Source organism: Sphingopyxis fribergensis, from assembly GCF_000803645.1.
Classification (GTDB): domain Bacteria; phylum Pseudomonadota; class Alphaproteobacteria; order Sphingomonadales; family Sphingomonadaceae; genus Sphingopyxis; species Sphingopyxis fribergensis.
Map to the genome: position 1 here is coordinate 948311 of NZ_CP009122.1, position 112958 is coordinate 1061268.

105 protein-coding genes (2 of these 105 running past the window's edge) are annotated in these 112958 nt (G+C 64.4%); 46 read left to right on the forward strand and 59 right to left on the reverse strand.

The window, feature by feature from the left end; translation table 11 throughout:
* Positions 1-952 carry the 3' portion of a DUF445 domain-containing protein gene (locus SKP52_RS04420; protein ID WP_039572188.1) on the forward strand. 314 nt of this gene lie to the left of the window's left edge, so the window shows 952 of its 1266 coding nt (coding positions 315-1266); the start codon falls outside the window, past its left edge; its stop codon occupies positions 950-952.
* A gap of 2 nt (positions 953-954) precedes the next feature.
* Here the strand turns inward: SKP52_RS04420 and SKP52_RS04425 are convergent, their stop codons facing one another.
* Complete coding sequence (locus SKP52_RS04425) at positions 955-1749, reverse strand: Rossmann-fold NAD(P)-binding domain-containing protein (protein ID WP_039572191.1); 795 nt, start codon at positions 1747-1749, stop codon at positions 955-957.
* Between the two features lie 46 nt (positions 1750-1795).
* On the opposite strand from SKP52_RS04425, the gene pepN reads away from it, so the two are divergent.
* Positions 1796-4387, forward strand: a complete 2592-nt coding sequence (gene pepN / locus SKP52_RS04430; protein ID WP_039572193.1) for an aminopeptidase N — start codon at positions 1796-1798, stop codon at positions 4385-4387.
* A gap of 167 nt (positions 4388-4554) precedes the next feature.
* On the opposite strand, the gene SKP52_RS04435 is transcribed toward pepN, so the two are convergent.
* The 5 genes from SKP52_RS04435 to SKP52_RS04455 all read right to left on the reverse strand — a co-directional run bounded on the left by SKP52_RS04435 (position 4555) and on the right by SKP52_RS04455 (position 8533).
* On the reverse strand, positions 4555-4875 hold the full coding sequence (locus SKP52_RS04435; RefSeq protein WP_039572195.1) for a DMT family transporter: 321 nt from the start codon (positions 4873-4875) through the stop codon (positions 4555-4557).
* A 135-nt stretch (positions 4876-5010) separates the two neighbouring features.
* On the reverse strand, positions 5011-5610 hold the full coding sequence (locus SKP52_RS04440; RefSeq protein WP_039572197.1) for an ABC-type transport auxiliary lipoprotein family protein: 600 nt from the start codon (positions 5608-5610) through the stop codon (positions 5011-5013).
* Between the two features lie 11 nt (positions 5611-5621).
* Positions 5622-6563, reverse strand: coding sequence for an MlaD family protein (locus SKP52_RS04445; RefSeq protein WP_039572199.1), 942 nt, complete (start codon positions 6561-6563; stop codon positions 5622-5624).
* Between the two features lie 9 nt (positions 6564-6572).
* The gene (locus SKP52_RS04450) at positions 6573-7427 is read right to left on the reverse strand and encodes an ABC transporter ATP-binding protein (protein WP_039572201.1); all 855 of its coding nucleotides are present in this window, start codon (positions 7425-7427) and stop codon (positions 6573-6575) included.
* On the reverse strand, positions 7427-8533 hold the full coding sequence (locus SKP52_RS04455; RefSeq protein WP_039572202.1) for an ABC transporter permease: 1107 nt from the start codon (positions 8531-8533) through the stop codon (positions 7427-7429). Before SKP52_RS04455 ends, SKP52_RS04450 begins: the two co-directional genes overlap by 1 nt.
* A gap of 102 nt (positions 8534-8635) precedes the next feature.
* On the opposite strand from SKP52_RS04455, the gene SKP52_RS04460 reads away from it, so the two are divergent.
* Positions 8636-9361, forward strand: a complete 726-nt coding sequence (locus SKP52_RS04460; RefSeq protein ID WP_187337282.1) for an HAD family hydrolase — start codon at positions 8636-8638, stop codon at positions 9359-9361.
* Here SKP52_RS04460 and SKP52_RS04465 read toward each other — a convergent pair.
* The 6 genes from SKP52_RS04465 to lgt all read right to left on the reverse strand — a co-directional run bounded on the left by SKP52_RS04465 (position 9358) and on the right by lgt (position 15470).
* Complete coding sequence (locus SKP52_RS04465) at positions 9358-10650, reverse strand: cystathionine gamma-synthase family protein (RefSeq protein ID WP_052207806.1); 1293 nt, start codon at positions 10648-10650, stop codon at positions 9358-9360. The two genes, SKP52_RS04460 and SKP52_RS04465, sit on opposite strands and share 4 nt — an antisense overlap.
* Positions 10651-10734: 84 nt before the next feature.
* Positions 10735-12141 (reverse strand): SLC13 family permease, encoded by a 1407-nt coding sequence (locus SKP52_RS04470; protein WP_039572205.1) that lies wholly within the window; start codon positions 12139-12141, stop codon positions 10735-10737.
* A 120-nt stretch (positions 12142-12261) separates the two neighbouring features.
* On the reverse strand, positions 12262-13023 hold the full coding sequence (gene pgeF, locus SKP52_RS04475) for a peptidoglycan editing factor PgeF (protein ID WP_039572208.1): 762 nt from the start codon (positions 13021-13023) through the stop codon (positions 12262-12264).
* Positions 13020-13538, reverse strand: a complete 519-nt coding sequence (locus tag SKP52_RS04480; RefSeq protein ID WP_039572211.1) for a GNAT family N-acetyltransferase — start codon at positions 13536-13538, stop codon at positions 13020-13022. The genes pgeF and SKP52_RS04480 overlap by 4 nt, the downstream gene beginning before the upstream one ends.
* A complete protein-coding gene (locus SKP52_RS04485; RefSeq protein ID WP_039572215.1) occupies positions 13535-14602 on the reverse strand; it encodes a class I SAM-dependent methyltransferase in 1068 nt (355 codons plus the stop codon). The genes SKP52_RS04480 and SKP52_RS04485 overlap by 4 nt, the downstream gene beginning before the upstream one ends.
* Positions 14595-15470: a prolipoprotein diacylglyceryl transferase gene (gene lgt, locus SKP52_RS04490; RefSeq protein WP_039572218.1), complete on the reverse strand. Its 876-nt coding sequence runs from the start codon at positions 15468-15470 to the stop codon at positions 14595-14597. The genes SKP52_RS04485 and lgt overlap by 8 nt, the downstream gene beginning before the upstream one ends.
* Positions 15471-15547: 77 nt before the next feature.
* On the opposite strand from lgt, the gene SKP52_RS04495 reads away from it, so the two are divergent.
* From SKP52_RS04495 to SKP52_RS04510, 4 genes are read left to right on the forward strand one after another with little or no spacing between them, the layout of a single operon-like run.
* On the forward strand, positions 15548-17254 hold the full coding sequence (locus SKP52_RS04495) for a class I adenylate-forming enzyme family protein (RefSeq protein ID WP_039572219.1): 1707 nt from the start codon (positions 15548-15550) through the stop codon (positions 17252-17254).
* 30 nt (positions 17255-17284) lie between these two features.
* On the forward strand, positions 17285-18139 hold the full coding sequence (locus SKP52_RS04500; RefSeq protein WP_039572221.1) for a cytochrome b/b6 domain-containing protein: 855 nt from the start codon (positions 17285-17287) through the stop codon (positions 18137-18139).
* On the forward strand, positions 18136-18915 hold the full coding sequence (locus SKP52_RS04505; RefSeq protein ID WP_039572223.1) for a molybdopterin-dependent oxidoreductase: 780 nt from the start codon (positions 18136-18138) through the stop codon (positions 18913-18915). The genes SKP52_RS04500 and SKP52_RS04505 overlap by 4 nt, the downstream gene beginning before the upstream one ends.
* Before the next feature lie 40 nt (positions 18916-18955).
* On the forward strand, positions 18956-20194 hold the full coding sequence (locus SKP52_RS04510; RefSeq protein ID WP_039572225.1) for an SAM-dependent methyltransferase: 1239 nt from the start codon (positions 18956-18958) through the stop codon (positions 20192-20194).
* Here SKP52_RS04510 and SKP52_RS04515 read toward each other — a convergent pair.
* Positions 20182-20619: a DUF1801 domain-containing protein gene (locus SKP52_RS04515; RefSeq protein ID WP_039572226.1), complete on the reverse strand. Its 438-nt coding sequence runs from the start codon at positions 20617-20619 to the stop codon at positions 20182-20184. The two genes, SKP52_RS04510 and SKP52_RS04515, sit on opposite strands and share 13 nt — an antisense overlap.
* Positions 20620-20778: 159 nt before the next feature.
* Between SKP52_RS04515 and SKP52_RS04520 the strand changes: the two genes are divergently transcribed.
* The 4 genes from SKP52_RS04520 to SKP52_RS04535 all read left to right on the forward strand — a co-directional run bounded on the left by SKP52_RS04520 (position 20779) and on the right by SKP52_RS04535 (position 24839).
* Entirely contained in the window at positions 20779-21996 is a 1218-nt protein-coding gene (locus tag SKP52_RS04520) for an argininosuccinate synthase (protein ID WP_039572234.1), read from the forward strand.
* 86 nt (positions 21997-22082) lie between these two features.
* On the forward strand, positions 22083-22832 hold the full coding sequence (locus tag SKP52_RS04525; protein WP_039572236.1) for a hypothetical protein: 750 nt from the start codon (positions 22083-22085) through the stop codon (positions 22830-22832).
* A 40-nt stretch (positions 22833-22872) separates the two neighbouring features.
* The gene (locus SKP52_RS04530; protein ID WP_039572239.1) at positions 22873-23883 is read left to right on the forward strand and encodes a threonine aldolase family protein; all 1011 of its coding nucleotides are present in this window, start codon (positions 22873-22875) and stop codon (positions 23881-23883) included.
* A 50-nt stretch (positions 23884-23933) separates the two neighbouring features.
* On the forward strand, positions 23934-24839 hold the full coding sequence (locus SKP52_RS04535; protein WP_081997521.1) for a DMT family transporter: 906 nt from the start codon (positions 23934-23936) through the stop codon (positions 24837-24839).
* Here SKP52_RS04535 and murA read toward each other — a convergent pair.
* Positions 24836-26119, reverse strand: coding sequence for a UDP-N-acetylglucosamine 1-carboxyvinyltransferase (murA, locus tag SKP52_RS04540; protein WP_039572242.1), 1284 nt, complete (start codon positions 26117-26119; stop codon positions 24836-24838). The genes SKP52_RS04535 and murA overlap by 4 nt on opposite strands.
* Positions 26120-26471: 352 nt before the next feature.
* Between murA and SKP52_RS24495 the strand changes: the two genes are divergently transcribed.
* Positions 26472-27479, forward strand: a complete 1008-nt coding sequence (locus SKP52_RS24495; protein WP_052207809.1) for a DUF3011 domain-containing protein — start codon at positions 26472-26474, stop codon at positions 27477-27479.
* Between the two features lie 60 nt (positions 27480-27539).
* Positions 27540-28460: a DMT family transporter gene (locus SKP52_RS04550; protein ID WP_039572245.1), complete on the forward strand. Its 921-nt coding sequence runs from the start codon at positions 27540-27542 to the stop codon at positions 28458-28460.
* Here the strand turns inward: SKP52_RS04550 and SKP52_RS04555 are convergent.
* Both SKP52_RS04555 and SKP52_RS04560 read right to left on the reverse strand, forming a co-directional pair.
* A complete protein-coding gene (locus tag SKP52_RS04555; RefSeq protein WP_039572248.1) occupies positions 28457-29059 on the reverse strand; it encodes a 2-hydroxychromene-2-carboxylate isomerase in 603 nt (200 codons plus the stop codon). The two genes, SKP52_RS04550 and SKP52_RS04555, sit on opposite strands and share 4 nt — an antisense overlap.
* Positions 29053-29778, reverse strand: a complete 726-nt coding sequence (locus SKP52_RS04560; RefSeq protein WP_039572250.1) for an SDR family oxidoreductase — start codon at positions 29776-29778, stop codon at positions 29053-29055. Before SKP52_RS04560 ends, SKP52_RS04555 begins: the two co-directional genes overlap by 7 nt.
* A 158-nt stretch (positions 29779-29936) precedes the next feature.
* Between SKP52_RS04560 and SKP52_RS04565 the strand changes: the two genes are divergently transcribed.
* Positions 29937-30428 (forward strand): winged helix-turn-helix transcriptional regulator, encoded by a 492-nt coding sequence (locus SKP52_RS04565; RefSeq protein WP_039572253.1) that lies wholly within the window; start codon positions 29937-29939, stop codon positions 30426-30428.
* 1 nt (position 30429) lies between these two features.
* On the opposite strand, the gene clpS is transcribed toward SKP52_RS04565, so the two are convergent.
* The 3 genes from clpS to SKP52_RS04580 form a co-directional block, all read right to left on the reverse strand.
* On the reverse strand, positions 30430-30783 hold the full coding sequence (gene clpS, locus SKP52_RS04570) for an ATP-dependent Clp protease adapter ClpS (RefSeq protein WP_052208856.1): 354 nt from the start codon (positions 30781-30783) through the stop codon (positions 30430-30432).
* 302 nt (positions 30784-31085) lie between these two features.
* Positions 31086-31838 carry a phasin family protein gene (locus SKP52_RS04575; protein ID WP_039572255.1) on the reverse strand — a complete coding sequence of 251 codons (753 nt, stop codon included), beginning with the start codon at positions 31836-31838 and terminating at the stop codon, positions 31086-31088.
* A 122-nt stretch (positions 31839-31960) separates the two neighbouring features.
* Entirely contained in the window at positions 31961-33736 is a 1776-nt protein-coding gene (locus SKP52_RS04580; protein WP_052207811.1) for a PHA/PHB synthase family protein, read from the reverse strand.
* Between the two features lie 115 nt (positions 33737-33851).
* Here SKP52_RS04580 and SKP52_RS04585 point away from each other — a divergent pair, with 115 nt between their 5' ends.
* Positions 33852-35066 (forward strand): LL-diaminopimelate aminotransferase, encoded by a 1215-nt coding sequence (locus SKP52_RS04585; RefSeq protein ID WP_039572257.1) that lies wholly within the window; start codon positions 33852-33854, stop codon positions 35064-35066.
* Positions 35063-35548 carry a DUF2721 domain-containing protein gene (locus SKP52_RS04590; RefSeq protein ID WP_039572260.1) on the forward strand — a complete coding sequence of 162 codons (486 nt, stop codon included), beginning with the start codon at positions 35063-35065 and terminating at the stop codon, positions 35546-35548. The genes SKP52_RS04585 and SKP52_RS04590 overlap by 4 nt, the downstream gene beginning before the upstream one ends.
* A 15-nt stretch (positions 35549-35563) precedes the next feature.
* Here SKP52_RS04590 and SKP52_RS04595 read toward each other — a convergent pair whose 3' ends face one another.
* Entirely contained in the window at positions 35564-37141 is a 1578-nt protein-coding gene (locus tag SKP52_RS04595) for an amidase (RefSeq protein ID WP_039572263.1), read from the reverse strand.
* Positions 37142-37252: 111 nt separating this feature from the next.
* Here SKP52_RS04595 and SKP52_RS04600 point away from each other — a divergent pair, with 111 nt between their 5' ends.
* A complete protein-coding gene (locus tag SKP52_RS04600) occupies positions 37253-38566 on the forward strand; it encodes a spinster family MFS transporter (RefSeq protein ID WP_052207816.1) in 1314 nt (437 codons plus the stop codon).
* Here SKP52_RS04600 and SKP52_RS04605 read toward each other — a convergent pair.
* Entirely contained in the window at positions 38563-39153 is a 591-nt protein-coding gene (locus SKP52_RS04605; RefSeq protein WP_039572265.1) for an NADPH-dependent FMN reductase, read from the reverse strand. The genes SKP52_RS04600 and SKP52_RS04605 overlap by 4 nt on opposite strands.
* Positions 39154-39227: 74 nt before the next feature.
* On the opposite strand from SKP52_RS04605, the gene SKP52_RS04610 reads away from it, so the two are divergent.
* On the forward strand, positions 39228-40124 hold the full coding sequence (locus SKP52_RS04610; RefSeq protein ID WP_321164069.1) for a haloalkane dehalogenase: 897 nt from the start codon (positions 39228-39230) through the stop codon (positions 40122-40124).
* On the opposite strand, the gene SKP52_RS04615 is transcribed toward SKP52_RS04610, so the two are convergent.
* Positions 40114-41403, reverse strand: coding sequence for an adenylosuccinate synthase (locus tag SKP52_RS04615; protein WP_039572272.1), 1290 nt, complete (start codon positions 41401-41403; stop codon positions 40114-40116). The genes SKP52_RS04610 and SKP52_RS04615 overlap by 11 nt on opposite strands.
* 147 nt (positions 41404-41550) lie before the next feature.
* On the opposite strand from SKP52_RS04615, the gene SKP52_RS04620 reads away from it, so the two are divergent.
* Complete coding sequence (locus SKP52_RS04620; protein ID WP_039572275.1) at positions 41551-42495, forward strand: alpha/beta hydrolase; 945 nt, start codon at positions 41551-41553, stop codon at positions 42493-42495.
* 266 nt (positions 42496-42761) lie between these two features.
* Positions 42762-43160, forward strand: a complete 399-nt coding sequence (locus SKP52_RS04625) for a DOPA 4,5-dioxygenase family protein (protein ID WP_228383821.1) — start codon at positions 42762-42764, stop codon at positions 43158-43160.
* Here the strand turns inward: SKP52_RS04625 and SKP52_RS04630 are convergent.
* The 3 genes from SKP52_RS04630 to SKP52_RS04640 all read right to left on the reverse strand — a co-directional run bounded on the left by SKP52_RS04630 (position 43157) and on the right by SKP52_RS04640 (position 47296).
* The gene (locus tag SKP52_RS04630; RefSeq protein ID WP_039572278.1) at positions 43157-44269 is read right to left on the reverse strand and encodes an ATP phosphoribosyltransferase regulatory subunit; all 1113 of its coding nucleotides are present in this window, start codon (positions 44267-44269) and stop codon (positions 43157-43159) included. The genes SKP52_RS04625 and SKP52_RS04630 overlap by 4 nt on opposite strands.
* Before the next feature lie 172 nt (positions 44270-44441).
* Positions 44442-46028, reverse strand: a complete 1587-nt coding sequence (serA, locus tag SKP52_RS04635) for a phosphoglycerate dehydrogenase (protein WP_039572281.1) — start codon at positions 46026-46028, stop codon at positions 44442-44444.
* A gap of 140 nt (positions 46029-46168) precedes the next feature.
* On the reverse strand, positions 46169-47296 hold the full coding sequence (locus SKP52_RS04640; RefSeq protein ID WP_039572283.1) for a phosphoserine transaminase: 1128 nt from the start codon (positions 47294-47296) through the stop codon (positions 46169-46171).
* Between the two features lie 171 nt (positions 47297-47467).
* Here SKP52_RS04640 and SKP52_RS04645 point away from each other — a divergent pair, with 171 nt between their 5' ends.
* Positions 47468-48169, forward strand: a complete 702-nt coding sequence (locus SKP52_RS04645) for an extensin family protein (RefSeq protein ID WP_052207818.1) — start codon at positions 47468-47470, stop codon at positions 48167-48169.
* Between the two features lie 142 nt (positions 48170-48311).
* On the forward strand, positions 48312-49184 hold the full coding sequence (locus SKP52_RS04650) for an LOG family protein (protein ID WP_039572286.1): 873 nt from the start codon (positions 48312-48314) through the stop codon (positions 49182-49184).
* Positions 49185-49286: 102 nt separating this feature from the next.
* On the opposite strand, the gene SKP52_RS04655 is transcribed toward SKP52_RS04650, so the two are convergent.
* Positions 49287-49718: a c-type cytochrome gene (locus SKP52_RS04655; RefSeq protein ID WP_039572288.1), complete on the reverse strand. Its 432-nt coding sequence runs from the start codon at positions 49716-49718 to the stop codon at positions 49287-49289.
* Entirely contained in the window at positions 49718-50392 is a 675-nt protein-coding gene (locus SKP52_RS04660) for a c-type cytochrome (protein WP_039572292.1), read from the reverse strand. The genes SKP52_RS04655 and SKP52_RS04660 overlap by 1 nt, the downstream gene beginning before the upstream one ends.
* Positions 50393-50574: 182 nt before the next feature.
* On the opposite strand from SKP52_RS04660, the gene SKP52_RS04665 reads away from it, so the two are divergent.
* On the forward strand, positions 50575-51468 hold the full coding sequence (locus tag SKP52_RS04665) for a prephenate dehydratase (RefSeq protein WP_039579794.1): 894 nt from the start codon (positions 50575-50577) through the stop codon (positions 51466-51468).
* A 45-nt stretch (positions 51469-51513) separates the two neighbouring features.
* On the opposite strand, the gene SKP52_RS04670 is transcribed toward SKP52_RS04665, so the two are convergent.
* From SKP52_RS04670 to purT, 5 genes are all read right to left on the reverse strand, one after another.
* Entirely contained in the window at positions 51514-52188 is a 675-nt protein-coding gene (locus tag SKP52_RS04670; protein WP_039572294.1) for a CDP-alcohol phosphatidyltransferase family protein, read from the reverse strand.
* A gap of 119 nt (positions 52189-52307) precedes the next feature.
* Complete coding sequence (locus tag SKP52_RS04675; protein WP_039572297.1) at positions 52308-52799, reverse strand: hypothetical protein; 492 nt, start codon at positions 52797-52799, stop codon at positions 52308-52310.
* A complete protein-coding gene (polA, locus tag SKP52_RS04680; RefSeq protein WP_039572299.1) occupies positions 52796-55606 on the reverse strand; it encodes a DNA polymerase I in 2811 nt (936 codons plus the stop codon). The genes SKP52_RS04675 and polA overlap by 4 nt, the downstream gene beginning before the upstream one ends.
* 122 nt (positions 55607-55728) lie before the next feature.
* A complete protein-coding gene (locus SKP52_RS25950; RefSeq protein ID WP_148309026.1) occupies positions 55729-56229 on the reverse strand; it encodes a hypothetical protein in 501 nt (166 codons plus the stop codon).
* Positions 56230-56292: 63 nt separating this feature from the next.
* Positions 56293-57471 (reverse strand): formate-dependent phosphoribosylglycinamide formyltransferase, encoded by a 1179-nt coding sequence (purT, locus tag SKP52_RS04685; RefSeq protein WP_039579797.1) that lies wholly within the window; start codon positions 57469-57471, stop codon positions 56293-56295.
* A gap of 116 nt (positions 57472-57587) precedes the next feature.
* On the opposite strand from purT, the gene SKP52_RS04690 reads away from it, so the two are divergent.
* Entirely contained in the window at positions 57588-58070 is a 483-nt protein-coding gene (locus SKP52_RS04690) for a methylated-DNA--[protein]-cysteine S-methyltransferase (protein WP_039572302.1), read from the forward strand.
* Here the strand turns inward: SKP52_RS04690 and SKP52_RS04695 are convergent.
* The 9 genes from SKP52_RS04695 to SKP52_RS04735 form a co-directional block, all read right to left on the reverse strand.
* Entirely contained in the window at positions 58067-59302 is a 1236-nt protein-coding gene (locus SKP52_RS04695; RefSeq protein WP_039572305.1) for an MFS transporter, read from the reverse strand. The two genes, SKP52_RS04690 and SKP52_RS04695, sit on opposite strands and share 4 nt — an antisense overlap.
* Positions 59303-59378: 76 nt before the next feature.
* On the reverse strand, positions 59379-59861 hold the full coding sequence (locus SKP52_RS04700) for a GFA family protein (RefSeq protein WP_039572308.1): 483 nt from the start codon (positions 59859-59861) through the stop codon (positions 59379-59381).
* A 61-nt stretch (positions 59862-59922) separates the two neighbouring features.
* On the reverse strand, positions 59923-61023 hold the full coding sequence (locus tag SKP52_RS04705) for an aminotransferase class I/II-fold pyridoxal phosphate-dependent enzyme (RefSeq protein WP_052208858.1): 1101 nt from the start codon (positions 61021-61023) through the stop codon (positions 59923-59925).
* A gap of 145 nt (positions 61024-61168) precedes the next feature.
* Complete coding sequence (locus SKP52_RS04710) at positions 61169-62794, reverse strand: N-acyl-D-amino-acid deacylase family protein (protein WP_039572313.1); 1626 nt, start codon at positions 62792-62794, stop codon at positions 61169-61171.
* A gap of 19 nt (positions 62795-62813) precedes the next feature.
* The gene (locus SKP52_RS04715; RefSeq protein WP_039572315.1) at positions 62814-64763 is read right to left on the reverse strand and encodes a serine hydrolase domain-containing protein; all 1950 of its coding nucleotides are present in this window, start codon (positions 64761-64763) and stop codon (positions 62814-62816) included.
* Positions 64764-64775: 12 nt separating this feature from the next.
* On the reverse strand, positions 64776-66260 hold the full coding sequence (locus SKP52_RS04720) for a serine hydrolase domain-containing protein (protein ID WP_052207820.1): 1485 nt from the start codon (positions 66258-66260) through the stop codon (positions 64776-64778).
* Between the two features lie 33 nt (positions 66261-66293).
* Complete coding sequence (locus SKP52_RS04725) at positions 66294-67334, reverse strand: DUF1611 domain-containing protein (protein WP_039572318.1); 1041 nt, start codon at positions 67332-67334, stop codon at positions 66294-66296.
* Positions 67334-68476 carry a dipeptidase gene (locus tag SKP52_RS04730; protein WP_039572321.1) on the reverse strand — a complete coding sequence of 381 codons (1143 nt, stop codon included), beginning with the start codon at positions 68474-68476 and terminating at the stop codon, positions 67334-67336. The genes SKP52_RS04725 and SKP52_RS04730 overlap by 1 nt, the downstream gene beginning before the upstream one ends.
* A gap of 97 nt (positions 68477-68573) precedes the next feature.
* On the reverse strand, positions 68574-70457 hold the full coding sequence (locus SKP52_RS04735; protein WP_039572322.1) for a CocE/NonD family hydrolase: 1884 nt from the start codon (positions 70455-70457) through the stop codon (positions 68574-68576).
* Between the two features lie 200 nt (positions 70458-70657).
* Between SKP52_RS04735 and SKP52_RS04740 the strand changes: the two genes are divergently transcribed.
* The gene (locus tag SKP52_RS04740; protein WP_039572325.1) at positions 70658-73423 is read left to right on the forward strand and encodes a TonB-dependent receptor plug domain-containing protein; all 2766 of its coding nucleotides are present in this window, start codon (positions 70658-70660) and stop codon (positions 73421-73423) included.
* Positions 73424-73436: 13 nt separating this feature from the next.
* A complete protein-coding gene (locus SKP52_RS04745; RefSeq protein ID WP_039572327.1) occupies positions 73437-75317 on the forward strand; it encodes a CocE/NonD family hydrolase in 1881 nt (626 codons plus the stop codon).
* A gap of 57 nt (positions 75318-75374) precedes the next feature.
* On the opposite strand, the gene guaA is transcribed toward SKP52_RS04745, so the two are convergent.
* A complete protein-coding gene (gene guaA, locus SKP52_RS04750) occupies positions 75375-76976 on the reverse strand; it encodes a glutamine-hydrolyzing GMP synthase (RefSeq protein ID WP_052207824.1) in 1602 nt (533 codons plus the stop codon).
* A gap of 197 nt (positions 76977-77173) precedes the next feature.
* Between guaA and SKP52_RS04755 the strand changes: the two genes are divergently transcribed.
* Positions 77174-79630 (forward strand): TonB-dependent receptor, encoded by a 2457-nt coding sequence (locus SKP52_RS04755; protein WP_039572329.1) that lies wholly within the window; start codon positions 77174-77176, stop codon positions 79628-79630.
* Here SKP52_RS04755 and SKP52_RS04760 read toward each other — a convergent pair.
* The 6 genes from SKP52_RS04760 to SKP52_RS24500 all read right to left on the reverse strand — a co-directional run bounded on the left by SKP52_RS04760 (position 79627) and on the right by SKP52_RS24500 (position 86207).
* Positions 79627-80676 carry a glycosyltransferase family 4 protein gene (locus tag SKP52_RS04760; protein ID WP_039572331.1) on the reverse strand — a complete coding sequence of 350 codons (1050 nt, stop codon included), beginning with the start codon at positions 80674-80676 and terminating at the stop codon, positions 79627-79629. The genes SKP52_RS04755 and SKP52_RS04760 overlap by 4 nt on opposite strands.
* 13 nt (positions 80677-80689) lie before the next feature.
* Entirely contained in the window at positions 80690-81571 is an 882-nt protein-coding gene (locus tag SKP52_RS04765; RefSeq protein ID WP_039572334.1) for a UDP-2,3-diacylglucosamine diphosphatase, read from the reverse strand.
* Positions 81572-81723: 152 nt separating this feature from the next.
* On the reverse strand, positions 81724-83157 hold the full coding sequence (locus tag SKP52_RS04770) for an aldehyde dehydrogenase family protein (protein WP_039572337.1): 1434 nt from the start codon (positions 83155-83157) through the stop codon (positions 81724-81726).
* A gap of 136 nt (positions 83158-83293) precedes the next feature.
* A complete protein-coding gene (locus SKP52_RS04775; RefSeq protein ID WP_039572341.1) occupies positions 83294-84940 on the reverse strand; it encodes an acetolactate synthase large subunit in 1647 nt (548 codons plus the stop codon).
* Positions 84941-85122: 182 nt separating this feature from the next.
* On the reverse strand, positions 85123-85644 hold the full coding sequence (locus SKP52_RS04780; RefSeq protein ID WP_052207826.1) for a hypothetical protein: 522 nt from the start codon (positions 85642-85644) through the stop codon (positions 85123-85125).
* Complete coding sequence (locus SKP52_RS24500; protein ID WP_148309027.1) at positions 85641-86207, reverse strand: hypothetical protein; 567 nt, start codon at positions 86205-86207, stop codon at positions 85641-85643. The genes SKP52_RS04780 and SKP52_RS24500 overlap by 4 nt, the downstream gene beginning before the upstream one ends.
* 123 nt (positions 86208-86330) lie before the next feature.
* On the opposite strand from SKP52_RS24500, the gene SKP52_RS04790 reads away from it, so the two are divergent.
* On the forward strand, positions 86331-86774 hold the full coding sequence (locus SKP52_RS04790; protein WP_228383822.1) for a hypothetical protein: 444 nt from the start codon (positions 86331-86333) through the stop codon (positions 86772-86774).
* Between the two features lie 74 nt (positions 86775-86848).
* Here SKP52_RS04790 and cobT read toward each other — a convergent pair whose 3' ends face one another.
* The 5 genes from cobT to SKP52_RS04815 form a co-directional block, all read right to left on the reverse strand.
* On the reverse strand, positions 86849-88672 hold the full coding sequence (gene cobT, locus SKP52_RS04795) for a cobaltochelatase subunit CobT (protein ID WP_039572344.1): 1824 nt from the start codon (positions 88670-88672) through the stop codon (positions 86849-86851).
* 233 nt (positions 88673-88905) lie between these two features.
* The gene (locus SKP52_RS04800; RefSeq protein WP_228383823.1) at positions 88906-90090 is read right to left on the reverse strand and encodes an alpha/beta hydrolase; all 1185 of its coding nucleotides are present in this window, start codon (positions 90088-90090) and stop codon (positions 88906-88908) included.
* A 5-nt stretch (positions 90091-90095) separates the two neighbouring features.
* Positions 90096-91085, reverse strand: coding sequence for a cobaltochelatase subunit CobS (cobS, locus tag SKP52_RS04805; RefSeq protein ID WP_039579814.1), 990 nt, complete (start codon positions 91083-91085; stop codon positions 90096-90098).
* A gap of 100 nt (positions 91086-91185) precedes the next feature.
* Positions 91186-91626: an ester cyclase gene (locus SKP52_RS04810; protein WP_228383824.1), complete on the reverse strand. Its 441-nt coding sequence runs from the start codon at positions 91624-91626 to the stop codon at positions 91186-91188.
* 8 nt (positions 91627-91634) lie between these two features.
* Positions 91635-92126, reverse strand: coding sequence for a J domain-containing protein (locus tag SKP52_RS04815; RefSeq protein ID WP_228383825.1), 492 nt, complete (start codon positions 92124-92126; stop codon positions 91635-91637).
* Positions 92127-92306: 180 nt separating this feature from the next.
* On the opposite strand from SKP52_RS04815, the gene SKP52_RS04820 reads away from it, so the two are divergent.
* From SKP52_RS04820 to SKP52_RS04845, 6 genes are all read left to right on the forward strand, one after another.
* A complete protein-coding gene (locus SKP52_RS04820) occupies positions 92307-92585 on the forward strand; it encodes a BolA family protein (RefSeq protein ID WP_039579819.1) in 279 nt (92 codons plus the stop codon).
* 2 nt (positions 92586-92587) lie between these two features.
* Positions 92588-92956 carry a cupin domain-containing protein gene (locus tag SKP52_RS04825; RefSeq protein ID WP_228383826.1) on the forward strand — a complete coding sequence of 123 codons (369 nt, stop codon included), beginning with the start codon at positions 92588-92590 and terminating at the stop codon, positions 92954-92956.
* Positions 92956-93840 (forward strand): pirin family protein, encoded by an 885-nt coding sequence (locus tag SKP52_RS04830; protein ID WP_039572357.1) that lies wholly within the window; start codon positions 92956-92958, stop codon positions 93838-93840. Before SKP52_RS04825 ends, SKP52_RS04830 begins: the two co-directional genes overlap by 1 nt.
* Positions 93841-94344: 504 nt before the next feature.
* Positions 94345-95268, forward strand: a complete 924-nt coding sequence (locus SKP52_RS04835) for an alpha/beta fold hydrolase (protein ID WP_039579823.1) — start codon at positions 94345-94347, stop codon at positions 95266-95268.
* 231 nt (positions 95269-95499) lie between these two features.
* On the forward strand, positions 95500-96276 hold the full coding sequence (locus SKP52_RS04840; RefSeq protein WP_160292364.1) for a helix-turn-helix domain-containing protein: 777 nt from the start codon (positions 95500-95502) through the stop codon (positions 96274-96276).
* Between the two features lie 2 nt (positions 96277-96278).
* Complete coding sequence (locus SKP52_RS04845) at positions 96279-96524, forward strand: hypothetical protein (protein ID WP_039572360.1); 246 nt, start codon at positions 96279-96281, stop codon at positions 96522-96524.
* On the opposite strand, the gene SKP52_RS04850 is transcribed toward SKP52_RS04845, so the two are convergent.
* On the reverse strand, positions 96521-96964 hold the full coding sequence (locus tag SKP52_RS04850; RefSeq protein WP_187337295.1) for a hypothetical protein: 444 nt from the start codon (positions 96962-96964) through the stop codon (positions 96521-96523). The two genes, SKP52_RS04845 and SKP52_RS04850, sit on opposite strands and share 4 nt — an antisense overlap.
* On the opposite strand from SKP52_RS04850, the gene SKP52_RS04855 reads away from it, so the two are divergent.
* A complete protein-coding gene (locus SKP52_RS04855; RefSeq protein WP_039572362.1) occupies positions 96963-98120 on the forward strand; it encodes a serine hydrolase domain-containing protein in 1158 nt (385 codons plus the stop codon). The genes SKP52_RS04850 and SKP52_RS04855 overlap by 2 nt on opposite strands.
* Here SKP52_RS04855 and SKP52_RS04860 read toward each other — a convergent pair.
* Both SKP52_RS04860 and pdxH read right to left on the reverse strand, forming a co-directional pair.
* Positions 98115-98936 carry a PhzF family phenazine biosynthesis protein gene (locus SKP52_RS04860; protein WP_039572364.1) on the reverse strand — a complete coding sequence of 274 codons (822 nt, stop codon included), beginning with the start codon at positions 98934-98936 and terminating at the stop codon, positions 98115-98117. The genes SKP52_RS04855 and SKP52_RS04860 overlap by 6 nt on opposite strands.
* Entirely contained in the window at positions 98933-99511 is a 579-nt protein-coding gene (gene pdxH / locus SKP52_RS04865) for a pyridoxamine 5'-phosphate oxidase (RefSeq protein ID WP_039579829.1), read from the reverse strand. Before pdxH ends, SKP52_RS04860 begins: the two co-directional genes overlap by 4 nt.
* A gap of 133 nt (positions 99512-99644) precedes the next feature.
* On the opposite strand from pdxH, the gene SKP52_RS04870 reads away from it, so the two are divergent.
* The 7 genes from SKP52_RS04870 (at position 99645) to SKP52_RS04900 (ending at position 106874) form a co-directional block, all read left to right on the forward strand.
* A complete protein-coding gene (locus SKP52_RS04870; RefSeq protein WP_039572367.1) occupies positions 99645-100577 on the forward strand; it encodes a DnaJ C-terminal domain-containing protein in 933 nt (310 codons plus the stop codon).
* Positions 100578-100580: 3 nt separating this feature from the next.
* Positions 100581-101648 (forward strand): YihY/virulence factor BrkB family protein, encoded by a 1068-nt coding sequence (locus tag SKP52_RS04875; protein WP_052207834.1) that lies wholly within the window; start codon positions 100581-100583, stop codon positions 101646-101648.
* Complete coding sequence (gene fabI / locus SKP52_RS04880; protein WP_039572370.1) at positions 101645-102472, forward strand: enoyl-ACP reductase FabI; 828 nt, start codon at positions 101645-101647, stop codon at positions 102470-102472. Before SKP52_RS04875 ends, fabI begins: the two co-directional genes overlap by 4 nt.
* 60 nt (positions 102473-102532) lie before the next feature.
* Positions 102533-102961: an endonuclease domain-containing protein gene (locus SKP52_RS04885; RefSeq protein WP_052207836.1), complete on the forward strand. Its 429-nt coding sequence runs from the start codon at positions 102533-102535 to the stop codon at positions 102959-102961.
* The gene (gene aroC, locus SKP52_RS04890) at positions 102958-104034 is read left to right on the forward strand and encodes a chorismate synthase (protein ID WP_039572374.1); all 1077 of its coding nucleotides are present in this window, start codon (positions 102958-102960) and stop codon (positions 104032-104034) included. Before SKP52_RS04885 ends, aroC begins: the two co-directional genes overlap by 4 nt.
* Before the next feature lie 107 nt (positions 104035-104141).
* On the forward strand, positions 104142-105488 hold the full coding sequence (locus SKP52_RS04895; RefSeq protein ID WP_039572377.1) for a dicarboxylate/amino acid:cation symporter: 1347 nt from the start codon (positions 104142-104144) through the stop codon (positions 105486-105488).
* Positions 105489-105542: 54 nt separating this feature from the next.
* Positions 105543-106874 carry a dicarboxylate/amino acid:cation symporter gene (locus SKP52_RS04900; RefSeq protein WP_039572382.1) on the forward strand — a complete coding sequence of 444 codons (1332 nt, stop codon included), beginning with the start codon at positions 105543-105545 and terminating at the stop codon, positions 106872-106874.
* 3 nt (positions 106875-106877) lie between these two features.
* On the opposite strand, the gene SKP52_RS04905 is transcribed toward SKP52_RS04900, so the two are convergent.
* Positions 106878-107777 carry a hypothetical protein gene (locus SKP52_RS04905; protein ID WP_052207838.1) on the reverse strand — a complete coding sequence of 300 codons (900 nt, stop codon included), beginning with the start codon at positions 107775-107777 and terminating at the stop codon, positions 106878-106880.
* A 175-nt stretch (positions 107778-107952) separates the two neighbouring features.
* On the opposite strand from SKP52_RS04905, the gene SKP52_RS04910 reads away from it, so the two are divergent.
* From SKP52_RS04910 to SKP52_RS04925, 4 genes are all read left to right on the forward strand, one after another.
* Positions 107953-109362, forward strand: coding sequence for a cytochrome P450 (locus SKP52_RS04910; protein WP_081997210.1), 1410 nt, complete (start codon positions 107953-107955; stop codon positions 109360-109362).
* A 69-nt stretch (positions 109363-109431) separates the two neighbouring features.
* Positions 109432-109875: a hypothetical protein gene (locus SKP52_RS04915; RefSeq protein ID WP_039572385.1), complete on the forward strand. Its 444-nt coding sequence runs from the start codon at positions 109432-109434 to the stop codon at positions 109873-109875.
* A gap of 113 nt (positions 109876-109988) precedes the next feature.
* Positions 109989-111380 (forward strand): cation:proton antiporter, encoded by a 1392-nt coding sequence (locus SKP52_RS04920; protein ID WP_039572388.1) that lies wholly within the window; start codon positions 109989-109991, stop codon positions 111378-111380.
* Positions 111381-111429: 49 nt separating this feature from the next.
* Entirely contained in the window at positions 111430-112146 is a 717-nt protein-coding gene (locus SKP52_RS04925; protein WP_052207840.1) for an extensin-like domain-containing protein, read from the forward strand.
* Here SKP52_RS04925 and mddA read toward each other — a convergent pair.
* The gene (gene mddA / locus SKP52_RS04930; RefSeq protein ID WP_039572391.1) at positions 112143-112877 is read right to left on the reverse strand and encodes a methanethiol S-methyltransferase; all 735 of its coding nucleotides are present in this window, start codon (positions 112875-112877) and stop codon (positions 112143-112145) included. The two genes, SKP52_RS04925 and mddA, sit on opposite strands and share 4 nt — an antisense overlap.
* A 53-nt stretch (positions 112878-112930) precedes the next feature.
* Positions 112931-112958: the final stretch of a HesB/IscA family protein gene (locus tag SKP52_RS04935; RefSeq protein WP_039572393.1), read on the reverse strand. The gene runs 329 nt beyond the window's last position; 28 of the gene's 357 nt are visible here — the last part of the coding sequence; its start codon lies beyond the right edge, outside the window; it ends in the stop codon at positions 112931-112933.

Consider the following 112958-nt stretch of genomic DNA (forward strand, 5'->3'; position numbering starts at 1 on the left):
CAATTTCCTGCTGCCACGCTTGATCGCGCGCAAGATGCAGACGGTCGACATCGCGGGCGCGGTCGGCAAATTCCTGTCCGAACCGGCCGAAGGCGGCGGGCGGTTGCGGCTCGGCGCGTCGCGCATCATCGCCGATGGACTTGGTGCGCTCGACCAGCAGCGGCTTGGCGGCATCGTCAAATCGGCGATCGCCGACCGGCTTCGCGAACTCGACGTCGCGCCGTTGCTCGGGCAGGCGCTGCAAGCCGCGCTCGCCGAGGGGCGGCATCAACCGTTATTGGATGCGATGGTCAAATGGGGATCGAAGACCCTCGAACTCAACGAGCATCTTATCCACCAGATGGTCCACGACAATTCGAACGCAATCGTGCGCTTCACCGGGCTCGACGAAAGCATCTCGAACCGCATCGTCGCAGGGCTTGGCAAGCTGCTCAGCGAAATGGCGGTCGACGAGACGCATCCACTGCGCATCCGCGTCGAGGAGGGGCTCGCGAAGATGGCGCTCGACCTGCAACATGATCCCGAGGTGAAGGCCAAGGTAGCCAAGGTCCGCGACGAGCTGCTCGAAAACAAGGCGGTCAAACGCTGGCTCGACGGCCTGTGGGAACAGGGCCGCACCGCGTTGCTCAAGGCGGCGCGCAACCCCGACACGCTGCTGGCAGGCCGGATCGGCGAACTGGTTACGCAGTTCGGTTCGATACTGGGCGAGGATGCGGCGATCAAGCGCACGCTCAACCGCTACGCCCGCCGCGCCGTCGTCGGTGTCGTCGACAGTTACGGCGAGACGGCGCTCAGGCTGGTGTCGGACACGATCCGCGGCTGGGATGCGAAGACGATCACCGATCGGCTGGAAAATGCCGTCGGCGACGACCTGCAATATATCCGGATCAATGGAACATTGGTTGGCGGGCTGGTCGGGGTGCTGATCCACACGGTCGATGTGCTGATTTAGTCCTAAGCCGCGCAGCTCGCCAACCCCTCCCGAAACGTCGGATAACGCGGACACCAGCCCAGCAATCGTGTCGCCTTGCCGTTCGCGACACGGCGATTCTCGGCATAAAAGGCGCGCGCGGCGGGCGAGAGGCCGGCTTCTTCCAGCGATTGCAGCGGTGGCGGCGCGACGCCCAACATCGCACAGCCCCATTCGACCAGCTTATTCTGGTGGCAAGGCTCGTCGTCGGCCAGATTATAGACGCCCGCCGCTCCCCTGAACGACGCAATCACCCCGCCCGCGATGTCATCGACATGGACGCGGCTGAAAACCTGTTCGGGCAGGTTGATGCGGTGCGCGCGGCCCTCGGCTATTCGGTCGAGGATGGAGCGACCCGGACCGTAAATGCCGGGAAGGCGAAAGATGCGGACGTCGCTGCGGAGCGCGGCCCAGGCCGCATCGGCGGCGTTGCGGTCGGCGCGGCGGCCCTTGATTGTCGCGCTTTCGTCGACCCATGCGCCGCCCGCGTCGCCATAGACGCCGGTCGAGGACAGATAGCCCACCCATCCCGACGGGGCGAGCGCGATTGCTTCGCTATAGCGGGTGAGCACCGGATCGCCGCCGCCCGATGGGGGCACGGATGACAGGATATGCGTCGCGGTTCGCAGCGCGGCCAGCACCGCGCCGTCGTCGCCGAAAGCAATGCTGCCATCGCGCCCGTCGCGCGTCGTGCCTGCCACCTCCCAGCCGCGCGCGCGCAGGCGGTCGGCGAGGTGGCTCGCGGCATAGCCCATTCCGAAAATCAGCATCTGTCCCATCGCGCGCCTTATTGCGCGTGCGCGCCGCTATGCCTAGATCGAACAGATGACCGATGCCTCCTCAACCCCCGCCATCCCCGTCACCGTTCACCGGAGCGACTATCGCGCGCCCGATTGGTCTATCCCCGACATCGCGCTTGATTTCGCGCTGGGGATCGATGCCACGAAGGTCGGCGCAGTTCTGTCGGTGGTGCGCGATATCGATGCGCCCGTGCCGCTGTTGCTGCGCGGCGATGGGCTGACCCCGGCGGCGGTGCGCGTCGATGGCGAAGTGTGGAACGACTGGCGCATGGAGGGCAGCGACCTGATCGTCGACCTGGGTGAACGCGTCGCGGCGACGGTCGAGATCGATACGGTGATCGACCCGGCTTCGAACACCCAGCTTTCGGGGCTCTACGCATCGGGCGGGCTGCTCTGCACCCAGTGCGAGGCCGAGGGATTTCGCCGCATCACCTTCCACCCCGACCGTCCCGACGTGCTCAGCCGCTACAAGGTGCGGATGCAGGGCGACAAGGCGGCGTTCCCGATCCTGCTGTCGAACGGGAATTGCATCGACCAGGGCGAAGCGGGAAGCGATCATTGGGCATTGTGGGAGGACCCGTGGCCGAAACCCTCCTATCTGTTCGCGCTCGTCGCCGGCGATCTTGTCGTCAACCGCGACAGCTTCACGACGATGTCGGGGCGCGAGGTCGAGCTGGGCATCTGGGTCCGCGATGGCGACGTCGATCGCACCGGCCATGCGATGCAGGCGCTCAAGGACAGCATGGCGTGGGACGAGCGCGTCTATGGCCGCGAATATGACCTCGACCTGTTCAACATCGTCGCGGTCAGCGACTTCAACATGGGGGCGATGGAGAATAAGGGTCTCAACATCTTCAACACCCGCTACATCCTCGCCGATCCCGACACCGCGACCGACGTCGATTATGACGGGGTCGAGGGCGTCGTCGCGCACGAATATTTCCACAATTGGTCGGGCAATCGCGTCACCTGCCGCGACTGGTTCCAGCTGAGCCTGAAGGAAGGCTTCACCGTCTTTCGCGACCAGAGCTTTTCGGCCGATATGGGATCGCCGGCGGTCAAGCGGATCGAGGATGTTCGCCTGCTCCGCGCCGCGCAATTTCCCGAGGATGCGGGTCCGCTTGCGCACCCGATTCGCCCCGACAGCTTTCAGGAAATCTCGAACTTCTACACCGCGACCATTTATAACAAGGGCGCCGAGATCATCCGCATGATGGCGACGATGGTCGGCCCCGAACGTTTCCGTAAAGGCACCGACCTCTATTTCGACCGCCACGACGGCGAGGCGGCGACTTGCGAGGATTTCGTCAAGGCGATCGAGGATGGCGCGGGCATCGACCTTGGGCAATTCCGCCGCTGGTACGAGCAGGCAGGTACGCCGCGGCTCAAACTGTCGCTCGCCGAAGAGGGCGGCCACTGGTCGCTCGATATCGTGCAGACGGTGCCGCCGACGCCCGGCCAGCCCGAGAAGCAGCCGATGATGATGCCGCTGCGCCTTGCGGCGTTTGCGACGGACGGCAGCGGCGACGCCCTCGCCGACACGCTGGTCATGGTGACCGGCGCGACCCAGCGCATCGCGCTCGGGACATTTGCGGCGCGCCCGGCGCTGTCGGTCAACCGCGGCTTTTCGGCGCCGATCATCGTCGATTTCGAACGCGGTCCGGGCGAACTCGCGTGGCTTGCGGCGCATGACGACGATCCGTTCGCGCGGTATGAGGCGTTGCAGCAGTTGATGCTTGATACGCTCGTTGCCGCCGTGTCGGGCAAGGCGGGCGACAATCGGGCGGTCATCGACGCGGTCGGACAGACGCTTGAGGGCGCGGCCAGCGATCCGGCGTTCGTCGCGGAAGCCGTGCTGCTGCCGAGCGAAGCCTTCATCGGCGACCAGATGGTCACCGTGGACCCCGATGCGATCCGCCGCGAACGGCTCGCGCTGCAGGCCACGATCGGCGCCGCGCTCGAAACGAAATGGCGCGCGGTTCTTGCGGGCAAGGCGCCGCCCGCGACCGACCTGTCGCGCAAGGCAAAGGGCGGCCGCCGCCTGCGCGGCGTTGCGCTCGCCTATCTCGCGGCAACCGGAGCGGACGATGCCTCCGCGCTCGCGTTCCGCATCTTCTCCGATGCCGACGGGATGACTGAGCGGCAGGCGGCGCTCGCGACGCTCGCGCATGGGGACAGCGACGAGCGCATCGCCGCGCTCGACATCTTCTATCAGCGTTACCGCGACAATCCGCTCGTGCTCGACAAATGGTTCCAGGTGCAGGCGTGGTCGCTGCGTGCCGACACCCTCGATGCAGTCAAGGAACTCGCGCAGCACCCAGATTTCACGTTGGCGAACCCGAATCGCGTGCGCTCGCTCTACGGCGCGTTGACCGGCAATCAGGCGGCGTTCCATCAAGCCGATGGTGAGGGGTATCGGTTGATTGCCGACCTCGTTATCGCGCTCGACCCGAAAAATCCGCAGACCGCTGCCAAGATGATCCCGCCCCTCGGCCGCTGGAAACGCTTCGACGACGCGCGCGCCGCGATGATGCGCGCCGAACTCGAACGCATCCTCGCGCGGCCCGGCCTATCGCGCGATGTGACCGAGCAGGCATCGAAAAGCTTGCTTGGCTGATGTTGGTTTTGGGGTGGAGAGCGGACATCCCCACATTCGCCATTCCCGCGAAAGCGGGAACCCAGGGGCTAGGCCAGCCGACGGACGCTCTGGGTCCCCGCTTTCGCGGGGATGACGAAGTATTAGAATGGAGCGACAGCTATTGGTCGCCAGCGGACATCGCTGCCTTAACTCGTCGAAAATAGCTTGGTCCCGGCGACCCCGATCACGATCAGCGCCATGAAGCCGATCTGTACCGCATTCACCTTCTCGCCGAACCAGAAGATGCCGCCGATGATGACACCCACCGCACCAAGGCCGGTCCAGATCGCATAGGCGGTGCCGGCCGAAATGCCGCGCATCGCGAAGGCGAGCAGCGCCATATTGAGGAAGCTCAGCGAGATCGGCACGATCGATGCCTGCCAGGTCCCGAGCGTCGCAGCCCATTTGAGGCTGAGCGCCCAGATGATTTCGGTAACAACGGCGATCGCGAGGATGACCCACGCCATATATATAGTCCTTTCAAGCCAGCGGGCTCGAAAGGAAAGGCGCAGCCGGAAACCCGGAAGAGGCTGCGCAGACGAAGGCGATATGATGCGGCGCCCTCTAGGCGCATCGGCACGAAATGGCAATTCCTAGGCGGACTAGCCCCCCAGCCACCCCGTAACATCGACGGCGACCTTGTTCGCCGCGCGGGTCAGAGCCTCGCCGACGGGTTTCGCCTCGACCTTGCCGCCGATCGCCTCGCGCGCTTCAAAGCGGCGCTGCGTCACCGACTTGCCGCCCGCCGACACCAGCATCGCCTGATAGACGACGACGACCTCGTTGGTGGCAGCGTCGACGCCGAACTCCATCAGCTGTCCCGCGAGCTGTTCGCCCGGCGCGGTCAGATATTGCCCCTCGTCGAGCACGACGCGCGTCGTGCGCGCCGACACGGTTTCGGACACCAGCCGCTGGAACAGGCGCGAGGGCGCCTCGACCCATTGCGCATCCTTCACATAGGTGACGCTCGATCCGTCCTGCTGCACCGGGATGCGCGTCGTGCGCAGTTTCTGCGGGGCGGTAGGGATAAGGATCGTCAGCGTCGCCGCATCGGCTGCGGTACGCGCGCCGCCAGCCGTCGGTGTGGCCTCGGCGTCGAGCGACAGCAGGAAGGGCGGGGTCTTGCCGCCAAGGCCAATGCAGCCCGACAGCGAGACGGCAGCAGCAGCGACGAGCAACGGAGCGCGGAGGCGGCGGATCATGGGTTTCGTCCTTATTCTCTATAGTCGGGCAGCTTGCTGCCGCCGAGGACTGCGCCGGCGCCTTGCTGGTCGAGCTTGTCGGTCAGGCTGGACAGCGAGGCAGAGGTACGGCGCAGGTCGCGGATCAGCGCATTGGCTTCGGGGATCGTCGTTTCGCTGAAGGTCTTGAGCCCCGGCCGCGCGTCGCTGATCGCGCCTTCCAGCGTAGCCATCGACGCATTGGCCGATTTCAGGGTATCGCGCAGGTTCGCCATCGCGGGGTCTACGTTGCGGTCGATCGTGCCCTGCGCCGACGCCGCCAGATTGCCGACCTGCTCGGCGGCGTTGCCCGCCTGCTGGATCGCGATGCGGGTATCGGCGAGCGCGCGTTCGAGCGCCGGTCCATTGCGCGCGAGCGTCGCAGTGGTTGTCTCGACATTGGCCAGTATCTTGGCAAAGCTTTCCTGGTTCTTGTCGTCGGCGAGTTCGGCGAGGCGTTCGCTCAGCGTCGACAGGCGCTGGAGCAATTGCGGCGCGGTGTTCAGCAGTTCGCCGAGACCGCCGACGCGTGTCGGGATGACGGGCTTGCCCGCGGGCCCCTTGTCGGCGATCGGCGGCGCGCCCTTGACCGCGCCGTCGAGCGAGATCTGCGACACGCCGGTAAAGCCGACGCCTTCGAGCGCGGCGGTCGTGCCCTGCAGCACGGGGACGCCCTCGTTCACCTCGATCCGGACGCGAACGAATTGCGGGTCTTCGGGCCACAGCGCGATTTCGCGCACCTGGCCTGCGGGCACGCCCGAGAATTGCACCTGCGCGCCCTTGTTCAATCCGTCGACCGACTGTTTGAAGAATATGTCATATTCGCGCTTGTCGCCGCCGCTGTCGTTCGCCAGCCAGACGACGAAAAACGCCAGCGCCGCCGTGAAGAAGAGGACAAAAGCGCCGACGAGGACGTTGTTTGAGCGAGTTTCCATCAGCTGTTCCTATCGCCGCTTCGCGGTTTGGTTCCCGCCCGCCGCAGCGCGGCCCCGCGGCCCGTTGAAATAATCCTGAATCCAGGGATGCTCGGTGGCAAGCAGCTCCGGGATGGTGCCGACCGCGATCACCTTCTTCTCGGCCAAGACGGCCACCCGGTCGCAGGTGGCGTAAAGCGAGTCGAGGTCGTGGGTGATGAGGAAGACGGTGAGGCCCATCGTGTCGGCGAGCTCGCGAATGAGCTCATCGAACTTCGCCGCACCGATTGGGTCGAGCCCCGCTGTCGGCTCGTCGAGAAAGAGCAGCGCAGGGTCGAGCGCGAGTGCGCGCGCGAGGCCGGCACGCTTTACCATGCCGCCCGACAGTTCGGCGGGATATTTGGGGCCGGCATCGGGGGGCAGGCCGACCATCGCCACCTTGTACGCGGCGATCTCGTCGAGCAGTCTCTGGTCGAGCCGCGGATAATATTCGCGCAGCGGAACCTGGATATTTTCGGCGACGCTCAGCGTCGAGAAAAGCGCGCCGCCCTGGAACATCACGCCCCAGCGCCGACGCAGGTCGCGCGATTCCTCTTCGTTGGCGATCGTGTCGAGGGTCTTGCCATAAACCTCGATCTCGCCCGCGGTCGGGGTTTGCAGCCCAATGATCGACCGCATCAGCACCGACTTGCCGGTGCCCGATCCACCGACCACGCCCAGGATTTCGCCCGAGCGGACGTCGAGATTGAGATCCTCGTGAACCACGGCATCGCCGAACTGGTTCTTGAGGTTCCGGATGCAGATAGCGCGCTCGAATTTTTCAGGGCGCACCGCATCGGCCGCCGCAAGCTCTTGCTCGATGTCCTGTTCAATTTCCGCGGCCATCAATTCCATCCCAGTGTCGAGAAGAAGACGGCGAACATCGCATCGAGGACGATGACGAGGAAGATTGCGGCGACGACCGCCGATGTCGTGCGCTGCCCCACCTCTTCGGCGTTCTGGCGCACCTGCATCCCTTCGTAACAGCCGGTGACCCCGATCAGGATACCGAACACCGGCGCCTTGATCAGCATGATGTAAAAATCGGTCATCGGAATGATTTCGCGTAGCCGCTGGATATAGGTGAGCGGCGGGATGTCGAGTCCGACCCAGACAAAGGCGCCGCCGCCCGCGATCGCGCACAGACTGGCATAGAAACCGAGCAGCGGCATGGTGATCGTCGACGCGGCGACGCGCGGCAGCACGATCGCCTCCATGGGCGACACGCCGATCGTGCGCATCGCGTCGATCTCTTCGGTCAGCTTCATCGTCCCGATCTGTGCAGCGAATGCCGAGCCCGAGCGGCCCGCGACCATGATTGCGGTCATCAGCAGGCCCAGCTCGCGGATTGAGGCGCGGCCGACGAGGTTGATCGTAAACACTTCCAGCCCGAATTGTTCTAGCTGCACCGCGCCCTGCTGCGCGATGACGATCCCGATGAGGAAGCTCATCAGACCGATTATCGGCAGGGCGTCGACGCCGACCGTCTGGAACCGCGTGATGACGGCGTTCCAGCGGAGGCGGCGTCGCGCACGAATCTGGATGCCTAGCGCCACGATCATCGCACCGAAAAAGCCGACGATGCCCAACAGTTCGTGCCAGATCGCAACGCTGGCGGTGCCGACCTGTTCGAGCATGCGCGCCCATACCGGGCGGCGGTCGCGATGGACGCGATATTCGCTCTTGTCGCTCGCGAGCGCTTCGAGCAGGCGCTCCGCATCCGCGCTCGCGCCGACGACCTTCGATCCATGTTCGTTGACGGTGCGCGTCACGATCCACGCGCCGACGGTGTCGATCCGTTCGAGCGCCGACAGGTCGAGTGTCGCGATCGGGCCCAGCGCATCGAGGCGCGCGGGAACGTCCCCGAGACGCGCCAGTGTCAGTCGTCCTGTGAAGCGAACTTCGGCGCCATCGGCACCGTCGCTATATTCGAAATCCGCCCTGGCCACCATCGTGTGGGGGACATTGTATTATTTGCCGGACCACGGCAAGCAAATCCATAGTCTAGCTTGTCAGGTCTTGGCCGACATGCCCGCCCCTACTAAAGATAGGGCATGGATGACCCCCTCGCCACAGCGATCCCCGACTATGCGCACCGTGTCGCGATGTACGACATGGACAGGACGATAACGCGTTCAGGGACTTACAGCGGGTTCCTGATGCATGTTGCGCAGCGGCGTCAGCAATGGCGGCTGTTGCTGTTGCCGCTCGTCGGGCTCGCCGGCGCCGCCTATTCGCTGCGCTTGATCGACCGGTCGCGCTTGAAGGCGATCAACCTGCGGCTGCTTGTCGGCAAGCGGTTTCGCCGGACTGAAATCGCACCGCTCGCGGAGAGCTATGCCGACAAGGTCGTCGCGCGCGGGCTGCATCCCGCGGCGCTCGACCAGATCGCCGCCGACCGCGAAGCAGGATACCGGCTGCTCCTCGCGACCGCGTCGTTCCACCTTTATGTCGACGCGATCGCGCGGCGGCTGGGGATCGACGATGTGCTCGCGACCCGGCTCGACGAACCCGATGGCACCGATCATATCCATGCGCGGCTGGCGGGTGACAATTGCTATGGCGACGCCAAGTTCGCGCGGATCGACGGCTGGATGGCTGCCAACGCCATCACGCGCGACGTGGCGCATATCCGAGCTTACTCGGATCATGTATCCGACCACCCGATGCTGCATTTCGCCGACGAGGCGGTGGCAACCACGCCGTCGCGAAAGCTCAAGCGGCTTGCACCGCAAATGGGCTGGCAGGTCGTCGACTGGCGCGCACGGCGCGGTCGTTAGACCGCGTCCAAAGCCTGCGCGAAGTCGGCGATCAGATCGTCGGGATCCTCGATGCCGATCGATACGCGCACCAGATTGTCGGTGATGCCGAGCGCCTGCTTGCGCTCGATGGGAACAGACAGATGCGTCATCGCCGCGGGATGGCTGGCGAGCGTCTCGGTGCCGCCCAGGCTGACCGCTAGCTTCGCGATTTTCAGCGCATCGAGGAAGCGGAAACTCTCTTCCTCGCCGCCCTTTATGAACAGCGAGAAGGTCGATCCTGCGCCCGTGCAATGGCGGTCGAAGATGTCCTTCTGGCGCGCGTCCTGAATGAAGCCGAGATAGCCAAGCCCGTCTACCTTCGGATGATCGCGAAGGAAGGTGCAGACCTTCAGCGCATTTTCGCCCGCGCGGGTCATTCTGAGTTCGAGCGTTTCGAGACTGCGGAGCAACATCCACGCGGTGTTGGGGTCGCAGATCGTGCCGATCGTGTTGCGCATCGGGCGGATGATGTTGAGCAATTTCTGGTCGCCCGACACGCCGCCCGCGACGAGGTCCGAATGACCGCCGGCATATTTGGTGAGACTGTAGACGACGAGTTCGGCGCCCTGGCGGATCGGCTTTTGCCATAGCGGGCCGAGGAAGGTGTTGTCGATCGCGATCGGCGGCTGTTGTTCGCCCGGAAAAGCGGCGTCGCGCGCGCCGCGCACGGCCTCGACATCGACGAGCGCGTTGGTCGGATTCGCCGGGCTTTCGAGATAGACGAGCGCGACCTTGCCGCCCTTTTCGTCGGCGAGCGTCTTGGCGCGCGCCAGAATATCGTCGATTTCTTCGCGCGTCGCGCCGGCATGGAAGTCGAGGAAGCTCACGCCGAAGCGCGACAGGATGCGCGCGATCAGCGATTCGGTCGCGGCATAAAGCGGGCCCGAATGGACGATCACGTCATTCTGGCTCACCAGCGCGAGGAGCAATGTCGCGATCGCCGACATGCCGCTTGAAAAGACGAGGCTGTCGTCGGCGCCGTCCCAGACTGCGAGGCGATCTTCGAGGATTTCCTGGTTCGGGCCGTTGAAACGCGAATAGACAAGGCCGTCGGCGGGCCCTTCGCGCTTGCCGGTGATATGTTCGAAGAAACGCTTGCCCGCCGCGGCGCTTTCGAAGGCGAAGGTTGAGGTCAGGAAGATCGGCGGCTTCAGCGAGCCTTCGGACAGCACCGGATCATAGCCGAGTCCCATCATCAGCGTCGCGGGGCTGAGGTCGCGATCGCCGATTTTCTTGGTGTTCGTCTTGGGTTTGCCGCGCATGGCCATGGGGGTGCTCCTGATGATGTTCGGTCCCTGTATAGCACGCCGGTTTCGTTTGAAACTATATTGCGCGGCAGTGCTGGACGCTTTCTACGCCAGCCATGCGATCGCCCAGATGACGCCAATCAGCAGCGGCACGCCGAGGATGTCGAGCGCAAGCCCCGCTTTCAATATGCGCGGCAGCGCGATGTGATCGGTCGCCCAGGCAAGCGCATTGGGCCCGGTGCCCGATGGCAGCATGAACCCCCAGCTCGCCGCCATCGCGACGGGCAGGGCGAGGAGGACGGGGTCGGCGCCCGTCGCGGCGATCAGCGCGGCGAGTACGGGCATGATGCCGCTCGCCGTCGCGACATTGCTCGCAAATTCGGTGATCAGGATAGTGAGCGCAACGATGATCGCCGCGAGCAGGATCGTCGGGATATCGCCGAGCGGGGCGAGCACCGCGCCCAGCCATGCGGCAAGCCCGCTGGCGGTGATCGCGGCGGCGAGCGCCAGCCCGCCGCCGAACATCATGATGACGCCCCACGGCGCGCGGTCGGCCTCTTTCCAGACGAGAAGCGGTCGCCCGGTGCCGTCGGGCAGGACAAAAAGCAGCAGGCTTCCGGCCACCGCGATGGTTCCGTCGGTGAGCGCCCCTTTGGGTAGGAAGGGCTCCAGCCACGGTTGCGCGATCCACGCTAGCAGGACGAGCAGGAAGACGGGGACGACGCGGCGCTCGGCGGTCGACCAGATAGCCTGTTTGCCGAGCGCCGAGGCGGCGGCCTGACCGTCGAAGGGATGCGCGGCGAGTCGCTGGACGCGGGCGACGACGATCATCGCTGCCGGGGTTGCCAGAAGAACGACCGGAATGCCGTAAATGGCCCAGTCGAGAAACGAGATGCGCAGATCCAGCGCCTTTTCGATCAGGCCCGCGGCGATGGCGTTGGTGGGGCTGCCCACGAGGGTGCCCAGCCCGCCGATCGACGCGGCAAAGGCGATGCCCATCATGACCGCGCCGGCAAAACCCTCGGTCTCGCCTTCGCGGACGCCGCCAGCGCGCACCACGGCAAGCGCGATCGGGATCATGATCAGCGTCGTCGAGGTATTCGATATGAACATGCTGAGCAGCGCGGTTGCCGCCATGAAGGCAAAGAGCAGGCCGGTCGCGGTCGGCGCTGCGCGTTTGAGCAAGGCGAGCGCGAGGCGGCGATGCAGCCCGACGCGCTCGATCGCGAGCGCAAGGAAAGCGCCGCCAAGGATCAGGAACAGGATCGGCGAATAATATTCCTTCGCGATCGCATTCGCGTCCATCACGCCAAAGGCGGGCACGGTAAGGAAGGGGAGGAGCGCGGTGACGGTGAGCGGCAGCGCCTCGGTCATCCACCAGATCGCCATCAAGACGGTTAGCGCCGCAACATGCCATGCGGTCGCTTGCATTCCCGCGGGCGCGGGCAGCAAAAGCATGACGCAGAAGACGGCAAGCCCACCGATCAGCCCGAACCAGCGCGTGCGCGTCATCCTTCCCCCTCTTCCGTCCCAGTCACCTCGTCATCCCGGCGAAGGCCGGGATCTCACCCTGGCGAAATGACACACCGGCGAGATACCGGCCTCCGCCGGGATGACAGGAGGAATGTGCCTCTACGCCAGCCCGATCACCGACAATTGGCGGCCATAGGAATTTTCCCCTTTGTGGCACGCGCGGCGATAGCTGAAATAATCCTGGCTCTCGGCATAGGTGTCCTGCCCGCCGATGGCAATTCGGGTGACGCCCGCCGCGGCTAGGCGCGCGGCGACATAGGCGGCGATGTCGAACATCGCATGACCGGGCCTGCCCGCGGCGAAGAAATGTTCGTTCGCAGGATCGTCGGTGACGAAGCGTTCCACGAAACCTTCGTCGACCTCATAGGAGGCGCGGCCGATGCACGGGCCGATCGCGACGGCGATGCGCGCGCGGCGCGCGCCCAGGCTTTCCATCGCATCGAGTGTCGCGTCGGTGACGCCCGCAATCGCGCCTTTCCACCCCGCGTGTGCCGCGCCGACGACACCGGCTTCGCGGTCGGCGAACAGCACCGGAACGCAATCGGCGGTCAATATGCCGAGCAATATGCCGGGCGTGCGCGTCGCGAATGCGTCGGCCTCGGGGCGCGCAGCAAGGTCGGTGTCGCCATCGACGATTACGCAGTGATGGCTGTGGACTTGATACAATCCGGTCAGCGCCGCGCCGGGAAGCACCCCGTCGGCCACGCGCCGCCGGTTCTCTGCAATCAGCGCCGGATCGTCGCCCGAACCGAGGCCGCAGTTGAGCGAAGCAAGCGCGCCGGCCGATACCCCGCCGCGCCGCCCAAAGAATCCGTGCGGGATAGGCGCGAGCGACGCGGCGCTTTCGAACGGAGCGGTCACAGGTCGAGCCGGAAAATGCGGTCTTCGTCGATATGGTTGCCGACGCGGAAAGCGTTGCGGCCGACATCGACGAAGCCATAGCGGCGGTAAAACGCCTGCGCGCGCGGATTTTCGGTAAAGACCGAGAGGTAGAGGATCGAAGCGCGTTCGCGCGCCCAGGCAATGCCCCAGTCAGTCAGCGCCGCGGCGACGCCGGTGCCCTTCGCGGCTTCGCCGACATAGAGCTGATGGAGTTCGGTTGCATCGTCTGCGGGCTGGCCTTCGGGCAGGACGAAATCGATCGGCCCCATCTTGATGAAGCCGGTGATCGCGCCCGCGTCGTCATGGGCAAGGGCAATCGCCCAGGCGGGGTCGGCGATTTGCGCGCGCAACCGTTCGGGCGGGTTCCAGCCGGCGAGGAAGCTCGCAAGGTCATCGGGATGATAGATATGGCCGAAAGTGTGGGTGAAAGATGTGCTGGCGAACAAGGTCAGTTCGCCGACATCTTCATCGCGCGCGAGGGTGATGATCGTCATGTCGCTGCCTTTGCCCCAAAAGCTTCGGGTCGCGGCCAGCCGGGGGCGGTGGCGGCCATGACCTTGAACAAATCGCCCATCGCCCGCGGTTCGACAAGCCGGTCGCGCTGCGATGCAAGTTCGTCGGCACGTTCGGGTGTGGCGTCCGCGAGTGATTTGAATCGCGCGTCGATGCCGAGCGCCCGAAGCCATGCGCCCTGAGCGCACGGCCCCGCGATCTTGACGCCGGCGCTTCTCGCCGCATCCGCCAGCGCGGTAAAGTCGACATGCGCGGTCAGGTCGACCTCGCCGGGATCGGCGAAGGGGTCGGCGAACCGGTGCGCCTTCACCGCCTGCAACGTGTCGCCCGCGGCGGGGCCGGCATAGCCATAGTCGATCACCAGCATCGCGCCCCCCTGCCGCGCAAGGCGAAAGGCGCATCGCTGCATGATCGCCGCCGACACGGGGGTGGTTTCGACGATGCTCCCCACGCCGCTGCTCCGCAGCATCTCGGGGATATGGTCGTCGGTCGGAATATCACCCGGCACGGCGACCGGCTTTCCGCCACTGCGTTCGACCATGCGTTCGCGCCAGCCCGCCGCGGTCCGCACATATTGGTGGATGGGCAGCGCGTCGAAAAACTCGTTCGCGACGATGATCAGCGGCGCATCGTCGGGGATCGCATCGACCTCGTCATGATGCTGCGCCGCGGGCATGCACGCAAGCTGCGCCGCGCGCAGTGTCGGGCTTGTTTCGACCAGATGGACGCCCGCGGGTTCGCAGCCAAAGCGCGCCATTGTCCGCAGCGCATCGACGGCGAGCGTGCCGCGGCCGGGGCCAAGCTCGACATAGCGGAAGGCCGGGCGCCCAGCGCGGCTCCACAGGTCGGCGATCCAGATGCCGACCATTTCGCCGAACATCTGGCTGATTTCGGGCGCAGTGGTGAAATCGCCCGCCGCGCCGAGCGGATCGCGCGTAGCATAATAATGCGCGTTCGCCGCCGCCATATAGTCGGCGATCGTGACCGGCCGGGCGGCCGCGATTGCGCTGATCAATTCGTCGGGTGTCGGCGGGCCGTCACGCAATGCTGTCGGTTCCGGCTATCGGCTCGACTCGCTGGCGGCGTCCTTTCGCGGTCGCGACGAGCCATGCGCCGGCGAGCAGCATCGGGATGGTCAGCGTCTGCCCCATCGTCAGGCCCCACGACAAGGTGCCAAGCTGGACATCGGGTTCGCGCACGAACTCGACCGCAAAGCGGCTGAGGCCATAGATGATCGCGGCGAGGCCAAACAGGAAGCCGGGCTTGTAGCGCGCATCGGTGCGCCAGAAGAAAAAGGCGAGAATCGCCATCATCACGATCCCTTCGAGGCCCGCTTCGTACAGCTGGCTCGGGTGGCGCGGGTCCATCGTGCCGCTGCCCGGAAAGATGATTGCCCAAGGAACGGTGGTTGCGCGGCCCCATAGCTCGCCGTTCACAAAATTGGCGAGTCGGCCGAAGAACAGCCCGAAGGGCACGACGCACGCAATATAGTCGCAGAAACGCAGAAAACTCAGCTTTTCCTTGCGCGTCACATACCAGATCGCGATCAGCACGCCGATCACCCCGCCATGCAGCGACATCCCGCCGTCCCACAATTTGAAGATCTCCAGCGGCTTCGCGATATAATTGCCGAGGTTATAGAACAGCACATAGCCGAGCCGCCCGCCAAGGATGATCCCGAGCATCGCATAGAAAATAATGTCGTCGGCGTGGCGCCGCGCCATCGGGGCGCCGGGCTGTGCGATCAGCCTCAGCAGATACCAATAACCGACGAAAATCCCGGCGAGATAGGCGAGCGCATACCAGCGGATCGGCAGACCGAAGACGCTGAACGCGATCTCGGAGTTCTCACCCATCAGATCGTGAAAGTTCACATATTGCGTTGCTTCGGCTAAGGTTGCAAAAAGAAACATATAGTCGCGCGGTCCTTCCCCAGGAGAGGCCTCCCCATAAGGGGTAAGGCGAGCGAGACCAAGAGGAGAGATGAAAGATGCCATCAGCGCTCGATTTGCGCCTGGAAGCCGCCTATAATCTGATCACCGGTCCGGGCGGACCGATCCAGGTCGGGTCCGTCGAACGCTTCGGCCATCAGCTTCCCTTCATCACCAACGCGCCGACCAACCTTGCCGACTATGTCGCGTTCTTTGCGATGCAGCATGGCGATGCGACCTTCCTCGTCGAAGGCGACGAGCGGCTGTCGTTCAAGCAGGTCTATATGGCGGCGCGGCAGGTCGCGGCCGGGCTGGTCGAGGGGCATGGCGTCCAGCGCGGTGATCGCGTCGGGCTCGCGATGCGCAACGCCAACGCCTGGTGCGTGTCCTATATCGGCATCCTGATGGCGGGTGGCTGCGCGACCTTGCTCAACGGCTGGTGGCAGGGCGGCGAACTCGCCGCGGGCATCCTCGACAGCGAGGCGAAGCTCGTCATTGCCGACGCCCAGCGCGCGGCGCGGCTCGAAGAGGTCGAGCATGGCGCGAAGGTCATCACGCTCGACCTGACGCAGCCGATCGATCAGGCGATCGCGCCGATCACTGGCGCGGGCGGTAGCGCGGCGACGGTGCTGCCGGTGCTGACCGGACAGGATCTCGCGACGATCCTTTTCACCTCGGGCTCGACCGGTCAGTCGAAGGGGGCCTATTCGCGCCACGAGGCGGTGGTGCAGGCGATCTTCAACTATGTCACGCAGACCGCGAGCATCGTCCACCTGCTGACCGAAGACGGGCAGATGTCGGACATCCAGCCCGCGACCCTGATCTGCACGCCGTTGTTCCATGTCACCGCCGAAATCCCGGTCTTCCTGCAAAGCTTGGCGCTCGGACGCAAACTGGTGCTGATGCCGAAATGGAACGCCGATGAGGCGATGCGGCTGATCCAGGACGAAAAGTGCAATTATTTCGTCGGTGTGCCGCTGATGAGCTATGAAATCCTCACCAGCCCGAACCGCAAGAATTACGACCTGTCGACGTGCAAAAGCTACGCCGGCGGCGGCGCGCCGCGTCCGCCCGAGCATGTTCGGCGCCTTGCGACGGAAATGGGCGAGGCGAAGCCCTTGCTTGGTTACGGCCTGACCGAAACCAATGCCGTGGGCTGCGGCATCATCAACGAAAATTATGTCGCCAAGCCGATGTCGACCGGCCCGGCGTCAAAGCCGCTGGTCGATCTGGCGATCCTCGACGACAATGGCGAACCAGTGCCGCAGGGCGGCGTCGGCGAAGTCTGCATCCGTTCGGTCGCCAATTTCGAAGGCTATTGGAACAATGAGGCGGCGACCAAAGCGGCCTTTTTCGACAATGGCTATTTCCGCTCGGGCGACCTCGGATATCTCGACGAGGATGGATATCTGTTCATCGTCGACCGCAAGAAGGACATCATCATCCGCGGTGGCGAAAATATCAGCTGCCAGGAAGTCGAGGCCGCGATCTATGAGCATGCCGAGGTCAATGAATGCGCGGTGTTCGGGCTGCCCGACGAGCGGCTGGGCGAGTGCGTCGGGGCGGTCGTGTGGGTGAAACCCGGCAGCAGCGTGACGGCCGAGGATCTATGCTCCTTCCTAAGCGCGCGCCTCGCGCCCTATAAGGTGCCTTGCCAGATCTGGATGTCGAACGATGCACTGCCCAAACTTGGCAGCGAAAAGATCGACAAGGTGAGCTTGCGCAATCAATATCGCGAGGAATATGCAGCGAAGGTTGTCGTGTAACCAAATGGCTTGAAGGAGCGAATAGGGATCATGGCCGAGGCTGAAACTCCCGTCGCTCCAGCAAAAAGCGCAGCGCCGCCTGTGCGCGTCTATCGCCACCGGCTGCCCATCCGCATCTGGCATTGGGTGAATGCCGCCACGCTGCTCGTCCTGTTGATGAGCGGGCTTATGATCTTCAACGCGCATCCGCGGCTTTATTGGGGCGACTATGGCGCCAATTTCGATCGAGCGTGGCTGGTGATCGGCTCGACGCCCGACAACGGCTATTTGCGCCTCGGCGATTATCGGATCGATACGACGGGCGTGCTCGGCCGCTGGACCGATGCGGAGGGCGAAGAAAAGACCTGGGCTTTTCCCGGCTGGGCGACGATTCCGACCAGCTACAGCCTTGCCGACGGGCGGCGCTGGCATTTGCTGTTCGCGTGGGTGCTTTCGATCGGGCTTACGCTCTATATGCTCTGGACGCTGGTCGGCGGTCATTTGCGGAAGGATTTGCACGTCCGCGGCGCCGAATGGTCGCCGCGCCATATCTGGCACGATGTGAAGGAGCATGCGCGGCTGCGCTTTCCGCGCGGCGAAGCGGCTGCGCGCTACGGCATCCTCCAGAAACTAAGCTATATCGGGGTGATTTTCGTCGCGCTGCCGCTGATGATCGCAACGGGGCTCACCATGTCGCCCGGAATGAACGCGGCATGGCCGTGGTTGCTCGATGTTTTGGGCGGGCGGCAATCGGCGCGCTCGATCCATTTCATCACCGCCTGGGCTCTCGTCGCCTTTTTCCTCGTCCATATCGCGATGGTGCTGCTCGCCGGGCCGGTCAATGAGCTGCGCTCGATGGCGACCGGCTGGTTCCGTCTGCCGCCCGAGCGGGAGGAGGGCGCATGAGCCAGATCATGCTGCCGCGGCGCCAGCTCATCGCGCGCGCCGGCGGGCTGGTCGCCGCGGCGGGCACGCTGCCGCTGCTCGCGGGCTGCGATGCGATCAACGACGCGCCGGCGGTGCGCAAGATCTTGTCGATGGGCGAGGAGATGAACCGCGCCAGCCAGCGCGCGCTGATGGACAGGAACGCGCTCGCCCGCGAGTTCGGCCGCGCCGACCTTTCGCCCTATTTCCGTCCCAACGGCACGCGCCTGCCGGCCGGGGCCGCCTATGCCGCGCACGCCGCGAGCGGCTTTGCCGACTGGCGCGTCAAAGTGACGGGGCTCGTCGCGCGGCCGCTATCCTTGTCGATGACGGACATACGCGCGATGCCGCAGCGCACCCAGATTACCCGCCACGATTGCGTCGAAGGCTGGAGCGCGATCGGTCAGTGGACCGGGCCGCCGCTCAGCCGCATCCTCGCCGCCGCGGGGGTAAAGGACAGCGCGCGCTATATCGTCTTCCGCTGCGCCGACCGGCTTGGCGATGCGCTCTATTATGAAAGCTGCGACATGATCGATGCGCTGCATCCGCAGACGATCATGGCCTGGGCGCTGAATGACGCTCTGCTCCCGATCGCCAATGGCGCGCCGCTCCGCCTGCGCATCGAACGCCAACTCGGCTACAAGCACGCCAAATATGTGAATGCGATCGAGGCGGTGGCGAGCCTCGATCAAATCGGCGCAGGCAAAGGCGGCTATTGGGAAGATCGCATCGATTATGAATGGTATGCGGGAATTTGACTTGAACCTTTTCGCGATTCAAATATTCGGTCCATAAAATATGTCTATCCTGCGTTCGTTTCTCTCCCGGGTCATTCATCAGGGGCGGCTGACCGTCGTCGCGCCCGATGGTATGCGCGAGGAATATGGGCAGCCGGCACCCGGTTTCCCCGACGTCACGATCCGCTTCACCAGCCGCCGGGGGATGCGCCGCATCATCCTCGACCCGCGGCTGGGCGCCGCCGAGGCGTTCATGGACGGCGAGATGGAGCTCGCCGAGGGCGACATCATGGACCTGATCGGCCTGATCCGCATGAACACGCCGTGGGACCGCGGCGCGACGCTCAAGGACAAGACGTGGCTCGGCAAGCGTGCGGAGTGGGTCAAGACGCGGCTCGGCTCGATCAACCGTCAGCGCCGGTCGCGTGCGAACGTCAAGCATCACTACGACATAGGCAACGACCTCTATCGCCTCTTTCTCGACGACGACATGCAATATAGCTGCGCATACTGGTCGCGGCCCGACATGACGCTGGAAGAAGCGCAGATCGCGAAAAAGGCGCATATCGCCGCCAAGCTGGCGCTGAGGCCCGGGCAGCGCGTGCTCGATATCGGCTGCGGCTGGGGCGGCATGGCGATCACGCTCGCCAAGCTCGAACAGGTCGAGGTTCTCGGCATAACCCTGTCGGAAGAACAGCTCGCGCTCGCCCGTCAGCGTGCCGAAGCCGCCGGGGTCGCCGATCGGGTGAAATTCGAGCTGATCGACTATCGCGACCTCGCGGCGCGCGAGCCGGGACGATTTGATCGCATCGTCTCGGTCGGCATGTTCGAGCATGTCGGCGCGCCCAATTTCGATACCTTCTTCCGCGCCGCCGCCAATCTGATGACCGCCGACGGCGTGATGCTGCTCCACACGATCGGGCGTTTCGGCCGGCCGGGGTCGACCGATGCCTTCACGCGCAAATATATCTTCCCGGGCGGGTATATCCCCGCGCTCAGCGAAACGGTGGCGGCGAGCGAGAAGAGTCGGCTGATTGTCACCGATGTCGAGACGCTGCGGCTGCATTACGCGCTGACACTGCGCGAATGGTATGCGCGCACATTGGCGCATGAGGCGGAGATCGTCGCCATGATGGGCGAGCGCTTCTTCCGTATGTGGTGCTTCTACCTCGCCGGCGCGACCGCGGCGTTCGAGAGCGGCGGGATGGGCAATTATCAGATTCAGTTCGCGCGCAGCCGCCACGCATTGCCGCTCACGCGCGACTATATGGGCGAGGCAGAAGATCGTTATTCGGGATAATATTCGTTCATGCTGTCCCAGCTGAGTATGATGAGCTTCTCCAGCACCTCAAGATCGATATCGGCGAGCTTGTTGACATAAAGGCATGATTTGCCGGTCTTATATTTACCGAGCTTGGCGAACAGCGCGTCGGCCTCGTCCTGCCGGTTACAATAATTGCCCATCAGATAGAGCGTCATAGCGGCCTTTCGCGGGCTGAACCCGGCGCGGCACATCGTCCCTGAATGGCCGCTGTCGTACAGATAGTCATAGCTGCCATAGCCGATGATCGACGGGCCCCACATCTTTGGATCCAAGCCGGTGACGCGGCGGTGGATCGCGTCGACGATGACGGCTTCCTCGCGCCGTTTTTCGTTCGGGACCGCAGCGATGAAATCGGCCACCGACACTTCGGTTGCCTTGGTCTTGATCTCGGTTTTGGCCATGATCGTCTCCCTCGGGCCGTCGTAGCTGCGCGCGGCGCATTTTCCAATTGGCCGTGCCGCGACGCGATGTGTGCCGCGCACGGCGCCGCCAAGCCAGTTGCACCTTTGGCGGCGGACTGCTAGCCGCGCCCGCGTCTTTCCCTCGCCAAAGGTGTCATCATGTCCGAGTCCTTCAAGCGCGTTGTCCTTGCCTATTCGGGTGGCCTCGATACCAGCGTGATCCTGAAGTGGCTGCAGGTCACCTATGGCTGCGAGGTCGTGACCTTTACCGCCGACCTAGGGCAGGGCGAAGAGATCGAGCCGGCGCGCGCCAAGGCCGAGCTGATGGGCGTGAAGCCCGAGCATATCTATATCGACGATGTGCGCGAAGAATTCGTCCGCGATTTCGTCTTCCCGATGATGCGCGCCAATGCCCGCTACGAGGGTGACTATCTGCTTGGCACCTCGATCGCGCGGCCGCTGATTTCAAAGCGCCTCATCGAGATCGCCAAGGAAGTCGGCGCCGACGCGGTCGCGCATGGCGCGACGGGCAAGGGCAATGATCAGGTGCGCTTCGAACTCAGCGCCTATGCGCTCAACCCCGACATCAAGGTGATCGCGCCCTGGCGCGAATGGGATTTGACCAGCCGCACCGCGCTGATCGACTTTGCCGAGAAGAACCAGATTCCGGTGCCCAAGGACAAGCGCGGCGAAAGCCCGTTTTCGACCGACGCCAACCTGCTGCACACCTCGTCGGAGGGTAAGGTGCTCGAAAATCCGTGGGATGAGACACCCGACTATGTCTATTCGCGTACGGTCAATCCGGAGGATGCGCCCGACACCCCCGAATATATCACCGTCGATTTCGAACGCGGCGACGGCATTGCGCTGAACGGCGAAGCGATGTCGCCCGCGACGCTGCTCGCAGCGCTCAACGACCTCGGCCGCAAGCACGGCATCGGCCGCCTCGACCTCGTCGAGAACCGCTTCGTCGGCATGAAGTCGCGCGGAATGTACGAGACGCCGGGCGGCGAAATCTATGCGCGTGCCCACCGCGGCATCGAAAGCATCACGCTCGACCGCGGCGCCGCGCACCTCAAGGACGAGCTGATGCCGAAATATGCCGAGCTCATCTACAACGGCTTCTGGTTCGCACCCGAGCGCGAGATGTTGCAGGCAGCGATCGACCACAGCCAGGAAAAGGTGTCGGGCACGGTTCGCCTGAAGCTTTACAAGGGCAACGCCAGCGTCGTCGGCCGCAAGTCGCCGAACAGCCTGTACAGCGAACGCCATGTGACCTTCGAGGACGACGCCGGCGCCTATGACCAGAAGGACGCGGCGGGCTTCATCAAGCTCAACGCGCTGCGCCTCAAATTGCTGGCCAAGCGCGACCGCTGACCCCCATTGTCGGAAAACAGGTGTCTTCGGCCGCCTGAACGCGCCAGTATTGCTCTTCCGCGATTAAGCCGGGAGAGGGTAGAGTCATGCGCCTGTTCGATTTTTCGTCGTGGCAAAGCATCGGCACCACGCTTCTGGGCCTGTGCCTCGTCACGCTGATCGGTGTCGGCATCCGGCTGATGGTGATGATGACGATCCAGCAGCGCCGCGAACGCATGAACCGTCAGATCAACGAGCGGCTGCGCACGCTGATTGCCGCCTACAAGACGCTCGGCGGCTCGTTCACGGGAAATCTGATGGTCGATCCGCGCCATTTGCGCGACATCAGGCGTCAGGCGAGCGAGACGCAAGCGGAGCCCGCGATTGATCTGTCGGACGAAGCGGCGGCGGAGGACAGCGAAAACGGCGAATCGGATCGCCCGCGCCGCATTCGCGACGCCGTCGAGGCCGCGCTCTCCGACATCATCCTGCTCGGCACCGAGCCGCAGGTGCGGCTTGCCAGCCGCGCGGCGCAGGAACTGGCAGGAGGGCGGCCGGTGCATGTCCACGATCTTGTCGTCGAGCTGCGCGATTTCATCCGCAAGGCGCTCGACCTCGATCCGGTTCCTGCCGATGTTATCATCCCTGCGCAGGGGCCGACGCGCCCGTCGGGTAGCAGTGGAAAGGGCGGTGGTCGCAGCAGCGAGGCGCGCGCTGGCGGAGGCGGCGGACGCGGCGGTGGCGGCGGTGGAATGGGCATGGCGGGCGGACTCGGCATTGCAGGCGGCGCAAGTCTCGCCCGCGGATCGGCGCCCGACGAGGCTGCAGACATATCGGTTGACCCGCAGCAAAAATGAAGGCTTAGCAGCGGCCCGCACCTGCGCTAAGGCGCGATCCATGACTGCGACCCGATTTTTCTCCGACAATGCCGCGACCGTCCATCCTGTGGTGATGGAGGCGCTGGCGGCCGCGAACCATGTCGATACGGCTTATGATGGCGACGCGCTCAGCCAGTCGCTCGACGCGGCCTTTTCCGACCTGTTCGAGACGACATGCGAGGTGGTCTGGATCCCCACCGGCACCGCGGCGAACAGCATCATCCTCGCGCATTTCGTGCGGCCTTGGCAGGGCATCCTCTGTTACGAAGAAGCGCATATCGAGGTCGACGAATGCGGCGCGCCGACTTTCTACTCGGGCGGAGCCAAGTTGATGCCGCTGCCCGGACGCGGCGCCAAGATCGATACCGAGGCGCTGAAAGCGCGCATCGCGGGCATTCGCCGCGACGTGCACCAGGTCCAGCCGGCGGCGGTCAGCATCACCAACGCGACCGAATATGGCCTCGCGTGGCGCGCCGACGAGGTCGGCGCGATCAGCGAGATCACCAAGGGTGCGGGCATGAAGCTCCACATGGACGGCGCCCGCTTTGCCAATGCAGTGGCTTTCCTCGGCTGCGCCCCCGCCGACGTCACCTGGCGCGCCGGGGTCGACGCGCTGTCGTTCGGCTTCACCAAGAACGGCGCGATGATGGCCGAGGCGATCGTGTTCTTTGGCGACAGCGGCGGAGCGGGCGTGCGCGAGCTCAAAAAGCGCGGCGGGCACCTGCTCAGCAAGGGGCGGTTCGTGGCTGCGCAGATTCGCGCGATGCTGAAGGACGATCTCTGGCTCGCCAATGCGCGCGCGGCCAACGCCGGAGCGGCGAAACTCGCGGCAGCCTGCGGCAACCGGCTGATGTATCCGGTCGAAGCCAATGAGCTGTTCGTGCGCCTGACCGCCGACGAGGCCGCCCAGCTGCGCGGTGCCGGGTTCGATTTCTACGACTGGGGCGAGGGCGCAGCGCGGCTTGTCGTCAGCTGGGATCAGGATGCGGAGGCGGTGGCTCCGCTGGCGGCCGCAATCGGCGCCCTGTGAGTAGCGAGCAGCCACTCACGCTGCTCAGCCCCCGCGTCCTTCTGCCCTTCATGCTGGTGACGTTGATCTGGGGTTCAACCTGGATCGTCATCACGGGGCAGCTTGGGGTCGTGCCGCCGAGCTGGTCGGTCACATATCGCTTTGCGGTCGCCGCGATCGCGATGTTCGCCTTTGCGATCATCCGGCGCGAGCGGTTGTGGCTCGAACCGAAGGCAATGCTGTTTGCGGCCGCGCTCGGCCTTGCGCAGTTCACCTTCAACTTCAATTTCGTCTACCGCGCCGAACAGCATATCACCTCTGGCCTGGTCGCGGTGCTGTTCGCGCTGCTGATCGTGCCGAACACGCTGCTCGGCCGCGCCTTCCTCAAGACTCCGCTAGAGGGTCGTTTCCTCGCGGGCGCAGGCATTGCGATTGTCGGCGTGGGCCTGATGATCCTCCATGAATATCGCGCCGCGGCGCTCGACGCGAGCGAGGTGTTGCTGGGCACCGCGCTGACGCTCGCGGGGGTAATGAGCGCCTCAACCGCCAACGTCATGCAGGGAACGCGCCATGCTCGGGCGCAGCCGATGGTGGTGATGATCGCGTGGGCGATGCTCTTTGGCGCGCTCGCCGACGGGAGCTATGCGTGGATCACCACCGGCCCGCCGGTGATCGAGACGACCGCGACCTATATCGGCGGTGTCCTCTATCTCGGCGTGATTGCCAGCGCCGTGACCTTCCCGCTCTATTTCACCATTATCCGGGCGGTCGGGCCGGGGCAGGCGGCATGGTCGAGCGTGCTGATCCCGATTATCGCGATGGGCTTTTCGACGGCGTTCGAGAACTACCGCTGGGCGATGCTGTCTATCGCCGGCGGGATCGTCGCGCTGATCGGGCTGGTCATCGCTGTCGCGAAGCGGCCCGAACGGCCATCGGTAAGCGGTAATATGGTATCGGTGCCGGTCGAGGCGGACTAACCCGCGCTGATTCGCTCGATATCCGCGCCGACCGCCTGCAATTTTTCTTCGAGCCGCTCGTAACCGCGGTCGAGGTGATAGACGCGGTTGACCTCGGTCGTGCCTTGCGCGGCGAGGCCGGCGATGATCAGGCTCATCGAGGCGCGCAGGTCGGTGGCCATCACCGGCGCGCCGACCAGGTGGTCGACCCCGCGCACCACGGCGCTGCGGCCGCGCACGTCGATGTCGCAGCCCATGCGCGCCAGCTCGGGAACGTGCATATAGCGGTTCTCGAAGATCGTTTCGGTGAACAGGCTCGCGCCCTTGCCGAGCGTCGCCATCGCCATGAATTGTGCCTGCATGTCGGTGGCAAAGCCCGGATAGGGCGCGGTCGACAGCGTGACGGGTTCGGCGCGGCCCGACATCGCGACGCGGATACCGCCCTTGGTTTCCTCGACCGTCGCGCCGGCCTGGCGCAGCGCCGAAAGCGTCGCGTCCATCTCGTCGGCTTTCGCCCCGACCAGTTCGACGTCGCCTTCGGTGATGACGGCGGCGCAGGCGTAGCTGCCCGCCTCGATGCGATCGGCCATCACGCGATAAGTCGCGCCGTGCAGGCGGTCGACGCCCTCGATGGTCAGCGTTTCGGTTCCGATGCCGTCGATATGCGCGCCCATCGCGACGAGGCAGTTGCACAGGTCGACGATTTCGGGCTCGCGCGCCGCATTTTCGAGAACGCAGGTGCCCTTGGAGAGCGAGGCGGCCATCAGTGCATTTTCGGTGGCGCCGACCGACACGACGGGGAATGTGAACTTGCCGCCCGCAAGGCGCCCGCCGGGCGCGACGGCTTTGACATAGCCCGAGGTCAATTCGATCTGGGCGCCGAACGCTTCGAGCGCTTTCAGGTGGAGGTCGATCGGACGGTTGCCGATTGCGCAGCCGCCGGGAAGCGACACCGTCGCCTCGCCCGCACGCGCGAGCAGCGGGCCGAGCACGAGGATCGACGCGCGCATCTTGCGCACGATGTCATAGGGCGCGACGGTCGAGGTCAGCGTTGTGGTTCGCGCGGTCATCACGCGGCCGAAATCCTCCGGCCGCGAACCCTCGATTGTCGTCGAACAGCCGAGCTGGTTGAGCAGGTGCCCAAAACCATCGACGTCGGCGAGCCGCGGCAGGTTGCGCAGCGTCAGCGGCTCGTCGGTGAGGAGGGCGCATGGCAGCAGGGTGAGCGCCGCATTCTTGGCGCCGCTGATGGGAATCCGGCCCTTGAGTCGCTGGCCGCCGCGAATGACGATTTGATCCATCGGCTGTCTTTAACGCATGCGTGGGACCGCGCAAGCGGACTAGATCGCTTGGGCAAATTCGGATGACTGAAAGCGACCGATTGCGGAAATAATATCCTCCCCATGGCTTCGCCACAGGGAGGATCAACGGCCGCTCACCACCCCATAACGGCTTGTCCGCGCGGCTTGGCAATACCGATGACGACGGCCGATACCCAACGGCTCGCCCGGGGCAGGCATGGTTAAGTTGTCGCCGAGAATAGGCGGCTTTCTTCATGGCTTTCCCTGTGAAAATATGAAACTATTCGCGTCGATATTGGGGCCGGACAAGGACAGCATAAACGGAAGCGACTTTTCACAGGGGAGTAAGGTCATGCGGAATAATGTCGTCACGATCGTCACCACGGCCGCGCTGATCGCCAGCCAACTTGCCGTCCCGGCCATGCCCCAAGCGACCACCTTGCCCTATCCGCCGCCCGGCGGCCCGCAGATCCAGCCGCCGCGTCCCGGCTATGGCAATGGCTATGCGGGAACGATCCGCTGCGAATCGCGAAACAACAAGATGAAACGCTGCGACGTCCGCACCGCCAACCGCGTTGACCTGCAACGCGTGATCGGGGGGCGCTGTTCGAAGGGGCGCGACTGGGGCTTTACTGCCACCCAGATATGGGTCTCGGGTGGCTGCCGCGCCGAGTTCGCTTACGGCTATGGCAATGGCGGCGGCTATCCGACGCCGCTGCCGCAGCCGGTCAATGATTTCGCGGGCACCATGAACTGCGAATCGTGGAGCAATAAATATCAGCAATGCAATGTCCGGACGAACGATCGCGTCGAACTGACGCGCAAGATCGCGGGGAAGTGCAACGCCGGACGCCAATGGGGTTACACCAGCGATTATATCTGGGTCGACAAGGGCTGCCGCGCCGAATTCGGCTATGGCTATCGCAACACGCGGCCGCCGGAAAAGGACAAGGACAAGGGACCGAGCACCGGCCTGATCATCGGCGGGATCGTTGTCGCGGGCGGGCTGATTGCGCTGCTGGCGAGCCAGAAAAAGAAAAAGGCGGATGTCGCCGCCACCACGGAAGAAAGCGCCACGACGCACCCCGCGCGCGGCCCGGCGACGCTCAGCGCCAACCTGTCGGCCCTGCCGAGCGCTTCGCGCCCGTCGGTGCAGAATTGCATGAACGACGCCGCGCGACAGATCGGCGTGACCGGCGGAACGCGGCTGTCCTATGACAAGCTGGTGTCGCTCGAACAGGGCAATGGCGGCTGGCGCATCCGCGCGACGATGACCGCGACCTATCCCGACGGCGCCAAGCAAATCGAAATGTACTGCCGCGCGACGCCGAGCGACATCATCCAGCTCGACTTCACCTAGACAGGAGGGGAGCGTCCGCTATCCGGGTGACGATATTCGGGGGGAGGCGGGACGCGCGTGATGATGAGGGAAGGCGGCCCGGCCGCGGCGATCTGGTCGCGGGCCTATCCGCTGCTGACGGTGACGGCGCTGTTCTGGGCGGGCAATTCGATCGTCGGGCGCGCCGCGCGCGATCTGGTGCCGCCCGCCGCCTTGTCCTTCTGGCGTTGGACCTTCGCGCTTGCGTTGCTGCTGCCGCTCGCATGGCCCCATCTAAAGCGCGACTGGCCGGTGCTGCGCGCGAACTGGGCCATCGTTGCGTTGCTCGGCGCCTTGGCGATCGGGTCGTTCAACATCCTGCTCTACACCGGGCTGCAGAGCACCACCGCGCTCAATTCCATGCTGATCCAGTCGGCGCTGCCGGCGCTGGTCCTCGTCGTCGGCGCGTTGGTGATGGGCGACCGCACCAGCCCGCGCCAGATCGCCGGCGTGCTGATCTCGCTCGTCGGCGTGCTGGCGATTATCGCGCGGGGCGATCCGGCGATGTTGTGGGGGTTGCAGCTCAATATCGGCGACGCGATCATCGGCGGTGCGGTGCTGCTCTGGGCGCTCTATTCGGTGCTGCTCCGCCGTCGGCCTGCCGTGCATCCATTGAGCTTCCTGGCGGCGTCGATGGTCGTCGGAATCGCGGTGATCGCGCCCTTCTACGGGCACGAACTCTGGTCGGGACGGCTGATCGTTCCGGCGACGGGCAGCGCGCTCGCCATTGCCTATGTGTCGATCTTCCCGTCCTTCCTCGCCTATCTCTTCTTTAATCGCGGGGTCGAACTGATCGGCTCGGCGGCGACCGGGCAATATATGAATGTGATGCCGCTGATGGGCGCGGGGCTCGCAATGCTGTTCCTCGGCGAGCAACTTCACCTGTTCCACATCGCCGGGCTGGCGCTGATCGTCATCGGGATATTGGTCGCGGGCCGCCCGGAACCCGCGGCGCAGGCCTAGGCGAGCGCCTCTTCGACCTGCGCAAGGCGATCCTTGCCGAAGAACATGTTCTTGCCGACGAAAAAGGTCGGGATGCCGAACACGCCGCGCGCGACGGCGGCTTCGGTGTTTTGGGCGAGCTTCGCCTTGATCTCGGGCTCCTGCGTGCGCGCGAGGAACGCCGGGCCGTCGAAGCCGTTCGCCGAGAGAAAGCTCGCGACGACTTCGGGATCGTCCATCTTCAGGCCATCCTCCCACATCGCGCGGTTCACGGCGTCGACATAATCGTCGAGATTGCCTTCCTCGTCCGCGACGATCGCGCCGCGCATGATCGTCAGCGTATTCACCGGGAAATGCGGGTTGAGGCGAAATTTGGTCAGGCCATGTCTGTCGATAAAGCGGCGCATCTCGAGGTTCTCATAAGCGAGCTTTGCGGGGGCGTCGGCATATTGAATCATCGGCGCCTTGTTGCCCGTCGCCTTGAAGATGCCGCCGAGCAGACACGGCGTGATGACCAGATCGGCGCCCGTGCGGTCGAGCAGTTCGGGCAGCACTTTCATGCATAGATAGGCGTTGGGGCTGCCGAAGTCGAAAATCAGCTCGAGCGTCTTGGTCACCATTTTTCTCCCCAGGGACGGAGGTCGAGTTCGTGCGTCCAGGCGCTTTTGGGTTGCTTGTGCAGCATCACATAGTTGGCGGCGATGGCGTCGGGGTTGAGGATCAAATCCTGCGCCTTGGCATTGTCGAAGTCGGGGTGGCGGCCCTTGATGAATTCGGTGTCGATCGCGCCGTCGATGATCGTGTGCGCGACATGGATACCCTGCGGGCCCAGTTCGCGCGCCATCGACTGCGCGAGCATGCGGAGCGCGCCCTTCGCGCCCGAAAAGGCGGAAAAGCCCGAACCGCCGCGCAGGCTTGCCGTCGCGCCGGTGAAGATGATCGTGCCGCGGCCACGCGGGATCATGCGCTTGGCGGCTTCGCGTCCCATCAGGAAGCCGCCGAGGCAGGCCATTTCCCAGACCTTGGTGTAAACGCGCACCGTCGTTTCGGAAATCGGGAAATTGACGTTCGCGCCGATGTTGAACACCGCGACCTCGACCGGGCCGACTTCGGATTCGACCCGATCGAACAGCGCAATCATTTCGTCTTCTTCGCGCGCGTCGCCGGGAAAGGCGCGCGCTTGGTGCCCCGCGTCGCGGATCGATTGCGCCAAGGCTTCGAGCTGATCGGCGTTCCGTTCGCGGCGATTGACGCAGGCGGTGAGGCCTTCGGCGGCGAAGGCGCGCGCTATGGCGCCGCCCGTGGCGTCGCCGGCTCCGATGATGACGGCTGCGGACATGCGACTCTCCTCTTGCGCCCGATATCAACTATGATAATCATAGTGACAAGCGATTTTTTCTCGTCATTCCCGCGAAAGCGGGAACCCAGTTTGGACAACCGAGGGTGGAACTGAATCCCCGCTTTCGCGGGAATGACGAAGTGGAGTATGGGGCGATTATGCCCAGGCGCGCGGATCTATCGGACACATTTTGCCCTGTCGGCCGATCCGCCGAATTGCTCGGCGATCGCGCGGTGCTCCTCATCCTGCGCGACCTGTTCTTCGGACGGCGGCGGTTCGAGGCGATAGCAGCGAACACCGGGCTCGGGCCGCAGCTCGTGTCGGCGCGGCTCAAATTGCTTGAGGGCGAGGGCGTGGTCGAGCGCCACGCCTATCAGGTGCGGCCGCTGCGCCACGAATATCGGCTGACCGCGAAGGGCAAGGATTTGTTCAGCGTGCTCTATGCAATGCGCGGCTGGGCTGAGCGTTGGGCGTACAAAAATGGCGAGACCGGGGGCGGGCCGGCGATGCGTTATATCCACCGCGCGTGCGGGACCGATGTCGGCACGGCGACCGTCTGTCCGGGCTGCGGCACAGAGCTGGGGTATGGCGATCTGAAGGGCGAACCGTCGCCCGCGCTTCAGGCCGAACAGGCCACGCGAAGGGGCTAGGTCAGGCCTTTTCCAGCGTACATTGCAGCGGGTGCTGGTTCTGCCGCGCGGCGTCCATCACCTGGTTCACCTTGGTCTCGGCAACTTCATAGCTGAACACGCCGCATACGCCGACGCCCTGCTGGTGGACGTGCAGCATCACCTGCGTCGCCTGTTCGATATCCATGTTGAAAAAACGCTGCAGCACCATGACGACGAATTCCATCGGCGTGTAATCGTCGTTGAGCAGCAGCACCTTGTACATCGATGGCTTTTTGGCCTTGGCGCGCGTGCGCGTCGCAATGCCGACGCCGGGGGTGCCGGGCGAGCCTTCGTCCTTGTCCGCCATCGCGCGGACATTGATTGAGCCCGCCATCGCGCGGACATTCTTCGAGTCCGCCATCGCGCGGACATTGTTTGAGTCCGCCATCGCGCGGGGCGGCTGGTTGGGTTCAGCGGGAAACATCATGGGCAGGAATATCGCAAGCCGCGGGCGAAGCGCAAGAGGCGCGGTCGCGGATTTTAACCTCTTGTTCGCCAGCCGCCGAGGCCGGGCCGGGAGCGTGCCCCAAAACAAGAACCGCCCGCTTCCTGAGGAAGCGAGCGGTCTTGGGGTGTCGGCGCAGACGGGAGGGGAGGGAGAGGGTGCCCGCGCCAACGATGGAAGATGGAAGCGCCTTAGGCGGCCTTCATCTTCGAAGTGATGACCGAAACGCGGTTCGAGATCGGCGCGAAGCTGTCGTTCGTCAGCTTGACGACGAGCTCGCTGGTCTTCGAAGTCTGCGCAACGGCGGCGTCGAACGCCTTCTTGCTGTTTTCGGCGTAGAGCTTGAAGAAGTCGGCCGGGGTCTTGACGGCGGTGTAGCCCTTCAGCGCGGCGGTCGTGTCTTCAAAGCTCTTGCGAGCATAGGTCACGCCTTCCTGGCCGAGCGTTTCGATGCCCTTGGCGGCGATCTTGCCGGCTTCGACCATCGCTTCGACGTTCGCCTTGTTGAATTCGACGGCTTCTTCGGCAAGCTTGCTGGTCTTGCTCATCGCTTCCTTCGCCTTCGCGTTGAAATCGGCGGTCAGGGCTTCGGTGCGGGTCTTCGCTTCGTCGGCGAACTTCTTGACGGTGTCGTTCATGGTCTTGAATCCTTTGGTGGCGGCGGCGACCGGCTTCGGTGCGGCCTTGGGGGGCTTGGATGCAATTTTCACGGTCGCCTTCTTGGGAGCGACCTTCTTGGCAGCCGCCTTGGGGGCAGCAACCTTCTTCGCGGTCGGCGTGGCTTTTGCCTTCACCGTCTTGATCGTTGCGGGGGCCGGGGCGGCCTTCTCTGCGGCGGGAGCAGCAGCGGGGGCCGGAGCGGCCGGAGTCGCCACCGGCTTCGGCGCGGTTTCCAGCGTTGCGGCTTCGAAAGCCTTTTCAGCACTATCCATCTTGGTAGCCATGGTGGTACTCCTCTATGTTGCAGTGCACAATATAGGAGCGGCGCGGCGATTTCAAGCAATTTTTTGTGCACTGCACAAAAATCTTCTCGCTGCAGTCCGGCTGTGAGGATATTCGTTAGATATTACCGCTGTTTGACATAGCGACCCGGAGCGTTCTCGATCGCCTTTTTTGCGCCCTTTCCAGGGATTCGGGCGCCTTTGGCCGCGGTTTTTGCGTTGTCTTGTTCGGAAATCCAGTCGATCCAGCGCGGCCACCAACTGCCCTTGGTCTCGCTTGCGCCCGCAATAAATTCGTCGAGCGTCGCGGCCTTGCTGTCGCCGGTCCAATATTGATATTTGCCTGCCGCGGGCGGGTTCACCACCCCCGCAATATGCCCGGAGCCGGCGAGCAGAAAGGTCTTTGGCCCCGATAGATGATCCATCAACCGCCATACGCTGGCGAGCGGCGCGATATGATCCTCGCGTCCCGCCTGGATGAAGGCGGGGGTCTCGATCTTCTTGAGGTCGATCGGCGTGCCCATCACGGACAGGCTGTTCGGGATCACCATGCGGTTGTCGCGATACAGGTCGACCAGATATTGCCGGTGCCATTTCGCGGGCAGATTGGTCGTGTCGCCATTCCAGTAGAGCAGGTCGAAGGGCGGGTAGTCGTTGCCGAGCAGGTAATTGCTGACGACATAATTCCAGATCAGGTCGCGCCCGCGCAAGCTGTTGAAGGTCGCCGCCATATAGCGCCCGTCGAGGAAGCCCGGCGCCGACAGCTGCTGGAGCAGTGCCAGATAGCTGTCGTCGACGAACATCTTGAGGTCGCCGGCATGTTCGAAATCGACCTGCGCGGTGAAGAAGGTCACCGATTTGACCTTGTCGGCCTCGCCGCGCGCCGACAGCATCGCGAGCGTCGCCGCGAGCGTCGTACCCGCAACGCAATAGCCGATCGTGTGGACGTGCGGTACGTCCAGAAGCTCGCGGACCGTGTCGATCGCATCGACCTGTGCCGCGATATAATCGTCCCAAACCACTTCGCTCATCGATACGTCGGCCGATTTCCACGACACCATGAACACGCTGAGACCCTGTTCGACCGCCCATGCGACGAAGCTTTTCGCGGGGTTGAGGTCGAGGATGTAAAAGCGGTTGATCCACGGCGGGAAGATGATCAGCGGGACGGTGAAGACGTCCTTCGTCGTCGGTGCGTAGTGGATCAGCTGGTACAGGTCGGTCTCGTGGATCACCTTGCCCGGCGTCGTCGCGATGTTGACCCCGACCTCGAACGCGTCGGGATCGACGTGACTGAGCTGCCCGCGCGACAGGTCGGTGAGCATGTGCTTCAGACCCTTGAGCAGGCTTTCGCCGCGGGTTTCGACGGCGCGCTTGATCACTTCGGGATTGGTGAGCGCGAGGTTGGTCGGCGCCATCGCGTCCGCCATTGCTTTCGCAGCAAATTCCATCTTCGCGCGCGCGGCGGGGTCGGGACCGTCGAGCTGGCGCGTCGTCGCGAGCATCTGTTCGGCGAGCAGGCCATAGGTCTGGCGGATCATCGCGAACACCGGATTGGCGTCCCAGTCGGGGTCGGCGAAGCGGCGGTCCTTTGCCGCCGTCTCGGGAACCGGCGGCGCCATCGGGTTCAAGGTCGCAAGCGATGTCCAGAAGGCGACCCCCTGGTCCCACATCTTCGTCGATTGCTCGGTCCACAGCTTCGTCGCGGGATTGTCGATCCATTTTGCGGGGTCGAACAGCGCGGCCGCGCTGGCGTTGCCTTCGTTCGCCTGACCCAGCGCATATTCGAGCATCATCTGCTGCGCGCGGCCGATCACGCTCGCCCAATGCTGCATGTCTTCGGCGGATGGCAGGAAGGGATTGGGCGTCTCTGTCGTGTCGTTCTGGCCCGTATCGCTCATATTTGTTCCTGCTGGTCAGTGCGGATATAATGCCTATAACAAGCCGCGATGCGGCTGGCGAGGCTGCCGCTCGCGTCAATCAACAAGATACGCAAAGGAGTTGTTCTAGTTTCCCATGTCCGAAGATGAATTCTATCGCATCAAGCGCCTGCCGCCCTACGTCATCGCCGAAGTGAATGCGATGCGTGCGGCCGCCCGCGCCGCGGGAGAAGACATCATCGACCTGGGGATGGGCAACCCCGACCTGCCGCCGCCCGCGCATGTGATAGAAAAACTCTGCGAAGTCGCGATGAAGCCGGACGCACACGGTTATTCCCAGTCAAAGGGCATTCCCGGTCTCCGCAAGGCGCAGGCCAATTATTACGCCCGCCGCTTCAACGTCGAACTCGACCCCGAAAGCGAAGTCGTCGTGACGATGGGGTCAAAGGAAGGCCTAGCGAGCCTAGCGACCGCGATTACCGGCCCCGGCGACGTCGTGCTCGCCCCGAACCCGAGCTATCCGATCCACACATTCGGCTTCATCATCGCCGGCGCGACGATCCGCAGCGTGCCGACGACGCCGGACGAGAATTATTGGCGCGCGCTCGACCGCGCGATGGCGTTCACCGTGCCGCGCCCGTCGATCCTCGTCGTCAACTATCCGTCGAACCCGACCGCCGAGGCTGTCGACCTCGCTTTCTACGAGCGACTCGTCGCATGGGCGAAGGAGAACAAGGTCTGGGTCCTTTCGGATCTCGCCTATTCGGAGCTCTATTACGACGGCAATCCGACGCCTTCGATTCTGCAGGTGCCGGGCGCAAAGGATGTCGCGATCGAATTTACCTCGATGTCGAAAACCTATTCGATGGCGGGCTGGCGCATGGGCTTTGCGGTCGGCAACAAGCGCCTGATCGCGGCGATGACGCGCGTCAAATCCTATCTCGACTATGGCGCCTTCACCCCGATCCAGGCCGCGGCCTGCGCGGCGCTTAATGGCCCGCAGGATATCGTCCAGAAGAACCGCGACCTGTATCAGAAGCGCCGCGACGTGATGGTCGAAAGCTTTGCCCGCGCGGGCTGGGATATCCCGAGCCCCAAGGCGTCGATGTTCGCCTGGGCGCCGCTGCCCCCCGCGCTCAAGGAAATGGGCAGCCTCGAATTTTCGAAGCAATTGCTTACCCATGCGAAGGTCGCGGTCGCGCCGGGCGTCGGTTATGGCGAGGACGGCGAAGGCTATGTCCGCATCGCGATGGTCGAAAATGAACAGCGCATCCGGCAGGCCGCACGAAACATCCGCAAATTCCTCGCGATGCATGGCGTGAACACGCCCTCGGTTGCCGCCGAGGGATGATGGACCTCGACGCCGGCGCGATTGCGCAGACGATCCAGCTGTCGGTCACGCCGGTGTTCCTGCTGGTCGCGACCGGCAGCCTGCTCAACGTCATCGCGGGGCGGCTGGCGCGCGTCGTCGACCGGTCGCGCAATCTGATGGAACGCTGGGCCGAGACCGAGGGCCTCGAACATGAGCGCATCGTCGCCGAACTGCGCATCGCCGACCGCCGCATGGGGATCATCAACAATTCGATTCTCTCCGCTGTGGCGTGCGGGATCGTCGTCTGCCTGCTCGTCGCACTGCTGTTTACGCAGGCCTTTACCGGCATCAACCTCGGTGTCGCAGCGTCCTGGGCCTTTGCCGTCGCAATGCTGCTGCTGCTGATCTCGCTGATCCTGTTCCTCGTCGAGGTCCGGCTCGCGGTGCGCGCGATCCATGTCCCGATGGAGTTGCTCGAGCTTGAAGACATGGGTTGGAAACAGCGTCGCGATCGGCGCTGATAGGAGTGACGACGGCTAGGGCGTCGTGTCGGCCCGATAGGTTGGCGCCAAGCGCTTCTTGCTTGCCTGCTCATAGGCATAGCCCGCAGCCAATATATCGGCATCGCTCCACTTGGCCCCAATGAACGAGAGGCCGATCGGCAGGCCTTCGACCGCGCCCATAGGCACGGTCAGGTGTGGATAGCCGGCGACCGCCGGCATTTGGCTGGTGCCGGGACTTTTGTAGCTGTCGCCCTTCGCCAGATCGCTGACCCAGGCCGGGCCGTTGGTAACCCCGACGAGCAGGTCGACGTCATGCGTTTTCAGCAACCGGTCGATGCCATCGGGCCCCGCAAGCCGCGCAGCCTTTTCGCGCGCCGCTAGATAGGCGGGGCTGTCGAGGCCGCCCTTGCTCTCCGCGAGTTCAAATATGTCTTGGCCGAACCACTTCATTTCCTCGGCGTTCGCCTTGTTGAACGCGATGATGTCAGCGAGCGACTTGGGTCCATTCGCGTTCGGCAGACTGCCCAAATAGGTCGCCATGTCGGCCTTTAGTTCGGTCAGCAGGATTTCGAATTCGGCGGCGCCGAGCCCGTCGGTGCCTTTGCGGCTGTCGTCGATCTCGACCAGCGTCGCGCCGAGCCCTTCCATCTGCTTCAGCGCCGCGTCGAACAGCGCGACGATATCGGTGCGGTCGCCGATGCGGTCGCGCAGCACGCCGATGCGCTTACCCTTCAGCGCGCCCGGTGACAGCGCGGCGACATAATCGGCCTTGCGCGCATCGGCTTCGGCGGTTGCAGGGTCGGCGGGGTCGCTTCCCGCGATCACGCTCATCACCGCCGCAGCATCGCGCACCGTCAGCGTCATCGGCCCCGCCGTGTCCTGGCTGTGGCTGATCGGCACGATATGCGTGCGGCTGACCAGTCCGACGCTGGGTTTGAAGCCGACGATGCCGTTGATCCCGGCGGGGCAGGTGATCGATCCGTCGGTTTCGGTGCCGATCGCCAGCGGCGCAAGGCTCGCGGCGACAGCGGCGCCGCTGCCCGATGACGATCCGCACGTATTGCGGTCGAGCGCATGCGGATTTTTGGTGAGCCCGCCAATCGCGCTCCACCCGCTCGTCGAATTGCCTGCGCGGATGTTCGCCCATTCGCTGAGGTTCGTCTTGCCGAGGATGATCGCGCCCGCATCGCGCAGCCGCGCGACGATCGGCGCATCGCGGTTCGTGGCATTGTCCTTCAGCGCCAGCGAACCCGCAGTCGTCGGCAGGCCGGCGACCTCGATATTGTCTTTGATCAATATGGGGATGCCATGGAGCGGCCCGCGCGCTTTGCCCGCCATGCGCGCGTCATAGAGCCGCTTCCCCTCTGCGCTGAGCTCGGTTTGCGACGGCGTCGCGATGACGGCATCGAGCTTTGGTCCATAATCGTCGATCCGTCCGATCCGGTCGAGATAAACGAGCGGCGTCAGCCCTTCGTAAATCTGTCCGCTCTCCATTTCGGCGCGCAGTGTCGCGGCGTCCTTACCCTCGACCTCCGGAAGCGGCGGCGGCATTGCTGCGGCGGGGGCGATGACGAGCAGGGCGGCGGCGCTGAGCAGCGAAATTTTTTGCATGGGCTGCACGCTGGCAGCCGTAGCGGCAATTGCAAGCGGACAATTTCGGTTCGGCCCAACGGCGTTGACATCACTCCCCCCGGTCTGCTCCCTTGACAGAGGGAGATCAAAATGACCGATAAAGCTGCCTCGTCGCAGGGCATCGCCTCACCGGCCACCGGCGTTTCCGCGCAGACGCGGACGATGCTGTGGATCCTTCTGATCGTCTATATCTTCAACTTCCTCGACCGGCAGATCGTCAATATCCTCGCCGAACCGATCAAGGCCGATCTCGGCTTGTCTGACACGCAGCTCGGGTTGCTTGCGGGTCCGGCGTTCGCGGTCTTTTACGCGCTGCTCGGCATCCCGATCGCGCGCTACGCCGACAAGGATGGGACGAACCGGGTGCGGCTGATCGCGCTCGCGCTCGCGATCTGGTCGGCGATGACCGCGGTGTGCGGGCTGGCGCAGAATTTCGTGCAATTGCTGTTCGCGCGTATCGGTGTCGGTGTGGGCGAGGCGGGGTGTACGCCCGCCGCGCACTCGCTGATTTCGGATAGTGTCGCCCCCGAAAAACGGTCTTCCGCTATCGCCTTCTACGGCCTTGGCGTGCCGATCGGATCGCTGCTCGGGCTGATCATCGGCGGCATCGTCAACGATCTTTACGGGTGGCGTATCGCGCTGATGATGGTCGGCGCGCCGGGCCTGCTGCTCGCGCTCGTGGTGCTGTTCGTGATGCGCGAGCCGCGGCACAGCCGCACCGCCGAAGCCGCGGCGACCGCCGCCGCGGTGACCCGGCTTTCGACCGGCGAGGCGATGCGCGAAATCTTCGCCTCGCGTGCGTTCATCTATATCTTGATCGCGTCGTCGGTCGTCGCCTTCCTCGGTTATGGCAAGGCGCTGTGGACGATCAGCTTCTTCATCCGCAGCCACGGGCTGTCGACAACCGAGGCAGGGCTGTCGATGGCGGTCGTGCTCGGGCTGGCCGGCGTGTTCGGCACCTGGCTCGGCGGCAAGATGGCGGACAAGTTCGGCGCGCGCGACAAACGCCACATTCTGACGTTCCCCGCCTATGGTATGGCGCTCGCCGCGCCCATCCTGTTCCTCGGCTATTTCATGGAGGATTGGCGCATTGCCGTCGCGCTGCTGATCATCCCGACGATCCTCAACTCGGCCTATTACGGGCCGGCTTATGGCTGCGTACAGGGGCTGGTGCGTCCGCAGGCGCGCGCCGTCGCGGCGTCGGTCATGCTGTTCGGGCAGAATTTGATCGGGTTGGGTTTCGGGCCGTTCCTGTTCGGCGTGCTGTCCGACGCACTGCAGCCGCTCGCGGGGCAGGAAAGCGTGCGCTGGGTGCTCTATGGCGCGGCGTGGCTCGGCCTGATCCCCGCCTTCTTCTTCTGGCGCGCCAGCCTGAGGCTCAAGGCCGAGCTGAAATCGGGTTAATAAGGTGGATCGATCTTTGCCCGCTGCGCCTTGGCGGCGTCGATCCACCAATTGAGGTCGTCGGCAAAGCGCGGGAAGAGCCGTTCGAGTTGCTTGCCTTCGTCGCCGGCGGGTTTGCCGTCTTCGTCGAAGGCCTTGGCAATGCGCGCGACGGGCAGGATCGACGAGATCACCGCCATCCCCATCTCGCCCAAAATGTCGCGCCATCCCATCATCGCGCGCACCCCAGCGAAGGAGCCAGCGGAATAACAGGCGATCGCTGCGGGCCGCCAGAACCATTCCTCGAGATAATGGTCGGTCAGGTTCTTGAGCCCCGGTTGCGGCCCCCAATTATATTCGCCGGTGACGAACAAGAAGCCGTCGGCGGCGCGGATCTTGCCCGCGAGCTCCTCCATCGCGGCCGGCGCCTCGCCCTTCGGATATTCCTTGTACATGCGGTCGAGCATGGGGAGGTCCACCGCCTTGGCGTCGATCAGTTCTGCGCTGTCACCGCGCGCGCCGATCGCGTCGACCAGCCACTGCGCGAGCTTGATGCCATGCCGGTCGCGGCGATAGCTGCCATAGAAGATTAGGATGTGACGGGCCATGCCGCAACGTGGCACGACTTGCACCGAAACGGAAGCGGCCTAAGCTGTGACGGACCAAGGGTGGGGGAGAGAATATGATGCGCGTCTATCGCACGCCGGAGGAGCGTTTTACAGGTCTGCCCGATTGGCCCTATGCGCCCAAATATCTTGACATCGCGGGCGGGCTTCGCGTCCATTATGTTGACGAAGGCGCAGCCGATGCGCAGCCGGTGCTGATGCTGCATGGCGAGCCGACCTGGTCCTATCTTTATCGCCATATGATCGGCCCTGCGACGGCGTCGGGTTTCCGCGTCGTCGCGCCCGACCTCATCGGCTTCGGCCGTTCGGACAAGCCGCTCGACCGGGGCGCGTACAGCTATGCTGCGCAAGTGGCGTGGATGCGGCAATGGATCGAGGCGCTCGACCTTCGGAACATGATCCTCGCCTGTCAGGACTGGGGTTCGCTGATCGGGCTGCGGCTCGTCGCCGAAATGCCGGAACGCTTTGCCGGGGTCGCGCTCTCGAACGGTGGCCTTCCCGAGGGCCAGCCGGCACCGCGCGCCTTCGCGATCTGGCGCGCTTTCTCTCGCTACAGCCCGATCTTCCCGATCGGCAAGATCGTCAAGGCGGGGGCGAAGCGCGAATTGAGCGCCGCCGAGATTGCCGCCTATGACGCACCCTTTCCGACGCGTGCGTCGAAGGTGGCGGCACGCGTCTATCCCTCCTTCGTCCCGCTAGGCGACAATGTCGCGGTCCCCGACCAGAAACGCGCGTGGGCGGTGCTGGAGGCGTTCGACAAGCCTTTCCTCTGCTGTTTTTCCGACGGCGACCCGATCACGCGCGGCGGCGATGCGCTGTTCACCGGACGCGTGCCCGGCACGCAAGGCATGACGCACCGCACGCTGAAGGGCGGCCACTTCATTCAGGAGGACGACCCGGCGGGCTTCGTCGCGGCGATCCGCGACGTCGCTGTCGCTAGCGTCAGTCGCTGAACGGATCGCGGATCAGGATCGTATCTTCGCGCTCGGGGCTGGTCGACACGAGCGCGATCGGCGTTTCGATCAATTCCTGCACGCGTTGGATATATTTGATCGCCTGCGCGGGGAGGTCGGCATAGCTGCGCGCGCCCGCGGTCGATTCGTGCCAGCCGTCCATTTCCTCATAGATCGGCTCGACCTCGGCCTGATCGGCCGAATGCGCGGGGAAATAGTCGAGGATTTTGCCGCGAAGACGATAGCCGGTGCAGATGCGGATCGTGTCGAAACCGTCGAGTACGTCGAGCTTGGTCAGCGCGATCCCGGTGACGCCTGATACCGCACAGCTCTGGCGCACGAGCACCGCGTCGAACCAGCCGCAGCGGCGCTTGCGCCCGGTGACGGTGCCGAATTCATGCCCGCGCTCGCCGAGCCGTTGGCCGATCTCATCCTCAAGCTCGGTCGGGAAGGGGCCGCTGCCGACGCGCGTCGTGTACGCCTTGGCGATGCCGAGCACGAAGCCCACCGCGCCGGGGCCGAGGCCTGAACCGCTCGCAGCAGTCCCGCTGACGGTGTTCGAGCTGGTGACAAAGGGATAGGTGCCGTGATCGACGTCGAGCAGCACGCCCTGCGCGCCTTCGAACAGGATGCGCGCCCCGGCCTTGCGGACCTTCTTCAGGCGCTTCCACACCGGCTGCGCATATTCGAGCACATAGTCGGCGATTTCGGTGAGGTCGGCGATCAGGCGTTCGCGGTCGATGGGGGGTTCGCCAAAACCGGCGCGCAGCGCGTCGTGGTGCGCGGTCAGGCGGTCGAGTTGCGGACCCAGCTTGTCGAGATGCGCGAGGTCGCAGACGCGGATCGCGCGGCGGCCGACCTTGTCCTCGTAAGCCGGGCCGATGCCGCGCCCGGTCGTGCCGATCTTGCCTGCGCCCGCAGCGGTTTCGCGCAGCGCGTCGAGGTCGCGATGGAAGGGCAGGATCAGCGCGCAATTGTCGGCAATCGCGAAATTCTCGGGATTGATCGCAACGCCCTGGCCGCGCAGCTTGGCGATCTCGTCGCGCAGCGCCCAAGGATCGAGCACGACGCCGTTGCCGATGATCGACAGCGTGCCGGTGACGATACCCGAGGGGAGCAGCGACAGCTTGTAGACCTGTTCGCCGACGACGAGCGTATGGCCGGCATTATGACCGCCCTGGAAACGGACCACGGCATCGGCGCGGCTGGCGAGCCAGTCGACGATCTTGCCCTTGCCCTCGTCGCCCCATTGCGACCCGATGACGGTAACATTTGCCATGATGCTGTCCTGCTGAACTAGGCCTCAAAACGACAGGTGCGGCCCGGCGCGGCCTTAGCGGATTTGGGCGCAGAGGCAACCCAAAGCGGGATGATTTTGCGACATTTGCGGGCGAGATTGATGCGGCCGCGACAATGGAGATGGGCGATGACGAGACAAGGCTGGTTTGGATATGTCGCGCTGGCGGCCTTCGCGGTCGCGAGCGTGAGCGTGCCGGCGCCCTTCGCCGACGCGCGCGAGAAAATGCGCGACCGACTGCGCGAGCGCCTGGCTGAGCGCATGGGAGCCGACCAAGGCCCGAAAGTGCCGGGTAGCGAGACGATTTCCTATGGCAGCGACGCGCTGCAAGTTCTTGACCTCTGGCGCGCCAAGGGGGCGAAGGGGCCGGCGCCGCTGGTCCTGTTCGTCCATGGCGGCGGGTGGAAACGCGGCAGCAAGGATAATGCGACGGGGCGCTTCAAGCCCGAACATTATCCCGCGGCCGGTTACGCCTTCGCCTCGATCAATTATCGGCTCGTGCCCGCGGCGACGGTCGAGCAGCAGGCGGCCGATGTCGCAAGCGCGGTCAAGGCGCTGGTCGATCGTGCCGATACGCTCGGCATCGACCGGCGGCGCATCGTGCTGATGGGGCATAGCGCCGTTGCGCATCTTGTCGCGCTGGTCGGCACCGACGAACGCTATCTTAAGGGCGTCGGCCTGTCCTTTGCCGACATCTCGGGCGTGATCCCGATCGACGGAGCGGCCTATGATGTGGCGGCGCAGATGAAGGATGGCCCGCCGATCATGCAGAAAACCTATGCGCAGGCGTTCGGGACCGATCCGGTTCGGCAAAAGGCGGTTTCGCCGACGCTGCAGGCGGGCGCGCCCAATGCGCCGCAATTCCTGCTGCTCTATGTGCAGCGCGCCGATGGTGTGCGGCAGGCCAAGGCCTTGGGCGCGGCGCTTGAAGCCGGCGGAAGCCGCGTCGAGCGCGGCAGCTTCCCCGGCGAGGGGCTGAAAGGCCATGCCGAAATCAACCGCAGCCTGGGCGATCCGGCTTATGCGCCGACGGCAACGGTCGATGCCTGGTTGAAGCGGGTATTTGGGCCTTAGAACGTCGGTTTTGGGGTGGTGAGCGGACGTAGCCCTCTCCCCTTCAGGGGAGAGGGTTGGGAGAGGGGGCGGAAGCAGTTCAAGCCCCTCTCAACTGCGGCTAGCCGGTAAAACCGGCAAGCCTTCTTATCTCTCCCCTGAAGGGGAGAGAACAAATCCTTCAACGTCCGCAACCGGTCGTTTCCCGACATTCATCATCCCGGGGCTTGACCCGGGCCCCGCCTTTTCCTTCAAGACAGGCAGGATCACGTCCGGCCTGACGGACGATGAACGAAAGCGATGTCTGCATGAACAACCCCGACGCCCCTTATCACGCCCATATCTATTGTGATCCCGCCGAACGGCCCGCCGCGGCCGCGCTGCGCGATGTTTTCGGCATCGACCCCGCGATCCTGTTTGTCGGCGACATGACCGAGGGTGCGGCGGGGCCGCATCCGATCGCGCAATATGAGGTGCATTTTCTCGGTGCGGCGGTTCCGGCGGTTGTCGCGACGATTAAGGCGACGGGGCTGCGCGCGCTCGTCCACCCGCTGACCGATGACGATCTCGCCGATCATACGACGCTGGCGCACTGGATCGGCGAACCCGTCGAACTTGATGTGACCGTGCTCGATCCGCCCGGAGTGAATCAGGGCATTCCGCGCTTTGGAATTTCGGACTTTTAGGCTTCGACCGGCCCGTCGGGGCTAAGCCGCCAGCCGCAGCCGAGCGCGCGTGCGTCGTCGGCTTCCGACAGCGCCGCGACCGTCTGCCAGTCGTCGGCGCGCAGACTTGCTGCCAGAGCGGGATCATGACCGAGCGGCAGGAAAATGCGGCGGTCGGCGTCGTCCTCGGCGCCGAGGCCGGCGTCGATCAACGGGTCGGGATAGAGCGAAAAGCCGACGGCCGCCTCTTCCTGTTCCCCAACCGGGATCGCATAGCCGCCACCGCGGCCCACCGCGTCGCCCTGTCCGGGGACGAAGATCTGAAAACCGAACCAGCTTTGATAGGCGAAGCCGTGGCGCTCGGTCGGGTCGAGCGTCAGCGTCACACGGTCGCGGATCGGCGCCGCGATCGCTTCGAGCGCGTCGATGCGCGCGGTAAGGACGCCGGTGGTGTCGAAAGCGCGCAGGTCAGCGATGGCCTGATCAAAGGGGCCGGTCGCGCGGAGCAAAGGCAGATAAGCCCCGGCGCCGAGCCGCGTCAGTGCGCCGGCATCCTTGGCGTCGAGTTCGTCGCGAAGCTGCTGGATATCGGCATCGACGGGCAGCGGGCCGCCGGCAAGCAGGTCGACGACGTCGGGCAGGGTGAAGTCGATCGTGACGGGGCCGATGCCCGCGGCTTCGAGCGCGTCGATCGCAACGGTCACGATCTCGCGCGCCGCCGCGACGCTATCGCTGCCGATCAGCTCGGCGCCGACCTGCAGCATCTCGCGTGCGGGACGGAGCTGGCTTGCGCGCAGTTTGACGACCTGTCCGGCGTAACAGAGGCGCAGCGGGCGCGGTGCTTTGGCGAGCAGCGAGGTGGCGATGCGGCCGACCTGCCGCGTGATGTCGGGACGGAGCGCGAGGGTGCGCTGCGACACCGGATCGGTGAAGCGCAGCAGGTCGCGCGTCGAACGCTCGTCCTCGCCGCCGAGCGTCTCGCGGAACTCTGCAAGCGGGGGGGATACGCGGCCATAGCCGTGCGCGCGCATCGCATCGACGAGCGCGCGGGTGACGCGCGACGCGGCCTCCGCCTGTCGGGGGAGGCGGTCGCGCAAGCCTTCGGGCAACAGGGCAGGGGCGCGGGTCATCGGCGGCTCTCCTAGCCTGTGATATGGGCATATGAAAGCCCCTCCCCTTCAGGGGAGGGGTTGGGGTGGGGTCTGTCAGCGTAGCGCAAGGCCGATGGACCCCTCCCGCTGCGACTAAGCCAGCAAGCTGGCAAGTCTCGCTGCCCTCCCCTGAAGGGGAGGGCGTAGGTGATCAGAACTTCAAGCCCTTCACGGTCTTCACGCCGGGAAGCTGGCAAAGCTGCCACAGAAGCGGTTCGGGCATCGGCGAGTCGAGGCTGAGCAGCAGCACCGCTTCGCCGCCCGCGGCGCGGCGACCGAGGTGGAAGGTGCCGATGTTGAGCCCGGCTTCGCCCAAGGCGGTGCCGATGCGGCCGATGAAGCCCGGCGCGTCCTCGTTGACGATATAGAGCATGTGGCCGTCGAGATCGGCCTCGACCTTGATCCCGAACATCTCGACCAGGCGCGGGTCGCCATTGCTGAACAAGGTACCCGCGACCGAACGGTCGCCGTCGCTCGTCGCCACGGTGACGCGGACGAGCGTGTGATAATCGCCGTCGCGATCATGACGGACTTCGCGCACATCGAGGCCGCGTTCGCGGGCAAGGTGCGGGGCGTTGACCATGTTCACGCTGTCCGAATAGCGGCGCATCAGGCCGGTGAGCACCGCGGCGGTGATCGGCTTGAGGTTCAGTTCGGCGGCGGCGCCTTCGACCTCGACCGAGATCGTCGTGAGATTGTCGTGCGCAAGCTGGCCGACGAGGCTGCCGAGCTTTTCGGCGAGGCTCATATAGGGGCGCAGCTTCGGGGCTTCCTCGGCCGAGAGGCTGGGGACGTTGAGCGCGTTGGTGATCCCGCCGGTGAGCAGGTAATCGCTAATCTGTTCAGCGACCTGGATCGCGACATTGACCTGCGCCTCGTCGGTCGACGCACCGAGGTGCGGGGTGCAAATGAAGTTCGGCGCGCCGAACAGCGGATGATCGGCCGCCGGGGGTTCCTGCGCGAACACGTCGAGCGCGGCGCCCGCGACATGGCCCGATTCCAGAGCATCCTTCAGCGCCGCTTCATCGATCAGCCCGCCGCGCGCGCAGTTGATGATCCGCACGCCCTTCTTCGCCTTGGCGATGTTCTCGGCGGACAATATGTTGCGCGTCTGGTCGGTCAGCGGCGTGTGCAGCGTGATGAAATCGGCCTTGGCGAGCAAGGTGTCGAGATCGGCCTTTTCGACGCCGAGCTCGATCGCGCGCTCGGGGGTCAGAAAGGGGTCGAAAGCGACGACTTTCATGCGCAGGCCCAGCGCGCGTTCGGCGACGATGCTGCCGATGTTGCCGCAACCGATCAGGCCGAGCGTCTTCGAGGTCAGCTCGACCCCCATGAAGTCGTTCTTCGGCCATTTGCCCGCCTGCGTCCCGGCATTGGCTTCGGGAATCTGGCGGGCGAGCGCGAACATCATCGCGATTGCATGTTCGGCGGTGGTGATGCTGTTGCCGAAGGGGGTGTTCATCACGATGACGCCCTTTTTCGAGGCCTCGGGAATGTCGACATTGTCGACGCCGATCCCGGCGCGGCCGACGACCTTCAGTTTCGTCGCGGCGGCGAGCACGTCGGCGGTGACCTTGGTGGCCGAGCGGATCGCGAGGCCGTCATAGTCGCCGATCATCGCGATCAGCTCGTCCTTGGTCTTGCCGGTAATGACGTCGACGTCGATGCCGCGTTCCTTGAAGATCGCGGCGGCTTTGGGGTCCATTTTGTCGGAAATCAGAACTTTGGGTGCGGTCATTTTAATCTCCCTCTCCCCTTCAGGGGAGAGGGCCGGGGAGAGGGGGATGCCTGTCGCCGGCCCTATGTTGATGTAGGAATGGAGCGGGGTATCGTCCCCCTCTCCCAACCCTCTCCCCTGAAGGGGAGAGGGCGATAAGGTCAGTTCTTGAGCGAGGCGTAGGCCCAGTCGAGCCACGGGCCGAGCGCCTCGATGTCGGCGGTGTCGACAGTCGCGCCGCACCAGATGCGAAGGCCGGGGGGCGCGTCGCGGTAACCCGCGATGTCATAGGCCGCGCCTTCGGCTTCGAGCAGGCCGGCGAACTTCTTGATGAAGCCCTCGTCGGCGCCCGCAACCGACAGGCAGACCGACGTCTTCGACCGGCTCGCCGGATCGGTAGCAAGATGGCTCAGCCAGTCGCGTTCCGACACGATCTTGTCGAGCACCGCGGCGTTCGCATCGCTGCGCGCCTTGAGGCCGTCGAGACCGCCCAAGGACTTCGCCCATTCGAGCGCGAAGATCGCATCCTCGACCGCGAGCATCGACGGGGTGTTGATCGTCTCGCCCTTGAACACGCCTTCGGTCAGCGCGCCCTTCGACACGAGGCGGAACACTTTGGGGAGCGGCCAGGCGGGGGCGTAGGTTTCGAGCCGTTCGACCGCGCGAGGGCCGAGGATCAGGACGCCATGGCCGCCCTCGCCGCCGAGCACTTTCTGCCAGCTGAAGGTGGCGACGTCGATCTTGTCCCACGGCAGGTCGTAAGCGAACACGGCGCTGGTCGCGTCGGCAAAGCTCAGCCCTTCGCGATCGGCGGCGATCCAGTCGCCGTTCGGGACGCGCACGCCGCTGGTGGTGCCGTTCCAGGTGAAGAGCACGTCGTTCGACCAGTCGACCTGATTGAGGTCGGGAAGCTGGCCGTAATCGGCGCGGATGACCGTCGGGTCGAGCTTGAGCTGCTCGGCGGCATCGGTGACCCAGCCCTCGCCAAAGCTCTCCCATGCGAGCGTCGTGACCGGCTTGGCTCCAAGCATCGTCCACATCGCCATTTCAAAGGCGCCGGTGTCGCTGCCCGGAACGATGCCGATGCGGTGCGTATCGGGCAGTTGCAGCATCTCGCGCATCAGGTCGATGCAATAAGCGAGACGCGTCTTGCCGATCTTCGCACGATGCGAGCGGCCGAGCGATTCGGTGGCTAGTTTTTCGGGGGACCAGACCGGCGGTTTGGCGCAGGGTCCGGAAGAAAAATAGGGGCGCGCAGGGCGCAATTCAGGCGTCGGCACTTCACTCATTATAGTCTCTCCTTGCAGAGAGCTCGCGCGGCGTTGGGACCGCGTGGCCCGGCGCCGCGTTTAGGGTGGCTCGCGCAACTGTCAAACAAATTGCATGGACCGCGCGAAATTTTCGACGAGTGGAGAAAAAGGTATACAGCTTGTTAACCATTTCGTCGGTAATTTGACGCCATGCCGATCCCGACGTTCTTGAAACCCCGGATCCTGATCGCCGCCAGTGCGGCGCTGGCGCTGTCCGCCTGTTTCGGCGCCCCCGACGTGATGAAGAATGGCGGCGGTAAACAATCGACGACGACCAAGCCGAGCCGCCCGCAGGTCGTCGGCACCCCCTCCTTCACCACCGCCGAAGCGCAGCAGTGCGCATTCGACCTCAAACAGGCGGGGGTGCGTTTCACGCCGCTGCCGAACCAGGATCATGGCGGCGGCTGCACCTCGATCGATTCGGTAAAGCTGCTCGACATCGGCACGCCCGTGTCGGGGCTCGGCTCGATGACTTGTCCGCTCGCAAAGAATTTCGCGGCTTGGGTGCAATATGCGGTGAAACCCGCAGCGCGGAAATATCTCGGGCAGGAGGTCGTCAAGATCGAGACCTTCGGAACCTATAGCTGCCGCAACATCTATGGCGGCCGGTCGGGGCGGATGTCGCAGCACGCCTTTTCGAATGCCATCGACGTATCAGGCTTCTTGCTCGCCGACGGGCGCCGCGTCATGCTCGACGGCGGTTGGACCGGCGATAAATCGTCGCAGGAATTCCTGCGCGCGCTGCACAAATCGGGCTGCCGCCGCTTCGGCACCGTGCTCGGTCCCGATTACAACGCGGCGCACTATAATCATTTCCACTTCGACATGAGCGGCAACGGCTACTGCCGTTGATTTCTTCGTCATGCCGGGCTTGACCCGGTATTCATAGGCGCTCGGAAGAATGGACCCCGGATCAAGTCCGGGGTGACGAAGAGGGACGGGTAAGCGGTCCCCTGTCTTGGCAAAGTCACGCGAAGCGTCTAGCCGTCCGCCAATGGCCGAAGATAAACAACCCCATCGCTCGCGTTTCCACAAAGCCAAGGACGACGCGCATTTCGCCAAGCAGGCGACCACCACCCCGCAGACGGCACATCCCGCCTACAAGCTGGCGTTCCAGGACAATGATTTCCTGCTGCGCGAGGATTTGCGCCCCGTGCGCTTCCAGCTCGAGCTGCTCAAGCCCGAATTGATGCTCGACGAGGCGGGCATTGAATCGACGCTGGTCGTCTACGGCTCAGCGCGCATTCCCGAACCGTCGCAGGCCGACGCGCTGGAAGCCGCGGCGACCGACGACGCGCAGCGCAACATCGCCCGCCGTCTGAAGGCGAAGGCGAAATATTATGACGAGGCGCGCGCGCTCGCACGGCTTGCGAGTCAATATCCGTGCGACGACAAGGGCTGCCGCCATTTCGTCGTCTGTTCGGGCGGCGGGCCGTCGATCATGGAAGCGGCGAACCGCGGCGCCGACGACGAGGGCCGCGAATCGATCGGCCTCAACATCGTGCTGCCGCACGAGCAGGCGCCGAACCGCTTCGTGACGCCGTCGCTGAGCTTCCAGTTCCACTATTTCGCGCTGCGCAAGATGCATTTCCTGCTCCGCGCGCGCGCCGTCTGCGTCTTCCCGGGCGGATTCGGCACGTTCGACGAGATGTTCGAGCTGCTGACGCTGATCCAGACCGGCAAAATCAAGCCGATCCCGATTGTGCTGTTCGGCAAGGAGTTCTGGCACCGCGTCGTCAATTTCGAGGCGCTGGTCGAAGAGGGCGTCGTCAGCGCGCGCGATCTCGACCTGTTCCAATTCGTCGAGACCGCCGACGAGGCGTGGGCAATCATCCAGGATTTTTACGCGAACATCGAACAGCAATGAAATGACCGTCGCCCCCGCGCAGGCGGGGGCCGCAGTCGGTATGCGCCTCCTCGTCGCTGGATCGAGTCTCCAGCGGCCCCCGCCTGCGCGGGGGCGACGAAGTTATTTCGACTGCTCTTCCAGATAGAGGATCAGCGCCTTGCGATCCAAGGGATCGATGACCCCCGCGAACGCCATGCGCGTGCCGGGCAGGGCCTTCATCGGCGCTTCCAGATAGGTGTCGAGTGCGGCCGCGTCCCAGACGCCACCCTTGGCCTTCATCGCGCCCGAATAGGAAAAACTGGCGTGTGACGCGACCGGTCGCCCGACGATGCCGTGAAGGTTGGGGCCGATGCCGTTCGCGCCGCCCTTGTCGATCGTGTGGCAGGCGACGCAGCGTTTGAAGACCTGCTCACCCATTGTTGCCGTGGGGGCGACGGCGGACATTTCTACGTCGGGAGTAACCGGCGCAGCTGATGGGCTGTCTTGTTCGTCGTTCTTGCCGCAACCAGCCAGCGCGAGCGCGCCCGCCAGCAGGACGGGCGCGATCCGCATTATTTCTTGGCTTCGGCCGGTGCGGGGGCTGCTGCCGCTGCGTCGGCTGCGGGAGCGGCAGCGCCCTCGGCGGCAGGCGCAGCACCTTCGGCGGCAGGCGCAGCGCCCTCGGCGGCAGGCGCAGCGCCTTCGGCCGGTGCCGCGGCAGCTTCGGCGGCGGGCAGCGGCAGGTTCGAGCCCTGGGCGTTCAAATAAACGATCAGGTTCGCGCGGTCTTCGGGGCTCGACAGGCCCGCGAACGACATTTTCGTGCCTGGCGCGAACTTCCGCGGGCTGGTCAGCCACGCGTTCATCTTTTCAAAATCCCAGCTGCCGCCCATGCCCGACAGCGCCGCCGAGAAGGCGAAGCCATGCTTGCCGTGGCCGATTTCCTCGCCGAGCGTGCCGAACAGATTGGGACCGATGCCGTTGGCGCCGCCCGAGTTGATCGTGTGGCATGCCGCGCATTTCGCGAACACCGCTTCGCCCTTCGCCACATCGGCGGCGGCAAGCAGGTTGGGGAGCGGCACGGCCGATTCGCCGCCACCGGCGCCGGCTTCGGCGTCTTCGATCGGATAACCGGGCTTTTCGGGGTTGTGGCTGGCAAACAACATCTGCGACCCGATGGTCAGGCCCAGCGCGCAAATGCCGGCAAACAGTGCCCAGCCGGCAATAGTATTGTTGCGATTGTCCATGCTCTAGCAGCCCCGTTTACGGGCGCCCGCTTGCCGGGCGCATATTTGATTTGGTCGCTCCCTTACTGGCGCGGCGACGGCGGCGCAAGGGGATGAAATCGCGGAAGGGAACGGCGCGCGCGTCGGTTGCGCAGGTCAGGCGGTGCGGCTATGCGCCGCGGCTCCAGCTTGGGAAGGCAATCATGGGCAGTTATTCGGCTTCGGCACAGCATCTGGTCGACGAAATGCGTAGCGCGGCGCTCGCGGAACCCGCGCGCGGGTTGGCGTTTCAGGGTGCGCCCGGCGCGAACAGCGACCTCGCCGCGCGCGAATATGACCCCAATTCGCTGCCGATGCCCTGCTACGCGTTTCAGGACGCGATCGATGCCGTGCGCGACGGCCGCGTCGACCGCGCGATCATCCCCATTGAAAACAGCCTGCACGGCCGCGTCGCCGACATCCATTTCCTGCTCCCCGAATCCGGCCTGTCGATCGTCGGCGAGCATTTCCTGCCGATCCGTTACGGCTTGATGAGCCGCGACCTCGGCCCGGTGACGCGCGCGATGAGCCACGAGCAGGCGCTGGGCCAATGCCGTCACTGGCTGCGCGCCAATAATATCGCGCCCGTCGCGCACAGCGATACCGCGGGCGCTGCGGCTTGGGTCGCCGACAGCGACGAGGTCGGCCTCGCCGCGCTCGCGCCGCCGCATGCGGCCGAACTCTATGGCCTGACGCTGCACGGCACCGGGATGGAAGACGCCGACCATAATATGACGCGCTTCGTCATCCTCGCGCGCGAACCGCTGCCCGATTTTTCGGCGATCGAAGGGCCGGTGATGACGACCTTCATGTTCGAGGTGAAGAATATCCCCGCCGCGCTCTACAAGGCGCTGGGCGGCTTTGCGACCAACGGCGTCAACATGACGAAGCTCGAAAGCTATCAGACCGGGGGCAGCTTTGCGGCAACGCAATTTTACGCCGATATCGTCGGCGCCCCCGGCGATGAACGTATCGATCGCGCGCTTGAGGAGCTGGATTTTCAGACCAAGTCGCTGCGGCTGCTCGGCACCTATCCGCAGGCGCGGGTGCGGCCCTGACGTCGAAGGATAGCGGCACTGGCCGGTGCCGCCTCTCCGATAACCCTAGCCGCCGCGGCGACGCAGCATCCGCGCGGTCGCCGACGTCTGGACGATGAACAAAGTCACGAGGACGCTGGAGACGACCAGCGCGAACAGGTCGAAGGGCGAGAAATTGGTCCCGTGAATATCGCGGCCGCCGACAATCGGCATCAGTGCGGTCATCGCCATCAGCATCAGGCGCAACTCGGTCGGCCCGCCCGCCATATAGGACAAGCGAAATTCGCCGACGACCTTGGCCGCGATAAAGGTGTGGATCGACAGCAGGAAATAACCGATCACCGCCATCAGCGCGACGTCGAGCCGCATATAGGGGCTCATCCCGATCGCGCTGATCATCAGCAATGTCGCGAGCGCATCGACGCTATGATCGACGAAATAGCCGTAATTGGGCCGTTCGATCCCGCGCCAGCGCGCCAGGCTGCCGTCGAGCGAATCTCCGAACCAGTTGATGATATAACCGACGAGCGACAGGCCGAGCCATTCGCTGTCGAACCAGCTGAGCAGATATCCCGCCGCGACCAGCACCGCGCCGACGAAGCCGAGCGTGGTGAGTTGGTCGGGAGTCACCCAGCCGGGAAGGCGCGCGCATAACCAGTTGAGAAGACGGCGTTCGCTGCGCGCAAGAATATTCTGCTGAATGCGGACCGGCGCTTTGGCGACGGGTTCGAACTTGCTCATGAGGACCCTTTATTGCCGGCTGTCACAAAAGTGCCGGCCAGATGTCATCATGGGGTCATAGAGATAAAGTCGCGGTCGCGAAAGGGCGGGGCGGTCGGTGCGGCGCGCGAACGCGGCGGTCAGTCCTGCCAGGGACCGATTTCACCAACATCGCCGACCGCGCGATAACGTACCGCGTCGTCGACCCATGCCACCTCCCACATCGGCGCGGGGCGGGCCCATTCGCCGATCACAAACAAAGGCAGCTTGTTGGCGGCGACAAAGGCGAGGTCGTCGGGGGTCGGGCCGGGGACGATCGTTTCGGACCGCTGGTGCAGCCGCACGACCGCGAGCGTGGCCGGCGGCGGCGGCGGCAGCGACTGGCGCGAGGGAAAGCCGATGCTCGCGGCGATCACGGGAAAGCCCTTTTCATCGCGGGCGATCAGCAGCACCTTGTCGGCGGTAGCATAGGGGCCGCCAACCGCGCGGCCAACGACCTTGCGCCCGGCGATCGCGGCGAATTCGCGCAGATCGGTGTCGGCGACCGGCGACGCCGCGCTGGCCGCCGTAGCGGGAGCCGCGACAACGGGATCGGCGGCGAGCGCCGCGACGAACAGCAGCGCGGCGATCAATGCGCTTCGCCCCAGCTCTTGCCGATGCCGACCTCGACCTCGAGCGGGACCGACAGCGTGAGTGCGGGTTCGGCGGCGCCCGACATCACCGCGCGGATTACCGCGCCCGCGGCTTCGGCCTTGTCCTCGGGCGCCTCGAACACCAGTTCGTCGTGGACCTGGAGCAGCATGCGGACGTCGGAGAGGCCCGCGTCGGCGAGGGCTTTCGGCATGCGCGCCATCGCGCGTTTGATCAGGTCGGCGCTGGTGCCCTGGATCGGGGCGTTGATCGCGGCGCGCTCGCTGCCCGCGCGTTCATTCTGGTTCGCCGCCTTGATGCGCGGGAACCAGGTTTTCCGGCCGAATAAGGTCTCCGTATAGCCCTTGGCACGCACGCTTTCGAGCGTGTCGGTGATATAGTCCGAAATGCCGGGAAAGCGTTCGAAATAGCGGGAGATCAGCGCCTGCGCCTCGTCGGGCGTGACTTCGAGCCGGCCCGCGAGGCCCCATCGCGAAATGCCATAGAGGATCGAGAAATTGACCGTCTTGGCCTTGCCGCGCGTGTCGCGGTTGACCTCGCCGAACAATTCGATCGCGGTCGCGGCGTGAATGTCCTCGCCCTTAGCGAAGGCCTGTTTGAGTTCGGGCACGTCAGCCATATGCGCTGCGAGCCGAAGCTCGATCTGGCTATAATCGGCGGCGATCAGCACATGGCCCGGCGCGGCGATGAAGGCGTCGCGGATCTGGCGCCCGGTCTCGGTCCGAATCGGGATGTTCTGAAGGTTCGGATCGGTCGACGACAGGCGCCCGGTCTGCGCGCCGACGAGGCTGTAGCTGGTGTGCACACGCCCGGTCGTCGCGTTGATCTGTTGCTGCAGCGCGTCGGTATAGGTCGACTTCAGCTTCGCGAGCTGGCGCCATTCCAGTATCTTGCGCGCAATTGGCACGCCGTCGCGTTCGAGGCGTTCGAGTTCGCTGAGGTCGGTCGACCAGTCGCCCGACTTGCCCTTGCGCCCGCCTTTCAGGCCCAGCTTGTCAAACAGGATTTCACCAAGCTGCTTCGGGCTGCCGATCGCGAAGGGCTGGCCGGCGAGACCGTGGATTTCGCCTTCGATACGCAGCATCTCGGTCGCGAACTCGCCCGACAGCTTCGCCAGATATTCGCGGTCGACCATGATGCCGGCGCGCTCCATACCCTCGACGATCGAGGCGAGCGGGCGGTCGACCATTTCATAGATGCGCGTCCCGCCCTCGATCGGCAGACGGAGCTTGAGGAGTTTCCACAGGCGCAGCGCGACGTCGGCGTCCTCGGCGGCATATTCGGTCGCACGGTCGAGCTGCACTTCGGCAAAGCTGATCTGCGATTTGCCCGTCCCGCACATTTCCTTGAAGGTCAGGCAGATGTGATCGAGGTGGAGCTTCGCCAGCTCGTCGAGCCCGTGCTGATGCTTGCCCGCGTCGAGCGCGAAGCTCATCACCAGCGTATCGTCATAGGGCGCGACGGTAACGCCATGCTGCGCGAGCACGCCGATGTCATATTTGAGATTATGCCCGACCTTCAGCACCGCATCGTCGGCGAGCAATGCGTGCAGGCGCCCGATCGCGACGTCCATCGCGATCTGTTCGGGCTTTTCGGCGAACATGTCGGTGCCGCCGTGGCCGAGCGGGATATAGCAGGCGCGGCCCGGTGCGGTCGCCATGCTCACCCCGACCAGGCGGCCGGTGACGCTGTCGAGGCTCGCGGTTTCGGTGTCGATCCCGACGACATGCGCGGCGCGCGCTTCGGCGATCCAGCGGTCGAGCGCCTCGACCGTGGTGACGCATTCATAGGCCGCCCGGTCGATGGGCGGCATCGCGGGCAGCGTCGGAGTCGCCGGCCCCGCGGACGCGGCCGTTAGCGAGGCGTTCGCGCGCGGAAAGGTCGGCGGGCCGCCCGGCGTCGCGCCGAGGTCGAGCTTGGCCGAGAGCGAACGGAAGCCATGTTCGTCGAGGAAGGTCTTGAGCGGAAGCGGCGGGATTGCGCCGAGCTTCAGGTCGTCGAGCGCGTCGGGGAGGGGGCAGTCGCGTTTCAGGTCGACGAGGATGCGCGACAGTTCGGCCATGCCGCGATGCTCGATCAGATTGTCGCGCAGCTTCGACGCCTTCATGCCCTCGGCGCCGTCGAGCGCGGCGGTCAGATTGCCATATTCCTGGATCAGCTTGGTCGCGGTCTTCGGCCCGACGCCGCGCACGCCCGGCACATTATCGACGCTGTCGCCCATCAGCGCGAGCACGTCGCCGACCAGATCGGGCGTCACGCCGAATTTCTCGTTCACGGCTTCCAGCCCGAGCCGCACATTTTTCATCGTGTCGAGCATGTCGACATGCGGACCTTCGCTGGGCTCGCGTATCAGCTGCATCAGATCCTTGTCGCTCGACACGATCGTAACGTCCCAGCCCTCGCGCACCGCGGCCTCGGCATAGGAGGCGATCAGGTCGTCGGCCTCCAAGCCTTCCATCTCGATGCAGGGCAGCGAAAAGGCGCGCGTCGCGTCGCGGATCAGCGGAAATTGCGGGCGAAGGTCTTCGGGCGGTTCGGGCCGGTTCGCCTTATATTGATCGTAAATCTCGTTGCGAAACGACTGGCTTGAATGATCGAGGATCACCGCAAGATGCGTCGGCCCGTCGGCGTCGTGCAAATCCTTGGCGAGCTTCCACAGCATCGTCGTGTAGCCATAGACCGCGCCGACGGGCACCCCCTTCGGGTTCGTCAGCGGCGGCAGGCGGTGATAGGCGCGGAAGATGTAACTGGAGCCATCGACCAGATAGAGATGATTCTTCTCGGACATGGCGCGGATGTAGCAGCGACGACGCGGGCGGCCTAGGGCGCTGTTCCCTCTTTCTTCCCCTCATATTTGCGGAGACGAATGATGGGCGCAAGGTTCATGTCGGCCTTGGGGTGGATTGCGGACTAATGCTTGGGTGTTGGTGTTGGCGTAGGCATGAAAATTGGATTTGGATTTTTCTGTCCACGACATAACTCGAATCCCCCGGACGCCTCCTTTTGGAAGCGCGTCGGCCATCCGTCGATGCAATCGGCTGGCGTCGTATCGATGCCGTCCATGATAGCGAAAGACAATGAATTAGCCCGCGCTTCCCCAATCAAACAATTCAAATTGGCTTTTGGCATTCCGTCAATTTTTACAAATGATGACCCCGTATAATCTGGTTGCGCGGAGTCCGTCACGAACTTCTCAATCTTACAATTTCTGATCAGTCGCGGGCTCAGAGGGCCGTCCTCCGGCGCGTGGCTCGGACCTAGGATATAATCGAAGTTATCATCGATCACTCTAAGATATTGGGTTGCCGGTTTTTCAGAAAACAATGTGGCGACACCAGCGCTGGCAATCGCCAATGAGGCACCGGCCAACATCCCCAAGAGGAAAGGGCGTCGTTTCTTCACTGTTTTCATGGCTGAGGATTCTACCCATGTTTTCTATGTCCGCAAACGGTCGAAACCGGCATTCCAGCTTTCCTAGCGATAATCGATGGCCAGTTTGCCTGCCGCTGCAACCGCGGCCGCGCGGGCATCGTCCGTCGTCCCGCCCGCGACGCGCGCCAGCGCGACTCCCATGCGGCGATAGGGCCGCGTGACCGGCTTGCTGAAAATGCGGGCATCGACCGACGTTGCGGCGTCGGGCGCCGCGAGCGCGTCGGCGAGCCCGGTGATCGCAAAATCCTGCGCATCGCGGTCGGCGAGCAGCACGGCACTCGCGCTCGCATCCGGAACCGCGATCGCGGGGATCGGCAGGCCAAGGATCGCGCGCGCGTGCAGGTCGAATTCGGACAGCGATTGCGAGATTAAAGTGACCATCCCGGTGTCGTGCGGGCGCGGCGAGAGTTCGGAGAAGATCACCTCGTCGCCCTTCACGAAATATTCGACCCCGAAAATGCCGTGGCCGCCGAGGGCATCGACGACCTTCGTCGCCATTGCTTGCGCCGCCGCGAGCGCCGCATCCGACATCGCAGCGGGCTGCCAGCTTTCGCGATAGTCGCCGCGTTCCTGCCGATGGCCGATCGGCGGACAGAAGCTGACGCCATCCTTGTGGCGGACGGTGAGCAGCGTGATCTCATAATCGAAGTCGATGAACGCCTCGGCGATCACGCGCAGCCGGTCGCCGCGCATCCCCGCGGCGGCATAGTCCCACGCAGCATCGATACCAGCTGCGTCCTTGACCGTGCTCTGGCCCTTGCCCGACGACGACATGACGGGCTTGACGACGAGTGGAAATCCGATGCGCTCGGCCGCCGCTACCAGTTCCTCGCGGCTCGTTGCATATTCGAAGGTCGAGGTTTTGAGACCCAATTCGCTCGCGGCGAGATCGCGGATCGCGTCGCGGTTCATCGTCAACTGCGCCGCGCGCGCCGACGGGACGACGTGGAATCCCTCGGCTTCGACTTGGGCGAGGATCTCGGTGCGGATCGCCTCGACCTCGGGCACGATATGGTTGGGCCGATATTTCTCGATCGTCGCGCGCAGCGCGTCGCCGTCGAGCATCGAAAAGACTTCGAACGCGTCGGCGACCTGCATCGCGGGCGCGCCTTCATAGCTGTCGCAGGCGATCACGCGGCACCCCAGCCGCTTCGCCGAAATCACGAATTCGCGGCCGAGCTCGCCCGAACCAAGGAGCAGGATGGTGGCGGTTGGGGTCATGACAGTCTTTCCATCGACGTTGGGCGCAAGATTCGGGACGCACGGCGGCGCGGCCTCCGCCATATGAATTTCAGCATCAAAGTGCGACAGCGAATGACATCCAAAGGACCAATCCCGTGACCTATTTTTCGAAAACCATCTGGTCGCCGGTCGGCGAATTGACCCTCGTTGCCAACGACCGGGGCCTCGCCGCGATCCTGTGGGAGAATGATAAGCCCGACCGGGTCCGGCTTGGCACCATGAGTGAAAAGCCGGATCATCCGGTGCTGGTCGAAACCGAGCGGCAATTGGGTGAATATTTTGCTGGTGAGCGCCGTAGCTTCGACGTGCCGCTGTCTTTTGCGGGGACCGATTTCCAGAAGCGCGTGTGGGCCGCCTTGCTCGCCATCCCGTTCGGCGAGACGCGCAGCTATGGCGAGATCGCCGACCAACTCGGCAACCCGGGCGCCTCACGCGCAGTCGGCGCCGCCAACGGCCGCAATCCCATCTCGATCATCGCGCCGTGCCACCGCGTCGTCGGATCGAACGGCAAGCTGACCGGCTTTGCCGGCGGGCTCGAGGCGAAGGCGTTCCTGCTCGACCTCGAACGAGCCGCCTAAAGGTCGAGCGTGCGGATTTCGGGAATCATCCTCCACCACAGCAAGGCGCCCAGCATCGACAGCGCCGCCGCCGTGGCAAAGGCATAACCATAGCCGCCCAGATAATCGACGATCAGGCCGGTCACGATCGGGCCGACGATGCCCGAAATATTGCCGAGCGCGTTCTGCACGCCCATCCAGCTGCCCGCCGCCCGCGGCCCCGCGAAAATCTGGCCGACGGCGAAGATATTCGTCGCGATCAGCCCGGCGCCGAAGCCCGCCAGCGCCAGCCACACCGCCAGCATCGCGTAACCGTCGGCGACCGCGATGCCGGCGGTCGCGGTGCCGATGGCGAGTTGTCCCGCAACCATCAGCCAGCGACGAACCTCGCCTTCATTCGCGCCCCTGGCGACCATCCGGTCGGACAGCCAGCCGCCGGCGAGCGCGACGACGCCCTGCGTCATGAAACTCAACGTCGTCAGCGCGGTCATTTCCCCGATCGAATAGCCGCGCGTGTTGACGAGGTAGAGCGGCAGCCAGGCGAGCAGGAAATAAAAGCCATAGTTCGACAGGAAATGGACGACGCTCATCTTCCACAACGCCGGCACGCGGAGCAGTTGTCGGATCGAAACCCTCTCGCTCGCCGGGACGGCGTGCGCGCGGGCCCGCATCGACGCTGCGGCGAACTGCCAGGGAATAAGCCACAGCAGCGTCACGGCGCCAAAAATCCAGAAAACCGGTCGCCACCCCCATTCGCCGAGGATCGCGCCGCCCGCAAGCACGCCCACCGCCGGGCCGAAAGCGATTGCGGCCGCCACCGCGGCATTGGCGATCCCGCGTCGTTCGGCGGGGACTTCGGCGGCGAAAATCTTGGTGCTGCCGGGAAAGGCGATACTTTCGCCGAGCCCAAGGAACAGCCGCAAAATGATCAGCGACACCAGACCGCCCGCGAAACCGGTGAGCGCCGTGCTTATCGCCCAGATCGCAACCCCGAGCGCGAAGACGCGATAAACGCAAAAGCGATCGCAGAGCCAGCCGACGAACAGGCAGGCGGGGGCATAGACCCAGAAAAAGGCCGATACCGCGAGGCCGAAGCCCGTTGCCGACAGCCCCAGCTCTTCCTTCATCAGCGGCGCTGCGACGCCGATCGCCCCGCGGTCCACATAGTTGAGGAGGACCGACAGCGCGATCAGGACGACGACCCACGTCACCCGCTTTCCGCCAGCGCGGCTTTCGATCGATTGCGTCGCCATAGTCAAGCGCTCCCCTGCCCGGCAACAGGGCTAACAGATGGAGGGCCGCGCGCCAGCGAAAATTAGGGACGCCGCTTCACTCGGGCCACCGCGCCGTATCATGGTCGGGATGCTGATGGTTGCTCGCCCTGATTGCACCGACATAGGCGGCCATTGTTTCTTCGGTCGTGCCCTCGGCCTTGATCGGCAAATCCTCGAAAAGCGACAGCTGGCCTTCGAGCCCGAACTGGACTTGCGGCGGGAACGCCGACGGATCGTCGAACGATCCGGTCGTCAGGTTGATATGCTTGCTCTCGAAATAGTCGTAGAGAAGCGGCGTCCCGCAGTCGCGGCAGAAACCGCGCGCCGCCTTGTCCGAGCTGTTGAAGGTCGCAGGCTCCCCGCGCGTCCAGGTGATCGCATCGCGAGGCACGCCGATCAGGGCGATGAAGAAATTGCCCGCCGCCTTCTGGCACATGCGGCAATGGCAGATATGCGACGTGTCGAGCACCGCGGTGACATGATAGCGCACCGCGCCGCACTGGCAGCCGCCCGATGCTTCGGTTTCGATGCGGTCCATGGCTGTGCTCCTCAATCGATCAGGCAGACGGTGCTCGCTCGATGCCGGTTCGGCAACATCCTTATTCGATCCGGGCGCCCACGGCGATGGCCGCTTTGGCCCTGAGCCAAGGTTCGATGCGGCGGATCGCCTCTTCGACCAGATCAGTGGAAACGGCAAAGCTGAAGCGTATGAAACCATGGCCGTCGACGGGATCGAAATCCAGACCGGGAGCCACGGCCACGCCGGTATCGCGCAGCAAGTCCTCGCAGAAGGAGAGGCTGTCATTCGTGATATGGCCGACATCCGCATAGATATAGAAAGCGCCATCGGGGGGCGCGATCCGCCGCAGGCCCGTCGCCGGGAGTGCGCCGAGCAGCAGTTCGCGATTGCGCGCATAGGTCTGGATATGGCCTTCGAGTTCATCGCGGCAGTCAAACGCGATCAGGCCGGCGTGCTGCGCGAGCGAGGGCGGCGTCAGAAACAGATTGCCCATCCGGGCGCGGGCGGCGTCGATCAACGTCTCCGGCACGACGAGCCATCCCAAGCGCCAGCCCGCCATGCTGAAATATTTGGAGAAGCTGTTGACGACCAGCGCACCCGGCGCGTGCTGGAGCATGGATTCCGCAGGAAGCGTGTAGCTGAGCCCGTGGTATATTTCGTCCGAGACAAGGGCGATGCCGCGGCGCTGACAAACCTCCGCGAGGGCCCGCAGCTCATCCGGCGGGATGATGGTGCCGGTCGGGTTGGCGGGGCTCGCGACGATCAGCCCATCGGGCGCGGGCTCCAGACGCGCGACGGCTTCGGCCGTGATCTGAAACCGTTCGGCTTCGCCGCAGGCGAGCTCGACCGGCACGAGATGAAGCGCCTTGAGGGTGTTGCGATAGGCGACATAGCCGGGCCGCGCGAGAGCGACCTTGGCTCCGGGGGAAAACAGGCATGAGAGGGCAAGGACGAAGGCCGGCGAGGCGCCGCACGTGAGGATGACCTGCTCCGGATTGACGGAGACGCCATAGGCTCCGCCATAATGGGCCGCGATACGCGCCTTGAGCGCAGGACTTTCCCAATAGCCCATGCCGTCGGCATCGAGAATCTCGTGCGCGGCCTTGATCGCAGCGGCCGGAGCGCCGGTGGAAGGCTGGCCGAACTCCATGTGAATTACCGAGCGCCCCTCCGCGCGCATCCGATGGGCGAGGCGACTGATGGCGATGGCGTAAAAGGGATCAATTTCGATCGGCACGGCTAACAGGCTCCGCAAGGTCTCAAAGATTTGTCGCTGCGCCCCCCTATCCGAAAAGCGGCATTGCCCAAATTACCGCGCGGACACGTCAGACCGCCGGACATGTGTGACGCAGCACGGTTCCGCTCCGTGATCCGGTCGGCTGCCCCTTGGCAAGAGCGACGACGCCATTGACGATCACCTCGTCAATTCCGGCGGGGGCCGCCGTCGGCGCTTCGAACGTCGCATGATCCTTGATGGCCGCCAGGTCGAACACGACGATGTCGGCGCGCATGCCGGCGCGCAGCAGCCCGCGATCGGCGAGGCCCAGCCGCTGTGCGGGCCAGCCGGTCATTTTGCGGATCGCGTCGGGCAGCGTCAGCACCGGGCGTGCCTGGACATATTCGGCGATAATACGTGGAAAGGTGCCATAGGAGCGCGGATGCGGCCGCCCCGCGACGGCGGGGTCGACGGTGCTGTCGGCTGCCGAGGCGTCGGTGCCGATGCTTACCCACGGCTGTTTCATCGCAAGGTCGATGTCCTTGTCGTCCATCATGAAATAGAGCGCCGATGCGCGCGCGGGCAGGGCGGCGAGCCAGATGTCCCACGCGGCGTCAGCGGGATCCTTGCCGAGCGCCTTGCCTATGTCGGCGAAATTCTGTCCGTTGAAGCGCTTATATTGTTCGACCTGTCCGTTGGCGAGGACGACATTCTTCCACCCGCCCGAGGCATGGACGAGGTTCGACCAGTCGGCCTGCGGTCCGGCGGCGAGCTCCTTCTTGAGCTGTTCGCGCACCGCGGGGTCGCGCAGCGCCGCATGCGCGGCTTCGCGGCCTTTGGCGAAGACATGTGTCGGCACGGTCACGTCGAGCCCGGTGCCGCCGGCGCGATAGGGATAGATGTTCGCGCCGATATCGACGCCGCGCGTCCGCGCCGCCTCGATCCGCGCAATCGCCTGCGGCATTAGCTTGCCCCACAGCGGGGCATAGGCGGCCTTGATGTGGAAAATCTCGACCTTGGCGCCGCTGCGTTCGCCGATCGCGACCGCCTCGTCGATCGCGGCGAGCAATTTGTCGCTCTCGTCGCGCATGTGGGTGGCATAGAAGCCGCCGCACTTGCCGGGGATCGCCGCCAGCCGCGCCAGATCGGCCGTCGCCTGGAAGCTCGCAGGCGAATAGATGAGCGCCGACGAAATGCCGAAGGCGCCCGCTTTCATCGCGGTGCGTACCTCATCCTCCATCGCGCTGAGCTGCGCTTCGCTCGGCGCCCCCGCGCTGTCGCCCATCACCTTCACGCGCGCCTGGATCGCGCCATAATAGGTGCCGAAATTGACCGCGATGCCCTGCGTTTCGAGCGTGCTGAAATAACCGGCGAGTTCGCTTGCGGGCACCGCCGTCCCGCCTTCGCCGGCTATCAATGTGGTGACGCCCATGCGCAGCTTGTTCGCCGCCGATCCGTCGCGTGGCAGCACGCGCCCCGACTGGTCGAGCATGTCGATGAAACCCGGCGCGACATAGCGCCCGCTTGCGTCGATTTCTTGGCGTCCCTTGCCCTCGATGACGCCGACGCGCGCGATGCGACCGTCCTTGATCGCGACGTCGGCGGTGACCCACGGATTACCCGCGCCGTCGAGCACGCGGCCGCCGCGAATGACGATGTCATAGGCGGCGGGCGGCGGCGCGGCCGCGCCGACCAGTAGCAACGAGGCAAAGGCAAGCGCGAACGGCCGGGTCATGCGGAAATCTCCCTGATTGTCAGTCCTCGACGTACAGATATTGCGTCTGCTGGCCGTCATTGATGGCGAGCGTTCGCTTGCCGTCCTTCGTCCCAACGAGCGCATCGACACCGATGCTGCCGGGGCCGACCGAGACGATCGAGACGCTGCCATCGGCGTTCTTGCGGGTGGCGAGCGGCCCCTCGACGAAGCCGGCCTTGATCCATTTCTGGCCGTTCTTCTCGCTGATCGTGATCTGGCCCACCGTCGGATCGCGATAATGGCCGGCCAGGTCCGCCAGCACCGCGGCGTCGCCCGGATAGGTCAGCCGTTCGCGCTTCGCTATGGCCTGCGCCTTGATCCGCGTGGCGGCCGCGGTGACGTCGCGCGCGGCTTCGGGCTGGCCGTCATAGAGGATTTCGAGCAGGCGGCGGAGCGTCGGCGCCAGCATCGACGCGCCCGGATCGCTGTTGACGAGGATCACCATGCCGACGCCCGATTCGGGCAGAGCAAACCAGTTGCTGTGATAACCGACCAAAGTGCCGCCATGCGTGACGACCTGCACGCCAGAGGCGTCGCGCTGGAACAGCCCCATGCCGTACCAGCTGTCGGGGCCGACCTGCACGCCCTTTTCGCGCCGCGCGAGCAAATTGGCCTCGCTCACGACGCGCTTGCCGTCGAGCATGCCCTTGCCAAGCTCGAGCTGGACGTAGCGCACCATGTCGGCGGTGGTGGAAAAGGCCGCGCCTGCCGGGCGATAGGGATAGGGCGACCAGTTGAAGTCGTTTGACATCAGCGTCACCTTGCCGTCGATGTCGAGGCCGTGCGGCGCCGCCCAATTGCCCGCCATGCCTTCGGCATAATCGAACGTGCTGTCCTTCATGCCGAGCGGACCGAAGACCTTCTCTTCCATCGCGCGGTCATAAGCGGCGCCGAACTCCATCTTCGGATAGAGGATATGCCCGCCGACGTAACCGGCCGCCGAGGCGAGCTGGTTGTTATACTGGAACAGGTCGCCGAACTTGCTGGTCGGCATGGTGGCGGCAAGCTGCGTGAACGTGTCGGCGGCGGGCTGCCCCTTGTCGGCGAGGATGAAGCCGAAATCCTTGCGCGGCAGGCCGGTGCAGGCGCAGATCAGATGCTTGACGAGCACCGAGCTGGTGACCTCGTCATTGCCGAGGCGGAATTCGGGATAGAGGTCGACGACCTTTTCGTCCCAGCGCAGCTTGCCTTCGTCCGCGAGCGTCGAGAGGAGCAGCGTCGTCATCCCCTTTGTGTTCGAGGCGATCATGAATTTGGTGTGCTCGTCAACCTTTTCGGGCGAGCCGAGCGCGCGGACGCCGAAGCCGCCCTGCCACAATATCTTGCCGTCATCGATCAGCGCGAAGCCGACGCCGGGAACCTCAAGCTCCTGACGGCTCTGTTCGACAAAGTCGGTCAGCAGCTTGATGCGCTCGGGGGTGAGCTCGTGCGCGGTCTTGCCGGCGAAGCTTTCCTTCTGGAAGCCCGCCGGACGGAGGCCCTGCGAAACCACCGACATTGCGGCGGACCGCTTGGCGGCGGTGCCCGCCGCGCCATCGACGATCAGCACCGTCCATGCGGTGCCCTTGCGCAGCGCGCTCGCCGAACGTGCGGCGCGCTCGGTCGGCAGCGTTTCATAGGCGAAGCTCACGCGCTCGTCCCAGCCGTCGGCGGGCGGCGCGGCCGTGCTCGTGCGCTGGGCCGGCACGGCGCCTGGCCGGACGATGGCCCAGGCTTTCGCGGCGGCGTCCGCGGCATCGGCAGCGCCGCCGATCTCGGCGACGACGATGCGCAGGTCACCCTCGGGCGAGGTGAAGATCAGCGCGGGGCCTTGCTTCGATGCGGTCCAGTCCTTGGGCTGGACATATTGCACGCCGCTGGCGAGCTGGCCGGGCGTATCGGCCGCGACGGTCTGCGCAAGGGCGGCGACGGGCGCGCAGGAGAGCGCGAGTGCGATCAACAGCTTCATGATGGCTTCTCCTCAGGGCTGGACGAAATGATAGAGAACATGCGGTTGCGACGTGAAGGACAGGCGCCAGCGCCCCTCGGCGCCATGGAAAAGCAATTGCTCATAGGGACCGCCGGCGCGGGCGCCGGTGGCCTGTTCGAACCGCATCGGGCCGACGCGTTCCCAATAGGTGGTCTTGCCGTCGTTGGTGACGGTGACGGCGTTCGGGCCTGCTGCGGTGACCTTCAGGTCGCGTTCGGGATTGGGGGTGCGCGTATAGTCGCGCCGGTTCACGCGATAGGCGCCGAGCGGCAGTATCTCGCCCGCCGGGGCGGCCACGCGCGGGGCTGGCGTGACGGGGAACAGCCGGCCGATCAGTGCCTCGGTCAATTCGGTGCGTCCGCCGTAGCTGCCCTGGCCGCCGGTTTCGGAAACGAAGAAGCCTAGCCCCGCCTCGGGCGCCAGGATCATGTTCGAATGGAAATCGCCGGTGTTGCCGCCATGCCCGACCATGCGCGGGCCTTTTTCGCGAACGACGAAGAAGCCGTGCGCCATGCCGGGCAGGCCGGGGGCGTTGGCGACCGAGTCAGTCATCAGCAGTTTGACCGACGCGGGTTTCAGGATGCGCGCCTTGCCCAGCGCGCCGCCGTTCATCATCGCCATCATGAAACGCGCCATGTCCGGTCCGCTGCTCGTTCCCGATCCGGCGGGCATCACCGGGCTGAACAGTTCGAACGGCTCGGCGACCAGCCGCCCGTCCTTGACCTGATAGCCCGACGCCATGCGCGGCGCGAGCGCGGCGGGCAGGGGTTCGCGAAAGGTCGTGGAAGTCATGCCCAGCGGAGTGAAGATATGCTTTTCGACATAATCGGGGAAAGCCTCGCCCGACACACGCTCGACGATATAGCCGGCGAGCACCGAACCATAATTCGAATAGGAGGTCTCGGTCCCCGCGCGCCAATGGCGTACCGGAATATGCGTCTTCATCCATTCGACATAGGGCGTGATCTTGTCGGGCGTCGGTGCGGTCAGCCCGCCGACGTCGCTCATCCCCGGCGCATGCGCCATCAGGTCGCGCACGCGGATCCGCTGGCCCTCGAACGCGGGAATCTTGAAATCGAGATATTTGTTTACGTCGGCGTCGAGGTCGACGCGGCCCAGCTCGACCTGTTGCAGCAGCGCGCTCCAGGTGAACATCTTCGATACGGACCCTGGCCGGAACAAAGTCTGTTGTCCGTCGACCGCGATGCCCTTGTCGATATCGGCAAAGCCGTAGCCGCGCGAAAAAAGCACCTTGTCGCGATACACGACGGTGACGACCGCGCCCGCGACTTCGCGCGTCGCGATCTGCTGCGCCATCACGCCGTCGACGAAATCGGCAAGCCCGCCGATCCGGTCCTGCGGGATGCTATAAGCAGTTTCCGCAGCGGCCTGCGCCATCGCGGCGGAGGGCAGGGCGATCGAGCCGAGCAGCGCGGCGGCGAATGCAGTGCGGCGCAGGGCCGGAAAGCGGGTCATGGCAAGTCTCCGAAAATCAGGGAAGTCGGGTGGTCATGCGAGGCAGCTGTCGACGAGCACGTCGAACGCGGGGCCGCCGCGCACGGGATCGGCGACGGGCAGGCCGAGGCGGGCGCTCTCGCGCGCCATCAGCTCGGTGGCGGCCGCCTCGCCCAGCGCCGACGTGTTGAACGCAAAGCCCCCGCAACGGATCGCGGGATTGGTCCGCCGGCCGAGCAACAGGGTGAGCTCGACGATCTCCTCGACGCTGGTCAGCTTATAGCCTGCGGTGCCGAGCATCTCGGTGCGGCCGGGCTCGTGGCAAACGACGAAGACATCGGGTTGGCTGCCATGGAGCAGCCCCAGCGATACCGCGGCATAGGCGGGGTGGGTCAGGGCGCCCTGACCTTCGATGATATCCCAATGGCCCGGGGCCGCGTCGGGCGACAGAAGCTCGGCGGCGCCCGCTTCGAAATCTGAGACGACCGCGTCCATCGCGATGCCGCCGCCGGCGATCATGATGCCGGTCTGGCCGCTCGCGCGGAAATCACTGTCGATGCCGCGCCGTTCGAAGGCGCGGGCCAGCGCCAGCGCGGTATATTTCTTGCCGAGCGCGCAGTCGGTGCCGACGGTGAGTAGCCGCTTGCCGCTGCGCTTGCGCCCGGTGCCGACCGGGATCTGCGGCGGCGGCACGCGCACGTCGATCAGCTGGCGGCCGAGTCGGTGTGCGGCTTCGGCGAGTTCGGGGATGTCGGCGAGGCGCATGTGCATGCCCGCGATCAGGTCGAGCCCCGCCTCCAGCGCCTCGACCAGCGACGCGCGCCAGTTCGCGGGGATCACGCCGCCGAGGTTGGCGACGCCGATCACCAGCGCCCGCGCACCGCGGGCATGCGCTTCGGCGGCGGTCAACGCTTCCAGCCCGGTGGTGACCGTGGCGCCGGGCAGCCGCAACTCGCCAACGCATTTGTCGGCCGCCCAGTCCCTCAGCCCGAAGGCGGTCTTGGCAAAACCCGGAACCGTCGTGTCGCCCAGGAACAGCACATAGGGCTGCGGCAGCACGAGCACCCCGGCGATGCGGTCGGTCATGGCGTTCATCAACCGCCCCAGGTTGCGGTGAGCAGCCGCTGGAAATTGCCGCCGAGGACCGCGAGGATATTCGCATCGGAATATTTGCGGCGGAGAAGTTCGTCGGTCAGATCGAACATCTTGAGCGGGTGATCGAAACCGTCGATGTCGATCTTTTCGCGAAAGGCGTAGCTGTCCTTATAGGCGCCGCGCAGCATCTTGTTCATTTCGGGCGAGGTGTCGTCATAGCCATAGAGGTCGGAATCGGTGCCGATGCCGACATGGTCAATCCCGACCAGCTTCACGACATGGTCGATATGGTCGACATAATTCACGATCGTCGTCGGATCGGTCTTGCTCACGAAATTACGCACCCCGGTGATGCCCATCACCCCGCCCTTGGCGGCGAGCGCCTTGATTGCCTCGTCGGTCTTGACGCGCGGGTGATCGATCAGCGCGCGGCAATTGCTGTGCGTGATCGCGATCGGCTTTGGCGAAATCTCGATGGCGTCGAGCGTCGTGCGGTCGCCGCTGTGCGAGACGTCGACGAGCATGCCGACCTCGTTCATCGCCTTGATGATCTCGACCCCGAAATCGCTGACGCCGCCGTCGACGCGGTCGGTCGATCCCGACCCGATGCGATTCTGCGAATTATAGGTGAGCTGGGCGCAGCGTTGCCCGATGCCATAGAAGGTCTTGACGTCGGCCGGGCGCAGGAAATGGTCGGCGTTCTGCAAACCCATGATCACCGCGACCTTGCCGTCCTGCTTGGCGCGCAGGATGTCGGCGAACTTGTCGACGCCGGTGAAGACATGGCTGTTGCGCGCGACGAAATTGCCCCAGATCGCAAAGAAGCTGAGCGCCTGTTCCTTCGCCGTCGGGCCGCCGATGCCCACCGCATGATGGATGGCATTGATGCCGCTGGCTCGAAAATCCGCGGTTTCTTTCTCGCTCAGCGCCTTGGTGTAATAGCTGGGGTCGAAGTCGATCTTGATCGGCGCGAGCATGTCGACGACGACCGCGCGCTGGACCAGCTCGATCGCGCGCTTCGAATAGGCGCGGTTCGTGAATGGGCTGATCTGGATTTGCGCCCGCGCGATATAGGGAGCGGCGAGGGGGGCGGCGATCGCCGCGCCCGCGGCGCAAATCGCCTGCCGTCGAGAAAATAGCATCTTCGTCCCCCCATATTAAATTTTCCAATCAGGACGATATTGTCCCAATTGGATATCGTCAATCATTTCCTTCGAACAGGAGGACTATTCCCGACGGTCAGCGCACCACGGGCAGTTCGACATAGGAAAGGCGGCCCGGCGCGTGGTGGACGACGTTCGTCGCGACGACGCCCTTGCTCTCGCGCTCGTTCGGCCCGCCGGTGTTGAGATTGCGCACGAATTTGGGGAAGTTCGACGAGGTGACCTCGATGCGGATCCGGTGGCCGACGCCGAAGCGGATGCTCGTCGCGATCGGCGAGGGCTTGATCGGATAGACCTCGCCCGGACGCATCATCGCCGGCTTGCCGAACCCCTCGCGATAACGCGCGCGAAAGATCGTATCGCCGATGATCCATGCGGTGCCGTCGGGCGCGACATCGACCAGCTTCAACGCAAAATCGGTATCGGGCGCGCTCGACGACACATTGAGCAGCGCATCGACGAAACCGCTCACCTCGATCGCTTCGGTCAGCGGCTCGGTCGAATAGACGAGGACATCGTCGCGAATCTCGACCCTGCGCTGGTCGAACGCGCCCGGGATCACGATGCCGCCGTTGCAGCAGTCGCCGCCGCCCACCGTCGGCACCGGGTTCATCGGATCGTAACGGAAACGATCGGGGGTATCGGCGCCGGGCGCCTTGGCGACCAGGCGGCCATCGCCGTTGAGGCTGTTCGCATTGCCGCCGCTGTCGAGATAGAGGCGCAGCGGCTTGGTGCCTTTAGGCGGCCAGCTCTCATTGCTGCGCCACTGGTTCGCGCCCATCGCGAAATAGCGGACGTGCGGCGTCGAGTCGGGGAAGGCCTTTTTATTAGCCTTCAGCCAGCGATCGAACCAGCCGAAGATCGCACCATCGACATCGAAACTCGTGTCGCCCATCGAACGCTCGCCAACGACCGTGTCCTTGCCGAGGCGCGCATAGCCGCAGTGAGTGACGGGCGCGATCACCGCATATTGGTTCGCGGCAGCCTCGGCATCGGTGGTGCTCGCGCGGGCATGGTTGAACAGCTCGAGGTTCGGGCCGATCGAGACGTCGTACCAGCTGTTGAACCAAAGCGCGGGCACGCCCCACCCCATGTCGTCATGATAGAGCCCGCCCTCGCGCCACGCCGGGTCGGCAGGCGTGCGGGCGATCAGTGTGTCGAAGGTTTGCCGCGGTTCGCCCAGGCTCGACAGCAGGGTGTCGACCGGCAGGTGCTTGATGTGCTTGTTCCAATCGACCTTGGGCTTGGTCGCGGCGAGATCGTTGTTGAGCGTGGCGCGGGCGCGCGTCGCTTCGTCAATGTCGGCGGGAAGCTGGGCGCGGACCGGATTGTCGACGCCATAGAGCCAGACGAAGAACAGGCTGCGCGGCACGCCGCCGGTGTACCAATTGCCCTGTTCCTGGAAACGGCCGACCTTGCCGATCCCGGCGCCCGCCGCCATCGGCACCATCGCGGCGTGCGCGGGATGGTTCTGCGCGGCGAGCGCAAGCTGCCATTCGGCCGAGGAGGAGCAGCCGAGCGTGCCGATCTTGCCGTTCGACCAGCCCTGCGCCGCGATCCAGCTCAGCGTGTCGTAACCGTCGGTCTGCGGCTTGCCGAGGATCTCATACTTACCCTCGGAGAAATAACGGCCGCGTTCGTTCTGGACGATGAAGACATAGCCGCGCCGTACCGCCTCGATCGCGTAACGCTGCGTCGGTCCGCGCAGCTTGTGCTCATTATAGGGCGTCTTCCACAGGATCACCGGCAGGCGGCCCTTGGGGTTCTTCGGGGTGTAGATGTTCGTCGACAGGCGAACGCCGTGGCGCATCGGCACCATCACCGCGATGCGCGAATCGGCGAGCGTGGCGATTTCGTTCTCCAGCGCTTCCGGCGTGTATTTCGACAGGTCCTGCGCGGCGGCGGGCGCCGCTGCGAAAGCGGCAAGAAACAAAGCGAGCGGCGAGCATAAGCGCAACATCGGCAACTCCGTTATCCCGGTTTTCGGCCCCGGTTCGACACCGCAGGCATACAGACCTCAACCCAAACCCCTTGTCAATTATGGGCTTAATTTCTCACAAGAGAAATATATTGTCCTAAACAGGACATTGTGGCAGCTTCATTGCACGGGAAAACGGACGAGCCGCCATCGAGCGGCGCAAAACAAAGGGGCGGATTCACATGCGCAAGGATATTTACAGGCTCGGTTACACCCTCGCTCGCGGCAGCAGTGCTGCGGCGCTCGCAATCGGATTGTTCGTCGCCATGCCAGCCGCGGCCCAGGTGGCTACGGATACGGTCGCCGCCGATGGCGAAGAGATTCTCGTCACGGGGTCGCGCATCGCGCGCGCCGGTTTCGACCAGCCCACCCCCACGACGGTGATCGGTGAGGATGAATTGCGCCTTGGTGCGCGTCCGAACATCCAGCAGGTGCTGAACGACCTTCCGCAAATCCGCCCGACGACGACGCCGACCGTGTCGAACGGCAACACCTCGACCGGCACCGCGCCCGTCGACATGCGCGGTCTTGGTTCGAACCGCACGCTGGTGCTGCTCGACGGCCGCCGCTTCGTCGGCGAGGGCAATCTCAATTTCATCCCGACCAATCTGGTCGAGCGCGTCGAGGTCGTCACCGGCGGCGCATCGGCCGCCTGGGGCTCGGGCGCGGTCGCGGGCGTCGTCAACATCCTGCTCGACAAGGATTATGACGGCATTTCGGTTGGCGGCAATGTCGGCACGTCGTCGCGCGGCGACGGCTTCCGCTATGGGTTCGATGCGAAATTCGGCACCAGCTTCGCCGACGGGCGCGGCCATTTCATCATCGGCGGCGAATATGTCAAAGACCGCGGCGTGATCGACCGCAGCACGCGCCCGCAACTCAACAGCCCCGATTTCATCCCCTCGGGCACGGGGTCCGAACTGGTCCGCGACGTCAACTTCGGCAACGTCACGCTCGGCGGCCTCATCACCAGCGGCGTGCTCGCGGGGCAGACGTTCAACGCCGACGGCACGCTGCGCGCCTTCGATCGCGGCACGGGCGTCGGTGCAGCCGCCTTCCCGACCCGGATGGTCGGCGGCGCAGACGGCATCAATCTTTACGATACCATCCCCGTTTCTTCGCCCTTCGAGCGGCTGAGCACCTATGCCCGGCTGAGTTATGAGGTCGGCGATGCGACCTTTTGGGTCGACGCCAGCTATGCGCGCTCGCTGTCGAACGCGCCCTTCTTTGGCGATTATACGGTCGGCGGCGCGCTCGGCCTGCCGTACCTGACGATCCAGGCGAACAACCCCTATCTATCGACCGCGGTCCGCGATCAGCTCGCCGCCGCGGGCGAGACGAGCTTCACCTTCGGACGCTATTTCAACGACATATTGCAGCTGCAATTCCGCGGCGAGCGGACCAGCAAGGAAGGCGCGATCGGCGTCAACGGGACGTTCGGCAACGGCTTTCGGTATAAGGCCTGGTACAGCCATGGCGAGGTCGAAAGCGAGCAGAAGATGGGCAACTCGCGCCTTGTCCGGCAGTTCAACAATGCGATCAACGCGGTGTCGAGCGGCGGGCAAATCGTCTGCGGCATCAACGCCGACGCCGACCCGACCAACAACGATCCCGCCTGCCAGCCGCTCAATCCGTTCGGCGCCTTGAACGCGTCGCCCGAAGCGCGCGCCTATGTCACCGGCGCGCAGCAATCTTTCGGGACGAACAAGCTCGATTCGGTGGGCGGTGAAATTCAGGGCGATCTCTTCTCGCTGTGGGCTGGGCCGGTGACCGTTGCGGTCGGCGCCGAGGCGCGCTGGGAAGAACAAATCTCGTCGCGCGACGACTTCACGATCGCGAACGCCAGCAACTTCGGCATCCTCGTCTTCTCGACGCCCACCTCGGGCGGGTTCAATGTCAAGGAAGCGTTCGGCGAAGTCCTGTTCCCGCTGCTCAAACTCGAAAATGCGGTGGAGATCGATCTGAGCGGCGCGGCGCGCTATTCGGATTACAGCACCAGCGGCGGCATCTGGACGTGGAAAGCTGGCGGCACTGCCCGACTTTTCAATGACCTGCTGCTGCGGGCAACGCGGTCGCGCGACATTCGCTCGCCCGGCGTCGGCGAATTGTTCGCGCTCCGCTCGATCAATATCGGGCCGCTTAACGATCAGGACAGGGACGGGCGGGCCGCGGCGAACCCCGCCTATAACCCGCAACCGTCGACCGTGACGACATTCACCGGCGGCAACCCGAATCTCGTGCCTGAAGTGAGCTACACGACGGCAATCGGCGCAACCTATTCGCCGTCCTTCCTGCGTGGCTTCAGCGCGTCGGTCGACTATTACAAGATCAAGATCGACGGTGCGGTCACGGCGCTCAACGGATCGAACCTCACGCTCCTGTGTTCGCGCGGGGTCACCTCTGCTTGCGATGCCGTCACGCGCGATGCGACGGGGACGGTCACCCAGGTGGCGGCCACCCAGCAGAATATCGCTAGTTTTGAGACGAGCGGGCTCGACATGGAGGCGTCCTATGTCACCAGGCTGGCCGCCGGTGGCAGCATAAGGCTTCGCGCGCTCGCGACCTATGTCGACAAGCTGGTGTTCGATACCGGCGTTACCCGCGTCGAGACGGCGGGCGACGTGGGCGATTCGGTGCAGCGTGCGACGCCGAAGTGGCGCGGGACGCTCAGCGCAACCTATGAGGACGACAATGTCGGATTCGACATCCGCGCGCGCTATATCGACGGCGGCAATTTCGACCGGACGCGCACGACGCTGATCAACAACCGGATTTCGTCGCGGACCTATGTCGACCTTGGCGCGCGGTTCAAGATCGAGGATCGCTTCACATTGTTCGGCAATGTGAACAATCTGTTCGACCGCGATCCGCCGCTCGTCACCGTGAACAGCACGCTGTACGATGTCGTCGGACGCTACTTCACCGTCGGAGCGCGGGTCGATTTCTAAGCCGGCGGCGGGCATGCACAGAGGCTTGATCCGGTACAGCCTTGCGTTGCTGTTCGGCGTCGTTGCCGGGGGCGCGGCGATGGTTCAACCGGCGGCTAGTCCGCCGGCTGCCGTCGCCCCCAGCCTCTCGGAATATGAAGCGCAGGACGTGATGATTCCGATGCGCGACGGCGTCCTTCTGCACGCGCAGGTCTGGCGCCCGAAAGGCCATGTCGGGAAGCTCCCCATCCTGATGACGCGGTCGCCCTATGGCTTTACCAAGGCGCGCATCGACACCGGCCTCAGCAAGGCGGGGGGCTATGGCGAGCTGGCCGAGGACAAGTTCATCTTCGTCTTTCAGGACATTCGCGGCCGCTTCGGTTCCGAAGGCGAATTCGTAAATCTGCGGCCGCTCAAGAAGACCGCCGATGGCATCGACGAGGCGACCGACACCTATGACAGCATCGACTGGCTGGTAAAGAATCTGCCGGGCAACAATGGCAAGGTCGGTGTGTTCGGCGTGTCTTACGGCGGCTGGACGGCCGCAGTAGCGACGGTGAATCCGCACCCCGCATTGAAGGCGGTGACCTCGCAGGCGTCGCCCGAAGACATGTTCATCGGCGACGACTTCCTGCACAATGGCGCCTTCCGGCTCGACTACGCCTGGTCGTGGGTATCGGCGCTGGAGACCGACGGGCGGACGATGAAGGCGTTCGATTTCGGCACCGACGATGCCTATGACTGGTATCTGAAACAGTCGGACCTCGCCGACATGGATCGGCGGCTGCTCGGCCGTTCGATGCCCAGCTGGCAAAATTTCGTGTCGCATCCGAACTATGACAGCTTCTGGCGCGACAGCCGGACCTCGCACATGATGCCGGCAAAGGTTGCGGTCCCCAATCTGATTGTTGCCGGCTGGTGGGACCAGGAAGATTTTTACGGCCCCATGACGATCTACGCCAATCAGGAGAAAGGCGACGATCGCGGCCTGAACTATCTGGTCGTCGGGCCATGGAACCACGGCGGCTGGCGTGGCGAGGGCAGCAAATACGGCCCGTTCGAACTGGGCGGGCCGACGGGGCAGTGGTTTCGGACCTCGGTCGAGCTTCCCTGGTTTCGCTATTGGCTAAAGGGTGTCGGCAAGCTCGATCAGCCCGAAGCATTCGTCTTCCAGTCGGGCAGCAACAAGTGGCAGCGCCTTTCGCGCTGGCCCGCAGTCGAGGGCAAGCAGCGCAGCCTGTATCTGCATCCCGAAGGCAAGCTCTCCTTCGACGCGCCAAAGTCGCGCAAGGGCGCCAGTAGCTTCGTTTCGGATCCGGCGAACCCGGTCCCGTATCGCGACCGGGCGATACTGAAGCCGTTCATGCGGCCGGAATCGAACTGGTCGACCTGGATAGCCGACGACCAGGCGCCCTTTACGAAGCGCAAGGATGTATTGTTCTGGCAGACTGAGCCGCTGGCCGAGGATGTTACCGTCGCCGGCGACATCGAGGCGCGCCTGTTTGCCAGCACGACGGGCACCGACGCCGACTGGGTGGTCAAGCTGGTCGACATCTATCCATCCGACGCGGCGACGCCCGAGGATTTGCGCGGGCGGCAGCGGATGATCGCGAACGACGTGTTCCGCGGCCGCTTTCGCGCCAGCTATGAAAAGCCGGCGGCGATCAAGCCGGGCAAGGCGTTGGAATATAGGATCGACCTGCATTCGGCGTCGCATGTGTTTCGAAAAGGGCACCGTATCGGCGTGCAGGTGCAAAGCAGCTGGTTCCCGCTGATCGACCGCAACCCGCAGACCTTCGTACCCAATATCCTGAAAGCCAAACCAGGGGACTATCGCGCGCAGACGCATTCGGTCTTCTACTCGCGCGATTTCCCCTCCTCGATCTCTATGTCCGTCGTGCCCGACGCGAAGTAATCATCTGTTCGTTGTCGGCTTTCGCATTTTCGGATTCGAAAGCGGACAGCGGAGCTGTTACTCCCACTCGATCGTTCCCGGCGGCTTCGAAGTATAGTCGTACACCACGCGGTTGATGCCTTGGACCTCGTTGATGATGCGCGTCGCGCAGCGGCTGAGGAAGCTCGCGTCGAAGGGATAGATGTCGGCGGTCATGCCGTCAGTCGAGGTGACCGCGCGTAGCGCGCAGACATGGTCATAGGTGCGCCCGTCGCCCATCACGCCGACGGTCTTGACGGGCAGCAGGACGGCGAACGCCTGCCAGATCGCATCATACAGCCCCGCGTTGCGGATCTCTTCGAGATAGACGGCGTCGGCCTTGCGCAGGATGTCGCAGCGATCCTTGCTGACCTCCCCCGGGATGCGGATCGCGAGGCCGGGGCCGGGGAACGGATGGCGGCCGACGAAGATGTCGGGGAGCCCCAGCTCCTTGCCGAGCAGGCGGACCTCGTCCTTGAACAGCTCGCGCAGCGGCTCGACCAGCTTCATGTTCATGCGTTCGGGCAGGCCACCGACATTGTGATGGCTCTTGATCGTGACGCTCGGCCCGCCGGTGAACGAAACCGATTCGATCACGTCGGGATAAAGCGTGCCCTGCGCGAGGAAGTCGGCGCCGCCAATCTTCTTCGCTTCTTCCTCGAACACATTGATGAATTCGGCGCCGATGAACTTGCGCTTCTTTTCGGGGTCGGTGAGGCCCGCAAGGCCGCTCATGAAGCGCTCCTCGGCGTCGACGACAACGAGCGGGATGTTGTAATGGTCGCGGAACAGGCGCTCGACCTGCTCGCGCTCATTCATGCGCAGCAGGCCATGGTCGACGAAGACGCAGGTGAGCTGTTCGCCGATCGCTTCGTGGATCAGCACCGCGGCGACCGCGCTGTCGACGCCGCCCGACAGGCCGCAAAGCACACGCTGGTCGCCGACCTGTGCGCGGATTTCCGCGATCTTGGTGGCGCGGAATTCCGCCATCGTCCATTCGCCGCTACAGCCGCAGACGTGGCGGACGAAGTTGGCGATCAGCTTCGCGCCGTCGGGGGTGTGGACGACCTCAGGGTGGAACTGCGTGCCGTAATAGCGGCGCTCGTCGTCGGCGATGAGCGCGAAGGGGGCGCCGTCGCTGATCGCGACGATGCGAAAGCCCGGGGCAAACTGCGTGACGCGGTCGCCGTGGCTCATCCACACCTGGTGACGCTCGCCAACCTCCCACAGGCCGTCGAACAAGACGCAGGGTTCGGTGACGGTCAGGAAGGCGCGGCCGAATTCGCCGTCGCGTTCGCCATCGGCGCCGCCCGGCTCGACCTGTCCGCCGAGCTGCTGGCTCATCACCTGCTGGCCGTAACAGATGCCAAGGATCGGTACGCCGCTGTCAAAGATCGATTGCGGCGCGCGCGGGCTGCCGGCGGCGGGAACCGATGCGGGCGAGCCCGACAGGATCACGCCCTTGGGCTTCATCCGTTCGAGCGCGGCCTCGGCAGCGCTGAACGGGACGATCTCGCTATACACGCCGGCCTCGCGGACGCGGCGGGCGATGAGCTGGGTCACCTGGCTGCCGAAATCGACGATCAGGATGGATTCGCCAATATCGGCTTTTGGGGCGGCGGAGGAGTTGGGAGTCGGCATGGGTGGCCGATAAGGGTGAAGGCCCATGCTGTCCAGCGGTCGATATCGACTGCCCGTCGAACCGGCATGGCCCCGACACATTGTTGCGACAATTGCGCGACATAGATGAACCGCGAACAAAGCGCGGCGTCATCGAGCGTTAAGCGCGCCCGTGCGAAGAAAAAACCAAGATAGAAAAGAAACAAAGGTTCTCCCCAATGAATAACATCCGCCTGTCCATTTCCGCACGCGCCGCCCTGCTCGCCGCAGGCGCCTCGTTCGCGCTGCCAGCGATGGCCGAGGCGCCGATCGGCCCGCCTGCGACCGCTGCGGTGGCCGAACAGCCTGCCGAGGCTGCCCCCGCTGCGCCCGAAACGGTCGAAGATGCCTATGACGATTATAGCGAGGACGAGATCATCGTCACCGCGCCGCGCCTGGCGGGCCAGCTTGACACTGAAATCAAGGCCGAGGCCGAACTCGATGAAGCGGCGATCGCCAGCTACGGCGTGTCGAACGTCTCCGAACTGCTCGACGCGCTCGCGCCGCAGACGCGCTCGGGCCGCGGGCGCGGCGGCGGGCGGCCGATCATCCTGGTCAATGGCCGCCGCATTGGCGGCTTCGGCGAGGTGCGCAACCTGCCCCCCGAGGCGATCGCCAAGGTCGAGGTCTTTCCCGAGGAAGTCGCGCTGCAATATGGCTATTCGGCCGACGAGCGCGTCGTCAACCTGGTGCTCAAGCCCAATTTCCGGCAGGTTTCGGTCGAGGCCGAGGGCGGCATTCCAACGCAGGGCGGCCGCTTTCAGGGCGAGATCGAGCCAAGCTTTCTCGCGATTACCGACAATGGCCGGGTCAACATTAACGCGGGCTGGGAAAGCAAGTCGATGCTGCTCGAAAGCGAGCGGAACCTCGATTATCGCGGCGATGCGGCCCAGGCGGCCGAAGCGCCCGCGCGCAGCCTGCTCGGCGCATCCGACGAATATCGCATCGACGCGACGATCCAGCGCAGCCTGAACAAGGTCACCGACGCGTCGGTCAATGTGCGCTGGGACCAGACCGATACGCTGTCCCTGCTCGGCCCTGGGCTTGCCGGCGTGGGCGATCCGCTCGAACGCGACAGCCGCGCGCGCAACCTCACCACGACCGCCAGCGTCAACGGGATGCTCGGCGACTGGCGCTGGTCGGTGTCGGGTAATTATGCCGATGCCGATCAGCTTACTTTCACCGACCGGATGATTACGCCGACCGGCGGCGGTGCCCGCTTCGAAACCACCGACCGCTTCGACAGCAGCCAGCAGACGTTCGGCGCCAACGCCAATCTGTCGGGCACCGTGACCGAGGGCTGGGCCGGCCCCATCCGTCTGTCGATGACGGGCAGCTATTCGGGGCTGCGTTTCGACAGCCGTTCGGACCGTTCGGGCGATATCGTCACGACCGACCTCGCGCGCGACCTGCCGAGCGTGTTCGGATCGCTGACCGTGCCGCTGCTTGATCCCGAATATGAGGTCGGCAATATCGGCCGCGTCTCACTGACGTTGAGCGGGCAGGTAGCGAATCCCAGCGACTTTGAATCGCTCAAAAGCTGGGGCGCGAACCTCAACTGGGGCGTGACCGACAATCTCTCGCTGATCGCCAGCTTCAACAATGACGAGGCGGCGCCCGGTATCCAGCAGCTCGGCGCCGCGCCGCTGACGACCGATGGGGTCACCTATTATGATTTCAGGACCGGCCAGACGGTTCAGATCAGCACGACCACCGGCGGCAATCCTTTTCTGCTCGCCGAACAGCGCCGCGACTTGAAGCTGGGGCTGAACTGGTCGCCGCCGATGGTCGAGGGGCTGCGGCTTTCGGTCAATTACAACCGCAACAAAAGCTATGACACGGCGAACAGCCTGCCGCTGCTGACCCCCGAGATCGAAGCGGCGTTCCCCGATCGCGTCACACGCGATGCCAACGGCGTGTTGCTGGCTATCGACCAACGCCCGGTGAATTTTGACCAGTCCGAAAATTCGCAGATCCGCTGGGGCCTCAATTTCGGCAAGAGCTTCGGCCAGCAGGAACAGCGTGGCCCCGGCGCGGGTCGTTCCGATGGAGCGGATGGCGAAGGCGCCAGCCCTCGCGGGCCCGGCGGCGGCGGGCCGCGCGCCGGTGGTCGTGGTGGACGCGGCGGTGGTCCCGGCATGTTTGGCCGTGGGCCGCAGGGCGGGCGCTGGCAGGTGTCGCTTTATCACACGATCAAGCTGACCGATAAAATACTGATCCGTCCGGGCGTGCCCGAACTCGACTTGTTGAACGGGTCTGCGACGGGCAGCGGTGGCGGCAGCAACCGCCACCTGTTCGAACTCGACGGCGGGCTGTTCCACAACGGCATGGGCGTGCGGCTCAGCGCAAAATATGACAGTGGCAGCACGGTGACGGGCGGCACCGCGGGCGACCTGAAGTTCGGCGATCTTGCGACCTTCAACCTGCGCTTCTTCGTCGACCTGAACCAGAAGGCGAAGCTGACCGAGAAGCTGCCTTTCCTCAAGGGATCGCGCCTGCGCCTGTCGGTCGACAATGTCTTCGATGCGCAGCGTAAGATCACCGACGCCAACGGCATCGTGCCGCTCAATTACCAGCCAGGCTATATCGACCCCCTGGGCCGCTATATCGAGCTGGAGTGGCGCAAGACCTTCTAGGCGGCGACCCGCGCGTCGGCGATCGCTTCGCGTGGCGGTTCGGAGGGAACAAAAGTCAGCGCCTTCGCAAATTGCGCGGTGCAGCTAGCCCAGCTGTACCGTGCGCCAAGCGCTTCGGCGTCGGTGCGGTCGCAGGCGAGCGCCATGTCGATCGCGCGGCCGAGATCCTCGTCGAGCGCGCCCGCGCCGCCCGTCACAATGTCGCCCGGACCCGGCACCGGAAAGGCGGCCACCGGCGTTCCGCAACTCATCGCCTCGATGATGACAAGGCCGAAGGTATCGGTACGGCTGGGAAAGACAAACACGTCGGCGCCTGAATAGGCCGAGGCGAGCGCTTCGCCGCCTAGCTTGCCGAGAAACAAGGCGTCCAGATGCTGCGCCTTGAGCTCGGCGAGCGCGGGGCCTTCGCCGACGATGACTTTCGTGCCCGGCCGGTCGGTGGCCAGAAACGCGCCGATATTCTTCTCGACCGCAACGCGGCCGACATATAGCTGGATCGGCCGCGCCAGCCCCGCATAGGCCGGGTGTGGCGTGCGATCGGCGCGGAACAGCGCGTGATCGACCCCTCGCTCCCACATCATCGTCTGCGCAAGACCCTGCTCGGCCAGTTCGCGCGCGAGGCTGCGCGTCGCGACCATGATGTGCCGCGCCGGACGATGGAACCAGCGGATGAAGCGCCATACGAACGCGGGCGACACGGGCAGCCGTGCCGCGACATATTCGGGAAAACGCGTGTGATAAGCGGTGGTAAAGGGAAAATTGTTCGTGAGGCACCAGCGCCGCGCCGCCATGCCGAGCGGGCCTTCGGTCGAGATGTGGATCGCCTGTGGGCCGAACGCGCGAATATGGCGTCCAACCTTGCGTCGCCCTGCCAGCGCGAGCCGGATTTCCGGATAGGAGGGACAGGGGATCGATCGGAACAGGTCGGGCGAAATAACCCCGACCTCATGCCCCGCGGCGTGCAATTCGGCGACCGTCGCCTGCAGCGTGCGGACGACGCCGTTGACCTGCGGCTCCCACGCGTCGGTGACGATCAGGATCCTCATGCGGCCGCGTCCTTTATGCTGCACGCGCCGGAGCGGGCAGTTTCAGCGGCGTCGGCGCGCTGCGGCTGGCGACCTCGTCGGCCCAATGCAATATCTCCATCGTGCCGTCATGATGTTCGACCAGCGCGGTGCAGCCTTCGACCCAGTCGCCGTCGTTATAATATTCGGTGCCCTCGATCTCGCGCATCTCGGCGCTGTGGATATGCCCGCACACCACCCCATCGACCCCGCGCGAGCGCGCGGCGTGAGCGACGACTTCCTCGTACCGGCCTATGAACTGGACGGCGTTCTTGACCTTGTGCTTGGCGACCATCGACAGCGACCAATAAGGCAAGCCGAACGCGCTGCGAACGCGGTTCACCACCACATTGCACTTCATCAGCGCGGTGTAAGCGGCGTCGCCGACGAAGGCGAGCCAGCGGTGCGCCAGCATCACCGCGTCGAACTCGTCGCCATGAACGACCAGCAATTTTCGGCCGTCGGCGGTTTCATGGATCGCCTCGCGGCGGATCTCGACCCCGCCGAAATCGAAGCCGTCAAACGGCTTGCACATTTCGTCATGGTTGCCGGGGACATAGACGACGCGCGTGCCGCGCTTGGCGCGCTTGAGCACGCGCCACACGACGTCATTATGCTCGGGCGGCCAGAAATGACGCTTCTTGAGCCGCCAGCCGTCGATGATGTCGCCGACAAGGTACAGCGTCTCGCAATCGACATGGTCGAAGAAGTCGATCAGCATCGCAGCGTTGCACCCGCGGGTGCCGAGATGGATGTCGCTGACCCACACGGTGCGGTAGCTCCGCCGCTCGCCGATCACGCGTTCGGGAATATGCGGGTCGGTGGTGAACGGGTCGGGAAAACGCGCGGGGATGGGCAGGGTCGAAATCGTGGCCATGTCACACTCCGTAAGCAGCCTCTGGCTGCCCACGGCCTAGACAGGAGTTTTGTTACAGCGTGCGAATCAAAGCCGCGACAGTTTGAAGAAAGTTCAGCGGCAGCTTTGTGACGTTGCCTATTTGACACATGTTCGTGTTAACCATGATCCAATCAGGTTCGCCGGATCACCAGGTTCCTGATTTCGCTCATATCTTCCATGGCAAAGCGCACGCCTTCGCGACCGAGGCCGCTGTCCTTCACCCCGCCATAGGGCATGTTGTCGACGCGGTAACTCGACACATCGTTGACGACGATGCCGCCGACGTCGAGATGATCCCACGCGTCGAGAACTTTGTGCAGGTCGCGGGTAAAGAGGCCGGCCTGTAGCCCGAATTTGCTGTCATTAACCTCGGAGAGCGCCGCCTCCCACTCGGTGAATTTCGACAGGATGACGACGGGGCCGAACGCTTCTTCGCGCACAACGTCGGTGTCGCCAGGGACGTTCTCCAGCAGCGTCGCCTCCATCATGTTCCCCGCGCAGCCGCCGCCCGCGAGCAAGGTCGCGCCCGCGGCGACCGCATCGTCGATCCAGCTTTTCAACCGCTGGGCTTCCTTCTCGGAAATCATCGGCCCGATAAAGGTATCGCGCATCTTGGGATCGCCCGATTTCAACGTCTTGACCTTCGCCGCGAACATGTCGCGGAAGCGGTCGTAGATATCCTCATGGATGATCGCGCGCTGGACGTGGATGCAGCTCTGCCCCGACTGATAATAACCGCCGAAGATGATCCGCGCGAGCGCATGGTCGAGGTCTGCGTCCTTGTCGACGACGACCGCGGCGTTACCGCCGAGTTCGAGCACGACCTTTTTCTTGCCCGCCTTCGCCTTCAGCTCCCAGCCGACGCCCGGCGAACCGGTGAAAGACAAAAGCTTAAGCCGCTCATCGGTGGTGAACAGGTCGGCGCCGTCGCGGCTCGCGGGCAATATGCTGAACGCGCCCTCGGGCAATATGTCGCATTCGGCGAGCACCTCGCCCATGATGATCGCGCCGAGCGGCGTCAGCGAAGCGGGCTTCATCACGAACGAACAGCCCATCGCAATCGCCGGCGCGATCTTGTGCGCCGCGAGGTTGAGCGGGAAATTGAACGGCGAGATGAAGCTGCACGGCCCGATCGGCACGCGCTTCCATATTCCCATATAGCCCTTCGCGCGCGCCGAAATGTCGAGCGGCTGGACCTCGCCATAATTACGCGTCGCTTCCTCGGCGGCGATGCGAAAGGTATCGATCAGGCGCGTGACCTCGCCCTCGCTGTCGGCGATCGGCTTGCCCGCCTCGACGCACAGCGCATAGGCCAGTTCGTCGAACCGCTCCTGAAAACGTGCAACGCAGTGGCTCAGCACGTCGCGTTTTTCATAACTCGCCAGCCGCGCCATCGGCTCTGCAGCGCGCACGGCGCCCGCAATCGCCTCGTCGATGACGTCGGGGGTCGCGAGCGCGGTGCGAAACGCGACCTCGCCGGTGAATTTGTCGATCACCTTGAGGTCGGTGTTCGGCTGCACCGCCTTGTTGTTAAGATAGAGCGGATAGACGTCTTTGAGTTTCATGCGCTTACTCCCCCCTCCCGCTTGCGGGAGGGGTCAGGGGTGGGCCAGCAACGGTGCGGTATTCCCACCCCGCTGCGACTAGCGAGCAAGCTCGCAAGTCTCGCTGCCCCTCCCGCTTGCGGGAGGGGAGTTAACGTTACAACTCCTTCGACAACCGTTTGATATCATTATTCAAAATCTGGTCATTCTCCGAATAATCGACGGGGCAGTCGATCAAATGCACCCCCGGAGTATCGCGCGTATGCGCGAGCAGTTCCTTCAGATGCGCCGCGCTTTCGACCCGATGCCCATGCGCGCCATAAGCCTCCGCATATTTGACGAAATCGGGGTTGCCATAGGTCAGCCCCCAATCCTTAAAGCCCATATTCGCCTGTTTCCAGCGGATCATCCCATAGCTGTTGTCGTTGAGGATCAGCACGGTGATGTTGAGCCCGAGCCGGACCGCGGTTTCCATTTCCTGGCTGTTCATCATGAAACCGCCGTCGCCGCAGATCGCCATGACCTTGCGGTTCGGATAGAGCATCGCCGACATCATTGCCGACGGCAGCCCCGCGCCCATCGTCGCGAGCGCATTGTCGAGCAGCACGGTATTCGGCTTGCACGCCGTATACCCCCGCGCGAACCAGATCTTGTAGACGCCGTTGTCGAGGCAGATGATCCCGTCGTCGGGCATCGCATCGCGCACCGATTGCACCAGATGCGGCGGAAAGATCGGGAAGCGTTCGTCTTTGGCCAGCGGCGCGGTGTGATCGACCTCGCCCTGGCGATAGGCGAGCAGATGATCGAATTTCCAGCCGCCGTTGGGGACGATGTCCTCCTTCATCTGCCACACGGCATTTGCGATATCGCCGATCACCTCGATATCGGGGAAATAGACCGGATCGACCTCGGCGGTCTTGGTCGACACATGGATGACGGTCGGCCCGCCACGCTGCATGAAAAAGGGCGGCTTTTCGATCACGTCGTGGCCAAGGTTGACGATACAGTCCGATGCCTCGACCGCGCGATGGACGAAATCGCCCGAAGACAGCGCCGCGCAGCCGAGGAATTTCGGGTGCCGCTCGTCGATCACGCCCTTGCCGAGCTGCGTCGTCAGAAAGGGGATGCCGGTCTTTTCGATGAACTGCAACAGCATGCGGCTGGTCATGGTGCGGTTCGCGCCTGCGCCGATGACGAGCACCGGCGAGGTTGCTTTCTCAAGCGCCTTCACCGCCTCGCGGATAGACTTCACATCGGCGGTCGGCCGACGCACATGGCTGCGCTTCAGCGGCAGGCTGTCGGTATGCTCGTCGGCAATATCCTCGGGCAGCTCGATGTGGACCGCGCCAGGCTTTTCCTCTTCGGCGAGGCGGAAGGCTTCGCGCACGCGGCTCGGGATATTGTCCGACGACGCCATCTGGTGGGTGAATTTGGTGATCGGTCCCATCATCGCGACGACGTCGAGGATCTGGAAGCGGCCCTGCTTCGATTTCTTGATCGGCTTCTGGCCGGTAATCATCATCATCGGCATGCCGCCGAGCTGCGCATAAGCCGCCGCGGTGACGAAATTGGTTGCGCCGGGACCCAATGTCGCGAGGCACACACCGGTCTTACCAGTATGGCGGCCATAGGTAGCGGCCATGAAGCCCGCTCCCTGCTCGTGCCGCGTCAGGATCAGCTTGATCTTGGTCGAGCGCGAAAGGCTGTCGAGGAAATCGAGATTCTCTTCGCCCGGAACGCCGAAAATATATTCGACGCCTTCTTCTTCCAGACATTCGATGAACAGGTCGGATGCTTTTTTCATGTGTCAGTCGCCCCCTCAGCCGCGCACCCTATCGGTGCGGCCCCAAGTCATGCCGGCGACCCCTCAGCATCATGTCGTTGCAGCGGCTCTCGTCGTCAGGCCGCGAGTCCCTGCTGCATCGGGAAGAGTTTGTAACGACGGGGGAAGGCGTTGTCACCCTGCGCGGGGCAGGGCACCTCCGCTCAGCGCCGGCCGATCCACACGTCGCGGTCGAGACGACCCGAAACTTCGGCTCCGGCCGGGATTTCTGCGCTGCGGCCCGTGGCGACGAAGGGCAGGGCTAAAAAGGCAGCGGCTGTTGCCGCGGTGTCGCCTGCGTCTTTTTTGCCACGCGCCTCGATCGTTCCGCTCACCCGCAGCGGTCCGCCGGGCAGTTCAGCGTATAGCAATTGCACGTCGAGCTTGCCCGAGCGTCCGAAGGCACCGCGCTTTTCCGCGCGCGTCAGCTGGGCAACGACGACGGTGTCGGCCGGGATCGCGGTCGCGCCGTCGACGATCACGGGCGCGGCGACTTTAAGGTAGATAAGATCACCTTTTACATTCTTTCTGGTCGAGATGGCATCGCGGGTAACGAGCTCGATGAGGGTGCCCGACGGAAGCAGCAGGCGCGCCGGTGCGGTAGCGGGGGTAACAGGCTCGTCGGCAGCGGCCGGACATGCCAAGGCCAGTCCGATGGCAGCCAGAAAGGCTGCGCCGGCCCTCATGGCGCCGACGGTTTCGGGCGCGGAATCTCGGTGTCCCCTTCGACGAATCCGGTCATCAGTTCGCCGGCCTTGATCTTCGCATTATTGCCTTTGGCGAACAGGCCGAGCGGGCCAAGCGCGAGGACGCCGAGCGCGGTCTCGGCACCGCCACCCGCGCCTTTGGCCTGGTTGTTGCCGCCGATCGGCACATGATATCCCTCGACGTCGACATAGAGAAGCCGCGCCTCCAGCGATCCCGACTTGCCCGCGTTGCCGCTTTTCTTCGCGGCGAGCACCTCGCCCCATGCGGTCGTGCCGACGGGCAGCGCAAGGACACCGTCGACAAAGACGGGCTTGTCGACGCGCAGCCTGAATCGATGCCCTTGGGTGTGCGTCTTCGTCGTCACTTCCGACACCACCATGAAATGGACGGGCGTATCGCGTTTCAGGACCAGCGGCGCGATTGCCGGCTCGACGCTGTTTGGTGAGGGGGGCTCAGCCGCGCTCTTTGTTTCGGCGGCTGCCGCGGACTGTGTCGATGCCGCAAGCAATACGGCTGCTGCCGCGCCAAATATCAATGCCATTGCCTGCCCCCTGCTACCCCGTGCCAGATAGGCCATGAATAGGCGAAGTTGCCAAGGCAGAATCTTGTTGACCAGACTGAAAAGTGGGGAGAGTTGTTGCGAACCTACAAGGGGGAGCAGACAATGAAATCCAATAAATTGATTGCCGTCGTCGGCATCGCCGCGATGGCGATTTCCGTGCCCGCGATGGCAAAGAAAAAGGACGTTTCTTATGTGATGGTCAACGAGGAAATGGGCGTGCCCGTCTTCCCTTATGATATCACCGACAAGCCATATAAGATCGTCGGCGTGGTGACGGCCGGCGTGCGGAAGGCGACGATTTTCAGCAAGGAGCCGTCGCAGCAGAAGATTTATAACGAAATCTGGGAGCGTGGAGAAAAGCTGGGCGCCGACGCCGTGATCGGTGCGAAATATGGCGATAGCCATATCACCGCGCTTAGCTGGGGGAATACGAAAGCGGGCGGCGTCGCGATCAAATTCCTGACCGAAGCGGAGGTCGCGGCCGGAGCCAAGGGCGATACGCTCGAAGGGTTCGATCCCGAGGCTTGGACCGGCAAGACGAAGTAACCCGCAAAATCAGTCATCCCGGCGAAGGCCGGGATGACCCGTTGAGCCAGCGCATGGGTTGGCCGCTGGTCGGCTCAATCCACGTCGAACAACCCCGCCAATTGCTCGACCATCGTGCCGCCCAATTGCTCGGCATCCATGATCGTCACCGCGCGGCTGTAATAGCGCGTGACGTCGTGCCCGATGCCGATCGCGCAGAGCTCGACCGGCGAGCGGTTCTCGATCCAGTCGATGACCTGGCGCAGATGCTGGTCGAGATAGGCGCCGTGGTTGACGGACAGCGTGCTGTCGTCGACCGGCGCGCCGTCCGAAATCACCATCAATATCTTGCGTTCCTCGGGGCGGCCGATGATGCGGCTGTGCGCCCATGTCAGCGCCTCGCCGTCGATATTTTCCTTGAGCAGCCCTTCGCGCATCATCAGCCCCAGCGACTTGCGCGCGCGGCGATAGGGTTCGTCGGCGGGCTTGTAGATGATGTGGCGGAGATCATTGAGGCGGCCGGGATGCGCCGGGCGCCCCGCGGCGAGCCAGTCTTCGCGGCTCTGCCCGCCTTTCCACGTCCGCGTCGTGAAGCCCAGAATCTCGGTCTTGACGCCGCAGCGTTCGAGCGTGCGCGCGAGGATGTCGGCGCTGATCGCGGCGATGCTGATCGGCCGCCCGCGCATCGATCCGCTGTTGTCGATCAGCAGGGTGACGACGGTGTCGCGGAAATCGGTATCGCGCTCGACCTTGTAGCTGAGCGACTGGCCGGGCGAGACGATCACGCGCGCGAGCCGCGCGGCGTCGAGCTGGCCTTCTTCCTGATCGAAATCCCACGCGCGGTTTTGCTGCGCCATAAGGCGGCGCTGGAGGCGGTTGGCGAGTTTGGTCACCGCGCCCTGCAAATGCTGCATCTGCGTATCGAGATAGGCGCGCAGCCGCGTCAGCTCGTCGGCATCGCACAGTTCGGTCGCAAGGATGATTTCGTCATGCTTTTCGGTGAAGCGCAGATAGTTGAAATCGGGAATGTCGCTCGGCAGGCGGTTGGGGCGCACGGGCAGCATGCCCTCGTCGCCTTCGCCGCCCATTTCGGGTTCGCCGTCGGCTTCCATTTCCTGCGCGTCGGGGTCGCTGTCGCCGTCGTCGGCCTGATCGCCGGCCATTTCGGCGCGCGCATCAACCTGCGATTCGCCGGCGCCGCCGTCTTCGCTTTCCTGCTCTTCCTGGCTTTCTTCGGCTTCGCTCTCGTCCTGCTCGCCGCCGTCTTCGGCGCCTTCCTCCAGCGGCTCGTCGCTCTGGATGAGGTCGAGGTGGCGGAGCGCCAGCTTTGCGGTTTCGGCAAACGCCGTCTGGTCGTCGAGCAGCATCGACAGCGCGGTCAGGTCGCCGCCGGCCTCGCTGGTGATCCATTCGCGCACCAGCGACAGGCCGGTCTCGGTTCCCTGCGGCGCGCGGTCGCCGGTCAGCGCTTCGCGCAGCATCAGCTCGAGCGCGCTCGAAATCGGCACATCTTCGCGGCTTTGCGCCCGGCTGATCGGGTCGCTGCGCATCCGCATCGCCAGGCTGGAGGCGAGGTTGCCGCGCATCCCGTCCATGTGACGCGCGCCCAAGGCTTCGATCCGCGCGCGCTCCATCGCGTCGAACGCGGCGGCGGCGAGCGGCTCGGAAGGGCGCGCCGCAGCGTGCAATTTCTCGCTGTGATGCTTCATCCGCAAAGCGTAGGAGTCGGCAAAGCCGCGCGCCTCGGCGACCTGATCGGCGGGCAGGGTACGCGACGGAGTCGGCACCTTGATCGCCTTGCCGATCTGCGCGGGCGCATCGGCGGTAAAGCCGACCTCGACCTCGGCATCGCGGGTCACCGCGCGCGCAACGCTCGACAGCGCCGCCTTGAAATCGTCGAGGGGAGATTGGGTGGACATTTCGAGTCGGCTCTAACCAGCTTTTGCCGTCGAAGGAAGAGAGTGACGCGGTGCTCCTTTCAATCCTCGCCCCGGACTTGATCCAGGACCATTCCGCCGGTGATGTGATGCACCCTGCGGCGGGACTGGATCGCGCTCGCGATGTTCCTGACTGTGGTGGCGGGCGGGCTTTGGCTGCGGAACGGCGAGGTGCCGGTCGTCTGGCGCCCCGATGTGGCGATCATGTGCGGCTTTTAGGGGGCGGATACCTCGGGAATACGGTTGCATATCGCCGCATCGTCGGGCTTCGGGTCCGCCGGATCGGGGAGCAGACGGAACACATGCGCGAACTGCGTCGCCGTGCGCTCGGGCCGCGTGCGCTTTCCCTGGACGACATCGACGAAATCGCGGCACGCCACCGCGCTGCGCAGGAAATTGCTATGTCCCGTGGTTGTCCGCGACACATCGGTGGTGTCGATCACGGTCAATCCCGGCACTGCCGCGGTATAGCAACGAACCGGAAGACCCTTGGCTTTCAGGTCGGCGGCTTCGAACGGGTTGAAGCAATAGGGCGAACCGAGGCGCGGATAACCGTGCAGCGCGCGCGACGCCGCGAGGGCCTTGTCGGCGTGCGACACGTAAACGGTGATCCGCCGATTGTTCGCAACACGACGCGCCGCCAGCACTTCTTCCTCGATATCGCGCTCGAAGGTTTCGCGATCGATGTCGGGCGAGGCCAGGATCACATTCGAAATATTGCTGCTGTCGGCGCTGCTCGAGGTGCGGTCGACATAGGATATCGCCGGGATGACCAGCCGCGCGCCCAGCGAGTGCGACACGATAACGATCTCCTTGACCCACGGCCGTTCGGCCAGCGTTTTCAGGAAGTCGCGGAAATTGCGGACGTCGTGATACATGTTGGTTTCGTCGACGGCATAGCTCAGCACTTCGCCCTGCGACGGCCAGCTATATTCGATCACCGGACCGACGAAGCCCGTCATCCGAGCGATCTGCGCCGCATCTTTCGACGTCGTCTCGAACGTCTCGCGATAACCGTGGACATAGAGCAGGACGCGGCCTTGTCTTTTGTCGGTTTCGGCCTGCAGCGCCTTCCACCAGTCGCCCGATTCCTGGAACGCCATCGGGGTGCGCAATGTTTTCTTCTTGCCGACATCGATTTCGCGCGGCGCCGAAAAATGGCCATAGCGGATCTTGTCGCCGCGATGCCGGAGCAAAACGATGTTGTCGGTCCGGCAGTCGGGCAGGCGGCTCGTCGCGAAGAAATAAGGCAGCGCCGCGATGTCGACCGCCGCGCCAGGCTGCGCGGTGCAGCGCGGGTCGGCGACATAGTCGGCGTGACGGACCGGGCCATAATCGACCGCCGCGATGCTGCACCCTGACAGGGCCAATGCCGCGCATGCCATTGGCAGGCGGCGCATCGGCATCACTTGCCGACCACGCTTTCGGGCAGGTCTTCGCCGAACACGCGCTGATAATATTCGGCGACGATCATCCGCTCGGCCTCGTCGCATTTGTTGAGGAACGAGAGGCGGAAGGCAAAGCCGATATTGTTGAAGATCGCGGTGTTCTGCGCCCAGCTGATCACCGTGCGCGGCGACATCACGGTCGAGATATCGCCGCCGATGAAGCCCTGGCGCGTCAGGTCGGCGACCTTGACCATATTGGCAACGGTCGTCTCGTCGGTGTTCGGCACCTTGGCGAGGATGATCGCGCTTTCGGTCGCCGCGGGCAGATAGTTCAGCGTGACGACGATGTTCCAGCGGTCCATCTGGCCCTGGTTGATCTGCTGCGTGCCATGATACAGCCCGCTCGTATCGCCAAGCCCGACGGTGTTCGCGGTCGAGAACAGGCGGAAATAGGGGTTCGGGCGGATCACGCGGTTCTGGTCGAGCAGGGTCAGCTTGCCCTCGGTCTCCAGCACCCGCTGGATCACGAACATCACGTCGGGGCGGCCGGCATCATATTCGTCGAAGACGAGCGCGGTCGGCGTCTGCAGCGCCCAGGGGAGCAGCCCTTCGCGAAATTCGGTCACCTGCTGGCCATCGCGCAGCACGATCGCATCGCGGCCGACAAGGTCGATACGGCTGATATGCGCGTCGAGGTTGACGCGAATGCACGGCCATTTGAGGCGCGCCGCGACCTGTTCGATATGCGTCGACTTGCCGGTGCCGTGATAGCCCTGCACCATCACGCGGCGGTTGTATTTGAAGCCCGCGAGGATCGCGAGCGTCGTGTCGCCATCGAAGACGTAAGCGGGATCGAGGTCGGGAACGCGCTCATCGGCCTCGCTGAATGCGGGGACTTTCATGTCGATATCGACACCGAACAGCTCGCGCGCATCGACCTCGACGTCGGGCGCCGAAAGGAGCGTCGAGCCGTGGTGGTCGGGAAGGCTGTTCGGGATATCGGTCATGTCTTCGGTCGCTTTCAAGTCTTCCAAACCTTCTCCCTTGAGGGGAGAGGGAAGAGTCGCTAGCGCGGTATCGTCATGGGTTGCGGCTTGCAACGCCTTTTCAGAGCAGGCCAAGCGCCTTCATCACCGCCGACTGATCATAATAGGGACGTTCACACACGATCTTGTCACTGCCCGCCCCGAATTCGAAGCTGGCGGCCATGCGAATGCGAAAGGCCTTGCCCGTCGGCTCGATCGTCCTGAGGCCGAGCTTCAGCGGGCCGAGATGCGTGCCGGTCAGCCAGAATTCGACCAGCACCGTGTTCGTGCTCTCATCGGCGGCGATCGCGATGACCTCGTTCGCCTGGTCGGGAAAGGGCTCGCGCGACGCGGCGAAATAGGATCGCACCGCCGTCTCGCCGTCGAAGACGGTGCCGGGCCCGAGCAACTCGTAGCGCGGATGGTCGAAGGTCGCGATAACGCCGTCCCAATCATGCGTGATCTCCAGCGCCATATGGCGGCGCACCACTTCGATCCGGGCTTCGTTCAGGTCGGTCATCATGCGTTTCCCTATGCGAAAGCCTTGGTCTTCCTCAGCAATTGATACGCCTGCACTACTTCACCCAGCCTTGCTTCGAAACTGCGATCGCCGCCGTTCCGGTCGGGATGATATTTGCGCACGAGTTCGCTGTAGCGCCGCCGAAGCGCCGCGCGGTCGGCGCCTGCGGGCAGCGCGAGCAATTGCATCGCGGCGTGCTCCTCGCGCGACAGGCCGGGATTCGCCGCCTCGCGCCGCGCCTCGTCCATCCGCTGGCGGAACCGCGCGCCCAGTGCGTCGATCGGGTCGCGGAAATCGGCCCAGCGCGGCGGCAGGTCGGCGCTGCCCGCGGCGCGAAAAGTGCGGCTTTCGGTCTCCCAGCCCGCAGTTGGCGATTGCGCGTCCATGATCTGGTCGGCGGTCATGCCTTCGAAGAAATTATAACCCGCGTTGAATTCGCGCACATGGTCGAGGCACAGCCAGCGATATTGCGGCGGGCCGTCGGGCGAGCGCGTCCACGACATCGGCGCGCGAAATTCACCGGGTTCGCGGCATCCGGGTACGGCGCACGGCTCTTCGCGCGGGACGCGACCATGGAATCGACTGGGACGGGAGGGAGACGGCACAACAGGCTTTCGCAAATCGGGGAGGCTGACCTTCGGGAGGCCTTATAATTTGGCGACGAAGCGCTTATGGTCAACCCCATGAGCAGCAAAGGCCCCGCACAGCAAGAGATGGAAAGCCTGCTCACCGCAGCCTTTCCCGACGCAAAATTCGTCCTGAACAACGACAGCGCCAGCCATCACGGCCATGCCGGCGATGACGGATCGGGTGAATCGCATTTCAGCCTGACCATCGAATGGGCGGGCTTCGCCGAGATGAACCGCGTCGCGCGCCAGCGCGCGGTGAACAAGGCGCTCGGTGACCTGCCGGGGCAGCGCGTCCACGCGCTCGCGATCAAGGCGACCGCACCGGGAGAATGACGATGCCGGACAAGGTGAACCTTGCCGACGCCTTTACGAAAATTCCCGACGCGTGGAACCCGCGCGTCGCGGGTGATATCAATGATTTTCAGGTCAAGCTGGTTAAACTCGAGGGCAAGTTCGACTGGCACCATCATCATGTCGAGGACGAACTCTTCCTCGTCGTCGCGGGGCGGATGAAGATGGCGTTTCGTGACCGCGACGTGATCGTCGAGCCCGGCGAATTCATCATCGTGCCGCACGGCACCGAGCATTGCCCCGAGGCGCTGGACGGCGAATGCCAGGTGCTGCTCCTCGAACCCAATTCGACGCTGAACACCGGCAATGTCGAAACCGAAAAGACCAAGAAAACACTGGAAAGGCTTGATTGATGTTCGACGTCATCACCCCCTCGACCCACGATCTGGGCGCCTTCGAAGTGCGCCGCACCTTGCCGAACAAGGCACGCACGATGGTCGGCCCCTTCATTTTCGTCGACCAGTTCGGCCCGGCGCATTTCGATATCGGCCGCGGGATGGACGTGCGCCCGCACCCGCACATCAACCTCGCGACGGTCACCTATTTGTTCGAGGGCGCGATCGACCATCGCGACAGCCTCGGCACGCTCGCGACGATCCGCCCCGGCGCTTGTAACCTGATGACGGCGGGCAGCGGTATCGTCCATTCGGAGCGCACCCCCGCCGCCGAACGCGCGACCGGATCGGGCATTTCGGGGATGCAGACCTGGCTCGCATTGCCCGATGGCAAGGAAGAGATCGACGCGGCGTTCGAACATGTCGCAAAGGACGACCTGCCGCTGATCGAGGATAATGGCGTGTCCGCGCGCGTCATCATGGGCAGCCTGTGGGGCGCGACCTCACCGATCACGCAGCATGCCGCGACAATCTACGCCGACATATTGATGAACCCGGGCGCGACGATCCCGATCGAGGCCGAAGCCGATGAGCGCGCGGTGCTCGTCGCCTTGGGCGATGCAAGTCTCGATGGCGAGGCGCTCGACCGCCACAGCCTCTATATCCTCAAGCCCGGACAGGCGATGACGCTGCGCGCCGAAAGCGATGCGCGCGTGATGCTGCTCGGCGGCGAGGCGTTCAAGACGCCGCGCCACGTCTGGTGGAATTTCGTAAGCTCGAGCCGCGACCGCATTAATCAGGCGAAGCACGACTGGAAGGAACGCAAATTTCCGCTTGTCCCCGGCGACAGCGAGGAATTCATCCCAATCCCCGAGGTGCCGAAGACGGTGAGCTATCCTTAAAGTAAGGTATTGGCTGGTAGCGGCCATTTTATTCCGTGATGGGAGCCGACCATGAGAGCTATTCGCGTTGCCTTGTTGATGGCCTTATGTGCGACATCGACTGCAGCCACCGCTAGTCAGCAAGCCGTCTCTGCTCGTTGCGGCATGAGCGGAACTCTACACTGCGCACCCGATGGTGCGTGCATAGACGGCGTTTCCAGCAAATTTGTCATAAGTTTCAATTTCTCGAAGAAACGCTACTCGTCTTCGTGGGGAACTGGCAGGATTACCCAATTGTGGGATGCCCCTGATGGCTCGCACAATGTTTGGATTTCATCTCCCCCTGCGAAAGCAGAGATTTCCTTTTCGCCGGACTGGCGTACTGCCAGTGTAAAGGGCTCCGGTGGTTCGGCGAATTTATACGCTTGCGAAGTGGCTTATCGGTAGCAGCGGCTTGCCAGCCGCAACGATCCCCGTCAGATTGGTTTTGAAAAGAAACCAAAAGAGCCCGAGGGAGCAATGTCGATGATCGGCGATTTCGAACTACAACGCGTCAAGCTTACGACCGGAGTCGAACTCGATGTCGTCGACATGGGGCCGCGCGATGCGCCGGTCCTGATCTTCCTCCACGGTTTTCCCGAATCGCATCGCACTTGGCGCCATCAGCTGCCGCATTTCGCGGATCGCTTCCGCTGCATCGCCCCCGACCAGCGCGGCTATCGCGGCTCGTCGAAGCCACAGGATGCGCAATCCTACACCCCCGACAAGCTGATCGCCGACATCTTCGCGCTCGCCGATGCGCTGGGTGTCGCCGAATTCACGATCGTCGGTCACGACTGGGGCGGGGCGATCGCATGGGGTGTTGCATTGGGCGGCCAGCCGGGCGGGCTGCATCCGGCGTGGGCGGGCCGGGTGACGCGCGCGGTCATCGCCAACGCACCGCATCCGGGCATCTTCCAGCATCTGCTCTTAACGAACGCCGATCAGCGCGCGGCGAGCCAATATATCCGGACCTTCCGCGACCCGGCGAGCGACACGATCATCGAGGAGCATGGCATCGCCGGCATTCTCGCCCATGCTTTTGAAGGACGCGTGCCCAGCGGCGGCATCCAGCCGCCTGACGAGATCGCCCGGCTGCTCAAGGATTGGGAGGATCGCGACACGTGCCGCGCCATGATCAACTGGTATCGCGGTTCGCCCGCCGTGGTTCCCGCGATGGACGAGCCTTATGCCGACTCGCCGGCGGCGCCCTTCCCGAAACTGACCATCCCGACGCTCGTCATATGGGCGCTCGACGATGTCGCGCTGCCGCCGTGCAATCTTGACGGCATCGAGGAGTTGGTGCCCGATGTGACGATCGTCCACGCCCCCGACTGCGGCCATTTCGTGCCGTGGGACGCGCCCGATGCGGTCAACCTGGCCATGGATGAATTCCTCAGCCAAAACTAAATAAGACCATCGTTTCGCACGAGAAAAAGTGGCGGGCGGCGATTGTGCCGCCCGCCGTCGGGGGGGTCTGTTCATGCGTGTCTGGGGCACGCCTATTCGGTCTCGCACACGCCTGATTTGTCTCGGCTGCGACTAAGGCCGAGGACTTTGGGTGGGGCGATTTAACCATATTATTGGGGGATATAGCAGGCTTTCACATTCTCCCATTCTTGCCATACTCATGCAATGGAAGTGGGTGGACTCAGGGTCGCCTCGATCGTTGACCGGATCGATGGCCCGTCGAACTGGACGATCGAGCGCGATGTCCATGTGCTGATTCTGTATGAGGCGGGAAGCTATCATTGGCTCGAAACCTGGCTGGACGATCAGCGAACGTCGCTCGGCGATCCGCTGCCCGGCGAAATGTGGTTGATCCCTGCCGGCCATATCTATCGCGGCGCCGCAAAGGGCGGCGCGGTTCGCACGATCGAGGTCGAAATACCCGCTGCGCTTTTGGTCGTTGGCCCCGATACGCGCGCGCTGGCGGCGCATCACGACCTGGCGCTGGCGGCGCTGATGCGGGCATTGCTCGGCGGCGATGCAGCCGCGGCCGGTCCGTTGGTCGCGATCCTCGCCAAGACGCTCGGTGCAATGGTCGGGCGTCCCGATTCGCCCGCGATCACCGAGCGCATCAACGATCTGATGGTCTATATCCAGACGCAGCTCGAGGTGTCGCTGACGGTCGAGGATATGGCGGCCGAGGCGGGCATGTCGGTCAACAGCCTGATCGTCCATTTCGCGCGCGCGACCGGGCGCACCCCGGCGCAATATGTGCTGCGCCAGCGGCTCCGCCACGCCTGCTGGTTCCTGATGAACCGCCCGCTGTCGATCGCCGAGATCGCCTTTGCGACTGGCTTTTCCAGCCACGCGCATTTGTGCGCAATCTTTCGTCGCAAGATCGGCATGTCACCCGGCGAATGGCGCCGCCGCCATCGATCGGATATTCTGCCGGCTGAAGGGGAGGAATAAAGATGTCGCACACGACGATCATGCTGCTGGCCGGGCTCGCCCTGCTGATCCTGCTGCGCCTGACGATCAGGGATGCGGCGTGGGCGACGCGGCTGTTCCTCATCCTGTGGCTGCTCGTCGCGATGGGCAATCTGCTCGTAGGCGTGCTCCATGCCGGTTACGGCTGGGGCGAAGAAGCGGGCATCGCGCTGGCCGTGTTCGGCTTGCCCGCCGTGGCCGCGCTTCTGGTGCGCCGCTTCTGGCGTTAGTTTTCGGGGCGGAGCAAACAGCCGCTGGCGCCCGCATAGCGCGCGCTGCGCGAGGCAAGCAGCGGCACGCTGCCGGTCACGGTCTTGGTCGCGGGGTCCTCGCTCAGCGAAATCATTTCCATGCCCGGCTCGAAATCGCTCTGACAGCTTTCAAGGCTGCGCCCCTGCACATAACGGCACGAACAGCCGACGCGCGCGGCATAGGCTGAGCCAAGCTCCGCCTGCGCCCGGAACGACGGAAATTTCCAGATCGCGAAGATCGCCAGCAGCACCGCGAGGAGGATCGCCCACGGCAGGCAGCCGCCCCAGCGGCTCGGTTTTTTCGGCGGTGATACGGGGTCCGCGGGCGGCGGCACAGAGGCTGGTAGTGGGGCTGGTACAGGGGCCGGCGTCTCGCCCGTTGTCGGCCCGGTCGGATTGATGTTATTCACTTTATCCATGATCACGAAAAAACGGCTGCTGGCAAGTGCCGCCCTCGCGATGCTCGGCATCTGGTCGCTCAGCCAGGCGTCGGGGCAGGGCAATATGGCGCCCGCGTCGCCGTCGCCGAAATTCGGCGCCTCGCTCGACGGCGCCCTGGCGGTCGATACGCCGCAGCCGCTGCCCGCGCTTCCGACCGCGATCCGCGCGCGCGCCGATGCGTTGTTCACCGACGCCGACGATGTGGGCCAGACGCGCGCGCTGCTCGTGCTGCGCGACGGCGAGCCGATCTACGAACGCTATGCCGCGGGCTTCGGTCCCGAAACCAAGCTGATCAGCTGGTCGATGGCAAAAAGCATCACAGCCGTTCTCACCGGCTTCCTCGTCGCCGACGGGCAATTGTCGCTCGACGGCCCCGCACCCGTCGATGCGTGGCAGCGCAGCGGCGATCCGCGCGGCGCGATCACGCTGCGCAATCTGCTCCATATGTCCTCGGGGCTCGAGCATGTCGAAAATGGCGACCCGGTGTGGGAGGGCGATACCGTCGCGATGCTGTTCGGCGGCGGCGCGGGCGACATGGCGGGCTTTGCCGAAGCTAAACCCGCCGCGGCGCAGCCCGACGAGGTTTTCAACTACAGCTCTGCGACCAGCGTCATTCTCGCGGACATATTGGCCGATACGCTGACCCCGTCGCAAAACCCCGATGCGCGGCGCGATGCGATGCGCGACTTCATCGGTGGGCGACTGATCGAACCGCTCGGCATGACCAGCCTGACGCCCGAATATGATGCGAAGGGCACGATGATCGGCGGGTCGATCATGCACGCTACCGCGCGCGACTATGCGAAATTCGGCGAGTTCCTGCGTAACCATGGCGTGGTGAATGGCCAAAGGCTGCTCCCCGAAACCTGGATGAAATTCATGCTGACCCCATCGGCGAACGACGCGGGTTATGGCGGGCATATCTGGCTGAACCGCCGGCGGCCTGCGGGCGTGACTCCTGCCTTATGGCCCGATCGCGGCCCGAACGACCTGTTCGCGTGCATCGGCCATCAGGGGCAATATATCATCGTCTCGCCATCGCAACGGCTGACGATCGTGCGGCTCGGCGTCACCAACGACGATCAGTTCCCCGCGCTCCGCCGACATCTCGCCGACTTGACGGCAGCTCTATAGCAAAAAGTCCCCGACCAGCGTCGTGACGCAGGTCCCGGTCAGTTCGACCATGTCGCCGTCGAGGCGGCAGCCGACATGCCCGCCGCGCGCGCTCGCCTGATAGGCCGCGAAGCGGTCGCGCCCCAGCCGCACGGTCCAATAGGGGGTGATTACGCTATGCGCCGACCCCGTGACCGGATCCTCGTCGATCCCGGCCCCCGGCGCAAAGGCGCGGCTGACGACGTCGGCGCCCGACGGATCGCCGGCGCCGGGCGCGGTCGCGATATAGAGGATGTCGCCGCCCTCTTTCAGCGCGCCCAGGTCGGGGGCCAGCGCCCGCACGCTCGCGGCGTCGGGGTAGGCGATCAGCGCATAGCCGCCATCGTGCCACATCGTCTCGACCGGATCGCCGCCCAGCGCGCGGACGATGTCGGGCATCGGCTTCGGCGCGGGGGTGTAAGCGGGCAGCGCCATCTTGTAGCCGTTGTCCTCGCCGTTTCGTGCGACACGCAAGATGCCGGCCTTGCGGGTGCGAAAGGTCATGTCGCTCCGCCACTGCGCCGCGGTCAGCAGGACATGCCCGCTCGCCAGCGTCGCATGGCCGCATAGCGCGACCTCCACTCCGGGCGTGAACCAGCGCAGCTCATAATCGGCCTCGTCGCTCTCGTCGGGGACCAGAAAGGCGGTTTCGGCGAGATTATTTTCCGCCGCGATCGCTTGCAGCGTTGCGTCGTCGAGCCATTCCTCGAGCGGCATCACCGCCGCGGGATTGCCGGTGAACGGCCGGTCGGCAAAGGCATCGACCTGCGTAATCGGAATGCGGCGTGCGGCGCTCATGGGTACAGCAATCCTCTCGTCCAACCATCGCCGGCGCGGCGGAACTGGGTGCGCTCGTGCAGCCGGTGTGCACGGTCCTGCCAGAACTCGATAGCCGAAGGATTAACGCGCCAGCCCGACCAGCGCGGCGGACGCGGCACGTCCTGACCGTCGAATCGCGCCTGCATTTCTTCAAAGCGCGCCTCGAACGTCTCGCGGTCGGCGAGCGGCCGCGACTGGTCGCTCGCCCATGCTCCCAGCTGGCTGTCGCGGCTGCGCGTTGCGAAATAGGCGTCGGCGGTCGCATCGTCTACCGGCGTCACTGCGCCTTCGATACGAATCTGCCGCCGCAGCGATTTCCAGTGAAAGAGCAGCGCGACTTGCGGGTTCGCCGCCAATTCGCCGCCCTTGCGGCTGTCGAGATTGGTATAGAAAACAAAGCCGTCGGGTCCGTGCCCCTTGAGCAAGACCATGCGCAGCGACGGATGGCCATTCGGCGTCGTCGTCGCCAGCGCCATCGCATTGGCGTCATTGGGCTCGCTCGCCCGCGCTTCGGCGAACCAGCTATCGAACAGGGCAAAGGGATCGGTCGTCATGCGCGCGGTCATAATGCGCCGTGCGTTCATGGTCGAGCGCGATCGTGAGGGAACTTGACCTTGTGCGGCACATTACCACATCGACGTGCAATCGGGCTTCACGCCCAGTCACTTATCGGGCTACAGGAGCAAAATGGCCGATCCCTATTCCACCCTGAATGTTGCGAAGAGTGCAAGCGAAGCGGAAATCAAGTCCGCATACCGCAAGCTCGCCAAGGAATTGCACCCCGACAAGAACAAGGACAATCCGAACGCGTCGGAGAAATTCTCCGACGTGACCAAGGCGTATGACATCCTTTCCGACAAGACCAAGCGCGCGCAATATGACCGCGGCGAAATCGACGGCGAGGGCAATCCCGCCATGCCGTTCGGCTATGGCGGTGGCGGCGGTTTCCGCGGCGATCAGCGCACGGGGCCCGGCGGCTTCAGCGGTTTCGGCAACGAGAGCGCCGATTTTGGCGATATTTTCGAAGGACTGTTCGGCCGCGGCGGCGGTTCGGGCGGCGGACCCTTCGGCGGCTTCGGCGGGCGCAGCTCGCCGCCGCCCAAGGGCGCCAATGTCGCCTACCGCCTGTCGGTCAGCTTCATCGACGCCGCGACGCAGGCACCGCAGCGCATCGCGCTCGCCGATGGCGCGACGATCGATCTCAAACTGCCCGCCGGGGTCGAGACCGGCACCCAGATGCGCCTAGCCGGGAAGGGGCAGGCGGGTCCGGGCGGCACGGGCGACGGCATCGTGACGATCACGGTCAAGGATCATCCCTTTTACGTCCGCGAGGGCGCCAATATCCGCCTCGACTTGCCGGTGACGCTGAACGAAGCGGTCAAGGGCGCGAAGATCAAGGTACCGACCGTCGACGGCCCGGTGATGCTGTCGATCCCTGCCGGCTCCTCGTCGGGCAAGGTGATGCGCCTCAAGGGCAAGGGCTTCAGCCAGAAAAGCGGCGGCCGCGGCGACCAGTTGGTGCGCCTGATGGTCGACCTGCCCGCCGACGACGAGGCGCTGGTGAAGCTGCTCAGCGAATGGAACGATCCGCGCGACGTGCGGGCGGATCTGGGCGTGTGATGCGTGGCTGAAGCCAAGGACCAGAAAATCGTTGCCGCGCTCGAGCGCGAGGTCGCCGACGAGGTCGGCAAGGAGTTTCTGGCCGAGGGCCATTCGCCGCATTCGCCCGAAGCGCGCGCCGAGCGCGCCAAGCGCGTCAAGCTGCGCACCCGCGCCGAGGGGCTTATCGAGCGCGGGCGCGAGCAGCTAGCCCCCGGTACGCGCGCCTATCATATCGTTCGCCGCGTCGTCGTCGGCACCTATACCGACGGGTTCATCCACGCCGGCAATCTCGCCTATCTCGCGCTGATCGCGCTCTTCCCCTTTTTCATCCTGCTCGCCGCCGCGCTCAGCCTGTTCGGGGGAAGCGTCGGCGGCGAACGCGCGGTCGAGGCTGTGTTCTCGACGATGCCGCCGACGGTCGCGAAGGCGCTGTCAGGCCCTATTCGCGAAGTGATGACGGCGCGCACCGGCATCTTCCTGTGGCTCGGGGCGCTCGTCGCGCTGTGGACGGTCGGCAGCCTGATCGAAACGGTGCGCGATATTTTACGCCGCGCCTATGGCACGCATTTCAGCAAGGGCTTCTTTCATTACCGCCTGCTGTCGATCGGCATCATTACCGGCGCGGTCGTGCTGATGCTGCTGTCGTTCAGCATGCAGGTGCTGATCGTCGGCATCGAACAATTCGTCACCCGCTTCCTGCCCGAACAATATCAGGCGTGGGGCGTCGTCCTGATCTCGCGAAGCGTGTCGGGTGCCGGGCTGTTCCTTGCGATCTACATGCTCTTTTACAGCCTGACGCCGTCGAAATACCGCCAGCTTAAATGCCCGAAATGGCCGGGCGCCTTGTTCACGACGCTCTGGTGGATCGGCGTGACGCTGGCGCTGCCGCCCTTGCTCGCCAGCCTGCTCAGCTATGATGCGACCTATGGCAGCCTCGCGGGCGTGATGGTCGCGCTCTTCTTTTTCTATCTCGTCGGATTGGGTATGGTGATGGGCGCCGAACTCAATGCTGCCTTGGTAGAGGTTGAGGATTTGGGCCACGACGCTATTGGGCGCGTCGACGATGTGAATACCGGAGACAAAAAATGACGGGTCTGATGACAGGCAAGCGCGGGTTGATCATGGGCCTTGCGAACGACAAATCGCTTGCCTGGGGCATTGCCAAGGCGCTGCACGCGCACGGCGCAGAATTGGCGATTTCGTATCAGGGCGACGTGATGCTGAAGCGCGTCAAGCCGCTGGCCGACGAGCTTGGCTGCGATTTCCTGATCGATTGCGACGTGTCCGACATGGACAATCTCGACGCGGCTTTTGCGACGCTCTCGTCGCGCTGGCCGACGATCGACTTCGTCGTCCACGCGATCGGCTATACCAACAAGGAGGCGCTGCGCGGCCATTATGCCGACGTCACGCTCGACGACTTCCTGATGACGATGAACATCAGCGTCTACAGCTTCACCGCAGTCGCCAAGCGCGCGGCGTCGATGATGACGCCGTTCGACGCCGAGACGGGCAAGGGCGGCGGCTCGCTGCTCACGCTCAGCTATTATGGCGCCGAAAAGGTGATCCCGCATTACAACGTCATGGGCGTTGCGAAATCGGCGCTTGAAACCAGCGTCAAATATCTCGCCAACGACTACGGCCCGCAGGGCGTCCGCGTGAACGCGATCTCGGCGGGGCCGATCAAGACGCTCGCCGCCTCGGGCATCGGCGATTTTCGCCTGATCCTGAAATGGAACGAACATAACGCCCCGCTGCGCCGCAACGTCACGATCGACGATGTCGGCGGCTCGGCGCTCTACCTGCTTAGCGATCTGGCGAGCGGCGTGACCGGCGAGACGCACCATGTCGACGCGGGCTATCACACGGTCGGCATGAAACAGGAAGATGCCCCGGACATCTCGCTGGTTTAAAGCCCTCTCCCTTCGGGGGAGAGGGAGGGGCCCGTCGCGAAGCGATGGGAGGGTGAGGGAATGAGTAAGAGCCGCTTCACGACAGATGATGGCACACTCGACCGCGCGCGCCGCCTGCGCCGCGACGCCACTCCCGCCGAGAAGAAGCTCTGGTCGACCCTGCGCGCTGGCGGCATCGCCGGTTTCAAATTTCGACGCCAGCAACGCATCGGCCCCTTCGTTGTAGACTTTGCCTGTCAATCGGCGCGGCTGGTGATAGAGGTCGTTGGCGATAGCCACGCGCAGCAAATCGACTATGACGCGCGGCGTACGCAATTTTTGGCGGAAGAGGGATATCGGGTGCTGCGCTTCACCAATTCGGACGTGTTGGACAATCTGGAAGGCGTTTGCCGGGCAATCGAGCTTGCTCTCGCCAGCAGACCCTCACCCTCCCACCCGGCTGTGCCGGGCGGGCCCCTCCCTCTCCCCCAAGGGGAGAGGGGTTTATGAGTTTCAACAGCTTCGGACGCGTTCTTCGCTTCACGACATGGGGGGAGAGCCACGGCCCCGCGCTCGGCGCGGTCGTCGACGGCTGCCCGCCGCGGCTGTCGCTGTCCGAAGCCGATATCCAGCCGTTCCTCGACAAGCGCCGCCCCGGCCAGTCGCGCCACACGACGCAGCGGCAGGAGCCCGATCAGGTGCGCATTCTGTCGGGGGTGTTCGAGGGCAAGACGACGGGCACGCCGATCAGCCTGATGATCGAGAATGTCGACCAGCGCTCGAAGGACTATGGTGAGATCGCGCAGGCCTATCGCCCCGGCCACGCCGATTATGCCTATGACGCCAAATATGGCATCCGCGACTATCGCGGCGGCGGCCGATCCAGCGCGCGCGAAACCGCGGCGCGCGTCGCGGCGGGCGGCGTCGCGCGGCTGGTGATTCCCGAGGTGCAAATCCACGCCTGGGTCGCCGAAATCGGCGGTGACGCGATCGACCCCGCGAATTTCGACCTCGAAGAAATCGACCGCAATCCGTTTTTCTGTCCCGATCCTGCCGCGGCGCAGCGCTGGGAAGGGCTGATGGATGCCGCGCGCAAGGCGGGCAGCTCGCTGGGCGCCGTGATCGAATGCGCCGCCAGCGGCGTTCCCGCCGGATGGGGCGCGCCGATCTACGCCAAGCTCGACAGCGACCTTGCCGCCGCGATGATGGGGATCAACGCGGTGAAGGGCGTCGAGATCGGTGCGGGTTTTCACGCGGCGCGCCTCCGCGGTGAGGAAAATGCCGACCCGATGCGTCCTGCGACCGACGGCAGCAACCGTCCCGATTTCCTGTCGAACAACGCCGGCGGTATCGCGGGCGGCATCTCGACCGGCCAGCCCGTCGTCGTCCGCGTCGCGTTCAAGCCGACGAGCTCGATCCTGACCCCCGTGCCGACGGTGAACAAGGCCGGCGAGGCGACCGACATCGTCACCAAGGGCCGCCACGACCCGTGCGTCGGCATCCGCGGCGCGCCGGTGGTCGAGGCGATGATGGCACTCGTCCTCGCCGATCACAAATTGCTCCACCGCGCGCAGTGCGCCTAAAACCGGGCTGAACAGGCCGCGCCACTATCAGGCGATTGCCCGCCGACCATCACCCTGTTACCCCGCACGGCATAACGATCCGCCCGGCGCGGAACAGGGAGTGTTTTATGGGCCATCGCCTGACTTTGTATATTCTGATCGGGATGATCCTCGGCGTCATCACCGGCTATCTGGTGCGGGTCTATGTCCCCGCCGACAGCGAGGCCTTTACATATTGGCTGCGCAGTTTCAGCACGCTTTCGACGATCTTCCTCAACCTGATCAAGCTGGTCGTCGCGCCGCTGATTCTGGGTACGTTGATCGCCGGCATCGCGCATATGGGCGACAGCTCGGCGCTCGGCCGCATCGGCACGCGCGCGATCGCCTGGTTCATTATCGCCAGCCTGATTTCGATCAGCCTCGGCCTGATCATGGTCAATTTCTTTGAACCCGGCGCAGGGCTGAACCTAACCGTCGGCGCGCATTCAATCGCCGAGGTCGGTGAGGTCAAGAAACTCGACCTGTTCGAGTTCATCGAGCATATCTTCCCGAAGAATATCTTCCAAGCGATGGCGGACAATAATGTCCTTCAAATCCTCGTCTTCGCACTGTTCGCGGGCGTCGGCCTGACCGCCATCGGTGACAAGGGGAAACCGCTGGTGCGCGGCGCCGAGGCGCTCGCCGAACTGATGCTGCAAATCACCGGCTATGTAATGCGCCTCGCGCCGATCGCGGTGTTCGGCGCGCTCGCTGGCGTCGTCGCCAAATACGGCCTCGGCATCCTCGGCACCTATGCGGAACTGGTCACCGAATTCTATCTCTCGCTCGTCGTGTTGTGGGTCATCCTGCTCGCCGCGGGCGCGATCTTCCTTGGCCGCCGGATATTCGCGCTGATCCGCTATATCCGCCAGCCGCTGCTGATCGCCTTTTCGACCGCCTCGTCGGAGGCCGCGATGCCGAAGCTGTTCGAACAGCTCGACCGTTTCGGGGTGCCGCGCCGCATTTCGGGCTTCGTGCTGCCGCTGGGTTACAGCTTCAACCTCGACGGGTCGATGATGTATGCGAGCTTCGCGACGCTCTTCATCGCGCAGGCCTATGGCATCGAGCTGTCGATCACGCAGCAGATCCTGATCCTGCTGACGCTGATGGTGTCGTCGAAGGGCATCGCCGCGGTGCCGCGCGCCAGCCTTGTCGTCATCACCGCGACGCTCGCGATGTTCGACTTGCCGGTCGAGGGTGTCGCGCTGATCTTTGCGATCGACCAGTTCCTCGACATGGGCCGCACCGCGACGAACGTCGTCGGTAATGCGGTTGCGACGAGCGTGATTACCAAGTGGGAGGGCATGCTCGAAGCGCCCGAACCCCCCGACCTCGAACGGCCGCACGCGCCGGCGCATACGCCGCATCATGGAACCCGCGGGCTCGATCTTCGTGATGACATAGCGGAGGGTGAAAACAAGCCAGCGGCCGGGTAGCGCGTAGCAAGCGAGCTTCGGGCCGCCCGACCGGGGCGAGCAAGGAGCTGAAATATGGCCGAAGCGGCAGCAATCGACGACGCCGGACGCGACGAAGCGCGCGCTCGGCGGCTGCGCTGGCGCATGCTGATCGGCTTTCTCGCGGGCCTCGTCATCGGGCTGGCGGTCCATTATGGCGCGCCGGGCGCGGCTTGGGTCGACACGGTCACCACCTACGTGACCGGGCCGCTGGGGCAGATATTCCTCCGCCTGCTGTTCATGCTCGTCATTCCGCTGCTCGTCTCGGCGCTGATCGTCGGGGTCGCCGAAATGGGCGAGATGCGCGCGCTGAAATCGGTCGGCCTGCGCACACTCGTCTATACCATCGCCGTATCGACGATTTCGGTCGTCATCAGCCTGGCCGTCGTCAACCTGCTCCAGCCGGGCGCGGGGGTCGATCCCGCGCTCGCGCGCTCGCTGATGGCAGAGGGCGCCGCGGGCGCGCAGGCGATCGCCGAGCGGGCGGGTGAATCGAAATCGGGGATGGATGCGGTGGTTGCGATCGTCCCCGACAATATTTTCGCGGCCATGGGCGCGAATGACGTGCTCGCGGTCATGTTCTTCGCGCTGTTCTTCGGCATCGGCCTGATGCTCGTGAACACCCCCCGCACCGAGACGCTGAAGACGGCGATCGAGGGGGTGTTCGAGGTGGTGATGAAGCTGATCGGCCTCGTTATCCAGCTCGCGCCGATCGCGGTTTTCTGTTTCATGTTCAACCTTGCCGCGCAGTTCGGCTGGGATCTCATCATCCGTCTGTCGGCCTTTGTCGGCGTCGTGCTGCTCGCGCTTGCGCTTCAGATGTTCATCGTCTTTCCCATCCTGCTGAAGATGCTGGCAGGGAAATCCCCGGTCCTGTTCTTTCGCCAGACGCAGGAGGCGTTTGTGATGGCCTTCGCGACCGCGTCGTCGAACGCGACGCTGCCGACCGCGCTGCGCGTCGCGCACGACCAGCTGCGGCTGCCCGACAAGGTCGCGCGCTTCGTGCTTACCATCGGCGCGACCGCGAACCAGAACGGCACTGCGATGTTCGAGGGCGTGACGGTGATTTTCCTCGCGCAATTCTTCGGCATCGACCTGACGCTTCAGCAGCAAATCGTCGTGATGCTGGTGTGCATCCTCGGCGGGATCGGCACCGCGGGGGTGCCCGCGGGGTCGCTGCCGGTCATCGCGCTGATCCTCGCGTCGGTCGGCGTTCCGCCCGAAGGCATCGGGCTGATCCTCGGCGTCGACCGCTTCCTCGATATGTGCCGCACGACATTGAATGTCATCGGCGACCTCGTCGCCGCGACGGTGGTGTCGGCCGGGGTGAAGGAGGGGTCGGCGACAGGGGCAGCGCCGCCGACTTAGATCTTAATCGGGACGCGTGTTGTTCCGGCGGTCGCTGCGCGCGCGGCCCGCCGGCGCGGCCTGCCGCGGTTCGGGCGCACTGCGCACCGCCGGGGCCGGCTGCGGCGCGGGCGGGCGATAGGCGGGCGTGGGCCGTTCGGCGCGCGGGGCGCGGTCGGGCATCGCCGACGGGGCAGGGCGCGTCCGCGGCGGACGAGCGCCACCGCGCGGCGTCGAAAACATCTCGCCCGGCTCGGTTGCCGGCAGGTTGCGGACCGGACGCGGACGGCCCGCAGTCCCTTCCTGCGGAACCGGGCGCGGACGCCCACCGCCCCATTCGGGCCGACCGGGGCGTCCGGGGTTGTTCGATCCGGGGGGCGTGCCGGTCGCGCCGTCGCCCGGCCGACCCGGACGCGTGCCGCGCGGACCGTCATTGTCGCGGTCGCCACGGTTCCAGCCCCCAGGGCGACCCGGCCGGCCATCGCCCGGCCGTCCGTCATGGTCGCCACGATTCCAGCCGGGGCGCCCCGGCTTTCCGTCGCCGCGCCCGCCATGATGCTTCCACCAGGCGCGGCGCCCGCCCCAATAGTTGAGGTACTGGCCGCGCAGTGGATAGCGGTTGCGGTAATTGTCGAACATCCACATGCCATAGCCGGGATAATAATAGTCGTCGTACCAGCCGCCGCCGAAGCCGATCTGCGCAAAGCCGCTGCCATAGTCGGCGCCGTCATAGCAGTCGTAGCCATAGCCATCGTCATAGGCATAGCCGTCATAATCATAATAGGCGTCGCCATAACGCGACGAGCAATCGCCGCCGGACGCATAGCTCGATCCATAGACGTCGCCATAATAGCAACCGCCGAGCATCGTCGTCGCGACCGCGCCGAGCGCGATGGAGAGGGGGCGCTTCAAACTCTTCGCCATGGGCTTTGTCCTTTCGGGTCCAACGGTTGCGACCCGTCACAGTGACAAGCGAATTGCACGAGTCGAGTTGAATTTGCGGTGAATAGTGTCCCACGCGCCAACAGGGCTTACTTGCATCAATGTCAGTAGTGCGTTACGCCTAAGTCCGACGACAGGATGGACGAGGGACAGATCGATGAACGCGCCGACCAATATCCAGCCGGTGAGCAGCCAATGGTCCGAAAAGCGGTTCGGGCCCGACACGCTGCATTGGCTGCCGCGCAATTCCGACAGCGCGATCGATCATATTCCGGGCGAGGATGGCATGCCGGTGATCGGCAACACGCTCGAACAGCTTGGCGACTATCGCGGATTCACCAACCGCATGGTTGCCAAATATGGCCGCGTCTATCGCAACAACAGCTTCGGCGGGCGCAGCGTCGCGCTGCATGGTCCCGAGGCGAACGAACTGGTCATGTTCGACCGCGACAAGATTTTCTCGTCCGAACAGGGCTGGGGGCCGGTGCTCAACCTGCTTTTCCCGCGCGGGCTGATGCTGATGGATTTCGAAAAGCATCGCGCCGACCGCAAGATATTGTCGGTCGCGTTCAAACCCGAACCGATGCGCCACTATGCCGAATCGCTGAACGAGGGGATCAGGGACCGGATCGGCAAATGGAGCGGCAAGACCTTCAAATTCTATCCGGCGATCAAGGAACTGACGCTCGACCTCGCCGCGACCAGCTTCCTCGGCATTCCGTGGGGGCCAGAGGCGGACAAGGTGAACAAGGCCTTCGTCGACATGGTCCAGGCGTCGATCGGCGTTGTGCGCGTGCCTTTGCCCTTTACCGCGATGGGGCGCGGCGCCAAGGGACGCGCCTATCTGGTCGAATATTTCGGCAAGATGGTGCCCGAGCGGCGCGACGGAACGGGCGAGGATATGTTCAGCCAGATCTGCCGCACGCGCGACGACAATGGCGACCATATGAGTGTCGAGGCGATCGTCGACCATATGAACTTCCTGATGATGGCGGCGCACGACACGATCACCAGCTCGATCACCTCGATGGTCTGGGAACTCGCGAAGCATCCCGAATGGCAGGATAAATTGCGCGAGGAGATGCTCGCGGTGTCGCCGGCGGGCGAGGGTGTCGGCCACAACAGCCTCGGCCAGCTCGAAATGACCGAATGGGCGTTCAAGGAGGCCCTCCGCCTCGTGCCCCCGGTGCCGAGCTTCCCCCGGCGCGCGCTCAAGGATTTCGAATATGGCGGTTACCGCATCCCCGCCGGCACCTCGGTCGGGGTCAGCCCCGCCTATACGCATATGATGGCCGAGCATTGGCCCGATCCTGAAAAGTTCGACCCGATGCGCTTCTCGCCCGAGGTCGCGCGCGAGCGGCACAAATATGCCTGGGTGCCCTTCGGCGGCGGCGCGCATATGTGCCTCGGCTTGCACTTTGCCTACATGCAGGCGAAGATCTTTTTCCACCACGTCGTCACCACGCACCGGATCGTCGTCGCCGAGGGCTATGCGCCCGAATGGCAGGTGTTGCCGATCCCGCGGCCGAAAGACGGGCTGACGGTCAGCTTCGTGCCGCTTGCATAGCAATTCGCGCGGGTCGCTTGTCCAGGCGGCGCAGCGACCTATCTCCTGTCTTCAAAGGGACAGGGGGCAATGATTGTTTTTGCGCTTTTTCTAACGGGTTTGATCGCGGTGATGCTGTTTGCACGCGATACGGATGCCGCGCGCTGGCTGCACCGCGCGACGGTAGAGGAGCCGCTTCGTTTTTTCGGGCGGCTCGAACGCAAGCATATCCTCTTCCTGATCGTGGGCCTGTTCGCCATCCAGGCTTATGCCGCGGTGCTGCCGGCGGAACTTGCGATGGCGCTGGCGTGGGACATGACCGCCTACGTCGATGCCATGATCGCTACATGGGTATTGTCGACCTTCGCACGCTTCCGATCGATGAAGGCCTTGATCGCCCTCCGCATCGCCGCGTTGCTGGCGCCCTTCAGACGCCTCCGCATGCGCGCGCGACGAAGCCGCCCGGTCCGGCCCGAGGAGCGCAAACCCGCCGCTAACGACGACGAGCCATGGCCGATCCCGATGGCGGCCTGAGCGCTAAAATTAAGCTGTTGATAGCGTTCCCACGCGGCTATGCTGCGATAAAATGACTGGGTCGCGTTGAAACCGCGCGGGCCCGGCGTGGGGAGAGCAAATTGGCGTCACATATGGTCGATGAACTTGTGCGCGCCATCGGCGATATCATCGGCGCACACGGCCCCGCGGTGAATGCGGCGCAAAGCTATGCGCCCGGCGACTACAGCATATATTTCTTCCTGCAGATCGCGGTCATCCTCCTCGTCTGCCGCGTCGTCGGCTGGCTCGCGCACCGCTTCATGGGCCAGCCGCAGGTGGTGGGCGAGATGATCGCCGGCGTCATACTCGGCCCCTCGCTCTTCGGGCTGTTCTTTCCGGAATTCCAGGCGGCGCTGTTCCCGAAAGAGACGCGCAATATCCTTTATGTCGGCGCGCAGTTCGGCGTCGGGCTTTACATGTTCCTCGTCGGCACGACGCTCCGCCTCGATCATTTTCAATCGAAGGCGAAGAGCGCGGTCGGCGTGTCCGCCGCCGGGATCGTCGCGCCCTTTCTGTTTGCCGCGGCGATTACGCCTTTCCTGCTCGATATTCCCGGCCTGTTTGCCGAGGGATTGGGCCAGGGCAGCGCGACTTTGTTCATGGGCGCGTGCATCGCGCTCACCGCTTTCCCAATGCTCGCGCGCATCATCAACGAACGCGGGCTTGCCAACACGTCGCTGGGTACATTGGCGTTGACCGCGGGCGCGTTCGACGACGCCGTGTCATGGTGCGTATTGGCGATCGTGCTCGCGACCTTTGGCGCCGGCGTGGGCGTGGCGCTGCTCGCGATCATCGGCGGTCTCGGCTTCGCGCTGTTCATGTATTTCATCGGCCGCAAGCTGCTCGTGCCGCTCGGCCACGCGGTCGAGGCGAAGGGAGAACTCACGCACGGCTTGCTCGCGGTCGTGCTGATGCTCTACGCCATGTCGGCCTTCTTCATGGATGCGGTTGGCGTCCACGCGGTGTTCGGGGGCTTCCTGCTCGGCGCGTGCATGCCGCGCGGCCTCCTGACCGAGGAGATCAAGCGCAAGATCGAGCCGATGACCGTCGTCTTCCTGCTGCCCATGTTCTTCACCTATTCCGGGCTCAACACCCAGCTGACCACGGTGAACAGCCTGTCGTTGCTCGCGATCGCAACGGGTATATTGATCGTCTCGATCGCGGCGAAGTTCGGCGCTTGCTGGCTCGCGGCACGCCTCGCGGGCGAGGACAACCGGACGGCGCTGGGCATCGGTGCGTTGATGAATGCCCGCGGGCTGATGGAACTCATCATCATCAACATTGGCCTGCAAAAAGGCATCATCGGCCCGACACTGTTCGCGATCTTGGTGCTGATGGCGATCGTCACCACGGTGATGGCGGGGCCCCTGTTCGAACTGGTCTATGGCCGCAAGGCACGCGAGCGGGGCGAACTCGGCGCGCTGGGCACCGAAGACCCCGACGACGCCCACGCCAGCGAGCGATTGGCCGCAGGGCCCGCCTGAATCGGGCGCGACGCTTTCAAAGGGCGGGGAATTATGCTGTGCGTGGCGGGTGAAGACTCTCCGCCCCTATCTGATCTGGTTCGCCGTCGCTGTGTTGCTGACCCTCGGCGCCATCCTCGGCATGCAGTGGGTGCGCGATCATCCCGAACATATCCCCGGTGCGCGCTTCGAAATCGCACATCCTTGGGGTTGGGCGACGAATCGCAAGCTTGCGGCGCTAACGAGTGACGACAGCGCCTGTTTCGCCGCCTTCGACCGCGCAGAGGCGGGCTATCTTCGGCGCCCGGCGATCGGCACCGGCGCGTGCCGCGCGAGTCAGCGCATGATCCTGACCGGCGACCACCTGGTGCCGACGATGCGCCCCGCGGGCGCCGCGCCAAGCTGCGCCGTGACCGCCGCAATGGCTTTATGGACCCGCGACGTCGTCCAGCCGCTCGCGCAGAAATATTTCGGGCAAAGGGTCGTCGAACTCGAAAATCTCGGCAGCTATAATTGCCGCAAGATCGCGGGCGAACAGGCGCAGAGCCAGCATTCGACTGCCAATGCGATCGACATCTCGGCTTTCGCCCTCGCCGACGGCACGCGCATCTCGCTGATCAACGACTGGGCGCCGGGCGACAAGCGCAGCGAGTTTCTGCACGAAGTTCGCGACGAAAGCTGCGGTCTGTTCAGCACGCTTTTGTCGCCCGATTATAATCGCGCGCACGCCGATCATTTCCATCTCGACATGGCGGCGCGGACGGCGGGCTGGACCGTCTGCCGTTAACGCCCGCCGACGCGCGGGATCAGCATGCCGACGCGCCTACGATAGCCTACATAGGCCTCGCCAAAGACATCGATCAAATCGCGCTCCTCGTACCGGATTGCGATCAGCATATAGATCGACAGCCCGACCGCGAGCAGCAGATGCCCAACGGTCATCACTGGCGTCGCCCAGAAGGCGATGAAGAAGCCCGAATAGAGTGGGTGGCGGACGAATTTGTAGAAGAAGGGCTGACGCAGCACCGGCGGCGCCGCCGCGCGCTTGCGCAGCGCGAACCACGCCTGCTGCAGCCCGAACAGCTCGAAATGATTGATCAGGAAGGTGCTGGTCAGCACGATCGCCCAGCCGCTCGCAAACAGGATCCAGAGGATCGCGGCGCCCGCACCGTGGGTAATGGTCCACACTGGCGCGGGAAGCTGATGCCAGAACGCCATCATCACGATCAGCGCGATGCTGGCGAACAGGACATAGGTGCTGCGTTCGATCGGCGCGGGGACGATGCGCGTCCAGCCGGCCTTGAACCCCGGCCGCGCCATCACGCTATGCTGGATGCCGAACAGCGCGATCAGCGCGATATCGATCATCGCGGCTATTCCGGGCGTCGCGACGCGCGCAAAGTCGACCGTCACAGGAACGAGCGAGAAATTGCCGACGAAGGCGATCAGGTACAAAAAGGTCGCGAAAAAGATCGCATAAGCCACTGCGGCATAAAGCAAATAGAGCGCGCGCATCATGACAGCCCCTGCAATTTCGGGGCATCATAACATATTTCGGGCTCAAAAGCGCCCTAGACGGTAAAACTCTCGCCGCAGCCG

Excerpts from the sequence above, each read along its gene's own strand:
- SKP52_RS04810 (WP_228383824.1), bottom strand. The coding sequence starts at position 91,626 with ATGATGACCGACCTGAACGAAGCCCGGATCGAAGTGGTGCGCCGCCAT.
- SKP52_RS04665 (WP_039579794.1), top strand. The coding sequence starts at position 50,575 with ATGGGCAGTTATTCGGCTTCGGCACAGCATCTGGTCGACGAAATGCGT.
- SKP52_RS04760 (WP_039572331.1), bottom strand. The coding sequence starts at position 80,676 with ATGAGGATCCTGATCGTCACCGACGCGTGGGAGCCGCAGGTCAACGGC.
- SKP52_RS04510 (WP_039572225.1), top strand. The coding sequence starts at position 18,956 with ATGTCTATCCTGCGTTCGTTTCTCTCCCGGGTCATTCATCAGGGGCGG.
- SKP52_RS04885 (WP_052207836.1), top strand. The coding sequence starts at position 102,533 with ATGAGTAAGAGCCGCTTCACGACAGATGATGGCACACTCGACCGCGCG.
- purT (WP_039579797.1), bottom strand. The coding sequence starts at position 57,471 with ATGACCCCAACCGCCACCATCCTGCTCCTTGGTTCGGGCGAGCTCGGC.
- SKP52_RS04615 (WP_039572272.1), bottom strand. The coding sequence starts at position 41,403 with ATGGCAAATGTTACCGTCATCGGGTCGCAATGGGGCGACGAGGGCAAG.
- SKP52_RS04660 (WP_039572292.1), bottom strand. The coding sequence starts at position 50,392 with ATGGACAATCGCAACAATACTATTGCCGGCTGGGCACTGTTTGCCGGC.
- SKP52_RS04860 (WP_039572364.1), bottom strand. The coding sequence starts at position 98,936 with ATGAGCGCCGCACGCCGCATTCCGATTACGCAGGTCGATGCCTTTGCC.
- SKP52_RS04825 (WP_228383826.1), top strand. The coding sequence starts at position 92,588 with ATGCCGGACAAGGTGAACCTTGCCGACGCCTTTACGAAAATTCCCGAC.
- cobT (WP_039572344.1), bottom strand. The coding sequence starts at position 88,672 with ATGTCCACCCAATCTCCCCTCGACGATTTCAAGGCGGCGCTGTCGAGC.
- pepN (WP_039572193.1), top strand. The coding sequence starts at position 1,796 with ATGACCGATGCCTCCTCAACCCCCGCCATCCCCGTCACCGTTCACCGG.
- SKP52_RS04465 (WP_052207806.1), bottom strand. The coding sequence starts at position 10,650 with ATGGCCATGCGCGGCAAACCCAAGACGAACACCAAGAAAATCGGCGAT.
- SKP52_RS04745 (WP_039572327.1), top strand. The coding sequence starts at position 73,437 with ATGCACAGAGGCTTGATCCGGTACAGCCTTGCGTTGCTGTTCGGCGTC.
- SKP52_RS04520 (WP_039572234.1), top strand. The coding sequence starts at position 20,779 with ATGTCCGAGTCCTTCAAGCGCGTTGTCCTTGCCTATTCGGGTGGCCTC.
- SKP52_RS04460 (WP_187337282.1), top strand. The coding sequence starts at position 8,636 with ATGGATGACCCCCTCGCCACAGCGATCCCCGACTATGCGCACCGTGTC.
- SKP52_RS04710 (WP_039572313.1), bottom strand. The coding sequence starts at position 62,794 with ATGACCCGGCCGTTCGCGCTTGCCTTTGCCTCGTTGCTACTGGTCGGC.
- SKP52_RS04845 (WP_039572360.1), top strand. The coding sequence starts at position 96,279 with ATGTCGCACACGACGATCATGCTGCTGGCCGGGCTCGCCCTGCTGATC.
- SKP52_RS04585 (WP_039572257.1), top strand. The coding sequence starts at position 33,852 with ATGTCCGAAGATGAATTCTATCGCATCAAGCGCCTGCCGCCCTACGTC.
- murA (WP_039572242.1), bottom strand. The coding sequence starts at position 26,119 with ATGGATCAAATCGTCATTCGCGGCGGCCAGCGACTCAAGGGCCGGATT.
- SKP52_RS04800 (WP_228383823.1), bottom strand. The coding sequence starts at position 90,090 with ATGCGCCGCCTGCCAATGGCATGCGCGGCATTGGCCCTGTCAGGGTGC.
- SKP52_RS04455 (WP_039572202.1), bottom strand. The coding sequence starts at position 8,533 with ATGGTGGCCAGGGCGGATTTCGAATATAGCGACGGTGCCGATGGCGCC.
- SKP52_RS04425 (WP_039572191.1), bottom strand. The coding sequence starts at position 1,749 with ATGGGACAGATGCTGATTTTCGGAATGGGCTATGCCGCGAGCCACCTC.
- SKP52_RS04505 (WP_039572223.1), top strand. The coding sequence starts at position 18,136 with ATGAGCCAGATCATGCTGCCGCGGCGCCAGCTCATCGCGCGCGCCGGC.
- SKP52_RS04725 (WP_039572318.1), bottom strand. The coding sequence starts at position 67,334 with ATGAACGCCATGACCGACCGCATCGCCGGGGTGCTCGTGCTGCCGCAG.
- SKP52_RS04530 (WP_039572239.1), top strand. The coding sequence starts at position 22,873 with ATGACTGCGACCCGATTTTTCTCCGACAATGCCGCGACCGTCCATCCT.
- SKP52_RS04565 (WP_039572253.1), top strand. The coding sequence starts at position 29,937 with ATGCCCAGGCGCGCGGATCTATCGGACACATTTTGCCCTGTCGGCCGA.
- SKP52_RS04820 (WP_039579819.1), top strand. The coding sequence starts at position 92,307 with ATGAGCAGCAAAGGCCCCGCACAGCAAGAGATGGAAAGCCTGCTCACC.
- mddA (WP_039572391.1), bottom strand. The coding sequence starts at position 112,877 with ATGATGCGCGCGCTCTATTTGCTTTATGCCGCAGTGGCTTATGCGATC.
- SKP52_RS04695 (WP_039572305.1), bottom strand. The coding sequence starts at position 59,302 with ATGGCGACGCAATCGATCGAAAGCCGCGCTGGCGGAAAGCGGGTGACG.
- SKP52_RS04855 (WP_039572362.1), top strand. The coding sequence starts at position 96,963 with ATGATCACGAAAAAACGGCTGCTGGCAAGTGCCGCCCTCGCGATGCTC.
- SKP52_RS04595 (WP_039572263.1), bottom strand. The coding sequence starts at position 37,141 with ATGCAAAAAATTTCGCTGCTCAGCGCCGCCGCCCTGCTCGTCATCGCC.
- SKP52_RS04915 (WP_039572385.1), top strand. The coding sequence starts at position 109,432 with ATGATTGTTTTTGCGCTTTTTCTAACGGGTTTGATCGCGGTGATGCTG.
- clpS (WP_052208856.1), bottom strand. The coding sequence starts at position 30,783 with ATGGCGGGCTCAATCAATGTCCGCGCGATGGCGGACAAGGACGAAGGC.
- SKP52_RS24495 (WP_052207809.1), top strand. The coding sequence starts at position 26,472 with ATGCGGAATAATGTCGTCACGATCGTCACCACGGCCGCGCTGATCGCC.
- SKP52_RS04730 (WP_039572321.1), bottom strand. The coding sequence starts at position 68,476 with ATGCTATTTTCTCGACGGCAGGCGATTTGCGCCGCGGGCGCGGCGATC.
- SKP52_RS04470 (WP_039572205.1), bottom strand. The coding sequence starts at position 12,141 with ATGACGCGCACGCGCTGGTTCGGGCTGATCGGTGGGCTTGCCGTCTTC.
- SKP52_RS04535 (WP_081997521.1), top strand. The coding sequence starts at position 23,934 with ATGCTGGTGACGTTGATCTGGGGTTCAACCTGGATCGTCATCACGGGG.
- SKP52_RS04700 (WP_039572308.1), bottom strand. The coding sequence starts at position 59,861 with ATGGACCGCATCGAAACCGAAGCATCGGGCGGCTGCCAGTGCGGCGCG.
- SKP52_RS04440 (WP_039572197.1), bottom strand. The coding sequence starts at position 5,610 with ATGATCCGCCGCCTCCGCGCTCCGTTGCTCGTCGCTGCTGCTGCCGTC.
- SKP52_RS04900 (WP_039572382.1), top strand. The coding sequence starts at position 105,543 with ATGGCCGAAGCGGCAGCAATCGACGACGCCGGACGCGACGAAGCGCGC.
- SKP52_RS04550 (WP_039572245.1), top strand. The coding sequence starts at position 27,540 with ATGATGAGGGAAGGCGGCCCGGCCGCGGCGATCTGGTCGCGGGCCTAT.
- SKP52_RS04480 (WP_039572211.1), bottom strand. The coding sequence starts at position 13,538 with ATGACGATCATCACCCTCGCGCGCGATGAAGATGTCGGCGAACTGACC.
- SKP52_RS04525 (WP_039572236.1), top strand. The coding sequence starts at position 22,083 with ATGCGCCTGTTCGATTTTTCGTCGTGGCAAAGCATCGGCACCACGCTT.
- SKP52_RS04910 (WP_081997210.1), top strand. The coding sequence starts at position 107,953 with ATGAACGCGCCGACCAATATCCAGCCGGTGAGCAGCCAATGGTCCGAA.
- SKP52_RS04605 (WP_039572265.1), bottom strand. The coding sequence starts at position 39,153 with ATGGCCCGTCACATCCTAATCTTCTATGGCAGCTATCGCCGCGACCGG.
- SKP52_RS04790 (WP_228383822.1), top strand. The coding sequence starts at position 86,331 with ATGAAATCCAATAAATTGATTGCCGTCGTCGGCATCGCCGCGATGGCG.
- SKP52_RS04705 (WP_052208858.1), bottom strand. The coding sequence starts at position 61,023 with ATGCGCGCGGAGGGGCGCTCGGTAATTCACATGGAGTTCGGCCAGCCT.
- SKP52_RS04600 (WP_052207816.1), top strand. The coding sequence starts at position 37,253 with ATGACCGATAAAGCTGCCTCGTCGCAGGGCATCGCCTCACCGGCCACC.
- SKP52_RS04720 (WP_052207820.1), bottom strand. The coding sequence starts at position 66,260 with ATGACCCGCTTTCCGGCCCTGCGCCGCACTGCATTCGCCGCCGCGCTG.
- SKP52_RS04740 (WP_039572325.1), top strand. The coding sequence starts at position 70,658 with ATGCGCAAGGATATTTACAGGCTCGGTTACACCCTCGCTCGCGGCAGC.
- SKP52_RS04560 (WP_039572250.1), bottom strand. The coding sequence starts at position 29,778 with ATGTCCGCAGCCGTCATCATCGGAGCCGGCGACGCCACGGGCGGCGCC.
- SKP52_RS04575 (WP_039572255.1), bottom strand. The coding sequence starts at position 31,838 with ATGGCTACCAAGATGGATAGTGCTGAAAAGGCTTTCGAAGCCGCAACG.
- fabI (WP_039572370.1), top strand. The coding sequence starts at position 101,645 with ATGACGGGTCTGATGACAGGCAAGCGCGGGTTGATCATGGGCCTTGCG.
- SKP52_RS04500 (WP_039572221.1), top strand. The coding sequence starts at position 17,285 with ATGGCCGAGGCTGAAACTCCCGTCGCTCCAGCAAAAAGCGCAGCGCCG.
- SKP52_RS04765 (WP_039572334.1), bottom strand. The coding sequence starts at position 81,571 with ATGGCCACGATTTCGACCCTGCCCATCCCCGCGCGTTTTCCCGACCCG.
- SKP52_RS04450 (WP_039572201.1), bottom strand. The coding sequence starts at position 7,427 with ATGGCCGCGGAAATTGAACAGGACATCGAGCAAGAGCTTGCGGCGGCC.
- SKP52_RS04755 (WP_039572329.1), top strand. The coding sequence starts at position 77,174 with ATGAATAACATCCGCCTGTCCATTTCCGCACGCGCCGCCCTGCTCGCC.
- SKP52_RS04590 (WP_039572260.1), top strand. The coding sequence starts at position 35,063 with ATGATGGACCTCGACGCCGGCGCGATTGCGCAGACGATCCAGCTGTCG.
- SKP52_RS04895 (WP_039572377.1), top strand. The coding sequence starts at position 104,142 with ATGGGCCATCGCCTGACTTTGTATATTCTGATCGGGATGATCCTCGGC.
- SKP52_RS04775 (WP_039572341.1), bottom strand. The coding sequence starts at position 84,940 with ATGAAAAAAGCATCCGACCTGTTCATCGAATGTCTGGAAGAAGAAGGC.
- SKP52_RS04555 (WP_039572248.1), bottom strand. The coding sequence starts at position 29,059 with ATGGTGACCAAGACGCTCGAGCTGATTTTCGACTTCGGCAGCCCCAAC.
- cobS (WP_039579814.1), bottom strand. The coding sequence starts at position 91,085 with ATGACCGATATCCCGAACAGCCTTCCCGACCACCACGGCTCGACGCTC.
- SKP52_RS04715 (WP_039572315.1), bottom strand. The coding sequence starts at position 64,763 with ATGAAGCTGTTGATCGCACTCGCGCTCTCCTGCGCGCCCGTCGCCGCC.
- SKP52_RS04870 (WP_039572367.1), top strand. The coding sequence starts at position 99,645 with ATGGCCGATCCCTATTCCACCCTGAATGTTGCGAAGAGTGCAAGCGAA.
- SKP52_RS04515 (WP_039572226.1), bottom strand. The coding sequence starts at position 20,619 with ATGGCCAAAACCGAGATCAAGACCAAGGCAACCGAAGTGTCGGTGGCC.
- SKP52_RS04905 (WP_052207838.1), bottom strand. The coding sequence starts at position 107,777 with ATGGCGAAGAGTTTGAAGCGCCCCCTCTCCATCGCGCTCGGCGCGGTC.
- SKP52_RS04670 (WP_039572294.1), bottom strand. The coding sequence starts at position 52,188 with ATGAGCAAGTTCGAACCCGTCGCCAAAGCGCCGGTCCGCATTCAGCAG.
- SKP52_RS04435 (WP_039572195.1), bottom strand. The coding sequence starts at position 4,875 with ATGGCGTGGGTCATCCTCGCGATCGCCGTTGTTACCGAAATCATCTGG.
- SKP52_RS04650 (WP_039572286.1), top strand. The coding sequence starts at position 48,312 with ATGGCCGAAGATAAACAACCCCATCGCTCGCGTTTCCACAAAGCCAAG.
- SKP52_RS24500 (WP_148309027.1), bottom strand. The coding sequence starts at position 86,207 with ATGGCATTGATATTTGGCGCGGCAGCAGCCGTATTGCTTGCGGCATCG.
- SKP52_RS04780 (WP_052207826.1), bottom strand. The coding sequence starts at position 85,644 with ATGAGGGCCGGCGCAGCCTTTCTGGCTGCCATCGGACTGGCCTTGGCA.
- SKP52_RS04735 (WP_039572322.1), bottom strand. The coding sequence starts at position 70,457 with ATGTTGCGCTTATGCTCGCCGCTCGCTTTGTTTCTTGCCGCTTTCGCA.
- serA (WP_039572281.1), bottom strand. The coding sequence starts at position 46,028 with ATGACCGCACCCAAAGTTCTGATTTCCGACAAAATGGACCCCAAAGCC.
- SKP52_RS04625 (WP_228383821.1), top strand. The coding sequence starts at position 42,762 with ATGAACGAAAGCGATGTCTGCATGAACAACCCCGACGCCCCTTATCAC.
- pdxH (WP_039579829.1), bottom strand. The coding sequence starts at position 99,511 with ATGACGACCGATCCCTTTGCCCTGTTCGATAGCTGGTTCGCCGAAGCG.
- aroC (WP_039572374.1), top strand. The coding sequence starts at position 102,958 with ATGAGTTTCAACAGCTTCGGACGCGTTCTTCGCTTCACGACATGGGGG.
- SKP52_RS04445 (WP_039572199.1), bottom strand. The coding sequence starts at position 6,563 with ATGGAAACTCGCTCAAACAACGTCCTCGTCGGCGCTTTTGTCCTCTTC.
- SKP52_RS04640 (WP_039572283.1), bottom strand. The coding sequence starts at position 47,296 with ATGAGTGAAGTGCCGACGCCTGAATTGCGCCCTGCGCGCCCCTATTTT.
- SKP52_RS04815 (WP_228383825.1), bottom strand. The coding sequence starts at position 92,126 with ATGTCGTGGACGCGCTCGCCCGACGGCCCGCCGCAATATCGCTGGCTG.
- SKP52_RS04645 (WP_052207818.1), top strand. The coding sequence starts at position 47,468 with ATGCCGATCCCGACGTTCTTGAAACCCCGGATCCTGATCGCCGCCAGT.
- SKP52_RS04835 (WP_039579823.1), top strand. The coding sequence starts at position 94,345 with ATGATCGGCGATTTCGAACTACAACGCGTCAAGCTTACGACCGGAGTC.
- SKP52_RS04610 (WP_321164069.1), top strand. The coding sequence starts at position 39,228 with ATGATGCGCGTCTATCGCACGCCGGAGGAGCGTTTTACAGGTCTGCCC.
- lgt (WP_039572218.1), bottom strand. The coding sequence starts at position 15,470 with ATGTTTCTTTTTGCAACCTTAGCCGAAGCAACGCAATATGTGAACTTT.
- SKP52_RS04580 (WP_052207811.1), bottom strand. The coding sequence starts at position 33,736 with ATGAGCGATACGGGCCAGAACGACACGACAGAGACGCCCAATCCCTTC.
- SKP52_RS04655 (WP_039572288.1), bottom strand. The coding sequence starts at position 49,718 with ATGCGGATCGCGCCCGTCCTGCTGGCGGGCGCGCTCGCGCTGGCTGGT.
- SKP52_RS04620 (WP_039572275.1), top strand. The coding sequence starts at position 41,551 with ATGACGAGACAAGGCTGGTTTGGATATGTCGCGCTGGCGGCCTTCGCG.
- SKP52_RS25950 (WP_148309026.1), bottom strand. The coding sequence starts at position 56,229 with ATGAAAACAGTGAAGAAACGACGCCCTTTCCTCTTGGGGATGTTGGCC.
- SKP52_RS04830 (WP_039572357.1), top strand. The coding sequence starts at position 92,956 with ATGTTCGACGTCATCACCCCCTCGACCCACGATCTGGGCGCCTTCGAA.
- SKP52_RS04920 (WP_039572388.1), top strand. The coding sequence starts at position 109,989 with ATGGTCGATGAACTTGTGCGCGCCATCGGCGATATCATCGGCGCACAC.
- polA (WP_039572299.1), bottom strand. The coding sequence starts at position 55,606 with ATGTCCGAGAAGAATCATCTCTATCTGGTCGATGGCTCCAGTTACATC.
- SKP52_RS04630 (WP_039572278.1), bottom strand. The coding sequence starts at position 44,269 with ATGACCCGCGCCCCTGCCCTGTTGCCCGAAGGCTTGCGCGACCGCCTC.
- SKP52_RS04770 (WP_039572337.1), bottom strand. The coding sequence starts at position 83,157 with ATGAAACTCAAAGACGTCTATCCGCTCTATCTTAACAACAAGGCGGTG.
- SKP52_RS04850 (WP_187337295.1), bottom strand. The coding sequence starts at position 96,964 with ATGGATAAAGTGAATAACATCAATCCGACCGGGCCGACAACGGGCGAG.
- SKP52_RS04495 (WP_039572219.1), top strand. The coding sequence starts at position 15,548 with ATGCCATCAGCGCTCGATTTGCGCCTGGAAGCCGCCTATAATCTGATC.
- guaA (WP_052207824.1), bottom strand. The coding sequence starts at position 76,976 with ATGCCGACTCCCAACTCCTCCGCCGCCCCAAAAGCCGATATTGGCGAA.